Annotated in this window: 91 protein-coding genes and 2 pseudogenes; 31 read left to right on the forward strand and 62 right to left on the reverse strand. The window is 64.4% G+C overall.

The features are described from left to right. The first annotated feature begins 1,193 nt into the window (after positions 1 to 1,193). Entirely contained in the window at positions 1,194 to 1,916 is a 723-nt protein-coding gene (locus tag DFO50_RS14465; RefSeq protein ID WP_028499004.1) for an autotransporter outer membrane beta-barrel domain-containing protein, read from the forward strand. A 91-nt stretch (positions 1,917 to 2,007) separates the two neighbouring features. On the opposite strand, the gene hisC is transcribed toward DFO50_RS14465, so the two are convergent. The 8 genes and pseudogenes from hisC to serC all read right to left on the reverse strand — a co-directional run bounded on the left by hisC (position 2,008) and on the right by serC (position 11,172). Next, a complete protein-coding gene (gene hisC, locus DFO50_RS14470; protein WP_028499005.1) occupies positions 2,008 to 3,099 on the reverse strand; it encodes a histidinol-phosphate transaminase in 1,092 nt (363 codons plus the stop codon). Between the two features lie 119 nt (positions 3,100 to 3,218). Next, positions 3,219 to 4,487 (reverse strand): serine hydroxymethyltransferase, encoded by a 1,269-nt coding sequence (gene glyA, locus DFO50_RS19425; protein WP_028499006.1) that lies wholly within the window; start codon positions 4,485 to 4,487, stop codon positions 3,219 to 3,221. A gap of 141 nt (positions 4,488 to 4,628) precedes the next feature. Next, a pseudogene (gene trpA / locus DFO50_RS19430) lies at positions 4,629 to 5,354 on the reverse strand (tryptophan synthase subunit alpha); the annotation flags it as partial. After that, positions 5,351 to 6,580, reverse strand: coding sequence for a tryptophan synthase subunit beta (gene trpB / locus DFO50_RS14480; protein WP_112692800.1), 1,230 nt, complete (start codon positions 6,578 to 6,580; stop codon positions 5,351 to 5,353). The gene trpB and the pseudogene trpA, both read right to left, overlap by 4 nt. Before the next feature lie 5 nt (positions 6,581 to 6,585). After that, complete coding sequence (locus tag DFO50_RS14485) at positions 6,586 to 7,800, reverse strand: aspartate aminotransferase family protein (RefSeq protein WP_107890046.1); 1,215 nt, start codon at positions 7,798 to 7,800, stop codon at positions 6,586 to 6,588. Between the two features lie 55 nt (positions 7,801 to 7,855). Continuing rightward, positions 7,856 to 8,695, reverse strand: a complete 840-nt coding sequence (locus DFO50_RS14490) for a YggS family pyridoxal phosphate-dependent enzyme (protein ID WP_112692779.1) — start codon at positions 8,693 to 8,695, stop codon at positions 7,856 to 7,858. Then, positions 8,695 to 9,951, reverse strand: coding sequence for a benzoate/H(+) symporter BenE family transporter (locus DFO50_RS14495; RefSeq protein ID WP_028499009.1), 1,257 nt, complete (start codon positions 9,949 to 9,951; stop codon positions 8,695 to 8,697). The genes DFO50_RS14490 and DFO50_RS14495 overlap by 1 nt, the downstream gene beginning before the upstream one ends. A 138-nt stretch (positions 9,952 to 10,089) precedes the next feature. Next, positions 10,090 to 11,172 (reverse strand): 3-phosphoserine/phosphohydroxythreonine transaminase, encoded by a 1,083-nt coding sequence (gene serC, locus DFO50_RS14500; RefSeq protein ID WP_112692780.1) that lies wholly within the window; start codon positions 11,170 to 11,172, stop codon positions 10,090 to 10,092. A 134-nt stretch (positions 11,173 to 11,306) separates the two neighbouring features. Here serC and DFO50_RS14505 point away from each other — a divergent pair, with 134 nt between their 5' ends. Next, positions 11,307 to 12,803: a PLP-dependent aminotransferase family protein gene (locus DFO50_RS14505; protein ID WP_028499011.1), complete on the forward strand. Its 1,497-nt coding sequence runs from the start codon at positions 11,307 to 11,309 to the stop codon at positions 12,801 to 12,803. Positions 12,804 to 12,819: 16 nt separating this feature from the next. Here DFO50_RS14505 and DFO50_RS14510 read toward each other — a convergent pair whose 3' ends face one another. Continuing rightward, positions 12,820 to 14,109, reverse strand: a complete 1,290-nt coding sequence (locus DFO50_RS14510; RefSeq protein ID WP_028499012.1) for a serine hydroxymethyltransferase — start codon at positions 14,107 to 14,109, stop codon at positions 12,820 to 12,822. A 673-nt stretch (positions 14,110 to 14,782) separates the two neighbouring features. Between DFO50_RS14510 and DFO50_RS14515 the strand changes: the two genes are divergently transcribed. The 5 genes from DFO50_RS14515 (at position 14,783) to DFO50_RS14535 (ending at position 19,043) form a co-directional block, all read left to right on the forward strand. Next, positions 14,783 to 15,736, forward strand: coding sequence for a diiron oxygenase (locus DFO50_RS14515; RefSeq protein WP_028499013.1), 954 nt, complete (start codon positions 14,783 to 14,785; stop codon positions 15,734 to 15,736). Then, positions 15,733 to 16,788, forward strand: coding sequence for a 2Fe-2S iron-sulfur cluster-binding protein (locus DFO50_RS14520; RefSeq protein ID WP_028499014.1), 1,056 nt, complete (start codon positions 15,733 to 15,735; stop codon positions 16,786 to 16,788). The genes DFO50_RS14515 and DFO50_RS14520 overlap by 4 nt, the downstream gene beginning before the upstream one ends. Before the next feature lie 38 nt (positions 16,789 to 16,826). Further along, positions 16,827 to 17,537 carry a glutamine amidotransferase gene (locus DFO50_RS14525; protein ID WP_112692781.1) on the forward strand — a complete coding sequence of 237 codons (711 nt, stop codon included), beginning with the start codon at positions 16,827 to 16,829 and terminating at the stop codon, positions 17,535 to 17,537. Then, positions 17,534 to 18,430, forward strand: coding sequence for a pyridoxine/pyridoxal/pyridoxamine kinase (gene pdxK / locus DFO50_RS14530; protein ID WP_112692782.1), 897 nt, complete (start codon positions 17,534 to 17,536; stop codon positions 18,428 to 18,430). The genes DFO50_RS14525 and pdxK overlap by 4 nt, the downstream gene beginning before the upstream one ends. 217 nt (positions 18,431 to 18,647) lie before the next feature. Further along, positions 18,648 to 19,043: an antibiotic biosynthesis monooxygenase gene (locus tag DFO50_RS14535; protein WP_199489843.1), complete on the forward strand. Its 396-nt coding sequence runs from the start codon at positions 18,648 to 18,650 to the stop codon at positions 19,041 to 19,043. A gap of 70 nt (positions 19,044 to 19,113) precedes the next feature. On the opposite strand, the gene DFO50_RS14540 is transcribed toward DFO50_RS14535, so the two are convergent. The 11 genes from DFO50_RS14540 to DFO50_RS14585 form a co-directional block, all read right to left on the reverse strand. Then, positions 19,114 to 19,734, reverse strand: coding sequence for a glutathione S-transferase family protein (locus DFO50_RS14540; RefSeq protein ID WP_112692783.1), 621 nt, complete (start codon positions 19,732 to 19,734; stop codon positions 19,114 to 19,116). A gap of 64 nt (positions 19,735 to 19,798) precedes the next feature. Further along, positions 19,799 to 20,476, reverse strand: coding sequence for a type 1 glutamine amidotransferase domain-containing protein (locus DFO50_RS14545; RefSeq protein ID WP_112692784.1), 678 nt, complete (start codon positions 20,474 to 20,476; stop codon positions 19,799 to 19,801). Between the two features lie 205 nt (positions 20,477 to 20,681). Then, a complete protein-coding gene (locus tag DFO50_RS14550) occupies positions 20,682 to 22,295 on the reverse strand; it encodes a methyl-accepting chemotaxis protein (RefSeq protein ID WP_112692785.1) in 1,614 nt (537 codons plus the stop codon). Between the two features lie 302 nt (positions 22,296 to 22,597). Beyond that, a complete protein-coding gene (locus DFO50_RS19215) occupies positions 22,598 to 22,765 on the reverse strand; it encodes a hypothetical protein (protein ID WP_156952502.1) in 168 nt (55 codons plus the stop codon). Between the two features lie 3 nt (positions 22,766 to 22,768). Then, positions 22,769 to 23,350, reverse strand: a complete 582-nt coding sequence (locus DFO50_RS14555; RefSeq protein ID WP_028499020.1) for an electron transport complex protein RnfA — start codon at positions 23,348 to 23,350, stop codon at positions 22,769 to 22,771. After that, a complete protein-coding gene (gene rsxE / locus DFO50_RS14560; protein WP_112692786.1) occupies positions 23,340 to 23,984 on the reverse strand; it encodes an electron transport complex subunit RsxE in 645 nt (214 codons plus the stop codon). Before rsxE ends, DFO50_RS14555 begins: the two co-directional genes overlap by 11 nt. Continuing rightward, positions 23,981 to 24,652, reverse strand: a complete 672-nt coding sequence (locus DFO50_RS14565; protein ID WP_028499022.1) for an FMN-binding protein — start codon at positions 24,650 to 24,652, stop codon at positions 23,981 to 23,983. Before DFO50_RS14565 ends, rsxE begins: the two co-directional genes overlap by 4 nt. Beyond that, complete coding sequence (locus DFO50_RS14570) at positions 24,649 to 25,692, reverse strand: RnfABCDGE type electron transport complex subunit D (protein WP_107890035.1); 1,044 nt, start codon at positions 25,690 to 25,692, stop codon at positions 24,649 to 24,651. The genes DFO50_RS14565 and DFO50_RS14570 overlap by 4 nt, the downstream gene beginning before the upstream one ends. Next, complete coding sequence (rsxC, locus tag DFO50_RS14575; RefSeq protein WP_112692787.1) at positions 25,689 to 27,011, reverse strand: electron transport complex subunit RsxC; 1,323 nt, start codon at positions 27,009 to 27,011, stop codon at positions 25,689 to 25,691. The genes DFO50_RS14570 and rsxC overlap by 4 nt, the downstream gene beginning before the upstream one ends. A gap of 9 nt (positions 27,012 to 27,020) precedes the next feature. After that, positions 27,021 to 31,922 (reverse strand): 2-oxoacid:acceptor oxidoreductase family protein, encoded by a 4,902-nt coding sequence (locus DFO50_RS14580; RefSeq protein WP_112692788.1) that lies wholly within the window; start codon positions 31,920 to 31,922, stop codon positions 27,021 to 27,023. Positions 31,923 to 32,001: 79 nt separating this feature from the next. Further along, a complete protein-coding gene (locus DFO50_RS14585; protein WP_112692789.1) occupies positions 32,002 to 32,889 on the reverse strand; it encodes a (Fe-S)-binding protein in 888 nt (295 codons plus the stop codon). Between DFO50_RS14585 and DFO50_RS19220 the strand changes: the two genes are divergently transcribed. Both DFO50_RS19220 and DFO50_RS14590 read left to right on the forward strand, forming a co-directional pair. After that, entirely contained in the window at positions 32,888 to 33,064 is a 177-nt protein-coding gene (locus DFO50_RS19220) for a hypothetical protein (RefSeq protein WP_158537472.1), read from the forward strand. The genes DFO50_RS14585 and DFO50_RS19220 overlap by 2 nt on opposite strands. Positions 33,065 to 33,338: 274 nt before the next feature. Further along, positions 33,339 to 33,758, forward strand: coding sequence for a DUF6678 family protein (locus DFO50_RS14590; RefSeq protein WP_146745111.1), 420 nt, complete (start codon positions 33,339 to 33,341; stop codon positions 33,756 to 33,758). Positions 33,759 to 33,773: 15 nt separating this feature from the next. On the opposite strand, the gene DFO50_RS14595 is transcribed toward DFO50_RS14590, so the two are convergent. Further along, positions 33,774 to 34,991, reverse strand: a complete 1,218-nt coding sequence (locus DFO50_RS14595; protein ID WP_112692790.1) for an HD-GYP domain-containing protein — start codon at positions 34,989 to 34,991, stop codon at positions 33,774 to 33,776. A gap of 404 nt (positions 34,992 to 35,395) precedes the next feature. Between DFO50_RS14595 and DFO50_RS20000 the strand changes: the two are divergent. After that, positions 35,396 to 35,599: pseudogene (locus DFO50_RS20000) on the forward strand (DUF3224 domain-containing protein); the annotation flags it as partial. A 62-nt stretch (positions 35,600 to 35,661) separates the two neighbouring features. On the opposite strand, the gene DFO50_RS14605 reads toward DFO50_RS20000, so the two are convergent. From DFO50_RS14605 to DFO50_RS14615, 3 genes are all read right to left on the reverse strand, one after another. After that, complete coding sequence (locus DFO50_RS14605; RefSeq protein ID WP_112692791.1) at positions 35,662 to 36,132, reverse strand: copper chaperone PCu(A)C; 471 nt, start codon at positions 36,130 to 36,132, stop codon at positions 35,662 to 35,664. 32 nt (positions 36,133 to 36,164) lie between these two features. After that, positions 36,165 to 36,731 (reverse strand): SCO family protein, encoded by a 567-nt coding sequence (locus DFO50_RS14610; protein WP_199489844.1) that lies wholly within the window; start codon positions 36,729 to 36,731, stop codon positions 36,165 to 36,167. A 238-nt stretch (positions 36,732 to 36,969) separates the two neighbouring features. Further along, positions 36,970 to 37,401 (reverse strand): carboxymuconolactone decarboxylase family protein, encoded by a 432-nt coding sequence (locus DFO50_RS14615; protein WP_028499031.1) that lies wholly within the window; start codon positions 37,399 to 37,401, stop codon positions 36,970 to 36,972. A 144-nt stretch (positions 37,402 to 37,545) separates the two neighbouring features. Between DFO50_RS14615 and DFO50_RS14620 the strand changes: the two genes are divergently transcribed. The 3 genes from DFO50_RS14620 to DFO50_RS14630 all read left to right on the forward strand — a co-directional run bounded on the left by DFO50_RS14620 (position 37,546) and on the right by DFO50_RS14630 (position 42,122). After that, entirely contained in the window at positions 37,546 to 38,979 is a 1,434-nt protein-coding gene (locus tag DFO50_RS14620) for a PLP-dependent aminotransferase family protein (protein WP_112692802.1), read from the forward strand. Between the two features lie 155 nt (positions 38,980 to 39,134). After that, on the forward strand, positions 39,135 to 41,321 hold the full coding sequence (locus tag DFO50_RS14625) for a bifunctional diguanylate cyclase/phosphodiesterase (protein ID WP_112692792.1): 2,187 nt from the start codon (positions 39,135 to 39,137) through the stop codon (positions 41,319 to 41,321). Between the two features lie 147 nt (positions 41,322 to 41,468). After that, positions 41,469 to 42,122: a DUF2325 domain-containing protein gene (locus DFO50_RS14630; RefSeq protein ID WP_107890385.1), complete on the forward strand. Its 654-nt coding sequence runs from the start codon at positions 41,469 to 41,471 to the stop codon at positions 42,120 to 42,122. A gap of 178 nt (positions 42,123 to 42,300) precedes the next feature. Here DFO50_RS14630 and DFO50_RS18960 read toward each other — a convergent pair whose 3' ends face one another. Then, positions 42,301 to 42,525, reverse strand: coding sequence for a hypothetical protein (locus DFO50_RS18960; protein ID WP_146745112.1), 225 nt, complete (start codon positions 42,523 to 42,525; stop codon positions 42,301 to 42,303). 33 nt (positions 42,526 to 42,558) lie between these two features. Between DFO50_RS18960 and DFO50_RS14635 the strand changes: the two genes are divergently transcribed. The 4 genes from DFO50_RS14635 (at position 42,559) to DFO50_RS14650 (ending at position 46,437) form a co-directional block, all read left to right on the forward strand. Then, the gene (locus tag DFO50_RS14635; RefSeq protein ID WP_146745113.1) at positions 42,559 to 44,031 is read left to right on the forward strand and encodes a hypothetical protein; all 1,473 of its coding nucleotides are present in this window, start codon (positions 42,559 to 42,561) and stop codon (positions 44,029 to 44,031) included. A gap of 62 nt (positions 44,032 to 44,093) precedes the next feature. Continuing rightward, positions 44,094 to 45,404, forward strand: a complete 1,311-nt coding sequence (gene eno, locus DFO50_RS14640) for a phosphopyruvate hydratase (RefSeq protein WP_107890030.1) — start codon at positions 44,094 to 44,096, stop codon at positions 45,402 to 45,404. Further along, positions 45,392 to 46,117 (forward strand): AzlC family ABC transporter permease, encoded by a 726-nt coding sequence (locus DFO50_RS14645; protein ID WP_036385777.1) that lies wholly within the window; start codon positions 45,392 to 45,394, stop codon positions 46,115 to 46,117. The genes eno and DFO50_RS14645 overlap by 13 nt, the downstream gene beginning before the upstream one ends. Then, positions 46,114 to 46,437 carry an AzlD domain-containing protein gene (locus DFO50_RS14650; protein ID WP_028499036.1) on the forward strand — a complete coding sequence of 108 codons (324 nt, stop codon included), beginning with the start codon at positions 46,114 to 46,116 and terminating at the stop codon, positions 46,435 to 46,437. The genes DFO50_RS14645 and DFO50_RS14650 overlap by 4 nt, the downstream gene beginning before the upstream one ends. A gap of 7 nt (positions 46,438 to 46,444) precedes the next feature. On the opposite strand, the gene DFO50_RS14655 is transcribed toward DFO50_RS14650, so the two are convergent. The 4 genes from DFO50_RS14655 to DFO50_RS14670 form a co-directional block, all read right to left on the reverse strand. Then, on the reverse strand, positions 46,445 to 47,269 hold the full coding sequence (locus DFO50_RS14655) for a helix-turn-helix domain-containing protein (protein ID WP_036385778.1): 825 nt from the start codon (positions 47,267 to 47,269) through the stop codon (positions 46,445 to 46,447). Between the two features lie 226 nt (positions 47,270 to 47,495). Further along, positions 47,496 to 47,891 (reverse strand): aconitase X swivel domain-containing protein, encoded by a 396-nt coding sequence (locus tag DFO50_RS14660; protein WP_028499038.1) that lies wholly within the window; start codon positions 47,889 to 47,891, stop codon positions 47,496 to 47,498. 9 nt (positions 47,892 to 47,900) lie between these two features. Beyond that, on the reverse strand, positions 47,901 to 49,262 hold the full coding sequence (locus DFO50_RS14665; RefSeq protein WP_028499039.1) for an aconitase X: 1,362 nt from the start codon (positions 49,260 to 49,262) through the stop codon (positions 47,901 to 47,903). Positions 49,263 to 49,449: 187 nt separating this feature from the next. After that, positions 49,450 to 50,004 (reverse strand): DedA family protein, encoded by a 555-nt coding sequence (locus DFO50_RS14670; RefSeq protein ID WP_028499040.1) that lies wholly within the window; start codon positions 50,002 to 50,004, stop codon positions 49,450 to 49,452. Positions 50,005 to 50,226: 222 nt separating this feature from the next. Here DFO50_RS14670 and DFO50_RS14675 point away from each other — a divergent pair, with 222 nt between their 5' ends. After that, positions 50,227 to 50,430 carry a hypothetical protein gene (locus DFO50_RS14675; protein ID WP_028499041.1) on the forward strand — a complete coding sequence of 68 codons (204 nt, stop codon included), beginning with the start codon at positions 50,227 to 50,229 and terminating at the stop codon, positions 50,428 to 50,430. Between the two features lie 14 nt (positions 50,431 to 50,444). On the opposite strand, the gene DFO50_RS14680 is transcribed toward DFO50_RS14675, so the two are convergent. The 4 genes from DFO50_RS14680 to DFO50_RS14695 form a co-directional block, all read right to left on the reverse strand. Then, a complete protein-coding gene (locus DFO50_RS14680) occupies positions 50,445 to 50,837 on the reverse strand; it encodes a hypothetical protein (protein ID WP_107890028.1) in 393 nt (130 codons plus the stop codon). A gap of 65 nt (positions 50,838 to 50,902) precedes the next feature. Further along, a complete protein-coding gene (locus DFO50_RS14685) occupies positions 50,903 to 52,528 on the reverse strand; it encodes a methyl-accepting chemotaxis protein (RefSeq protein WP_112692794.1) in 1,626 nt (541 codons plus the stop codon). Between the two features lie 51 nt (positions 52,529 to 52,579). Beyond that, positions 52,580 to 53,485 carry a LysR family transcriptional regulator gene (locus DFO50_RS14690; protein WP_158537473.1) on the reverse strand — a complete coding sequence of 302 codons (906 nt, stop codon included), beginning with the start codon at positions 53,483 to 53,485 and terminating at the stop codon, positions 52,580 to 52,582. A gap of 315 nt (positions 53,486 to 53,800) precedes the next feature. Continuing rightward, entirely contained in the window at positions 53,801 to 54,085 is a 285-nt protein-coding gene (locus DFO50_RS14695; RefSeq protein WP_028499043.1) for a DUF3761 domain-containing protein, read from the reverse strand. A gap of 197 nt (positions 54,086 to 54,282) precedes the next feature. Here DFO50_RS14695 and DFO50_RS14700 point away from each other — a divergent pair, with 197 nt between their 5' ends. Continuing rightward, a complete protein-coding gene (locus DFO50_RS14700) occupies positions 54,283 to 56,280 on the forward strand; it encodes a methyl-accepting chemotaxis protein (RefSeq protein ID WP_158537474.1) in 1,998 nt (665 codons plus the stop codon). A 272-nt stretch (positions 56,281 to 56,552) separates the two neighbouring features. On the opposite strand, the gene DFO50_RS14705 is transcribed toward DFO50_RS14700, so the two are convergent. Further along, positions 56,553 to 58,199 (reverse strand): methyl-accepting chemotaxis protein, encoded by a 1,647-nt coding sequence (locus tag DFO50_RS14705; protein ID WP_158537475.1) that lies wholly within the window; start codon positions 58,197 to 58,199, stop codon positions 56,553 to 56,555. 362 nt (positions 58,200 to 58,561) lie between these two features. Between DFO50_RS14705 and DFO50_RS14710 the strand changes: the two genes are divergently transcribed. Both DFO50_RS14710 and DFO50_RS14715 read left to right on the forward strand, forming a co-directional pair. Then, positions 58,562 to 59,224, forward strand: a complete 663-nt coding sequence (locus DFO50_RS14710) for a response regulator transcription factor (protein WP_028499047.1) — start codon at positions 58,562 to 58,564, stop codon at positions 59,222 to 59,224. Then, positions 59,221 to 60,546: an ATP-binding protein gene (locus DFO50_RS14715; RefSeq protein WP_028499048.1), complete on the forward strand. Its 1,326-nt coding sequence runs from the start codon at positions 59,221 to 59,223 to the stop codon at positions 60,544 to 60,546. The genes DFO50_RS14710 and DFO50_RS14715 overlap by 4 nt, the downstream gene beginning before the upstream one ends. On the opposite strand, the gene DFO50_RS14720 is transcribed toward DFO50_RS14715, so the two are convergent. The 5 genes from DFO50_RS14720 to DFO50_RS19225 all read right to left on the reverse strand — a co-directional run bounded on the left by DFO50_RS14720 (position 60,543) and on the right by DFO50_RS19225 (position 62,941). Beyond that, entirely contained in the window at positions 60,543 to 61,049 is a 507-nt protein-coding gene (locus tag DFO50_RS14720; protein WP_036385781.1) for a diheme cytochrome c, read from the reverse strand. The genes DFO50_RS14715 and DFO50_RS14720 overlap by 4 nt on opposite strands. Before the next feature lie 11 nt (positions 61,050 to 61,060). Beyond that, the gene (locus DFO50_RS14725; protein WP_233495275.1) at positions 61,061 to 61,477 is read right to left on the reverse strand and encodes a DUF1924 domain-containing protein; all 417 of its coding nucleotides are present in this window, start codon (positions 61,475 to 61,477) and stop codon (positions 61,061 to 61,063) included. An 11-nt stretch (positions 61,478 to 61,488) separates the two neighbouring features. Beyond that, complete coding sequence (locus tag DFO50_RS14730; protein ID WP_051528801.1) at positions 61,489 to 62,076, reverse strand: cytochrome b/b6 domain-containing protein; 588 nt, start codon at positions 62,074 to 62,076, stop codon at positions 61,489 to 61,491. Positions 62,077 to 62,148: 72 nt separating this feature from the next. Next, a complete protein-coding gene (locus DFO50_RS14735) occupies positions 62,149 to 62,619 on the reverse strand; it encodes a universal stress protein (protein WP_036385783.1) in 471 nt (156 codons plus the stop codon). Between the two features lie 154 nt (positions 62,620 to 62,773). After that, a complete protein-coding gene (locus DFO50_RS19225; RefSeq protein ID WP_156952507.1) occupies positions 62,774 to 62,941 on the reverse strand; it encodes a hypothetical protein in 168 nt (55 codons plus the stop codon). A 330-nt stretch (positions 62,942 to 63,271) separates the two neighbouring features. Between DFO50_RS19225 and DFO50_RS14740 the strand changes: the two genes are divergently transcribed. Then, a complete protein-coding gene (locus DFO50_RS14740) occupies positions 63,272 to 64,885 on the forward strand; it encodes a methyl-accepting chemotaxis protein (RefSeq protein ID WP_146745114.1) in 1,614 nt (537 codons plus the stop codon). 1 nt (position 64,886) lies between these two features. Here DFO50_RS14740 and DFO50_RS14745 read toward each other — a convergent pair whose 3' ends face one another. Next, positions 64,887 to 65,966: a diguanylate cyclase gene (locus tag DFO50_RS14745; RefSeq protein ID WP_199489845.1), complete on the reverse strand. Its 1,080-nt coding sequence runs from the start codon at positions 65,964 to 65,966 to the stop codon at positions 64,887 to 64,889. 235 nt (positions 65,967 to 66,201) lie between these two features. Between DFO50_RS14745 and DFO50_RS14750 the strand changes: the two genes are divergently transcribed. Beyond that, positions 66,202 to 66,573: a DUF1883 domain-containing protein gene (locus DFO50_RS14750; RefSeq protein ID WP_107890020.1), complete on the forward strand. Its 372-nt coding sequence runs from the start codon at positions 66,202 to 66,204 to the stop codon at positions 66,571 to 66,573. Here the strand turns inward: DFO50_RS14750 and DFO50_RS14755 are convergent. The 3 genes from DFO50_RS14755 to DFO50_RS14765 form a co-directional block, all read right to left on the reverse strand. Then, positions 66,524 to 66,745, reverse strand: coding sequence for a YdcH family protein (locus DFO50_RS14755; RefSeq protein ID WP_028499054.1), 222 nt, complete (start codon positions 66,743 to 66,745; stop codon positions 66,524 to 66,526). The genes DFO50_RS14750 and DFO50_RS14755 overlap by 50 nt on opposite strands. 132 nt (positions 66,746 to 66,877) lie before the next feature. Beyond that, a complete protein-coding gene (locus DFO50_RS14760) occupies positions 66,878 to 68,449 on the reverse strand; it encodes an inorganic phosphate transporter (RefSeq protein ID WP_233495276.1) in 1,572 nt (523 codons plus the stop codon). 226 nt (positions 68,450 to 68,675) lie between these two features. Then, positions 68,676 to 69,485, reverse strand: coding sequence for a response regulator (locus tag DFO50_RS14765; RefSeq protein ID WP_028499056.1), 810 nt, complete (start codon positions 69,483 to 69,485; stop codon positions 68,676 to 68,678). Between the two features lie 209 nt (positions 69,486 to 69,694). Between DFO50_RS14765 and DFO50_RS14770 the strand changes: the two genes are divergently transcribed. Both DFO50_RS14770 and rarD read left to right on the forward strand, forming a co-directional pair. After that, on the forward strand, positions 69,695 to 70,306 hold the full coding sequence (locus DFO50_RS14770) for a DUF5610 domain-containing protein (RefSeq protein WP_028499057.1): 612 nt from the start codon (positions 69,695 to 69,697) through the stop codon (positions 70,304 to 70,306). A 135-nt stretch (positions 70,307 to 70,441) separates the two neighbouring features. After that, complete coding sequence (gene rarD, locus DFO50_RS14775) at positions 70,442 to 71,350, forward strand: EamA family transporter RarD (protein ID WP_028499058.1); 909 nt, start codon at positions 70,442 to 70,444, stop codon at positions 71,348 to 71,350. A gap of 7 nt (positions 71,351 to 71,357) precedes the next feature. Here rarD and DFO50_RS14780 read toward each other — a convergent pair whose 3' ends face one another. Further along, entirely contained in the window at positions 71,358 to 71,807 is a 450-nt protein-coding gene (locus DFO50_RS14780) for a universal stress protein (protein ID WP_028499059.1), read from the reverse strand. Positions 71,808 to 71,929: 122 nt separating this feature from the next. On the opposite strand from DFO50_RS14780, the gene DFO50_RS14785 reads away from it, so the two are divergent. Continuing rightward, a complete protein-coding gene (locus DFO50_RS14785; protein WP_028499060.1) occupies positions 71,930 to 72,169 on the forward strand; it encodes a DUF2164 domain-containing protein in 240 nt (79 codons plus the stop codon). 7 nt (positions 72,170 to 72,176) lie between these two features. On the opposite strand, the gene DFO50_RS14790 is transcribed toward DFO50_RS14785, so the two are convergent. After that, a complete protein-coding gene (locus DFO50_RS14790; protein ID WP_028499061.1) occupies positions 72,177 to 74,276 on the reverse strand; it encodes a TonB-dependent siderophore receptor in 2,100 nt (699 codons plus the stop codon). A 170-nt stretch (positions 74,277 to 74,446) separates the two neighbouring features. Here DFO50_RS14790 and DFO50_RS14795 point away from each other — a divergent pair, with 170 nt between their 5' ends. Continuing rightward, complete coding sequence (locus DFO50_RS14795) at positions 74,447 to 74,932, forward strand: YajQ family cyclic di-GMP-binding protein (protein ID WP_028499062.1); 486 nt, start codon at positions 74,447 to 74,449, stop codon at positions 74,930 to 74,932. 16 nt (positions 74,933 to 74,948) lie between these two features. Here the strand turns inward: DFO50_RS14795 and DFO50_RS14800 are convergent, their stop codons facing one another. Genes DFO50_RS14800 through DFO50_RS14815 form a run of 4 tightly spaced genes read right to left on the reverse strand, consistent with a single transcriptional unit; the run spans position 74,949 to position 77,957 of the window. After that, positions 74,949 to 75,737 carry a heme ABC transporter ATP-binding protein gene (locus DFO50_RS14800; RefSeq protein WP_028499063.1) on the reverse strand — a complete coding sequence of 263 codons (789 nt, stop codon included), beginning with the start codon at positions 75,735 to 75,737 and terminating at the stop codon, positions 74,949 to 74,951. Beyond that, a complete protein-coding gene (locus tag DFO50_RS14805) occupies positions 75,734 to 76,693 on the reverse strand; it encodes an iron ABC transporter permease (protein WP_107890017.1) in 960 nt (319 codons plus the stop codon). The genes DFO50_RS14800 and DFO50_RS14805 overlap by 4 nt, the downstream gene beginning before the upstream one ends. A 20-nt stretch (positions 76,694 to 76,713) precedes the next feature. After that, complete coding sequence (dapB, locus tag DFO50_RS14810; RefSeq protein WP_036385785.1) at positions 76,714 to 77,520, reverse strand: 4-hydroxy-tetrahydrodipicolinate reductase; 807 nt, start codon at positions 77,518 to 77,520, stop codon at positions 76,714 to 76,716. Next, positions 77,517 to 77,957 carry an outer membrane protein assembly factor BamE gene (locus DFO50_RS14815; RefSeq protein ID WP_084300001.1) on the reverse strand — a complete coding sequence of 147 codons (441 nt, stop codon included), beginning with the start codon at positions 77,955 to 77,957 and terminating at the stop codon, positions 77,517 to 77,519. The genes dapB and DFO50_RS14815 overlap by 4 nt, the downstream gene beginning before the upstream one ends. Before the next feature lie 92 nt (positions 77,958 to 78,049). Here DFO50_RS14815 and fur point away from each other — a divergent pair, with 92 nt between their 5' ends. The 3 genes from fur to DFO50_RS14830 are packed head-to-tail and all read left to right on the forward strand — an operon-like array spanning position 78,050 to position 79,915. After that, complete coding sequence (fur, locus tag DFO50_RS14820; RefSeq protein WP_199489846.1) at positions 78,050 to 78,490, forward strand: ferric iron uptake transcriptional regulator; 441 nt, start codon at positions 78,050 to 78,052, stop codon at positions 78,488 to 78,490. Continuing rightward, a complete protein-coding gene (aat, locus tag DFO50_RS14825) occupies positions 78,487 to 79,191 on the forward strand; it encodes a leucyl/phenylalanyl-tRNA--protein transferase (RefSeq protein WP_028499067.1) in 705 nt (234 codons plus the stop codon). Before fur ends, aat begins: the two co-directional genes overlap by 4 nt. Then, a complete protein-coding gene (locus DFO50_RS14830) occupies positions 79,175 to 79,915 on the forward strand; it encodes an arginyltransferase (RefSeq protein WP_028499068.1) in 741 nt (246 codons plus the stop codon). The genes aat and DFO50_RS14830 overlap by 17 nt, the downstream gene beginning before the upstream one ends. A 29-nt stretch (positions 79,916 to 79,944) precedes the next feature. Here DFO50_RS14830 and DFO50_RS14835 read toward each other — a convergent pair whose 3' ends face one another. The 13 genes from DFO50_RS14835 to DFO50_RS14895 form a co-directional block, all read right to left on the reverse strand. Continuing rightward, positions 79,945 to 80,406 (reverse strand): glycine zipper 2TM domain-containing protein, encoded by a 462-nt coding sequence (locus DFO50_RS14835; protein WP_028499069.1) that lies wholly within the window; start codon positions 80,404 to 80,406, stop codon positions 79,945 to 79,947. A gap of 97 nt (positions 80,407 to 80,503) precedes the next feature. Then, on the reverse strand, positions 80,504 to 81,805 hold the full coding sequence (locus DFO50_RS14840; RefSeq protein WP_107890015.1) for a quinone-dependent dihydroorotate dehydrogenase: 1,302 nt from the start codon (positions 81,803 to 81,805) through the stop codon (positions 80,504 to 80,506). 75 nt (positions 81,806 to 81,880) lie between these two features. Further along, the gene (locus DFO50_RS14845; protein WP_028499070.1) at positions 81,881 to 82,468 is read right to left on the reverse strand and encodes a malonic semialdehyde reductase; all 588 of its coding nucleotides are present in this window, start codon (positions 82,466 to 82,468) and stop codon (positions 81,881 to 81,883) included. A gap of 30 nt (positions 82,469 to 82,498) precedes the next feature. After that, positions 82,499 to 82,990 carry a GAF domain-containing protein gene (locus DFO50_RS14850; protein ID WP_107890013.1) on the reverse strand — a complete coding sequence of 164 codons (492 nt, stop codon included), beginning with the start codon at positions 82,988 to 82,990 and terminating at the stop codon, positions 82,499 to 82,501. Positions 82,991 to 83,128: 138 nt separating this feature from the next. Continuing rightward, positions 83,129 to 83,437 (reverse strand): hypothetical protein, encoded by a 309-nt coding sequence (locus DFO50_RS14855; protein ID WP_036385788.1) that lies wholly within the window; start codon positions 83,435 to 83,437, stop codon positions 83,129 to 83,131. 121 nt (positions 83,438 to 83,558) lie between these two features. Then, positions 83,559 to 84,410, reverse strand: coding sequence for a bifunctional 2-polyprenyl-6-hydroxyphenol methylase/3-demethylubiquinol 3-O-methyltransferase UbiG (locus tag DFO50_RS14860; protein WP_028499072.1), 852 nt, complete (start codon positions 84,408 to 84,410; stop codon positions 83,559 to 83,561). Between the two features lie 207 nt (positions 84,411 to 84,617). Further along, positions 84,618 to 85,076, reverse strand: coding sequence for a hypothetical protein (locus DFO50_RS14865; protein ID WP_199489847.1), 459 nt, complete (start codon positions 85,074 to 85,076; stop codon positions 84,618 to 84,620). A gap of 155 nt (positions 85,077 to 85,231) precedes the next feature. Then, complete coding sequence (folE2, locus tag DFO50_RS14870; protein ID WP_107890011.1) at positions 85,232 to 86,029, reverse strand: GTP cyclohydrolase FolE2; 798 nt, start codon at positions 86,027 to 86,029, stop codon at positions 85,232 to 85,234. A gap of 118 nt (positions 86,030 to 86,147) precedes the next feature. Beyond that, positions 86,148 to 87,998, reverse strand: a complete 1,851-nt coding sequence (gene dxs, locus DFO50_RS14875; RefSeq protein WP_107890010.1) for a 1-deoxy-D-xylulose-5-phosphate synthase — start codon at positions 87,996 to 87,998, stop codon at positions 86,148 to 86,150. A 56-nt stretch (positions 87,999 to 88,054) separates the two neighbouring features. Next, complete coding sequence (locus tag DFO50_RS14880; RefSeq protein ID WP_107890009.1) at positions 88,055 to 88,948, reverse strand: polyprenyl synthetase family protein; 894 nt, start codon at positions 88,946 to 88,948, stop codon at positions 88,055 to 88,057. Next, positions 88,941 to 89,171 (reverse strand): exodeoxyribonuclease VII small subunit, encoded by a 231-nt coding sequence (locus DFO50_RS14885; RefSeq protein WP_028499076.1) that lies wholly within the window; start codon positions 89,169 to 89,171, stop codon positions 88,941 to 88,943. Before DFO50_RS14885 ends, DFO50_RS14880 begins: the two co-directional genes overlap by 8 nt. 141 nt (positions 89,172 to 89,312) lie before the next feature. Continuing rightward, a complete protein-coding gene (locus DFO50_RS14890) occupies positions 89,313 to 90,524 on the reverse strand; it encodes an OmpP1/FadL family transporter (RefSeq protein WP_158537476.1) in 1,212 nt (403 codons plus the stop codon). Positions 90,525 to 90,665: 141 nt separating this feature from the next. Then, the gene (locus DFO50_RS14895) at positions 90,666 to 91,619 is read right to left on the reverse strand and encodes a TerC family protein (protein ID WP_036385831.1); all 954 of its coding nucleotides are present in this window, start codon (positions 91,617 to 91,619) and stop codon (positions 90,666 to 90,668) included. A 113-nt stretch (positions 91,620 to 91,732) separates the two neighbouring features. Between DFO50_RS14895 and DFO50_RS14900 the strand changes: the two genes are divergently transcribed. Further along, entirely contained in the window at positions 91,733 to 92,563 is an 831-nt protein-coding gene (locus DFO50_RS14900; protein ID WP_112692799.1) for an SDR family NAD(P)-dependent oxidoreductase, read from the forward strand. Positions 92,564 to 92,808: the final 245 nt, after the last annotated feature.

A 92,808-nucleotide genomic window follows, 5' to 3' on the forward strand; every position in this document is an offset into this window, starting at 1 on the left:
CCATGCACGCTGGACAGCAGCGCGCTGCTCATCTTGCTGTAGACGACCACGCAAAAGAGGATGGACAGCAGCGTTATGATCAGAATGACAAACGCCACCATTTTGCTGCGTAGAGATTTCATCGGATTTCCCTCTTTATCTTGTGCGGAGCACCGCTCCCGGTTTCCCGATATCGCCGGCATGTGGCAAAGAGCGGGGGCGGGGGGGCTGTTGATTGAATTTGTTATTGATGTTGCAATCAATTTCCGCTGTTTTATTCATTCTGAATCAATCAAATGGCGAGCAATGGCAATGCAGAAATGGAAAAATGTTTTCAGCGTTATGTCATCGCCTGCATGACGCACGTGCTTGAGTAAACCCTCTGTACCTGTCAAGCCTGCCAGGGCAGTTTACGTCTTTTGCGTGTTGTATGGCATAGAATGCGATGCAAATCTTAGGACAAACACAGCGCATGAAATCCTTTCCATAAAATAACGTTAAAAAATTTTCATTCAACAGATTGCCAAATGAAAGATCAGTTATTTTTGATAAAAACCGTATTGGATTATTCCGTTGTCAGCGGAACGGTCAATATGAATGACATGTTTTTTCTGCGGACGGGAAGCAGGGCGGGGTGAGGCCCTGCTGATGGCGCGGAGCACGCAGTGGGATGTGATCAATGATCCGGCCGGCAGCACCCGCTATGTGGCCTGGGTGCTGGTCTTCGACGATGAACTGGTACGCGGGCTGACCGCAGCTGGTCGCAAAAGCCGTCTGTGTCGAGCCAGCCTATGGTCGGTTTCATGGTTCATGCCAGCGAGCTGGGGCAGGCGAGCCTGGAGTTTGCCTGCGGCCGTTGAGGCGTGACGGGTGGGGCCTTGCCCGGTGAGTGTGAACGGCTGTGGTTCTGCCGGAATGACGTTGCGGTTGCCTGTGCGTTTCCTATTTCACCTTTGTGAATTCGGTCACGACTTGCGCACTGGGCTCGTTCTTTGTCGGCACGTCGGGGACATTCAATGTGTCCTTGCAGAATGTCGGTGTGGTCAATGGTCTGCTGATCGTCAAGGGGATGTTCAGCCCGAATGCGGCGGCTTCACCCGTCAACAGCCTGGACGACATCATCGCCGGGACGCAATCGTCCACCCTCCCTCGCCTGACCGGTGTCAGTCTTGTTGCCGGGCAGCAATACCGCTATCTGGTGCTGCGCGAAGCTGATGCCGACACTGTCGCGTGCGCTGCAGGTGGCCAGCATCGGCAGCCTGACCGGTGCCATGGATCGGGTCGGAACCCGTCTGGAAGGTCTCCGGCTGGCGGACAACGCGGCAGGCGGTACGGCGCGCGGCATGGCCGCCGGGGATGAAACGGCACGCAATGGCGTCTGGGCCAGGACATACAGTCTGCGCGGAAGCCAGAACGAGCGGGACGGTTTCGCCGGCTACGACAGCAAGGGCTGGGGCATTATCGCCGGTGCCGACCACGAGTTCGCACCGGGGCTGGTCGGTGGCGTCGCGCTCAGCTATTCCGACACCTCCGTCGACTACAACGACCAGCTCAGCGGCAACAGCTGCCGGGTCAAGAGCACGCAGCTGTCCGTTTACGGCAGCGTTCCGCAACTGAAGCTGGAATGGAACAAGGTGTCGCAGGACGGCTATACGGAAAGCGGCGGCGGCCCGCTGGCACTGAGTGTGGACTCGAATTCGGCCGAGCGCATGCGCTCCATCCTGGGGGCCCAGCTCAATCACGACACGTCAATCGGCGGGGTCAGGGTCCAGCCGTACGTGAACCTGTTCTGGAATCACGACTTCAAGAATGCCGGTATCGATTCTGGCGCCAGCTTTGTCGGCGGCGGATCGGCATTACCAAGGGCAGCGGCTACACGGCACAGGTCGCCCATGCGACAGCCCGCTGGGCGTTCTGATCCCTGTCGGTGTGTGTGAACAGCCAGACAGAATGACCGGCCCCGGGGCCGGTCATTTTCATTTGCGCTCGCCACCATGAAAAGCGGAGCCATCCCCGGGGCGTTTTCCGCTACGGGTGCGCGGCGCCAAACCCCAGCATATCCAGCGCCGCCAGCAAGGCGTCATTTTCCGCCGGGGTGCCGATGGTGATGCGCAGTTTGTCCCGCAGGCGGTCCTCGTCGAAATAGCGGACGAAAATGCCCTGGGTCCGCAGGCCCTCGAACACGCCCCTGGCACCGCCCCGGCTGTATTCCGGCACGCTGACCAGCAGGAAATTGGTCTGGCTCGGCGCGGACGGCAGCGCGCGTGCCGCCAGCGACTGCGCCATCCGTTGCCGTTCGCTGCGCACCCGCTGTGCCGAGGCCCGCGCCGCGTCGCCGGCTTCGAGTGCGGCGACGGCCAGGCGCTGGGCGATGGCGTCGACGTTGTAGCTGTCCTTGGTCTTGAACATCGGCTCCAGCAGCGAGGCGGCGCCCAGCCCGTAGGCAAAGCGCAGCCCGGCCAGTGAATAGCCCTTGCTCAGGGTCCGCAGCATCAGCAGGTTCTCGTGGCGGGACAGCAGCGGCAGGGTGTTGTGCGCCAGCGCCGGGTCGACGAAGTCGACATAGGCTTCATCGATCAGCAGGACGCCGTTGAACTCGCTGGCCAGCCGGTCGAGTTCCGGCACACTGATCAGCGTGCCGGACGGTGCATGCGGATTGCAGATCAGCAGCAGTGCCACCCCCGCTTCATTCATCTTCCTGCCCAGGTCCGGCGGCAGCGACCAGTCGTCCTGCAGCGGAAGGGCGAAAGTGGGGGAGTCGTGTATTTCCGCCAGCACGCCGTACAGGCCATAACTCGGCCGCACAATCCCGATCGGCTGCCCGGGCTCGACAAACGTACTGATCGCCAGCCGCAGCAGCTCGTCCCCGCCGTTGGTGGCGATGACATTCTGCGGCGACAGGCCATGTACGCTGGCCGCCAGCTCCCGGAAGGCGCGGGCGCTCGGGTGCGGGTAGCGGCGCAATTCATCCGGCTGGACCGATTGCAGCGCCTCGATCACCTGCCGGGCCGGGGGATACGGGTTTTCGTTGGTATTCAGCTTGGCGACGACCCGGCATTCCGGTTGATCTCCCGGGGTGTACCCGGCCGCCCGCCGCACATTCTGTCTTTCATGAGTCATGCGTCTACATCCACTGTCTGTTCAGTCTGGTCGCGAATCCCGGCTATTAATACGCCCCTGAATGTGAATTGCAACCGCCCCCGCTCGTTGCCGAACGGGGGCGGTTGCCCTGCGCCGGCTTACTGGTAGACCGGATGGCGGCGGCACAGCGCCGTGACCTGCTCCCGCACCTGGCGTGCCACCAGATCGCTGTTGCCGGTTTCCAGCGCATCCAGCACGTCGCACAGCCAGCCTGCCAGCTGCTCGCACTCTTCCACGCCAAAGCCGCGGGTGGTGACGGCCGGCGTGCCGATGCGCAGGCCCGACGTCACGAACGGCGAGCGCGGATCATTGGGCACCGAGTTCTTGTTCGCCGTGATATAGGCGTTGCTCAGTGCCGCATCGGCGTCCTTGCCGGTGTACGGCTTGTCGGACAGGTCGATCAGCATCATGTGGTTGTCCGTGCCGCCGGACACAATCTTGTAGCCGCGCTTCTGCAGCAGGGCGGCCATGGCACGGGCATTGGTCACGACCTGCTTCTGGTAGGTCTTGAACTCGGGCGCCAGGGCTTCCTTGAACGCGATGGCCTTGGCGGCGATCAGGTGCATCAGCGGCCCGCCCTGGACCCCGGGGAAGACAGCCGAGTTGAGCTTCTTGTAGAAGTCCTCGTCCTGGCCCCGGGACAGGATCAGGCCGCCGCGCGGGCCGCGCAGGGTCTTGTGGGTGGTGCTGGTCACCACATGGGCATGCGGCAGCGGATTCGGGTATTCGCCGGCCGCGACCAGGCCGGCCACGTGGGCCATGTCCACCCAGAACAGGGCGCCGACCTTGTCGGCAATGGCGCGCATGCGCGCCCAGTCCTTGTAGCGTGAGTAGGCGGAGAAACCGCCGATCAGCATCTTCGGCCGGGTTTCCAGCGCGATGCGTTCCATCTCGTCGTAGTCGATCAGCCCGGTCGCCGGATCGAGGCCGTAGGGGACAATCCTGTAGTGACGGCCGGAGAAGTTGGACGGGTTGCCGTGGGTCAGGTGTCCGCCCTGGGCCAGGTTCATCCCCATCACGGTGTCGCCGGGGCTGACCAGCGCCAGGAACACGGCGGCATTGGCCTGGGCGCCGGCATGCGGCTGGACGTTGACATAATCGCAATCGAACAGTGCCCGGGCCCGCTCGATGGCCAGGCGCTCGGCCACATCGACATACTCGCAGCCGCTGTAATAGCGCTTGCCCGGATAACCCTCGGCATACTTGTTGGTCAGGACTGTGTTCTGGATGGACATCACCAGCGGGCTGGCATAGTTCTCGGACGCGATCAGTTCGACGTGGTTTTCCTGACGGCGTTCTTCGTTGCGCACGGCCTCGGCCAGTTCGGCGTCGAAATCGTCGAGGGTCACGGATTGCTGGTAATACATGTTGACGGGGTCCTGTGGTCGGGATGAAGGAATGGGCTGAAGGGGAGCGGTCGGCGCCGGCAGGTCCATCTGCCGGCGGACATCGCGTATCAGGGAGCTGGCTGCCGCCAGCGTGTCTGTCACCGGTTTGCCTGGCAGGGCCTCGATCAGCCAGGAGCCGATCACGACGGCGTCTGCCGTGTGGGCGACTGCGCGCGCGGTCTGCGCATCGCGGATGCCGAAACCGACGCCGACCGGAAGCCGCACGTGGCGGCGGATGCGCGCCAGCGTGTCCTGAACCTGGGCCATGTCCAGCGTCCGGGTGCCGGTCACGCCATTGACGGACACGCAATAGACATAGCCGCTGGCACATTCGGCAATCTGCCGGATGCGTTGCTCGGTCGACGTCGGGGCAATCAGGAAGATCAGATCCATGCCGTGCCGGCGCAGTTGCGTGGCCAGCGCGCCGGACACTTCCGGCGGGTAGTCGACCACCAGCACGCCATCCACTCCGGCCGCCGCCGCGGCCTCGGCAAAGGCGCCCGGACGGCGCAACTGGTCGTAGCGTTCGAGCGGATTGGCGTAGCCCATCAGCACCACTGGCGTGTGGTTGTTGGTGCTGCGGAACTGGCGGACGTGGTTGAGCACCTGCGGCAGGCCAATGCCGGCGAGCAGTGCCTGCTCACTGGACTGCTGGATGGTCGGGCCGTCGGCGGACGGGTCGGAAAACGGTACGCCCAGCTCGATAATGTCGGCGCCGGCGCTGACCAGCGCATGCATCAGGGTCGGGGTGATGCCGGCCTGCGGATAGCCTGCCGTCACATACGGGATCAGCGCCTGCCGACCCTGCTGCGCCAGACGGTGGAAGGTGTGCTCGATCCGGCTCATGCGACACCTCCCGCCCTGCTGCAGTCATGGGCCAGTACCGTGTCCATGTCTTTGTCGCCCCGGCCGGACAGATTGACCAGAATGGCCTGCTCGCGGGACATCTCCCTTGCCAGCTTGATGGCATGGGCAACGGCATGACTGGCTTCCAGCGCCGGAATGATGCCTTCGACGCGGCTGAGGCGATGGAAGGCGTCGACCGCTTCGGCATCGGTGACACCGACATACTCGGCACGGCCGATCTCGTGCAGCCACGCGTGTTCCGGTCCGACGCCCGGATAGTCCAGGCCGGCACTGATGCTGTGGGTCTCCAGCACCTGGCCGTTGTCGTCCTGCAGGATCAGGGTGCGGTTGCCATGCAGCACGCCGGCGCTGCCGCGCTGGATCGAGGCGGCGTGTTTGCCGCTGTCCAGCCCGAAACCGGCGGCTTCCACGCCGATCAGGCGCACTCCCTCGTGGTCGATATACGGGTGGAAGATGCCGATGGCGTTGCTGCCGCCGCCGACACAGGCGACTATCGCATCCGGATGCTGCTTCAGCATCTGCCGGCGCCGGAACAGGGCCGGCATCTGCTCCAGGCACTCCTTGCCGATCACGGTCTGGAAGTCGCGCACCATCATCGGATACGGATGCATGCCGGCCACGGTGCCGATCAGGTAGAACGTGTTGTCGACATGTGCAACCCAGTCGCGCATGGCCTCGTTCATGGCGTCCTTCAGCGTCCGGCTGCCGGATTCCACCGGCACCACGGTCGCACCCAGCAACTGCATGCGCTGGACATTCGGGTGCTGCCGCCGGATGTCCTCGCTGCCCATGTAGATCACGCACTCCAGCCCGTAGCGGGCGCAGATGGTGGCGGTGGCCACGCCGTGCTGACCGGCACCGGTCTCGGCAATGATGCGCCGCTTGCCCATGCGTCGCGCCAGCATGGCCTGGCCGATCACATTGTTGATCTTGTGGGCGCCGGTATGGTTGAGGTCTTCGCGCTTGAGGAAGATCTGCGCGCCTCCCGTCTCGTCACTGAGCCGTCTGGCGTGGTACACCGGCGATGGCCGGCCGACATAGTCCGCCAGCTCGTCGCGGAACTCGGCGACGAAGTCCGCATCGTCCCGGTAGCGCAGATAGGCCCGGTGCAGTTCGTTGACGGCGCCGGCCAGGGTCTCGCTGATGAAGCTGCCGCCGAAGCGGCCGAAGAAGCCGGCGGCATCCGGTTGGGCGCAGGGTGGCATGCGGGTCATGCTTGCAGCTCCTCATGGGTTTTCTGCCGGGCGGCGGGCGTTGCCAGCAGGCGCGCCACGCGCACCACGATCTCGTCGATCTGCGCTTCGTCGCAGATCAGGGCCGGGAGCAGGCGCAGGGTGGTGTCGCGGGTCACGGTAATCAGCAGGCGCTGTTCGTCCAGCGCGCGCCCGACCAGCTCTCCGCAGCGCCGGTTCAGTTCGATGCCGGCCATCAGCCCCAGGCCGCGAATCGAGACGACGTCGGGGTGATCGCCCAGTGTCGCCTGCAGGCCGGCCAGCAGCCGGCGGCCCAGCACGGCGGCCCGCGCCGGCAACTGTTCGCGCTCCATGATGTCGAGCACGGTGCAGCCGACACGGCAGACCAGCGGATTGCCGCCGAAGGTGGAGGCGTGATGACCGGGCGAGAACAGACTGGCGGCCGCGCCGCGCGCCAGACAGGCGCCGATCGGCACGCCATTGCCCAGCCCCTTGGCCAGGGTGATGACGTCGGGCACGATGCCGGCATGCTGGAAGCCGAACCAGGCGCCGGTACGACCCATGCCGGTCTGTACCTCGTCCATCATCATCAGCCAGCCGCGCTCGTCACACAGCTGGCGCAATGCGCGAAGGTAGGAAGCAGAGGCCGCATGCACGCCGCCTTCTCCCTGTACCGGCTCGATCAGTACCGCAACGATGTCGGCGGTCTGCGCCGCCAGTTCGCGGACGGCCTCGATATCGTCGTAGGGCACGCGCACAAAACCCGGTACCAGCGGCTCGAAGCCGCGCTGCACCGCCGGGTTGCCGGTCGCGGCCAGCGTCGCCAGCGTGCGACCATGAAAACTGTTCTCCATGACCAGCACCAGCGGCTGCACGACCTGTCTGGCGTTGGCATGGAGCCGGGCCAGCTTGAGCGCCGCCTCGTTGGCCTCGGCCCCCGAATTGCAGAAAAAGGCGCGTTCCATGCCCGACAGCGCGCACAGCCGCTGACCGAGCTGTTCCTGCCATTCGATGCGGAACAGATTGGAGGTATGCAGCAGCTTGCCGGCCTGGTCGGCGATGGCGGCGGCGATCTCGGGATGGGCGTGGCCGAGGTTGGTGACGGCGACACCGGCGATGGCATCCAGGTATTCCACGCCCTGCGCATCCCACAGCCGCGCACCATGGCCCCGGGTGAAGGAAACTGGCCGGCGCGAATACGTCTGCATGAGATACGAGGGTGAAGTGTTCATGGCTTTTCTTCCTGCTTGGTCGTGATGCAAAAGAATTCCGCCGGCGGCCGGCGGCTTACGCGCTGGCGGCAGTTTCCGCCGTGGGCCAGTAATACGAGTCGGGCAGGGCGCGGGCGCCGAAAATGGCCTGCCCGACCCGGACCACGGTCGCACCTTCCTCGATGGCGATCTCGAAGTCGCCGGACATGCCCATCGACAGCTCGTTCAGGCCGATGCCGGGCGGGGCGTCCTGGCGCAGGCGGTCGCGCAGCTCCCGCAGCAGCACAAAGCAGGCGCGGACCCGCGCCGCCTCGGCCGAGAACAGGGCCAGCGTCATCAGGCCGCGCACGCGCAGGGCCGGGAAGGCGGGCAGGGCGTGCAGGAAGGCCGCGACGTCCTCGGGCTGCAGGCCGTACTTGCTGGCCTCGCCGGAGGTATTGACCTGAACGAACACATCCAGCTCGCGGCCTTCGGCCTGCAGGCGCCGGTTCAGCTCCTCGGCCACCCGCAGGCTGTCCAGTGCCTGGAACTCGTCGGCAAAGCGGGCGACCAGCCTGGCCTTGTTGGTCTGCAGATGGCCGATGACCGACCAGTGCAGGTCCGGCAGATCGGCCGTGGCTTCCCACTTGCGATGGGCTTCCTGCACCTTGTTCTCGCCGAGCAGCCGGCAGCCCGCCGCATACGCGAGGCGCACATGCGCTTCGTCAAAGGTCTTGCTGACCGGCAGCAGGCGCACGCTGGCCGGTTCGCGACCGACCCGCAGGCAGGCGCTGGCGATGCGTTCGCGAACCACGGCCAGGTTGCGGCGGAAGTCGTCGACGGTATCGGCCTGCGGATAGCGGCCGTGCCGGTCGTGCCGGGTCTGGGTGCCGGATGGCGAGGCCGGAAGATCGGTGTGGCTGGATATCGCGGGCATCAGTTGGCTCCCCCTTTGTTGATGGCGGGTTCGGCGGCAGGACGCACCGTGTCGGTGGCTGCGGCGCGGCGCGGCAGCGCGCCATTGAGCACGGCGTAGGCCACCAGCCCGATCAGCAGGCCCCAGAACGCGCCGCCGATGCCGAACAGCTTGATATTGGCCGCCGCCGCCAGGAAGGTGATCAGCGCGGCTTCGCGGGATTTCGCATCGGCCATGGCATTGGCGAGGCTGCCGCCGATGGTGCCCAGCAGGGCGAGCCCGGCCAGAGTGGTGATGAAGGTGGCCGGAAAGGCCATGAAGACGGCGGCGAGCGTGACGCCGAACACGCCGACCAGGATGTAGAAAATCCCTGCCGCCACCCCGGCGATCCAGCGCCTGGACGGGTCCTCGTGCGCTTCCTTGCCGGTGCAGATGGCGGCCGTGATCGCGGCGACGTTGAAGGCATGCGAGCCGAACGGCGCCATCAGCAGGGAACCGAGGCCGGTGACGGTCACGATCGGGTTGGCGCTGGTCTTGAAGCCGTCATTGCGCAGCACCAGCATGCCGGGCATGTACTGCCCGGTCAGGGTGATCAGGAACAGCGGCAGCGCGACACTCAGCAGCGAGTTCAGCGTGAACACCGGCAGGGTGAAGACCGGCGCGGCCAGTTTCAGTTCCAGCCCGGACAGGTCGACGCGCCCCTGCAGCAGCAGGAAGGCCAGCCCCAGCACCAGGATGCCGACCACGGCGTAGCGTGCGGTGAAGCGCTTGAGCACGACATAGGCAACGATCAGCAGGCCGGCCAGCAGCGGGTCGATGCTCATGCCGCCAAAGGCGCCGATACCGAACTGCAGCAGAATGCCGGCCAGCAGGCCTGCCGCTACCCCCGGCGGAATCAGCCGGATGACGCGTTCGAAGTAGCCCGACAGACCGAGCAGCACAAAGGCCGCCGCCGAGACCAGATAGGCGCCGACCGCCTCGGCATACGGCGTCGTGGCCAGGGCGACGACCAGAAAGGCCGCGGCCGGCGTCGACCAGGCGGTGATGATCGGCTCGCGGGAGATCCAGCTGAGGAAGAGCCCGGTGACCCCCACACCAATCGACACCGACCACACCCAGGAGGCGGTCAGTTCCGGACTGAGGCCGGCCACTTTCGCGGCCTGGAACACCAGGATGAATGTGCCGCCGTAGTTGACGATGACCGAGATCAGCCCGGCCACGACCGGGTGAGTGAGATCACTGAGGCGAAGGGATGAAGACGAAGCTGAAGAGGACATGATTTTCTGATCTCCGCTGCCTGACAATGTGCCCGGCATAGACTGGTGGTGAATTTATATCGCGTGACTGGACGGTGTGGCCCCTACACTTTGGACGGCTCGGGCAGACCACTTTGTGCAGCGCACCCCGGCAGTGCCTCAGCCATGGATGCGCTGGAAGTCGTGCATGAAGTCGGTCAGCGCCTCGACGGCGGGCAGACCGATCGCGTTGTAGATGCTGGCCCGGATCCCGCCGACCGACGCATGGCCCTTGAGTCCGTTGAGCCCGGCCCGGTCGGCCAGTTGCAGGAAGGTCTTTTCCAGGGCAGGGTCGGCCAGCACGAACGGCACGTTGTTGATGGAGCGGCTGGCCGCTTGCACCGGGTTGACGTAGAAGCCGTCGCTGCTGTCGATCGTGCGGTACAGCAGTTCGGCCTTGGCCTGATTGGCGCGGTGGATCTGCTCGATGCCGCCGGAGCGGCTGATCCACTTGAGGGTCAGCCCGGTCAGGTACCAGGAGAAGGTGGCCGGGGTGTTGAGCATCGAGTCCGCCCGTGCCTGATGGGCATAATTCAGCACGTCCGGTGTCACGTTCAGCGGCGCATCAAGCAGCGCTTCGTCCACGATGACGACGGTGACGCCCGCTGGCCCGATATTCTTCTGCGCGGCGGCGTAGATCAGCCCGTGCTTGGCCACATCGATCGGTTTGGACAGCAGGCTCGAACACGCATCGCAGACCAGCGGGACGGCGGCATCCGGCGTGGTGGAGAACTGCACGCCATGCACCGTTTCGTTCTCGGTGTAGTGCAGATAGGCGGCATCCGGGTTGAGCTGCCAGTTTGCGGCGTCGGGGATGTGGTCGAAACCGGACGATTCGCTGCTGCCCGCGACGCGGACGTCGCAGTAGCGGCTGGCGGCCTGGATGGCCTTGCCGGACCAGAGCCCGGTGTGCAGATAGTCCGCCGTGCGCTTGCCGCGCAGCAGATTCATCGGCACCTGCGAGAACTGCAGCGAGGCGCCGCCCTGCAGGAACAGCACCCGGTAATGGTCTGGTACCTTCAGGAGGGTGCGCAGATCCTGTTCGGCCTGGCGGGCAAGCTCGATGAATGTCCCCGAGCGATGGCTGATTTCCATCACCGACATGCCGGTGCCGGCGAAGTCGAAAAATTCCCGGTGCGCTTCCCGCAGCACTTCCATCGGCAGCGCGGACGGGCCCGCGCTGAAGTTGTGAGACCTTGCCATACGTTTTTCTGAGCCTGTTCGGATGAGTTCGCGATGCGTGGCATCGCCAGTCACAAAGGCAGTGACGACCCGCACAGTCTATGGATAAGATGGCCTGATTTAGTGGGCCATTTCCACCCTGTCAGGCAGACCACATGGCAAAGACATTCGAGCTTGAAACCCTGAAAATGCGGCTGAACGATGCCGAGTTCGAGCTGCTGAACCTGCACCAGCGCATCCAGCGCGCACTGCGTGCGCTGATCCTCGACGGCGCCCTGGGGCCGGGCGTGAAACTGCCGGCGACGCGGGCGCTGGCCACTTCGCTCGGCGTGGCCCGCGATACGGTCGAGAACGCCTATGTGCAGTTGCATCGCGACGGCTTCATCGCCCGGCAGAAGGGCTCGGGCAGCTATGTGTCCGAAACCGTCGGTACCGAACTGCGCGGCGCGGCGCGCAAGCGCATGAAGCTCCAGGACCACAAGCGCAGCACGATGGAACCGGGGGCGGGGCTGAGCCGGCGCGGGCGGATGATTCTCGACAGCGGCGGCACCATCGACCAGCAGGTGATCAAGGCGTTCGCCACCGGCCTGCCGGAAACCCGCACCTTTCCGACCGATGTCTGGGAACGGCTGCAGCGCCAGGCGCTGAAGGACTACCGCGCCCAGGTGCTGCTGCACGGCGATCCGCAGGGGGCGATGCCGCTGCGCAAGGCCATTGCCGCCTACCTGAACCTCGAACGCGGCGCCAAGGCTGCGCCGGAGCAGATTCTGGTGCTGAGCAGCACCCGGCAGGCCCTGTTCCTGTGTGCCCAGTTGCTGGTGGATGCCGGCCGGCCGATCCTGATGGAGAACCCGGGTTACTACGGTGCCAAGAAGGCGTTCGAGTCGACCGAGGCCAGGGTCGTGCCGATCGACGTCGACGCGCAGGGCATCCGCACCGATCTGTTGCGGGCCGATCGCAGCGGTGCCGACTGCGTCTACGTGACGCCATCCCACCAGTACCCGACCGGAGCGACCCTGTCGCTTGAACGGCGGCTGGAGCTGATCAGCTGGGCGGCGGAGAACGGCAAGTGGATCATCGAGGACGACTACGACAGCGAGTTCCACTACGACGGCCTGCCGACGGCCTGTGTCCAGGGCCTGGACAAGTACCAGCGCACGATCTACATCGGCACCTTCAGCAAGACGCTGTATCCGGGCCTGCGCATGGGCTATATGGTCATTCCGCCGGAGCTGGTCAGCGCCTTCGCCCGCGCGCGCAGCATCATGGACGGGCACACGCCGCAGATTCTGCAGCTGACCCTGGCGCGCTTCATGGAAGAAGGACACTACAACGCCCATGTGCGGGCGATGCGCAAGCTGTATGCCGGGCGCCGGGAAATCCTGCTTGAAGCCATCGATCGGCACCTGGCCGGCATTGTGACCGCGCTGCAGCCGGAGGGCGGCATGCAGGTCCTGTGCCTGCTGGAGGACGGCTGGTCGGAGGAAAAGACCATCCGCCAGGCGGCCAGCGCCGGCGTACTGCTTCCGGGGCTCAGCCGGCTGTACGCCGGCGAGGAAAAGCGGCAGGGCTGGCTGCTCGGTTATGCGTCGCTGACTGCCTATGAAATCGAGGCGGCCATGCTGCGTCTGGCCAATGCGCTGAAGAAGTAGCCGGCGGGCTGCGTGCTCAGTAGGGCAGCGGGAAGCGCCGGGTCAGCTCCGCCACCCCTTCGCGGATCGAGCTTTCCGTGCGGCTGTCGATGGCGCCGGCACGCACGCCGCCGAGCAGGGCAAGGATCATGTCGCCGATTTCCCGGAACTCGTCCGGCCCCATGCCGCGCGAGGTGCAGGCCGCGCTGCCCACCCGGATGCCGGAGGTGACCGTCGGCCCGGTTTCGTCGTTGGGCACGGTATTCTTGTTCAGGGTCAGACCGACCTGTTCCAGCGCATGCTCCGCCACATTGCCGGCCAGCCCCCAGGGGCGCAGATCGATCACGCCGAGATGGCAGTCCGTACCGCCGGACACGATGGACAGGCCGCCTTCCGCCAGCCGGCCGCACAGGGCCTGCGCGTTCTCGACCACGGTCCGGGCGTAGGCGTGAAATGTCGGGTGCAGCGCCTCGCCCAGCGCTACGGCCTTGGCGGCAATGATGTGCATCAGCGGGCCGCTCTGCAGGCCGGGAAATACGGCCGAATTGATTTTCTTCATGATCTCGCCGTCATTGCCCAGGATCATGCCGCCACGCGGCCCGCGCAGTGTCTTGTGGGTCGTGGTGGTGGTGACATGGGCGAACGGGACCGGCGACGGGAAGACGCCGCCGGCGACCAGCCCGGCAACGTGCGCCATATCCGCCATGAACAGGGCGCCCACATCGTCGGCAATGGCGCGGAAGCGCGCAAAGTCGAGGGTGCGCGAGTAAGCCGATCCGCCGGCGATGATCAGCCGGGGCCGTTCACGCCGGGCAATCCGTTCGACCTCGTCCATGTCGACCCGGTGCGACACCGGGTCGACCCCGTAGCTGATGGCCTGGAACCACCGCCCCGAGATATTGGCCCTGGCGCCATGGGTCAGGTGCCCGCCGGCCTTCAGGTCGAGACCGAGAACCTTGTCGCCCGGCGCCAGAAAGGCAAGAAACACCGCCTGGTTGGCCTGGCTGCCCGAGTGCGGCTGCACATTCGCGTATTCGCAACCGAACAGGCGCGTGGCCCGCTCGATCGCCATGTTCTCGGCAGTGTCGGCATGCAGGCAGCCACCGTAGTAGCGGCGGCCCGGATAGCCTTCTGCATACTTGTTGGTCAGCACCGAGCCCAGGGTTTCAAGCACGGCGCGGCTGACGAAGTTCTCCGATGCGATCAGTTCGATCGAGTGCTGTTGCCGCTGCCGTTCGGCGTCGATGACGCCCCAGAGGTCCCGGTCGGCCTGTTGCAGGGTGAGGGAGCCCACGGCGGGCAGGGCAAGACCGTCTGTGTTCGCCATTCTCGGCATGTAGTTTCCTGTGTCGATTGAAGCAGACCGGCGAATCCGGGCGTCTTGCGGCCTGCCGGCCACGCGGATTGCCGTCTGTGCTGATAAGGACGATCGGGCTGTCCATGGGCTCAAATGCAGAACCCCATCCTAATCTGGCCGCGAACGGGCGGGATATACCGTGTTTCCGGACCCGTACAGACCACTTTTCTGTCGTTGCAGTGCAGCAGATTTCGGCAGGTGGTCTGGTCCTGTCGCTGAAAATGGACTGTTACGAAAGACCATATTGGGAATAGTATTTTTGCGGGGATGATCCTGGCATACCCTCATTGCCGCGCCGACACTTGAATCCGTGCCTCTGCGCTGCAGGAAAATGGCCCGGCCGACCACCCCGCCTGTTCACTGCAACTTTCTCGTACTCGCTACTGTTTCCCCTGCCACCGTCGGTGCAGGGGCATCGGGCGATGTGCCATTCACTGTTGAAACGATTGTCGCCCGAATAACGGGCGAGCCTGAGTCGTGAGCGATCAGCCCCGTCGTGGTGCTGCAATCGTGATGTACCGAAATAAAAGATTCATCCATTTACCCGCCGGTTATTACCGGTTCGGGAAACGTTAAATAATAAAAATATAACGCAACTTTCATACTTGAAAAACGCAGCCAGTCTGCAAGCCGGAGATTGAAAATGAAACATTTGAATGCAGGTACCGATGATGCCGTCCATGTCATGCTGAACAAGCTGTCCACGCTGTGGAAAAGCCGTGCAGCAGTCAATCGGGAACAGCCTGACTACTGGAGTCTGGCCTTTGATCCGGCCAAGAAGGATTTCAGTACGTCCCTGTTGCCGTTCCGCGACCATCAGGCCTGGCTGGAAGCGCCAGAAGAACTGCAGTCCAAATGCCTCTCGTACGCCTGGGGAATTTATAACCTGAAAACCATTTATATTGAGTGCAATGTGGTGGCCCCGGTGTGCGAAGACATTATCAAGACGCCGCCGCCGAGCGCCAATCGCGCGCTGCTGCAGGACGTGATGTCGGAAACCCTGCTGGACGAAGCCCTGCATACGCGCATGTCGATCATGGCCTGCAACTATATCTACGATATGCGCGGCCTTCCGCCGCTCGACTTCTCGGACTTCAATCTGGTTCGCTGGCGCGACGGTCTGCTGGCGGATTGCGGTGCCGAGTGGGAACGCCGCCTGACGCGTTTCGCCATTGCCTGCGCCAGTGAAACCCTGATTACCGACTACCTGAAGACCATGGCCGAGGATGACTCGATCCAGGCCGTCTGCCATGAAGTCACGCGGACCCACGCCATGGACGAATGGAGCCACTCCAGCGTATTCAGCTTTGTGGCGACCGACATCGTTCACGGCCTGAGCCGCAAGGAACGCGAATACCTGCGCGCGGTCATCGTCAAGACCGTGCAGATGTTCGCCAACAACGAACTCGGGGCCTGGTCCACCGTGTTCTCGATGCTGGACTTCCCGCACGCCCGCGACATCCTGCACGATGTCGGCGACACCAACGAGATCGGCGTCTACACCGAATCGGTCGAAAGCCTTCTTGACCGGATCGGCCTGGCCGGCAAGATCCATTCGAATCCCGTTGCCGCCTCGCGCCAGGAGGTCCGTGCATGAACACCGTGGTCCAGGCGCGTTGCGAACGCGCCGTCCCGGAGGTGGGAGGGGTCAAGGTCTTCACGCTGCGGGCGCAGGACGCGCATGCCGGCTTTCTGAGTACGCTGCAGCCCGGCCGGCATGTCGCGATCCACTATCCGGACACCTCGGGCACCCTGCAGGAGCGGCTGTATTCGATCACCCGCCGGCAGGATGACGATCTGTTCGAGATCGCGGTCAAGCGTTCGGGCCGCAGCGGGGTCTCGGACCAACTGCATTCGACCCTGCAGGAAGGGTCGATGGTGCCGCTGAACTATGTGGCCGGTGACATCTCGCTGGCGTCGATTGTCGACCTTGAGCATGTCGGCATGGTCGCGGGTGGCATCGGCATCACGCTGCCGATCGCGCTGCTCCGGGAACTGGCGACCCGGTCGCGCAGCGGGCTGCGCGTGCCGGAGGTGGTGCTGATGCTGTGCGTGCCCCGGGTGGTCGACATCCCGTTCCTGCACGAGCTGCTGGAGCTGGACCTGACCATGGCGTGGTTCTCCCTGCGCGTCTTCGTCACCCGCGAGTGCATTCAGGACAGCGGTCACTTCATGTCCGGTCGCCCGCCGGCGGATGCCCTGCATATCCTGAAGCAGCCGCAGGCGGTGGTGATCTGCGGCAGTCATGCCTTTGCCCAGACCTTCCGCGAGCGGACGGCCACGATCTTCCCCGCCGCCCGGCTGCTGATCGAGTCGTTCACCCCGCCGGACGCGCCGACGGCGGCAGAGATCCGGCAGGGCGAAGCGGCAGCGCCGCTGCGCCTGCGCCTTGCCGACAGTGATGCCGTCATCGAGACCACGCCGGGCAAGAGTCTGCTGGACATGCTGGAATCCAGCGGCGTGCCGGTCCGCAGTCAGTGCCGGGCCGGCATCTGCGGCAGTTGCCGGGTCCGGGTGTCCGCCGGCGATTGCCGGTTCGAGCCCGACTTCTGCCTCAGCGATGACGACAAGGAAGACGGCTATGCCCTTGCCTGTTGTACCTTTCCCCTGTCCGGCGAATTGACGGTCGATCTGAAATCCGCCGCCTAGTCCCCGCTTCCCGTTCTCTTATTCCAATGAGGATTTGTATGAAAACAGCGATTGCACTGCGCCACATTCACTTCGAGGACGTCGGCACGCTCGATGCCGTACTGCTCGAACAGGGTTACCAGGTGCAGTACCTCAATCCGGCACTGGACGCGCTGGACGGACCGGCGGTCCGGAATGCCGACCTGCTGATCGTGCTGGGCGGCCCCATCGGCGCCTGCGACGAACAGATCTATCCCTTCCTCGAAGGCGAACTGGCCGTCGTGCGCCAGCGGCTGGCGGCCGGCAAGCCGATGCTGGGCATTTGCCTGGGCGCCCAGCTGATTGCACGCGCGCTGGGGGCCAAAGTCTATCCGCTCGGCGTCAAGGAAATCGGCTTCTCTCCGCTGACGCTGACGCCGGAAGGCCGCGAGTCGGTGCTGGCCACGCTGGGGGACACCCCGGTCCTGCACTGGCATGGCGACCAGTTCGACATTCCCGCCGGTGGTGTCCGGCTGGCCAGCACGGCAGTCGGAGCCAACCAGGCGTTCGCCATCGGCGCCAATGTGCTCGGGCTGCAGTGCCACCTCGAAGCCGACGTGCACAAGCTGGAAAGCTGGCTGGTTGGCCATGCCAGCGAGCTGGGGCAGGCCGGCATCGACCCGCGCACGCTGCGGGAAGACGCCGCCCGTCTGGGTGACCGCCTGACAACGGCCGCACGCAGCGTGATGGCGGACTGGCTGCGCCAGCTGGACCACCAGACGCCGGCATGACGGAGGACGTCACCCTGCCCGGGACGGCGCGGGGACCGCATCCGTATCTGCTGGATGTGGTTTCCGTGCAGTCCCAGGTCATCTACGGGCGGGTCGGCAACAATGTGGCTGTCCCCGTGCTGCAGGATGGCGGCCTCAGCGTGGCCGCCGTACCCACGGTACTGCTCAGCAATACCCCGCATTATCCCAGCGTCCATGGCGGCGCCGTGCCGGCCGAATGGCTGGAAGGCTATCTGTACGACCTCGGGCGACGCGGGGCGCTGCAACGCCTGCGCGCCGTTCTGGTCGGCTATCTCGGGCATCCCGATCACGCCGCCGTCCTCGCGCGCTGGATCGGCCGCCTGCAGCAGGAAATGCCAGGGCTGCTGGTGGTCGTGGATCCGGTCATCGGCGATGTCGACGTCGGCACCTATGTCGCCCCCGGTCTGGTCGACGCCTATTGCCGGTACCTGCTGCCGCTGGCGACCGGCCTGACGCCGAACGGCTACGAACTGGCGCAGCTGACCGGCATGCCGACCGGGCGCCAGGAAGAAGCGATGGCAGCCGCACGGCAACTGCTGGGGGCGCGCACCCGCTGGGTGGCCGTGACCAGCGCGGCGCCGGCGGCCTGGCCGGACGGGCAGATGGGAACGGCACTGGTCACGGCGACGGAGAGCGTGACCCTCCGCCACGCCCGGGTCGACTGCGCGTGCAAGGGCACCGGCGACCTGTTCGCTGCCAGCCTGACTGCCAGCCTGCTGGACGGTATTGCGCTGCCTGATGCCGTCTCGCTGGCCGGTTCGCGGGTGGTCGAGGTGCTCGAACAGACCCGCGCCGCGTGCTGCAACGAGCTGGTGCTGACACCGGGGCGCTCGCTGGCTGGCATCCATGACATCAGGGCAATGACACCCTGATACCGGAAAGTGGTCTGTTTATTCAGTTGCAATTGGACCGGTTTGTCAGTCCATTCGCACGGTATAAACAGAGCGGGAAACAGAACCACGGGAAATCGCGAATACGGGCATGCCTGCAACGGGCATGCCATTTTCTGCCGCTTTTCCAGCGCTGTTTTCCGGAACCTGCCGCCGCTTATAAAAAACGGATCGTGCCTGCTTGCCGGATAACCGGGCAATGACCGATGAGGCGCGGGTTTCTTTCTTGAAGTCAGCCAAGGAGTCAAAAATGATTGTTGTGCTGTTTGAATTGCAGGCTGCCCCCGGGCAACAGCAGACGTATGTGGATCTGGTGAACAAATTGCAGCCGCTTCTGGCACCGATCGAGGGGTTTATTTCGGTTGAATGTTTTCAAAGCACGCTGAATCCCGAAAAGGTCATGTCGGTCACGACCTGGCGCGATGAGGAGGCGGTGAAGCAGTGGCGGAACGTGCCGGCGCACCTGTCCGCGCAGAAAGCCGGCCGTGACAAGATCTTCCTTGATTACCGGGTGCGCGTGACGTCCGTCATGCGCGACTATGGCCTGCATCAGCGCGAACAGGCGCCGGAAGACAGCCTGATCGGTCGCCACTAGACCCGGGCAGCAGGCAGGGCTTGGGCGTGCGGTCGTTTCCCTGCGCCTCAAGCCCCTGTTGTTACCCCGGTCAGGACGAATACTGCTGCTGCTCGACCTGCTGCGCCCTTTTCCAGCTGTCGAGTTCCCTCAGCCCGGACACATAACGTTGCAGGTTCGGGTAGTTTTCCGGCCGCTCCAGACGCAGGGCGAGCTCGGCCACGAACACCATCATGAAATCCGCACCACTCAGGCGCTCGCCAAGCAGGTATGTCCTGCCCGCCAGCGACGATTCCAGATAGCCCAGAACCTTGTCGCACTCCTGCTGGGCATAGCCGGGCAGGAAGGTCAGCGCGGCCGATTCCCGGCTGCTGAAAATCTTCAGCAGCAGCGGCAGCATGGCCGAGCTTTCGGCAAAGTGAATCCACTGCAGGTAGGCGGCATGGTCGGCCGAGGACCGCTCTGGCGCCAGATGCGGGGCAAACCGCTCGATCAGCACTTCGGTCATGGCGCCGGACTCGGCAATCAGCTGTCCATCCAGTTCAATGACCGGGGATTTGCCCAGCGGGTGGATGGCCACCAGTGCGGGCGGCGCAAAATGGGACTGCGGATCGCGACGATAGGCGACCAGCTCGTACGGCAGGCCGATTTCTTCCAGCAGCCAGAGTGTGCGAATGGAGCGGGAGTGGTTCAGGTGGTGCAGCTTGATCATGGTGACCGGGGCCTTGTGCGGGATGAAGTCCTGCCGGCCGGCTGGCCGGGCAGGGGGGCGATCGTCAGGCCAGTTGTTCGAGCATGGCCATGGCCACGGCTTCGGAACTGGCCGGGTTCTGGCCGGTGATCAGGCGGGCATCGACCACGACATGCGGCTGCCAGTCCGCGCCCTTTTCATACTGTCCGCCCAGACGCGTGAATTCATCCTCGATCAGGAACGGCACCACCTCGCTCAGTTGCACCGCTGCTTCTTCACTGTTGGAAAAGCCGGTCACGCGCCGACCCTTGACCAGCGGCAGGCCATCGGCCGTACGCACCCGGCGCAGCGCCCCCGGCGCGTGGCAGACCAGCCCCAGCGGCTTGCCGGCGCGCTCGAAGGCTTCGATCAGCGCGATCGAGGCCGGATCTTCGGCCAGATCCCACAGCGGGCCGTGGCCACCGGGGTAGAACACGGCATCGAAGTCGTCGGCACGGACATCGGCCAGCTTGCCGGTATGGGCCAGTGCATGCCGGGCCTGGGCATCCTGGCGGAAGCGTTCGGTCGCCGGTGTCTGTGCGTCGGGCTCGTCACTCTTCGGGTCCAGCGGCGGCTGGCCGCCCAGGGGCGAAACCAGCGTCAGCTGCGCGCCGGCATCCCTGAACACGTAGTACGGGGCGGCAAATTCTTCCAGCCAGAAACCGGTTTTCTTGCCGGTGTCGCCGAGGCGGTCATGCGAGGTGAGGACGATCAGGATGTTCATGGCGGGGATTCCTTGTGCAGCAAAACGGTGCCGGCGAGGAGGCGGAACGCCTGCTGTGCCGGCCTGGTGACGGACGAAGTATAGTCCGAATAGACCGGTCGTCTAGTAAATGTTTGCTGCTCGCTGTCCGGCGCCATGAAAAAACCCCGGCGCTGGCCGGGGACGAAGGTGGTGCGGAACTGCTCGGCGCTCGCTACACGGTGATTCAGACCCGGAATTGCGCCAGCGTGCTCATTTGCTGCTTGACCAGGGCATCCAGCCGTTCGGCGCTTTCCGCGGTATTCCTGGCCGCCGTGCTCGATTCTTCCGACATCTGCGCGGTCTGTTCGACCTGGGCGGCGATATTGTTGCTGGCCACGCCCTGTTCCTGGATCGCGGCGGAGATTTCGGTAATGCTGACAGCGGCCTTTTCCGCATTCGTACCGATTTCCTCGATGGCGCGGCTGGCGCCATCGGCGCGGGAGACGCCGGTTTCGACCAGATTGTCGGCCGACTCCATCTGGGTGACGGTCTGTTTGGCCATGTTCAGCATTGACTCGATCATGGCGGCGATCTCCTGGGTCGATTTCGCCGTCCGTTCGGCCAGCTTGCGCACTTCATCGGCCACGACGGCAAAGCCGCGCCCCTGTTCACCGGCCCGGGCGGCCTCGATGGCCGCGTTCAGTGCCAGCAGATTGGTCTGGTCGGCAATGTCCCGGATGACATTGACCACCGTGCCCACTTCCGCACTCCTGGACTCCAGTTGCTGGATATGCGCGACGGAGTGTTTGACCACCTGGGAAATCTCGTGAATGTCGCTGATTGTGCTGCGGATGATCTCCGAGCCCGACGTCACCAGGGCGCGGGCTTCGTGGGCACCCTGCCGGGTCTCGTGGGCCTGCTCGGCCACATGGTTGATGCTGACGGTCATCTGTTCCACGGTCGACGCCATGTTCGAGGCGGATTCACTCTGTGCCGCCGATGCCGCCGAGACCTGGCGGGCAGTATCACTCAGGGCCTGCGAGGCAACATCGACTTCCTGCGCCACGCTGTGCAGCGCCAGGAAACTGGTCTGCAGTTTCTCCAGCAGCTGATTGAGCGCTTCGCAGGCTTCGCCCACTTCATCCCGCTTTGTCACCGGCGTGCGCCCGGTGAAATCCAGGGTCTCGCTGACAGTTTTCAGTGCATTGCGGATTTGCGCCAGCCCATTGTTGATGGTGCGGAACAACTGGAGCGACAGGCAACCGGTCAGCACGAATACGAGACCGATAAACAGCACGGACAGATTGCGCGTGCTTTCATAATGGGCCCGGCTGTCGGCCGCATCTTTTATGGTCAGCGTCTGATTGAGCTGATACTGGTCATCCAGCGCTTTTTCGGCGGCATGCGACAGTGGCACGGCCTGGCGTATCAGGGCAACCTCGTGTGCATGATCGAGGGAGTTCACCCGGGAAATCAGTGGCTGGATCGCGTCCCAGTAGCGTGCGCCGGTATCCCGGACATCATTCAGCTTTTTCTGGTCTTCATCATTGTAGATATTGTTGGCCTGATAATTGGCGATGGCAGTGTCAAAAGCCTTTTTGCCTTTGGCAATCTTGGCCCGGGCCGCACTGTGCTCGTCTTCCCCCTCCGCCAGCAGCAGGTCGCGCAGCCCGACCCGTACATTGGCCAGACCATGCTGGGCGAGAGAAATGTCATTCAGGCTGGGGAAAATACTGTTCATCATGGCTTCATGCTGATCCTGTGCCCGGCCCTGTTGCCAGATGCCGTAGCCGCCGACCAGCAACAATGAAAGTAATGCGACACTCAATGTCAGAAAAAGCTTTTTTGATATTGTCATTTTCGATTTATTTGATATTTATTTGGAATTGCAATGGTCATTCTGGCTGCCGGAATTATTCCGGCGCCGATATATTACGCTTGTTGCTGCATGGCCGGATCCCGCCCGCTCCATTGCGGAGGGGCCGGAAAGTTTCCGGTTTCCGGTGTTTTTCATTTATTCAGAGTGGCGCTGGCGGCATAAATCAGGCGGAGAATGGGACCGATAAAGAAATGATTGCCTGATCCGGAATGGAAGGTGTCTGTCATATGGCATGGCGCCGATCCGACGAAGCATGTCGCCATTGGCGCTGCCGCATGGCGTCAATCCTGTCGCCGCGGACAGTCGTGCTGGCGGCAGGCGCGGCAGGCCGGCGCGTCGCGACGGGGGCCCGGGCGGCAGCGGCGCTGCCAGCACGCATCGATCATGACCCAGACCCCCAGCAGCACGGCCACCAGGCAGCCTGCGCCCAGCATCCTGAGACCGATCATGGCCTACGCCCCCAGTCCGCCAAAGCCCATGAAGGCCAGCGCCAGCATGCCGGCCAGCATCAGGCTGAGCGCCGCACCGCGGCTGACATCGGGCACATCGGCCAGACTCAGCCGCTCGCGCAGTCCGGCCATCAGCACCAGAGCCAGGGTGAAGCCGGCGCCGGCGCCGAAGGCGAAGACCAGTGCCTGCAGCAGCGAGTAATGGCGTGCGGTCTGGAACAGGGCCAGACCGAGGACCGCGCAGTTGGTGGTAATCAGCGGCAGGAAAATACCCAGACTCTCGAACAGCGCCGGGCTGAAGCGGCGGATCAGCATCTCCACCAGCTGGACGGCGGAGGCGATGACGGTAATGAAGGCGATCAGCCGCAGGCTTTCCAGTCCGAGCCAGGCCAGCGCCAGATTGATTGCCCACGCGCACAGGGCGCAGATCAGCATCACGAACAGGGTGGCCGCGCCCATGGACGAGGCGGTACGGAGTTTGCCGGAGACGCCGAGAAACGGGCAGATGCCCATGAACAGCGCCAGCACGAAGTTGTTGATGATGGCCGCGTTCAGAAAGATCGACCCCAGCGATTCAGTGGACATGGCATGCCTCCGTGGACGATTGCCGGGCCTGCCGGCGGGACTTGAGGCTGTTGAACAGCAGCAGCCAGCCGCCAAGCACGAAGAAGCCGCCGGGTGGCAGCACCATGATGACCCATGGCGCGAACTGCTCGCCGAACAGCTGCACGCCGAACAGGCTGCCGCTGCCGAGGATTTCGCGCACCACGCCCATCGCCAGCAGGGCCAGGGTATAGCCGAGCCCCATGCCCAGCGCATTGACGATGGCCGGCCAGACCCGGTGCTTCGACGCATGCGCCTCTGCCCGCCCCAGAATCAGGCAGTTGACCACGATCAGCTGGATAAAGGCGCCCAGCGCGTTGTACAGCGCCAGACTGATGACCTGGATCGCGTAGTCGATCAGGGTGACGAAGGTGGCGATGATCACCACATAGGTGGCGATGCGCACCGGGCGCGGAATGATCCGGCTCAGCGCGGACACCATCGCCGCCGACGCCACCAGGGCGAAGGTGGTCGACAGGCCCATGGCCAGCGCATTGATGGCCGAATTGGTGACGGCCAGCACCGAGCACATGCCGAGCAGCATCACGAACACCGGGTTGTTGCGCCACAGTCCTTCGCTGAAGGTGCCGGGGGGAAGGGATGGGGGGATGCTCATGGCCTGTCCTTCGCCAGGGTTGCAAGATGGGGGCGCAATGACGGCAGCAGGCTGCCGGCCCCCTGGTTCAGCGCCGTGCCGACCGCGCGCGAGGTGACGGTGGCGCCGCAGATGGCATCGATCTGCCAGGACGCGGTCTTCTTGCCGTGGCCGACGGTGACAATCGGGTGGGCCAGGGCACGGCCATCGGCGGACAGCCGGGCATCGAGCCCCGGGAAGTTCGCCAGAAACCCCTTGTCACTCAGGATCTTGTCGCCCAGCCCCGGCGTTTCCGCCATTCTGACCACCGCAAAACCGGTAATGGTTTCGCGTGCCGGATCGTAGCCGTAGACGAGCTGCACCTGGCCGGCATAGCCGCGCGCGGCGGCCTCGGCGGCGATGCCGACCAGTTTCCCCTGCGCGTCATAGGCGGCCAGCAGCCGCTGGCCCTGGCGGTCGGGCGCGGTGTCGGCCAGCAACTGTCCGCCGGCCAGCACATAGGGCCGGATGGTGGCGGCACTGGCCGGTACCACCCGCCGCGCCAGGGTTTCGGTCGCCTGCCGCCGGTTGGCGGCTGCATACGGCCGGCTCAACTCGTCCGCCATCACGATCAGCATCCCGCACAGCAGGGCGATGCCGCCCAGTACCAGAATCATGCGCTGGCTGCTTTCCCGGTTTGCGGTACTCATGCGCGTCTCCCGAATTTGCCGTGACCGTAGCGGCGTGGCCGGGTCAGGGCATCGATATGCGGTACCAGCGCATTGGCCAGCAAGATGGCATACATCACCCCTTCCGACGCGCCGCCCCAGAAGCGAAGGGTGACGGCCAGCACGCCGATCAGCAGGCCGTAAAGCCACAGGCCGTGCCGGCTGATCGGGGCCGTCACCATATCGGTGGCCATGAACCAGGCACCGAACATCAGCCCGCCCGAGGTCAGAACGAACAGCAGGCCGTCCGGCAGCCGGGGGAAGGGGCCGGCGAGGGCGGTGAGCAGGGCGGCACCGGTCAGCACCGCCAGCGGAATGCGCCAGTTCAGCATGCCGCGGACGGCCAGATACAGACCGCAGACCACGATCAGCAGGGCCGACGTCTCGCCCAGCGAGCCGCTGGCGCCGGGCGAGAACAGAAAGTGTCCGTGGGCCGGCAACTCGCCGGCAAACTTCCACGACGCCAGCGGCGTGGCGCCGGAAAAACCGTCCAGCCGGGCCGTGGCCCAGGCCGCCACCGGTGGCGGCATCACGAACGGCGGCGTCAGCGTCGACGGGATCAGCCCGGTAAAGCGGTCGGTCGCGCCGGCGGGGGTCCAGGTGGTCATGGCGGCGGGAAAGCTGGCCTGGACAAAGGCGCGGCCGATCAGGGCCGGATTGAACACATTGCTGCCCAGGCCGCCAAACAGCAGCTTGCCCAGCGCAATGGCGACCATGCCGGCCACGGCGCCCATCCACAGCGGCAGGGCCGGGGGCAGACTCATGGCCAGCGTCAGGCCGGTAATGACCGCGCTGAGGTCGCGCGGACGGGACGGATCGCGAATGATCAGGCGTTCGGTCAGCACACAACTGGCAACCACCGCCAGCACCAGCAGCAGCGCGCTGAGGCCGAACTGCCAGATCGCCCACAGCGTGACCGGCAGCAGTGCATACACCACATGGCGCATGATCTTCGGCGTGTCATGACCGGCGAGCCGGTGTGGCGAGGCACGCAGGGTCAGCCGGACCGGTTGCCGGTTCATGATGGCCTCCGCTGGCGGAGAACGGATTTGCTGATCCGGTTGTACTGCAGTAGCGGGATGCCGGACGGGCAGCCCTGCGTGCAGGCGCCGCACTCGATGCAGTCGAGCACGCCATGGCGTGCGCTCTGCTCGTATTCCTGCTTTGCCGCCAGCTGGCCAAGCAGGGACGGGTTCAGGCCCATCGGGCAGGCGTCGAGGCACTGGCCGCAACGGATGCAGGACCGGCGCTCGCGCACCGGCAGCGAGCCGGCCGGGAACACCAGAATGCCGGACAGGCCCTTGGTGACCGGGACGTCCAGCGAGGGGGCGCTGATGCCCATCATCGGCCCGCCGAGAATCACTTCCATGTCGCCCGGTGCCATGCCGGCGTGCCGGAGTACGTCGCCGATGCGGGTGCCGAGCGGAATCAGGTAATTGCCCGCCTGTCGCACCCCGGGCCCGGATACGGTCACCACGCGCTCGATCAGTCCGGCGCGCCGGGGCAGCAGTTCGCCCAGCATGGTCAGCGTGCCGACGTTATTGACCACCACGCCGATGTCCGCAGGCAATTTGCCGGACGGCACCTCGCGCTGCAGCACGGAGCGGATCAGCATTTTTTCCGCACCCTGCGGATAGCGGGTCGGCAGCACCCGGCACTGGATGCTGCGATCGGCCGGCAGTTGCGCGGCCATCGCGGCGAGGGCGGCGGGCTTGTCATCCTCCACGCCGATCAGTGCGCGATGCACACCCAGCGCATGCATGGCATAGCGGATGCCCGCCATCAGCGCGGCGGTGTGCTCGACCATGACCCGGTGGTCGGCGGTCAGAAACGGCTCGCACTCGCAGCCGTTGACCAGCAGGGTATCGAGTCTGGCCTCCCGGGGCGGACTCATCTTGACGTGAGTGGGGAACGCCGCGCCACCCAGCCCGACCAGGCCGGTGGCCTGCACTGCCGCCGCCAGTGCGTCCGGCGTCAGGGTCAGCGGGTCGACCACCGGCGGCAAGGGCAGGCGGCACTGCAGACTGGACGGGTCGGTGCGGATGGCAATGGCCGGCGTGCGGCGGCCATCGGCCATTGTCAGCAGCGGCAGGGCTTCGACCGTGCCGCTGACCGGCGCATGGTGCGGAATCGACACAAAGCCGTCGGCTTCGGCGATCAGCTCACCGCGCGCCACCGGCTGACCGATCCGCACGCAGGCGCGGGCCGGCTTGCCGATATGCTGGGCCAGCGGCACCGTCACCCGCTCGGGAAACGGCAGGCGGCGGATCGGCAGGCCCGCGGTGCGGGCCTTGCCATGGTCGTCGTGCCGGGGGGCGAACATCGCTTCGAACAGTGTCATGGTCTGTCCTTATGCGAAGTGGCTGGCGCGTTCGCGCAGCGCAGGCAGGCCCGGCTCGTCCGGATTGGCCGGCGTACCCGGGTGGATGCAGGCTGCCGGACAGTGCTCGGCAGCCCGCACCAGCTCGGCATAGGTCGCCGCCGCCGGGTCGGCCACGGTTGCCCTGCCGTCCGGGCCATAGGCAAACGCCTTGCCGTTCAGACGGGTGCAGTCGTCGCAGGCGGTGCAGTCGGCCGGATCGATCCATGCCGGCTCGAATGCCGTTGCCGCCGTTGCTGCCGGAGCGGCAGCCGGCTGCCCGCCGGGCGGTGGTGCGCTGCCGGCGAGTGCGAACAGCGTGTCCGACAGCTGGCGCGCCATGTCCTGGCGTGCACGGGCGACGGCATCCTGCACCTGGCTGCCTTGCGCCTGTCCCGACAGGGCGCGCAACTGGTGCCAGAAGCGCAGACGGTCGTCGGCCGAGCGCACAATGCTGTCGCTGACCGCCAGCCGTCCGATGCGGCCATCGCCCTGCAGTACCTCGATATACGGCACATGGCCGGCGCGTTCGGCCTCCGGCAAGGCGAGCAGCGCGGCGAACGGCAGCATCCGTCCGTTGTCATCGGCCGCTCCGATCTTGCGGAAGTGCTTGCCGAAGCGCGCTTCGGTACAGGCGAAGTCGGCAAAGGTAAAGGGTTTTTGCCGGCGCAGCGGCTGGCCGCTGTCGTCGTGGCCGACCAGTTCGGTCATCGGCCAGTCGGCATCCGGTGCCGGATTGCCGCTCAGGTCCAGCCCGTCGCCGATCAGCGGCCCGGCATCCGGATCGAAGCGGAACAGCGGGTAGGCGCGCGATTCGACCGCCAGCCGCGACTGGCGATCCATGCCGTCGTCCGGCACGCCGTGCTCGGCCGGACAGACGGCATAGATGTTGAACAGGGCCGGTCGCTGGCTGTTCAGACCGTCGATAAAGCCGCCCAGCAGGTGCGGGAGATGGCTGACGGCCGACTGCAGCACGAAGCTCGTGCGGTGGGCCATGGCTATCAGGCCGATTTCCTTGCGGATTTCCTGCTTGCCGCGTCCGACCTTGCCATACGGCGACATGTCGGACACCTGGCCGACAAAGCCCGAGGTGCAGGCCTGGCCACCGGTATTCGAGTACACCTGCGTATCCAGCACCAGTATCTTGACCGGCGTGCCGGAGGCCAGCGCACGCGACAGGTTCTGGAAACCGATGTCATACATGGCGCCATCGCCGCCGATGGCCACCACCGGCGGGCAGAGCTGCCATTCGTCGTGGCTGAAGTCGCGCCAGTTGAAGCGCTGGTAGAAACCGGCCTTTTCCGCGGTAAGGGGCGCGCCGGACAGCGCGTCCTCCACCTGGCGGATGGCCCGGAAGCCTTCGGCCATGCGTGACATGTGGCCCTCGAACAGGCCCATGGCCATCGACGGACTGTCCTGAAACAGGTGTGAGGACCACGGGAACGGATACGGGTTGTACGGCCAGGACGAAGCCCACACCGAAGTACAGCCGGTCGAGTTGACTGCCCCCATGGCGGCCCGCCCGCTGCCGGACGGACCGGATTCGTAGCGCCAGACCAGATCGCGCAGCCGGGCCAGCAACTGTCCCATGTCCTTGAGCCAGGCGCGGTCGACCACGGTGTTCTCATGGCCACTGTCGAGCAGGTCGGCGAGGCGGGACAGGGTCAGGTCGCCGTCCGGAACGGCAAGGCTGGCATCGGCCAGTGCCTCGGCGTCGGACAGATCGATGCCCGCCACCAGCTGCTGGCGCATATGGGCTTCCAGCCGGACGATCAGGTCCTTCAGCCGTGTCAGCTGGCGTTCCACTCGCGGCTGCATCAGCGCGCTGACCGTCGAGGTGAACAGGTGGATGGCGGTCTTTTCTCCGCAACCGAGACAGGCACCGTCGCCACAGGCCATCGACCCGTAGTGGCGCTTGTCGAGCAGCAGGGTTTCCAGTGCGCCGATCCCGTTGTCGAGATCGCGGATGCGGGCGAATTCCGGCGGCGTATTGGGCAGGTCGCGCCACAGATCCCAGCGCTGCCGCAGCCCGGCAATGGCGGCCTCGTCCTGCGGGCGGGCGCTCAGCGCGCCGTCCTTGCACACGCTGATACAGGCCATGCAGCCCTTGCAGGTGGACGGATTGACCGTCAGTGCAAACAGCCCGCCACTGCCGGCGCACTGCTTTTCGCGCACGGTCCAGTACGGTGCGGTGAGGGCAAAATCGGTGTCCCCCAGTTCGCTGCGCAGCCGCCCCAGTTCCCGCTCCAGACTGTCGTGCGTCTCTCCGGGCTGCTGCTCGGCCAGTACCTGGCAGATGGCGCTGTCGAGTGCGGTACCGACCTGGCCGCCGTGGCCCTGCGGGTGACAGCCGGCATGCAGCAGGGTGGCCAGCCTGTGGCTGACCCGGCGCAGATGCACGGTCGGCGTGCCGCCGGTTTCGATGCGGCGGATCAGCGTCGCCAGCAAGTCGGCCGGCCGGACCACCAGGCCCGGCAGGGCCGAATCGGGACACACGGCATAGCACTTGCCGCAGGCCGTGCACTTGTCCGGCTGCCAGTGCGGGTAGTCGAAGCGGATCTGTGTCATGTCGCGCATCAGCCCGGTGACCGGTGGCAGCAGCGACAGGGCCTGGAACGGGTCGGCCGGCCGGTCCGAGCCGCGGCCCGCCACGTAATGCACGCCGGTGCGCTGCCAGAAGCGGTGGATGTCACCCAGCGGCGACTGGCTGCGCGGCCGTGCCGCCAGGGCTGCCGGGGCGACGGGCAGCAGGGCGGGGGCGTCGGCTGCCTGCGGCGGCATGTGGCGGATCTCGCGGGTCTGGTCGAAGCCGCGCCGCACCACGCGCAGATTGTCGGTCACCACCTGCTCGCCCTTGGCGCCGAACTTGCGGCGCAACTGCGCCTCGATGGCGGTGAACAGGCGCGCCTCGTCAAGGCTGGCGCGCGCCATCAGCGGCGAGGCGGCAAAGAAGGCGCCCTGGAAGGCATTGCCCTGCATGCGCAGTTGCAGCTCCGGATGGCTGGCCTCGTCGCGGGCGATCGAGAAACCGTCGACAAAGAACAGGCGAATCCCGCGCTCGGTGATTTCCTGCTGACGGGCCGTCGGAATGCCGGCCCAGACCGTGTCCGGGTCCGGGCTGTCCGCCTGCAGAATGAACACGCCGCCGGGTTTCAGGCCATCCAGCGGATTGGAGTGGCTGAACACATTGGGGTCGGGCGACATCACCACGTCCACGTAGCGATACTCGCAGTTGAGGCGGATCGGCGTCGGGGCGGCGGCAAGGTAGTAGGTGGTCGGCTGGCCCTTCTTTTCCGAGCCGTACTTCGGATTGGCGCGGATTTCCCAGTCCAGCAGCTCGAACAGCGTCATGGCCAGGTTCTTGCCGGTGGTGATGGCGCCCCAGCCGCCGATGGAGTGGATGCGGACAGTCAGGGCGTCCGGCGGCATCAGGTCCGGATTGACCGAGCCCTTGACCGCCAGTTCGCGCACCTGGGGATAGGCAGCCAGCAGACTGTCGTTGCATTCCGCCTCGACCGGCGACAGCGGTTCGCTGATGAAGTCGATACCCAGATAGAAGAAACGGCGCTGGCTGCTGTCGGGCAGCATGTTTTCCACCGCGCCGATCAGGCATTCCGGCTGCAGGTCGCGTGAACCGAGGCCGTACACCCCCGAGTACAGATCGGGCGCCTCGGCCGCGGTCATGGCGGCATGGCCGGGGTAGGGCAGCGGCTTGCCGCGCGGGGTGCGGCCGTTTTCCAGACACTTGCCGAGAGTGGCGCGGACTTCGCGCATCAGCGGCAGATCTTCGGCCAGCGGCTGGTCGGTCCGTTCCAGCACCGCCACGCCCTTGCAGCCCTTGATGACCTCGCCCAGCAGATCACCGGCAAACGGCCGGTACAGGGTGATGCCGACCACACCGACCCTGAGCTGGCGTTCGCGGCGCAGCCAGTCGGCCACGGCCTGCGCCTCGACAATCATCGAACCCATGCCGACGATCAGATAGTCGGCGTCGTCGCAGCGGTAGCGTGACAGACGCTGGTAGTGGCGGCCGGTCAGCGCGCCGTATTCGTGCATGGCCTGATCGGCCAGCCCGGCGACGTGGGCATGGAAGTACGGACGCTGCGCCGCCATGGTCTGCATGAAGGCGTCCTGGTTCTGCACCCCGCCCGACATCAGCGGCAGGTCGACGTCCCACAGTGCCGGCACCCGGCGGCGGGTCGGGCCGAACAGCAGGCGCTGTGCCGGCGTCGGGCTGTCGATCAGGTCTTCCGGCGAACCGAGGTATTCGGCAATCAGTTCGCGCTCGGGCTTGCGGATCGGCTCCAGCAGGTGAGTGGTCAGAAAACCGTCCTGGGCCACCACCGCCGGGGTCAGTGCCAGTTCGGCGGTGCGGCGGCCGATCAGGTTGAGGTCGGCGGCTTCCTGCGCGCTGTTGGCGAACAACTGGAAAAAACCGGTGTCATCGATGCAGTGAAAATCATCGTGGGCACAGTGCACATTGAGCGAGGCATGGGTGATGGCGCGGCAACCCATATTCAGCACATAGGGCAGGCGCTTGCCGGCGGCGGCGTACAGCGACTCGTGCATGAAGGCGATGCCCTGCGACGACGAGAAATTGGTCGCCCGCAGACCGGTCATCGACAGACCGGCGGTGACTGCCGCTGCCGCGTGTTCGGATTCCGGCTCGACAAAGATCAGCGGTCTGCCGGAGACATTGATATGGCCGTTCGCCGCCTGCTCGGCCCAGTACTCCCCCATCTGCGTCGATGGCGTGATCGGGTAGGCGCCGGCGGCGTCGGATGCCTCGCGCTCGCACAGGATCACCGCGGTATTGCCATCCACGGCCATGCGTTCGCCCGGATATCGGTAGCGGACTTCTTCTGCCGCCTTTTTTCCCTTGATGCCAAACATGATTAAGCCTCTGAGTCGTAGATCAGGAATTCGGAGTCACTGTGGTCGGGCTGTCGCGGCCGCATCGGGCCGGACGCGCTCACGGGGTATGGGCAGGGGAGACCGGCAGCGCTTCCCGGCGGCGGACCGGGCCGGCGGCAGGGCCACGCTCCGCCGTGGCCGGCGTGGACAGCCAGACAATGGCGCCGGTCGGGCAGCGGGCCGTGGCCTGGCGCGACGCCTGGCGCGCGTCGCCGGCAATGACTGCCAGCCCGTCCTCCAGCCGGATCAGTCCCGGCGCGGCGTCGGCCACGCAGCGGCCACAGGCGGTACAGGTGACGGCACAGGCATCACGGGCATCAGGGCCGGGCTGGCGGTTGCGACAGGCCACCCACAAGCGGTTTTCCAGCGGTTCCAGGGAGATCAGGGCGCGCGGGCAGGCATCGACGCAGTCGCCGCAGGCCGTGCAGCGGTCCGGGTCGATCACCGGCAGGCCGTGGGTATCGAGATGGATGGCATCGAAGCGGCAGCGCAGCGTGCAGTCGCCCAGTCCCAGACAGCCCCAGCTGCAGGCCTTGGCGCCGCCGGACACCATCTGGGCGGCGCGACAGCCCGGCAAGCCCTGGTAATGGGCGCGCTGGCGGGCCACATGCTGGCCGCCGGCACAGGCCAGCCGCGCCACCCGGCGCACCCGGGTGCCGACAGGGGTGCCGAGCAGGGCGGCGATGCGGGCCAGTGCATCGGCCGGGGCGGTATTGCACGCGGCGGGGGCAATCTGTCCGGCCAGCAGGGCGTGGGCGAACTGCTGACAGCCCGGCACGCCGCAGCCCCCGCAGTTGGCCTGCGGCAACAGTTCGCAGATGGCTTCCAGCCGCGGATCTTCTTCCACCTGCAGCCAGCGGTATGCGAGCGCCAGCAGGGCGGCCAGCGTGCCGCACAACACCGCCATTGCCATTGCGGCAGTACTGATGTGGGAAAGGATTTCCATGGTCTCTGTCGTGTTTGATCCGGTGATCCGGGCCGGTATTGGCTCCGGTCCGGATATCAATGACTACGACACAAGACTGAGAGGCGAGGGGCTTGTCGGTCAAGCGGTTGCTTGGTTAAATCGCGGCGATATCCTGATATGGTCAGAATTATTAATATTCATGACGCAATTTTGATAAGTCATTCATTTTGCTGATTCATTTCTGAAGTCTGCGAAATGGATTTTCAATAAGTTATCGAATCGGCAAGTTCACAAAGCGACATGTCAGATATATCTGGTTAATCCCTTTGGTATTTTTCTGGACTCGGGAATCATTATGGCCGGAGAAAAAAGAAACCTGTTTTTGCGCCCTGTCCGGCCGATCGGGTATTTCACCGCGAGTCCTGAAAAACGCATGCCGGGCAGAATCCGGTATGCTTGCCGCCGCACCCGAACTTCATTCCCGGTCCATGTACAAACTTGAACGCCACAAGGCCGAGGTGCGGGACGAGGTCAACCGCCTCGGCCTGTGCCCGCTGATGAACGACACGCGCTGGCGGCGGCTGCAGGCCGCCATCGACAGTCTGCCGTTTCCGCCGCCCTACCAGCGCAAGGACGTCCTGCGCGCCGAGCCGGACTCGCCGGACCTCGATGCCGATGTCAGCTACCAGGGCAATTACACGGACGAGTGCCTGGGGCCGTTTTTCGCCACGGAATGGATCCGCATCCGGCCACGCTATCTCAAGCAGGTCGGGCGCCTGTTGCCGCCGGTCCTGGTCGATTGCGAGGCGGAGCTGCTGCAGGCGTTACGGGCGTACGGGCTGCGGCATGAACGGGACGGGGACACGATCGTGATCCACGGCTACAAGCCGACTGCCAGCGCTGGCTGACGGCCTGCCCGAACCTTATTTCAGCCACAGGCACATATCGTCCAGGTGCCTGAAGTGCCAGCGGTTCTCGTCTTCCGGTCCGATGATGCTGTCCTCGCAGCAGGGGGCGCCCAGATCGAGAAGGTGCATGGGGATCGGCTCGTTGTCGAGCAGCGAGAAGAACACCCGCACGGTGGGGCGCAGCAGCGAATCCTGTCCCGGCTCGGTGACCACGGCCAGTCGCTGGGACGCCAGCCGCACCAGCGAGCCGACCGGGTAGATGCCGACCGACTTGACGAAGGCATTGAACAGCACCTTGTCGAAGTGCCCGTCCCAGCTGGCCATCTGCCGCATGGCGCCGGCAGGATTCCAGGGTTCCTTGTACGCGCGTTGCGAAGTCACCGCGTCATAGACATCGCAGATCGCGCCCATGCGTGCCAGCAGCGGAATCTCGTTGCCGGCCAGCCCGTGCGGGTAGCCCAGGCCATTCATTTTCTCGTGGTGATAAAGCGCAATCTCCTGCACCTCGGGCGCGGCACCACCGGCACGCAACAGCTCGGCCCCGGCGGCCGGGTGGCCTTTCATGATCTCGAACTCGGCATCGGTCAGCTTGCCCGGCTTGTTCAGCACATCCAGCGGCATGGCTGCCTTGCCCAGGTCATGCATCAGACCGCCGATGCCGGCAAGGCGGGTGTGCTCTTCACTCAGTCTGAGTTGACGGGCCAGGGACAGCATCAGCGCACAGACAGCGACCGAGTGCAGGTAGGTGTAGTCGTCGTGGGTCTTGAGGCGGGCCACGCTCAGCAGCGCGATCGGGTGGCGCTCGATGGAACTGGCGATCTCGTCCACCAGCGGCAGGGTGGCATTCGGATCGATGGCCTTGCCGAGCCGGGCTTCATTGAACATCTCCACGATCTGTCCCTTGGCAGACAGGCAGATGTCCTTGGCGCGGGCCACTTCGGAAGCCATGGGGCTGGTGCTGTCACAGGTCTCGACCGGCGGGCTCATCCCGGTCAGCGCAGGGGCCTCCGGCGCGTCCGGCGGCGCCTCGCTGCGGCCTTCCGGCCGGGGGCATCCAGCCGTGGACTTGATCCATACCTCGCGAATACCCGCTTCCATGATGGCGCGGATGTCGGCCGGGTCGGTCAGCAGAAAACTGCCCCGCAGGAACGGGTGTTTCAGCCAGGAGCCGCCAAGCTTGTGAATGTACATGCCGGGGCGCAGGTCTTGGACGGGAATGCGTTTTGCCAACATGGTGTCTCTTTGGTGAAGAAGGGGGGTTACTGCACGGATACCCGCTGACGACCCGCAGGCTGCACTGCCTGGTGCCGGCCATGCCCTGCGGAGTATTCAGCTCCTTGTCTTGCTGCCAATGATATTGGCATTCTAGAGGGCTGAAAAAATCATTTCAATCATGACTCCGGTGAAAATGCCTGCGAAGTGTTGTCGGTTTTACCGTGGTGCTGCATCAGGCGCAGCGCCTGTCTCGTCCCACACCTTAGTGATGCAGACACAGGGCGGACATAGGAAACCATGATGACAGCAGGGATGTCGCATTCCTGAAGTATCCCTTTCCCCGCGCCGGCAAGGCTTGACGCGGCGTAAAGGGCCATGGCGACAATCAGGTGGCCGGTTGACGAAGATCAACGTCGTGGCCGTTGCCGGGGCCGTGTTTCTCCTGCGGCATTCGACCAGGCGCCCGGACGGGCAGTGACATCGCCATTGAGAGCGTCAAAGGCGTGATGAATGGAAAAGAAGGCATCGCCAATTTCATTCACTGTGCGTCCACAACCGGCACGGATCGGGCAGATGAATGCTGCATGGTCCGGGGCCGTGGCACAGGTGATTTGAGCGGTGTATCGGGACCGGGAGCCTGGCCGGCCTCCGGTCCCATACCGTCATGCGTGCCGGCCCGTGTTCCGGCTTACTGGTGGGCGTCGTGGCTCATGCCGCCGCCGTTCAGCGCCCGGGCCGGGGCGCTGACGGCGACCGATTCACGCTTGCCGTCAGCGGTCTCGAATACCAGCGTCAGCGGCACCTTGTCGCCCGGCCGGATCTGCTGTTTCAGCTCGATCAGCATGATGTGGTAACCGCCCGGGCGGAGTTCCACCGCCTTGCCGGCCGGCAGCACGACACTGGCGACCTGGCGCATCTTCATCACATTGTCCTGCATGGCCATCTCGTGGACTTCCACCGCCCGGGCCACCGGCGACGCCGCGCTGACCAGCTTGCTGTCGCGGTCGGCGGTCAGGCGCATGAAGGCACCGGTGGCCTGCTGCTGCGGCACGGTGGCGCGGACCCAGGCATCACTGATCGTGACCTGTGCCTGGGCGGCGGAGGCGATGATGGCGCCGGTACAGAAAACCAGTGCGGTTCTGATCGGGGAGAAGGTCATGGTGGGGCTCTTTTCCTGGCTGGGTGAAAGGGTCAGGCGAGGGCGAAGACCTGGCGCAGGTCATCGACGCATTCATCGACACTCTGGCTGTGCTGCAGCGCCAGCTGCAGCTTCCCGTGCCGGTCAAAGACAAAACTCAGCGCGGTGTGATCCATGGTGTACGACGATCCGGTCGGGACTTTCTGGTAGAACACATTGAAGTTGCGGGCCGTGGCAGCCGTCTGTTCCGGGGTGCCGTACAGGGCGACAAAACCGGGGTCGAAGGCAGCGACATACTTGTCCAGCACCTCTGGCGTATCGCGCTCCGGATCGACGGTAATGAAAATGACCTGCAGCTGTTCGCCATCCTTGCCGAGCGCCTTGCGGATCTGCGTGGCCCGGTACAGCGCGGTCGGACAGACATCCGGGCACTGGGTAAAGCCGAAGAACACCATGACCACCTTGCCGCGATAGTCGGTCAGCGTGCGGGTGCGTCCCTGCGGGTCGGTCAGTGCGAAATCGCGCCGGACATCCTGATCGCTGAAATCCATGCCGTGCAGGTTCTTGAAACGGCTGGCGGCAGGTTCTGCCTTTGGTCCGCAGCCGGCCAGCGCCAGCATGAGCCCCGCTGTCTGCAGGAGAAAAAGGCGTCGCGGGGTGTCGTAAGGCATCGGCATGGCATCGGGGTCGAGGTACGACCCGGCTGTAGGAAAAGGGCTGGCCGGCCAGCCGGGCGGGGCGCCGCGGACAAGGGCCATGACAGGCGAAAGCACTATAACCCTTACCCGGCTGACCGCTGCTGTGACAGATTGCCGCAGCAGCGACCACGCCGGGCCGATGCGGAAAAGGCGCGGACGGCTATTGCCGCAAACCGATGGCCAGGCGATTGAATGCGCTCATCAGCGCAATGGCAAAGCACAGGTCCGAGATCTCGACCTCGCTGAAATGGGCCTTCAGCGGTTCGAATGCCTGATCCGGCGCATGAGTGCGGGCCACGTCCACCAGTGACTCGGTCCAGGCCAGCGCCGCGCGTTCGCGTTCGCTGAAATGCGGACTCACCCGCCAGCCGGCCAGACTGTCCAGTCTGGCATCCGGCATGCCGCCTGCGCGCAGCAGCGCCGCGTGCATTTCCAGACAATAGGCGCAGCCATTGATCTGCGAAATCCGCAGATTGACCAGTTCGATCAGCGTCTTGCCGAGCGGGCTGTGCGCCAGGGCTTTCTTGACGGCACCGAGACCCTGATAGGCGTCCGGCGAGAGGGTCTGGTACGGCAGGCGAAGGGCAGTCATGCAGGGATTCCAGTAGCGGGGAAAAAGAAAAGCCGGGCTCCCGGATGGCAGTCATCAGGATTCCCCGGCGGTCTGTCGCTACTTTAGGCAACCAATGGCATAGTAAACAGGTGCAAGAATGAACAATTGGACTGGGCCATGGACATGGACTTCCGCCTCCCGGCGCTGCAAAAGCTGCAGGGCGAACCGATCTACCTGCAGCTGTACCGGCGCTTTCGCGACGCGATTGCCGAGGGCAAGCTGCGTCCGGGCGACCGGGTGCCGTCGGTGCGGAGTCTGGCCAGCGAGCTGAACCTGGCGCGCGGTACGGTGGAAACGGCTTACCAGATGCTGGGCAGCGAAGGCTATCTGCTGGCCCGGGGGCCTGCCGGCACCGTGGTGTCGCCCCGGCTGGCAGACCGCACTGGCCGTGGCGCACCCCCGGTCCGGCCGTGTTCCCCGTCGGCCCCGCGGACAACGGTGACCGAGCCGCCACCGTTTCAACTGGGCCTGCCCGCCCTGGACATGTTTCCGCGCAAGACCTGGGCACGACTGGCCGGACGTCATGCGCGCAGCCTGGATGTCGCCGCCATGGCCTATCCCGACCCGTGTGGGCATGAAGCGTTGCGTCATGCGATCGCCTCCTATCTGGGCATCTCGCGCGGCATTGCCTGCACGCCTGAACAGGTCTTTGTCACGGCCGGCTATCGTTGCGCGCTGGATCTGGTCTGTCGTGCCGCGCTGCAGCCGGGCGATACCGGCTGGTTCGAGGACCCGGGATACCGCTTCGCCAGGCAGTTTCTGGAACAGGCCGGCATGCGCTTGTCGCCGGTGGCAGTGGACGACGACGGGCTGGATGTCGAGGCCGGGCTGCGGCAGGCCGGCGCGGCGCACTTTGCGCTGGTCACCCCCTCGCACCAGAGCCCGCTGGGCGTTGCCCTGTCCCTGCCGCGCAGACTGGCCCTGCTGGAATGGGCCACGGCTACCGGTGGCTGGATCATCGAGGATGATTACGACAGCGAATTCCGCTACCACGGCCGTCCGCTGCCAGCCCTGAAAAGCCTGGATCGCGCCGGACGCGTGCTCTACACCGGGACGTTCAGCAAGGTGCTGTTTCCCGGGCTGCGTCTCGCCTATCTGGTCGTTCCCGAGTCGCAGATCGCCAGATTCAGGGAGACGGCAAGCGTGCTGCATGGCCACGGCGCCATCCTGCATCAGGCCACCGTGGCCGATTTCATGGCGCAGGGACACTTTGCCCGCCACCTGAAGACCATGCGCAGCCTGTATGCCGAGCGTCGCGGCTATTTGCTCGATGCCCTGACGCAGGTGTTCGGCGATGCGCTGTACGTGCCGCCGCGCCGGGGCGGCATTCATCTGCTCGCCCATCCACGGGCCGGCTGCAGCGACCGGACGCTGGCCACGCTGGCGAATGCCGAAGGGCTGGCGGTGGAGGCCCTGTCCGCCTGGGGCCGGCTGGACACGTCTCCTGAAGGGCTGTTGCTGGGCTTCACCAATCTGGCGACGGCCGGGCAGGCACTGGGCCTGTGCCGGCGGCTGGAGAAAGCCTGGGGGCGCTTGCCGGGCCCGTCCGTGACTTGACGCCGGCAGGCCGCCGCCTGTCAGCTGCAGCCCGGTGTGCAACAGGATTTTTCATCAGCATCGTCTACAGTAAATGATATTTGCATTGCCGCGTGGCAGGTCGGGGCGCAGCTGAACAGACTTACTCAAGAGATGACTGGAAGAAGGCGGTTTCAATGAAATGTCCTGCGATACAGGCCAATGAAAAGGAACGGTTGATCGCACTGGGCGCCTACGGGCTGGAGGACGGGCAGCCATTGCCCAGCCTGGACCCGGTCGTTCATATCGCCGCGCGGATGTCCGGCATGCCGGTGGCAGCGGTCAACATGATCGGCACTGACCATGTGTTCTTTGCGGCCAGCACCGGTGTCGGTGAAGTCGACATGCGTCGCGACGTGTCGTTCTGTGCCCATGCCATCAATTATCCGGACGGGATGGTGATACCGGACACGATGCTGGACGAGCGCTTTCACGACAACCCGCTGGTGACCGGTGCCGCCGGCGTGCGCTTCTATGCCGGCGTGCCGCTGCTGTCGCCGGACGGTCTGGCGCTGGGGGCATTGTGCATCCTCGACCGCCAGCCACACCCCGAGTTCTCTGAGGAGGAATGGCAGCGTCTGCGCGAGCTGGCCAGGATGGCGTCCGACCGGCTGGAACTGCGCCGGATCGCGGTCAGCGCCGAGCGGACCCGGCCGAAGTTCGACGAATACGCCAGCGGCTCGCTGACGCCGGTCATCTGGTTCGACGAAGACGGCGGCATTGTGGCCTGGAATGATGCCGCTGCCGCCGTGTATGGCTACACGCAGGCCGAAGGTATCGGATGCGCGGTCGACAGCCTGCTGGCCGAGGACGAGCGCCCGGCGTTCCGGGCACTGATTGTGCAGGCGGTGGAAGCGGGATCGCTGGACCGGCTCGACGTGCCTGCCGAACTGAATGGCCTGTGCCGCAACGGTCAGGTGCTCCGGCTCGGTTTTTCGCTGTTCTGCTGGCGGGATGCTGGCCGGCTGATGTTCGAGGCCGTGCTGCGTGACCAGACGGCGCAGCGGCGCGAGCGGGACGAATTGCGCCAGCAGGCCTGTTTTGACGCCCTGACCGGGCTGGCCAACCGGAGCCGGTTCTATCGCTGTGTCGAAGCCGTGCTGACCCGTGCCGAACCGGCCGTGGTACTGATGATCGACCTGGACGGATTCAAGGACATCAACGACACGCTCGGCCATGCGCTGGGAGACAGCATCCTGCGGGAGGTGGCGGTCCGGTTGAGCCATATGGCCGGCCCGGCCGATACCGTCGCCCGCATCGGCGGGGACGAATTTGCCGTGCTGCTGACCGGTATCAGCGATCCGGATGCAGCATCGCAGGCGGCGGATACGGTGATCGGGATCATTGGCCGGACGATGGTCATCGACGGCCACGAGATCCGGGTTTCGGCCAGCTGTGGCGTGGCCCTGGCCCCGCTGCATGCGATGGAAGCGCTGGAACTGGTCGGCAATGCCGACCTGGCGCTGTTCAAGGCGAAGAGCATCGACCGCGGGCGGCGTTCGCTGTTCGAGCCCGCATTGCGGATGGAAGCGGTGGCGCGCCGGCGCCATGGGCTGGAGCTGCACCGCGCGGTCGACAATGGCGAATTCCTGCTGTTCTACCAGCCGCAGGTCAGCCTGGTCGACGGGGCCATTACCGGCGCCGAAGCCCTGATCCGCTGGTTGCATCCCGAGCGCGGGCTGCTGACGCCGGCGGCCTTCCTGCCCTCGCTCGAAAGCGGGCCGCTGGCGGCCACGGTCGGCGCCTGGGTGCTCGACGCGGCCTGTGCGCAGGCCGCGTTCTGGCGCCGGCACGGCGCGCCGACCCTGCGGATGGGGGTCAATCTGTTCGGCGCCCAGTTCCGCATCGGCGGGCTGGCTGCCGATGTCATCGGCGCGCTTGAGCGGCATGGACTGCCGCCGGATGCGCTGGAACTGGAAGTGACCGAAAATATCGCACTGGCCCACGACGACGTCGCGCTGGCAACGCTTGAGCGCCTGCGCGCGCAGGGCGTCGGCATCGCCTTCGACGACTTCGGCACCGGCTATGCCTCGCTGAGCCTGCTGAAAACCTATCCGCTGACCCGGATCAAGATCGACCGCAGCTTTGTCCAGGGCATGCTGGAATCGCGACGCGATGCGTCCGTGGTTCGCGCCATCCTCGACATGGCCCGCAGTTTCGAGCTGCAGACCATTGCCGAGGGGATCGAAACCGATGCCCAGCGCCAGCGGCTGCGGCTGGAACGGTGCGACGAGGGGCAGGGCTACCTGTTCGGCAAGCCGCTGCCGGCCGCACAGTTCGAACTGTTGCTGGGCATCGGCCGCGGCGCGAAGGTCGCCGCCTAGCCCGCCGGCCGGATTTTGGGCTTTTAATAAGAATGATTGTTATTTACTATGCGGAGTGTGCCGTTTCAGGAACCGGATTTCCGCCATGACCAAACCGCTTGCTTCACCGGCATCGACCGGCCGCTTCACCGCTGCGGGGGTGACACCATGACCGTCTCCACCCAGGATTTCGAACGTCTGGTCGATGAACACCGGGTGCTGATCCGCCAGTACGCCCAGGTGCAGGCCCGCAGCCACCAGTACATGAGGACGCAGGAGGCAGAGATCGAACGCCTGCAGGCCGAAGCCGTGCAGTTGCGTGCGGCGCTGATTGCACGGGATACGGCACTGGCCTGGGCGGCGGAAGACCAGGCCCGGATGGCGGCGGCCCTGCCGGGGCTGCCGAGGCGCTTTGCACTGGCCCGGCGGGTGGAGTCGCTGCTGGACCGGATGCAGACCCTGCTGCGCGAGCGGACGGCGTGGCAGTGGCGCGGGGCAGGGGGGCGGCTGACCGCGGGGCAGGAAAAGGCGGTGCTCTGCATCGGCCAGGACCCGATGACCGCCAGCGCCACGCGCGAACTGGTCGAGCAGGTGGGCGGGCGTTTCCTGCACCATGATGGCGGCGATGAAGTCGATGCGTCGATGCTCGAGGCCAGCCTGATTGCGGCCGACCTGGTGATCTGCCAGACCGGTTGCGTCAGCCATGGCGCCTACTGGCGGGTCCAGGACCATTGCAAGCGTACCGGCAAGCGCTGCGTGCTGGTCGACCGCCCCGATGCGCTCGACGTGGTACGGGTATACCGGTCGGCAACCACGCGCTAGCGGCCCGGGCTCCCGGGCCGGACGGCGTCCCCGCGGCCTGCCGGCACGGGACCAGGCGGAGAAAATCAGCGCTTGTCCGATAGTTGATAGTTAATGTCCTGCTTCCGGTAATCCGTGCCGGCCGCCATGACTACACTCGTTCCTCTGTTGCCAACACGGCATGCATCGCCCACGGCGATCACTGGTGATAAAGAGGAAAAGGGTGGAAATGACGCTGGAAGCCATAATTGACCCGCGCGGTCAGGTCGGAATAAACACAATCGGATTGTCGCCCCGTCCGGACATGGCCGCGTTGAAAGCCGGTCCCATCCTTTTCTACGACAATACCAAACTGGATTTCTGCCATTACGCGGAAATCTTTACCGCAATCAAAAGAAACTTCCGCGAGCGCGGCATCTGTCATTTTTCCGACTTCCGGCAATCCGTGCGCGGCAGCATGTCTTCCGATCTGCGGGAACGGGCCCGCCATCTGGCGCGGGACGGCTATGTTGCCGCCGTGGTCGCGCTGGCCGACATGGGCACTTCGCCGATGACCACGGTGCTGGCCATCGAACTGGAAAAGGCGGGCATTCCGACCCTGCTGATTTCCGCACCGCCGGGAGATGGCCTGGCCAGACATGTGGCTTATTTCCGTGCCGGCCATCTGTGCATCTGCAATCTCGACATTTATCAGGCCAGCACGGTCGACGAGATTACCCGGCAGGTCGAAGAGAATATCGGCTACATGATCGATGCCCTGACCCTGCCCGGCCATGAAATCGACCAGTGCGCGGCAATTGACTCACTTCTGGATACACAGCCGCAGTGGGACCTGAATGATGCGCTGAAACTGGTGCAGGGACTGGAAAAGAACGGCGATGCGGCGCCAGGGCGCTATCTGGAAGTCCTGATGAACCAGTGCGAGGCGCTGTCCATCGGCGACGGACTGCCGTTCATCCCGCCGACGGAAGCGCGAGTGGCCAGAATGGCCACCTTCTGCCCGTATCCGCCGACAGAGGTCCTGATCCCGGAGGCCGGGCCATCTGGCAAGGACATCACGGTCCGGGACGTCATGGTCAATGCGGTCATGGCCGGGTGCGAACCCGAATACCTGCCGGTGGTCATTGCCACCTTCCAGGCCATGCGCAACCCGGCATTCAATTTCCAGCAGTCGATTACCACTTCCTACAATGGTGGCAATCTGGTGCTGGTCAGCGGTCCGATCGCCCGCGAACTGCGCATCCACTCCGGCCAGGGCTGCCTCGGCCCGGGATTCCGGGCCAATGCGACCATTGGCCGGGCGGTCAACCTGACCCTGCTCAATGTCTGCCGCGCCTATCCCGGCAAGGCGGATCTGGGCTGTCTGGGCTCGCCGGTCGAGTTCACGTACTGCTTTGCCGAAAGCGTGGAGCACAGTCCGTGGCCCGGCATCAATGCCGAGCATTTCGATGAGCAGACATCCACCGTCTATCTGCTGAAAGCCGAACCACCGACCGATGTCGTGGACTTTCTCAGCAGGACGGCCGCTGGCCTGCTGGAAACCCTGATCGACAGCGCGACCCACCTCGGGCGGATGAACGCCTATATCCCCGGCCGCATCCTGATTGTCCTGACCCCCGATCACGCGCAGATGCTGACGCAGGACGGCTGGGACAAGCCGCGACTGCGCCAGTACCTGTTCGAGCGGATCCACAACCCGCGCGCCAGCGTCGAGGGCAGGGGACTGGTGCCGGTGCGGCCGGCGTCGTTCGGGGCCCTGGACCCGGTACCGGCCACCCGCAGCCCCGGCGATATCGACCTTGTCGTTGCCGGCGGACGCGGCGGGCATTCGGCCATCATCGCCAGCTGGGGCCTGTACAGCGATGCCGTGGTGCAGCCGGTCCGGTTGCCGGACGGTCGCAATGCCAGAAGCATTCTCGATTTTCAATAAGAAACGCTATCCGCTTCCCCGACCCGGGGAAGCGCCCGCCGCTTGCGGCAAGGAGAGTCGTCATGTTTGCCATCAAAGAAATCGTGGCCAGGGAAGTACTCGATTCCAGAGCCGATCTGACCCTGGAAGTGGACGTGCTGCTGGAAAATGGTGTCATGGGCCGCGCGATGATTCCCACAGGCTGCTCGGTGGGAAAACATGAAGCCGTCGAGCTGCGCGATCATCAGTCGACCCGGTTCAATGGCAAGGGCCTGTTGAAGGCCATCGACATGATCCGCACCGAGATCCGGCCGGCGCTGCTGGGCAAGAACCCGCTGGACCAGACCGGGATCGACCGGCTGCTGATCCGCCTGGACGGCACCGACAACAAAAGCCGCCTTGGCGCCAACTCGATTCTTGGTGTGTCGATGGCGGTGGCCAAGGCGGCGGCCAGCCATCTGGGGCTGTCGCTGTGCGCCTATCTCGGCGGCAAGACCGGCCATGAGATTCCGCTGCCTATCCTGACCATGCTGTGCGGCGGCAAGCACGGCGGCGGCAATGTCGACTTCCAGGATTTTCAGGTGATTCCGCTGCGGGCACGAAGCCTGCACGATGCGCTGGCCATCGGGAAAAATATCTATAACGCGCTGAAAAGCCTGATGAAAAGCCAGGGCATGCCGGTCGGCGTCTCCGGCACCGGCGGCTTCATGCCGACGCTGCCGTCGAACGAGAGTGCGCTGCAGATGCTGACCGATGCCATCATGCTGGCCGGCTACCGGCCGGGGGTCGATGTCGGACTGAGCATGGATGTTGCGGCGGAAATGTTCTACGAAGGCAAGCGCTATCACCTGAAGTCGGAAGGGCGGACCCTGACCGCCGACGAGTTTATCGGCCTGCTGGAACAGATGGTCGACCGCTATCCGATCGTGCTGATCGAAGACCCGCTTGGCGAAGACGACTTCGACGGCTGGACCGAGATTACCCGGCGGCTCGGTGACCGTATCGAACTGGTGGGCGATGACCTGTTCACGTCCAGTATCCGGCGCTTCGGTCTGGGCATCGACCGCCGGATGGCGAACTCGATCCTGGTCAAGCCGAACCAGATCGGTACCCTGACCGAGACGCTGGACATCATTGCCGCCGCCCGGGCCGCCGGCTATGGCGTGGTGATCTCGCGGCGCTCCGGTGAGACCGAGGACACCTCGATCGCCGACATCGCCGTTGCCACCAACTGCGGCAAGGTCAAGTTCGGCTCGTTCGCCAGGAGCGAAGGACTGTCCAAGTACAACCAGTTGCTGCGGCTGGAAGAAGCACTGGGACCGGCGGCGCTGTTCCGCGGCGCCCAGACGCTGAAAGCAGACCTTGGCCGCCCGGTGGGGGCATGCCTGCAATGAACCGGCTGCCCAGGCCCTTTGTCGACGGCATGCTGGCGGCCATGCCGCTGGTGCCGGGTTTCATTCCGTTCGGCATTCTGACCGGCATCAGTGCCATCCAGGCCGGCATGCCGCCGCTGACGGCGCAGCTGTCGTCCCTGTTGCTGATGTCCGGGGCCTCGCAGATTGCCGCCGCCTCGCTGATGGTCGCACACAGCCCGCCGGTCATGATCGTGCTGACGCACTGGATCATCAATCTGCGCTATCTGATCTACAGCGCCGGCCTGTCCACGCACAAGCTGGCCTTCACCCCTGCCACCCGGGTGCTGGCCGCCCACCTGCTGATCGACCAGACCTATGCACTTTCGCATCTGCATTACGAGACGAACCGGCTGTCCGCCCGCGAACGCACGCAATACTATTTCGGCACGGCGTTCCCGCTGTGGCTCAGCTGGCAGCTGTTTACCGCCGTCGGCATCGTATTCGGCCAGGTCGTGCCCGAGCGCTGGGAGCTGGATTTCGCCATCACCCTGTGCTTCGTCTCGCTGCTGGTGCCGGTGCTGAAAAACCGCCCGATGCTGCTGGCCGGCCTGGTGTCGGGAGCCATCGCGGTGCCGCTGTACGGGCTGCCCTACAATCTGGGGCTGTTTGTCTCGTCCCTGTGCGGGGTCATGGCGGGGATTGCGGCCGAATACTGGCGGGCGCGGGGCAAGTGCCACAAGGTGGCATCATGAGCCAGTCCATGATCTGGGCCATCCTGCTGGCTGCCACGGTGGGCACTTTCCTGTTCCGCTATTCGTTTCTGTGGCTGTCCGACCGCTATCCGATGCCGGAACGGATGCGCCAGCTGCTGAAATACATCCCGGCCTCGGTAATTGCGGCGCTGACCCTGCCGGCGATCCTGACCCCGGCCATCCATGACGGCAACTGGCATGCGCCGCGTTTTCTGGCCGGAGTGATCGCCATGCTGGTCATGTGGCGGACACGCAGCGCGCTGCTGACGCTGGTGCTGGGCATGATCGCGTTATGGCTGGGCCGCTGGCTGGCGCTGTAGCCGGGAATCAGCAGCGCAGCTCCTGTATGTAGCTGCCTGGCGTGGTGCCGGTGTACTGCTTGAAGAAGGCGACGAAGGCACTGTCGCTGTTGAATTCCAGCGTACTGGAGATGGTCGACAGCGAAACCCGATTGCTCATCAGCTCCAGCGAGCGCATCAGCCGCCACTGCTGGCGCCAGGAACGGTAGTTCATGCCGGTCTCGCGCGAGAAAATCCGGCAGATGGTTCTTTCCGAAGCGCCGATGCGGGATGACAGTTTTTGCAATTGCGGGGGAAGGGCCTGCTGTTTCAGGATGTCGAGCAGAGGTTTCATCCGTGAATCCTGTGGCAGCGGCAACAGCATCGGCTGTCTGGGCGCCGCGCAGATTTCGTCAATGAATACCTGCAGCAGATTGTATTGGCGATCCTGGAACCAGTTGGTTTCAAAATCGGAAAAGGCAATGCGCTCTACCAGCTCTTTCAGTAATGGCGATAACGACATGACTTCTATTTTGGCGGGCAGTTGCGGAAATTCATTCATGTCCAGATAAATGGAACGGAATTCGACATTATGATGCTGAACGGTCTTGTGCAGGGTGTGCGCCGGAATCCAGACTGCGCGATACGGTGGAATGATGCATACCTGATTGCAAAGCTCGATGTGAGTGCAACCCTGTCGGGTAAAGGTCAATTGACCCTTGCTGTGTGAATGCAGACCTGCACGCGGAGTATGTGCGACAGGGGAGTCATAGCATGTGGCAATGCCCAGTACCGGGGAATCGAATTTGTCGGGGTCAAAAAACTGGTTCAGGGCTTCGGCATTGGAGAAAATATCAGGAGGGATCACCGCCATTGAAAAGGGTCCTTTCTTCAGCTGCCATTATGGTGAACGCGATAAGGCCGGGCACACTGAGGGTGCCGCTGGACGCCGTCGGGCGAAAAACGGACAGGACCAAGCATAGCCCGTGATTCCCGTTCCATCCATAACGATTTTCTAAACATCTGGCGCATGACGTTGGCCTGTCCTGCGCCGGAGAGGGGCAGGGCGGCATCCGCCGCTCTGCGAAGTCATGCAGACGCTAGTCGTCGATGTGAATGTCGTGCCCGCGAATGCGGAGGCGCTGTCCGGTTCTCAGCCGGCTGACGATATCGATGCCGAAACGGTCGAATACCGGGATGTCGATGGTGATGGCGCTTTCATACAGCACCGGATCGATCCGGTTGCACAGAATGGCAACCGGCGCCGTGCCGCGCTTTTGCGCATCGAACAGAATGAACGGCCCCATGGTGCCGCCCCTGCCTTCGGGACAGACCAGCACGCGGCCAGCCATGCAGTGTCCGTGCAGTGGATGACCCTCGGCGACGAGCGCGCCTGTTTCCGGGTCGAAATCACCGATGAATGAAAAGGGGAAGTCGACCACGAACACCTCCGCCTCGACATCGCCGGCATTCAGTTGCCTGCCTTGTATCTGCATGCTGTGCTTTCAGTTGGGCTCGGTAATGGCATCCACGCAGGCATCCATGTCGGCGATGCGGACCCTGACCCGGCCCTTGGTCAGCCTGGAAATGTAGTGCGCCGCCTTGAACGACTGGGTCAGGATCAGGTCGACCGATTCGGGAATCGGCGCGTCCGGGATGGCCGACATGCAGGCACTGGCAAAAGTGCCGCCCGCCTGCTCGATCGACTGGACATAGCCCATTTCCTCGGCAAGCCGGTATTGCTGGTGGGCGAAGCCGACCCACAGCCGCTTCCCCGGACTGACATGCCGCTGCGCCAGCAGGCCGGCCAGATGGCGGACTTCGTTGATCGACAGGTGCGGGCAGCCGAACAGCGCCATGCCGGCGCCGCGGACATCGGCCGCGGTGGCGCCGACGGCTGTCCGTGCGTCGTCCGCGGTGGCGCAGGGGGCCGGGCCGCTTGCCGGTTCGCCGCAGGGCCGGCCGACCGGGATGGCCGTTGCCAGCGCGGCCGACAGGTCGACTGCCTGGTAGCGGGCCAGGGCATGGCGAAGGGTATCCGGGTCGATGTCGACATGCTGTTCGGGCGCCTTGCCGCCCAGTGCCTGTTCGAGGGTATCGGCCTCCGGCGTGACGCCGACGATATGGCAGACGCCGACCGCGCCGGTGACCGAGAGCGGCACCATCAGGTATTTCAGCCGGTCCAGATTGAAGTCCCGGCTGAAGCCTTCGATGACTACATTGCGGTCCTGGGCCTGCTCTCCCAGAAAATAGCCGATGGCACCCAGCTCGATCTGCGACAGCCGGTCGACGTCGATATCGTGCAGCCGGACCTGGACTTTGGCATACCGTTCTTCATCCAGGAACAGACCACGAAAAGGGGCGCGACCGGTAATGGCTGCCGCCAGGCTGATCACGGCGCCGTCGCGATTGCAGCGTGCGCCAAGCACCGAATTGGCGATGACCTGGCCACCGGAACCGATCCAGGAAATGAAATCGCCCTTGCGCGGCAGGTTGCCGACCATGGCCGGAAAACAGGTATAGGTTTGAAAAAAGCCTTTTTCCTGGAATATCTTTTTTCGGCGATTCAGCAGGTCCAGGTTTCTGGATGCATAGTCGGCGGCAATGCCCATTTCCGCCCAGCTTTCCGGGCTGAAGGCAGACATGTGCGGGTGCAGCGAGGTAAAGACCGCCGGGTGGCGGATACCTTCCGTCATTTGTTCCAGCAGTTCGATGGGAATAGTGGGAATCACATGCGCGCTGGCAATCCTGACCATTTTTCCCGCGCCGAAGGCGGTGCCGAACTTGACCAGCATTTCCATCGATTTCTGCACGCCAGGTCCGAACTTCCCCTCGACCATGGCGGTTTCTTCTTGATCCAGAATCATTTTCTGATACCCGTTGTTATTCTGTGCTGCCGGCGGGCTGCATCGTGCCGCAGTCGGGCGCGGCCGCTGCGGAATTCGTGCAGGAATTGGAAAATATTCAGGATAGCGATGGCCTGTGCCAGCCATTACCGGAATCAGGACATTAACTGTCAAGTTTCAGACAGATTGCGCGGCAGCGCCGCGCTGTCTAGCGCCGGTGTCGCCGGCTGCGCCACCATGCCGTCAGCACGGAGAGCGCAACGAGCAGCACCAGCGCGGCAACTTCATAGCGCTGGATGTCGGCAAACAGCCATTGCAGCGAGCGTCCGAACAGAAAGCCGACCCCGGCAACCAGCGGGGCCCAGATCGCTGCGCCGATCAGGTTGAACAGGACAAAGCGCCAGGCGGGCACCTCGCTCATGCCGATCGCGACCGGGCCGACCAGGCGCAGCCCGTACAGGAAGCGCACGGCCACGATGACACCGCCGTGGTAGCGCAGCAGCAGCCGGTTTACCTGTTCCACGCGCGGGCGCCAGCCGGGGAAGCGGCGGAACAGGGATCCGCCGTAATGGCGTCCGGCGAAAAAACAGGCCTGATCGCCGAGCGTGCCGCCACAGATCGCAGTGACAACCACCAGCGGCCATGACAGATAGCCCTGATGCGCGGCAAAGCCGGCCAGGATCAGGACGGTTTCGCCTTCGAGCAGGGTGCCGGCAAACACGGCCAGGTAACCATACTGGGCAATGAGTCCGGCGAGCATCATGCATGATTCCTTGCAGGGGGCGGTGACATGGCCGGGAAGGCCCCGGACAACTGCCTGCCATGCTGCCACCGCCCGGACTCGGGTGCACGTGCCACCTCACATGCCGGAGGCCGGACACGGCTGTCCCAGCCGACAGGCGGTCATGTCTTTGTTTTAACCGGGACCGCAGCAGCACATGACAACTGCCAGAATGACAGCATCAGCCCAGGAAGGAGACGTACCATGGAACCGTTCAGGGAAGGGGACCACGTCATGCACCCGGCATCCGGGGCGGAGCTGGTCTTTCTGCGCGAGCTTGATGAACTGGACGAGTTCATCACGCCGGTATTGTGTGCGACGCAGGATATCTACGGTGCGCGGGTGGTGGTCGAAAGGACGGACCTGGAGGCGTGCAACAACCGGGTCCGGGCCTCGTTCCATCCCTAGCCAGGTGCCGCCCGTCAGCGCGGGACGCGATACACCCGGCCGCTTGCCACGTCATGCAGGACAGGGATCAGCCCGGCGCTGTCGGTTTCGTAGCTGCCCTGACTGCCGTCCGGCAGATGGCCGTACCTGAGTACGATGCGGCCTGCGGCATTCCGGTACCAGCAACCGAGGGTGTCGGGCTGTTTTTGCGGCGCAAAATCGAAGGCGGCGCCCCTGACCATGGCCAGCCTGCCGTTCTGGCGGCAGCCGGGCGAGTCGGACTCGATGCCGGTGAACAGCACGGTATGGATTTCGCCGTTTGCCAGTGCGATCAGGCCGGCCTCGGCGGGTTGCCGCGGCAGACCGGCAGCCTGGGTCAGGCCGCATGCCAGCAGCGGGATCAGGGCAGGAAACAGGTGCTTGCGCATCGGACATCCGGTCAGGGCAGGGGGTGGCCAGTGTAACAGCCGGACACTCCCCGCCGCTGGCGGGCTCAGACCTTGAAGCGGGCGATGGTTTCCAGCATCAGGGTTGCCTGCTCGTTCAGCCGGGTGGCCGTTGTGGCATTGTTCAGCGAGCCGGAATGGCTTTCCTCGGCCATTTGCGCCACGCGCTCGATCTGCTGGGCAATGCTGGTGCTGGCCATCGACTGCTCACGCATCGAGTGCGAGATTTCCGCGATGCGCTCGACGGTGTCGCCAGTGCGCGCCAGGATGCTCTGGATCGCGCCGGTGGCCTGATTGGCCGATTCGACACCGTGCTCGACCTGGGTGACCACGCCATGCATCGAGGCCACGGTCTGATTGGCGTCGTCCTGCATCGACTGGACGGTCACGGTAATTTCCTGGGTTGACTGTGCGGTGCGTTCGGCCAGCTTGCGGACTTCATCCGCCACCACGGCAAAACCGCGACCCTGCTCGCCGGCACGGGCGGCCTCGATCGCTGCATTCAGTGCCAGCAGATTGGTCTGGTCGGCAATGTCCTTGATCACGCCGACCACGGTGCCGATCGACGCCGTCTTGTCCTTCAACTGCTCGATCTGGAGCGCCGCCTGGCGGACGCTGTCCGAGGTACTGCGGATCATGTCGATGGTGTCGTTGATCACCTCGGCACCGACCTTGGCTTCGCTGCCGGCCTCGCGGCCGCTCTGGTCAGCCTGAGCCGAGCGGTCGGCCACATGGTTGACGCTGACCGTCATCTGTTCGACTGCCGCCGACATGCTCGAGGTCGATTCGCTGACCTGTTCCACCGCCTCGGTCATCTGCTCCGAGGCACTGGCGACCTCACCGGCGTAGCCGCCCACTGTCTGGCCGATCTGCTTCAGTTCGACGAAACCGGTCTGCAGCATCTGCAGAAGCTGGTTCAGGCGCTGGGCGATATGGGTGATCTCGTCGCGGCCATGTTCCTGTACCCGCTGCGTCAGGTCGCGATGGGTCGTGATCAGGCTGATCTTCGCGTCCAGCTCGTTCAGCGAGCGGCTGATGCTGCGCGTGAGCAGCAAGCTGGAGCCGACCATCAGCACCAGCAGGGCGGAACCGAGCGACATCAGGATCCAGGTTGCGCTGGTCGCTGCGTGAATGGCCTGCGCACCGCTTTCCTCGCTGACCTGCCGGTTCAGATTGACCATCTGCTGCAGATCACGGTAGGCGGCATCCGATACCGGAATGGTGGTGCTGCGCAGGTACTCCATGGCGGCGGCATTGCCCTGCGGCGTGTTCTGGTTGGACAGCTGCATGAAACCGGGAATCAGTGCATACCACTTGTCGATCGAGCTGCTCAGCGCATCAATCGATGCCTGATCCTGCGGATTGCTGAGCAGCCGGCTCTTGTAGCTGTCGAGCGCCTGACGCAACACGCCGCGCAGTTTTTCCAGCTCGGTGGCGGCGGCCTGTTTGCTGGCGGCATCGGTCGAGCCGGCATGCAGCGTGATCTGCCGGCGGGCTTCGATAAACTGCGCCTTGATTTCCTCGACCGCAATAATGGATGGCAGGGCATCATGAGTAATCCCGTCGACCTGGCTCTCCAGCTGGCCCATCAGCACTTTCAGCGTCAGCAGCATCGCTGCCAGGCCGAGCAGGCTGAAAAAAACCATTCCGTACAATTTTGTCGATATTTTCATGATTCCTGATCCTGTAGATTGAAGCGGTGGGCCGGCCGGCAGAGGGCGGATTCAGCCGCTATTGTGGGTTTCCATTCGTGCAATGGCGTAATCGAGGATGGCTCTTGCGCCAGCCGATAATGTTTTGTGATTTGAATAGGCCGCATACAACCCGTCTCCCCGGGCCAGGTATTGCGGCAGAATGCGGATAACTTTCCGGATGGCCAGGTTGACGCAATGCTCGCTGATCAGGGCAATACCAAATCCCTGCTCCGCCGCACTGATCAGCCCGGACGTGGAATTGGTGGAAAACCGGGTATTGATCTGTACCGGCAGGCAAATTTCTCCATTGGGCAACAGAATATTGATCGAGGTATCATCGCTGCGATGAATGCATTGATGATTTTTCAGATCGTCCGGCCGATGTGGCGTGCCATGCACGCTCAGGTAGTCGCTGCTGGCATAGAAGCCGAGCGGCATGCTGCATAATTTGCGGATGACATAATTCGTCCGCCGGGGTCTGCCAACCATCAACAGCAGATTGATATTTTCCTGGTCGAGGTCGGGCTCATGGTCTGAAACCAGGACTTCCAGTTCCAGTTCTGGATAGGACTTCAGCAGTTCAAAGAAAAAATTGTTGGTGGGGCACTCGAAAAACCCCGTCGGGACCTGTATCCGCACTTTACCACCGACTCCATGGCTGGCTGACTGTATGGATTCAATTGCAGCACTGAGGCTGTCTATATTCGTGCTACTCCATTTGTACAGCCGCTCTCCATCCGGCGTGCAGAACAGAGAACGGGTTGAGCGCAGAAACAGCGAGGTGCCCAATCTGTTTTCCAGTCCGCTCAATCGCCGGCTCAGCGTGTTTGCCGGCATGCCGAGTTGCTTGCTGGCCCTGGAGAAATTTCCAGCGCGAACGATCTGAACAAAAAGCGCTATATCGTTGAGCATTAAATTTACACAGCGGATGTTCATATAAGTTGATATGGGCTTGTTATACATAACAAGCCCATTGCCATATTAAATATGGATTTTACACGATGTTATCATGATCAATTGTCAATTGATAACTGACAACGATGGATATCAGTTTTCCATTAATGAGCGTAATCGAGAGCTTTCCGGCCGCCCGGTTTCTGGTCGGCCACCCGGCCGGAATGGTGTGTCCAGGGGAACCGCCGGGCACGGCGCAGCCGGCACCAGTCCGGTGCCGGGGCGGTGTTCTGCCATCCCGGACAGGGGCGGCGGAGAGGGGGGCCGACCGCGGCATGCCGGGACGGCCGCCGCGCCTTACAGCCAGTTTTCCACGCCGCCATGCCGCGAACAGGTGCCGCGACGATGCTGGCTGAAACTGTACGAGCCGTCGCGGCAGCGGGCCGATGCCCCTTCGGGGGCCTTGCCATTGCGGGTATGGGCGGGGGAATGCACCCGTTTGCCGTCACTGTTGGTATAGCTGCCGTGTTCGATCAGCTGCGATTCCTGCGGGCTGGAATGCGTGTCCGGGTACGGGGATTGCTTGGCGAGGGCCGGCTGGAAGGCCAGGGCGGCCAGCAGGGCGAGCAGGGCAAGTCGCATGATAAAACCATTGTCATGAAATGTGCTTATCGTGCCTCCGCTTGCCGCCACAGGTAAAGAATCTTGATCAAAAAGCGCTAAAAATTCGCCTGCAGCGGACTCATTCAATTATCGTAGGCGCAGGCCGACAGCAGCAAATTGCTGCTCAAAGGCAGGGGGCACTGCGCCCCGGGTCATTCGCGATCAGGAGACAAATCATGCGTATCGGTTTTCGCAAGAGCATTCTGCTGGCCAGCATCCTGTCGGCCGCGCTGCTGATGGGGGCGGTGCTGGGAACGGCGGTTTGGGTTGCGCGCAATGCCAGCCTGGAGCAGGGACAGGCGCTGGCGCTCGGCACGGCGCAGACCTATGCGGTCCAGTTGCAGAATGAAATCAGCGCCTCGTTCTCCGTGGCCACGACGCTGTCCCGCAGCCTTGCCAGCCTGAAGGACAGCGGCAGCAACAACCGCAAGACCGCCGATGCGATCACGGTGGCCGCGCTCGGCGGCACGCCGGCGCTGCTCGGTCTGTCCTCCTACTGGGAGCCGAATGCCTTTGATGGCCGCGACGCCGACTATGCCGGGGTCCTCCCGCAGGGAGCCGATGGCCGCTATCTGACCTGGTGGAACCGGGGCAGTGGCCAGATCAAGCCGGAAGCCTATGCGTTCCAGGGCGGGGAAGCGGAAAATCCGTGGTACTTCGTGCCAAAGAAAACGCTGAAGCCGTTTGTGACCGAGCCGTACCAGGACAAGCTCGACGGCAAGCCGGTCACGCTGGTGTCACTGATGAGCCCGATTCTGCATGACGGCCACTTTCTCGGTGTCGTCGGCGCCGACTATCCGCTGACCACGCTGCAGCAGATCCTGGGCAAGGAAAAACCGTTCGGCGTTGGCGAGCTGGCACTGATTTCCCCCAGCGGCGTGTATGCGAGTCACCCCGATGCCGGCAAGCTGGCTGCCAGGGCCGACGATGTCGATGCCGCCGGACTGGCCGCCGTGGCCGAAGGTCGCAGCCATCTGGAGATCCGCGATGGCAAGGTCCGGGTGCTGTATCCGGTGCGCTTTGGCGATGCCCGGCAGATCTGGGCCCTGTCGCTGTCCTTCCCGGCCAGCGTGCTGACCGCCAGCGCCGACCGCACCATGCTGATGGGCTCGCTGCTCGGCCTGGGCGGGCTGGTGCTGCTGGCGCTGTTGCTGACCCTGGTCCTGAACCGGGCCATGCGACCGCTGACCCGGCTGGAGCGGACCATGAACGAGCTGTCGGGCGGTGGAGGCGATCTGACCCGCGCGCTGCCGGTGCCGCTGCTGGACGAGATCGGTCGCATCGCCGCGGCGTTCAACCAGTTTGTCGGCAGCCTCGGCGGACTGATCCACGGGGTGAAGACGCAAAGCGCATCGGTCGCCGAGCGGGCCCACAAGGTGACGGAAGCCAGCGAGACCATTTCCGGCCGCTCGAAGCAGCAGATGGAAGCCGCCAGCGCGGTGGCGTCGGCAGTGGAACAGATCAGCGTCAGCATCGCCCAGGTTTCGGATCGGGTGAAAGAGGCATCGGGGCTGTCCACCGAGGCGCGCGAACTGGCCTCGCAGGTGAACGAGGCGGCACAGACCAGCGCGGGTGAAGTCAACGATATCCTGATTACCTTTACCGGGCTGCATCAGCGCATGGCACAACTGGACGCGTCGTCGCAGGAGATCTCCGGCATTGTCGATGTCATCAGCAGCATTGCCGCGCAAACCAACCTGCTGGCACTGAACGCGGCGATCGAAGCCGCTCGTGCCGGCGAGCAGGGGCGCGGCTTTGCCGTGGTCGCCGACGAGGTGCGTCAGCTCGCTACCCGATCCGCACAGGCCACCGACGAGATCGGCCGCGTCATCCGGCTGGTGCGCGAGCAGATCGACAGCACCATTGCCGGCATGGAAACGGCCGGCGGGCAGGTCGAAAGTGGCGTCGTCCATGTCCGCCAGGCGGCGGACGGTGCTGCCGAAATCGAGCGTCACATCATGAAGCTGTCGGACCAGCTGGTCGAAGTCGGCCATGCCAGCACCGAGCAGTCGCATGCCAGCCACGATATCGCGGTCAATATCGAGAATATCAGCAGCATGGCCGAGGAAAACCATCAGGCGGTCGCGGAGACGGATGCCGAAATCAATTCGCTGAGCCGGATGGCGCGCGGCATGCACGACGAGATGGGCGCATTCCGCACCCGGGGCGACTGAAGCCGGTTCCGGGCGCCATGCCGGTTTGGTGCTGGCGTCCGGACATCAATATCACGGCGCGTGACATATAAATCACGCGCCATCATGCATGTAGAACACTATCTGACCGTGGATGGCCGCAACCCCTTCAACGAGTGGCTGAATGATCAGGCTGCCCATGCCTGATGTCTGCCAGCAATAACGACGAAAACTTCAAACGCAAGACCCATGCCTGCCAGGTCACAAACCCGTCGAAAGACGGGTTTGTGACCTGGCAGGCAAAACCGGTCCGTCTATACGCGGAAGCGGTTGAGGCTGCCGTCCAGCGCGCCGGACAGGTCCTGCAGCTCGTGTGCAAGCCGGCTCGACTGCTGGGCGGACATATTGGTGCTCTCGTTCATCTGGGCGATATGCTCGACGTTGCGTGCCGCATCATGACAAGCCTGGCTCTGTTCCTTGATGGCGCTGGCCATCTCGGCGATCTTGTCCACCGACCGCTGCGACAGGTCACGGATCACCTGCAGCGAGGCTGCCACGCTGCGCGTGCTGTCCACGCCGGTCACGATGCGGGCATTGGCCTGCTGCATGCTCTGGTGGGCCTCACGGGTATCGGTCTGCACCCCCTTGATGCGCGAGGAGATTTCGGTCGTCGCCTGGCCCGTTCGTTCTGCCAGCTTGCGGACCTCGTCGGCGACCACGGCAAAGCCGCGACCCATTTCGCCGGCCCGGGCGGCCTCGATCGCCGCGTTCAGTGCCAGCAGGTTGGTCTGGTCGGCGATATCGCTGATGACCTTGACGATCTCGCCAATCTCGCCGGAGCGCAGGTTCAGCTGGTCGATCAGCCGGGTCGTCTCGGCAATACTCTGCGCGATCTGCTGGATCTCGTCGGCAGCCTGTACCGCCATCTGGCTGCTCTGGCCGGCTTCCCGCGTGGCGTCGCGCGCCTGCGCTTCGACTCCCTGCGCATTGTCCGCCACCACATTGATGCTGACCGTCATCTGCTCGAAGGCCGCGGCACTGGACGCGGCGGCTTCCGACTGCTGATGCGAGGCCTGGGCGACCTGGCCGCTGACGGCGTTCAACTGGTCGGCGGCGCTGACCAGCTTGCCGGAATAGCCGTGCGATTCGCGGATCAGTCCGCGCACCGTGCTGACCAGCGTGCCCAGCGACGCACCCATGCTGCCGAGTTCGTTCCTGCCGTAGTCGGGAAGATCGAGCGTCAGGTCACGGGTCGAGGCCAGGGTATGGCTGATCTCCTGCATGCTGTGCAGCGGTTTCTGGATCGAGCGGATGATCAGCAGCGAGATCAGCACGCCTGCCAGCAGGCTGAGGCCGAGAATGCTCAGGACGGCGGTCTTGGCCGAGCTGGAGGTTTCGTCGATCTGCCCGTGCAGGCTGTCCACCGCCGTCTGTGCCGACTGGGCCAGCGCATCCAGCGTGCTTTCCATCCGGTGCACATTGTCCTTGTATTTGCCCAGTGCGGTATTGGCATCGGCCGTCGAGGTGAGGTGGCCGGCTTCCACGCTGGCTGACACGCTGTTGAATCCATTGCCGTAACCGGTCAGCAGCTCGCCCTGTTCGGTCATGCGCTGCTGCAGCGCCGCAAGCGCATCCGGCTGCCGTGCCAGCAGTTTTTGCAGGTCGGCAATATTGGTCTGGGTCTCGGCAAAGGTTTTCTTCCATTTGCCCAGATAGCCGGCCCGTGCCTCCGGCTCGCCGATATTGATGAAGTAGTCTTTCTCGAAGCGACGCAGGTTTCCGATTTCTACCTGAAGCTTGCTGACACCCTGGAAAAATGCCAATTCATGATTGGTGACTTCGGCGACACGGGTGTTGATGCGGTCCAGCCCTTGCAGTGACACTACGCCCGCGCCTGCGAGCGCCAGCAACAGCAGGGCGAACCCCAGAATGATGCGGGTTGCGACTGATAAATTTTTCATGCGATTTTCCATGCCATGGGCGGATAGATTCCAGAGCGGTTGGTGTCGTTACAAATGCAGGATTGCCCGTTTGAGTCTGGCGTTATCCGTCCTGCCCGCTCTTCCCCGCAATTTTAATCACAGTGACCTGCCACCGCTGGCATTTAATTGTTACCAAATACATGGCACCTGCCATTTAATAAATTGTTCGTCATGATGGTGACAATAAAATGAATGGTATATGAATAAAGAAATGGGCAGGGGGTATGTGAGAATAATGATTCTCGTATTTTCAGTCTGTTTTAACTATTGAGTGGTTATTTTATGGAAACATACGACCGGACTGGATGCGGCTGGCCCGGAAACAGAATGAAGGAAAACGGATGCGCGTCCTGCTGGTGGAAGACGACCGGATGATCGGCGAAAGCGTCGAGGAAGGGTTGCGCGGTGAGGGCTATGCCGTGGACTGGGCCCGGGATGGCATCAGCGCCGACATCGCCCTGCGTACCACCCGTTATGACCTGGTGCTGCTCGATCTGGGCTTGCCCGGCCGGCAGGGGCTGGGCGTGCTGGCCGATCACCGCCGCGCGGGCGGGGATACGCCGGTGCTGATCGTGACCGCGCGCGATGCCACGGCCGACCGGGTGCAGGGACTGGACGCTGGCGCCGATGACTACCTGGTCAAACCCTATGATCTCGATGAACTGTTTGCCCGCATTCGCGCGCTGCTGCGGCGGCGATCCGGGCGCAGCAGTCCGGAAATCCGCCTGCGCGGGCTGACGCTGAATCCGGCCACGCACGAGGCCAGCCTCGACGGTACGCCGCTCAGCCTGTCGCGGCGCGAATTCTCGCTGCTGCTGGCCCTGCTCGATCCGCCGGGTACGGTGCAATCCCGCGCCAGACTGGAAGAGAAAATGTATGGCTGGGGTGAGGAAGTCGAAAGCAACACCATCGAAGTCTATATCCATGCGCTGCGCAAAAAACTCGGCAGCGACTTCATCAGGAATGTGCGCGGCGTCGGCTACAAGGTGCCGGGTGACGCATGAGGTCGATACGGCGGCAACTGCTGGTCTGGCTGCTGGGCGGGGTGCTGGTGTCGACGCTGATAGCCGGTGCGATGATGTTCATCAAGGTACGCGAGGAAACCGGCGAGCTGTTTGACGACCAGTTGCGCCTGATCGCCACCTCGCTGCCGACCCGCATTGTGGTTCAGCACCAGGCGGAGGAAGAGGATGACGAGCTCAACGACGACATCTCGGTGCAGATCTGGGATCTCGACGGCAAGCTGGTCTATTCGGCCAATGCCGGACCGGGCCTGCCGAAGCCGGCGTTTCGCAAGGAAGGGCACCATTCGGTGTCCTCGGCCAGCGGCCGCTGGCAGGTCTTTACCGAGATCCGGCGCGGGCACCTGATTCAGGTCGCACGGGCCAGCCGCGACCGCGACCGGCTGGCGATGAAACTGGCACTGCGTTCGCTGCTGCCGTTCATGGTGCTGATTCCGCTGCTGGGCCTGTTCATCCTGCTGGTGGTGTCGCGCGGGCTGCGGCCGCTGGCCCAGCTGGCCCGGGCCGTAGGACGGCAATCCCCGTCGGCGCTCAAACCATTGCCCCTGGCACACGTGCCGCCCGAGATTCGCCCGGTGGTGCTGGCGCTGAACGACCTGCTGGCGCGACTGGAGCAGGCGATGAGCGCACAGCGCAGCTTCGTGGCCGATGCCGCACATGAGCTGCGCACACCGCTGACGGCACTGAAACTGCAGCTGCAACTGGCCGAGCGGGCCGGTGACGACGTCCAGCGTGCCGAGGCGTTCGCCCGGCTCGGCCAGCGTCTGGACCGGGCTTCGCACCTGGTGCGCCAGTTGCTGACACTGGCGCGGCATGAACCGCAGATGGGGTTGCCGCAACGGGCGCCGGTCGATCTGGTCGCACTGGCCGGACAGGTCATTGCCGACTATGACGATCTGGCGCGCGAACAGGGCATTGACCTCGGCCTGAATGCGGGCGACGACATCGGGCTGGAACCGGGCAACGGCGACAGCCTTGCCATCCTGCTGGACAACCTGGTCCGCAACGCGCTGGCGCACACGCCGGCCGGCGGGCGCGTTGATGTGGTACTGGCGCGTGATGGTGGCCATGCCGCACTGCGGGTCATCGACACCGGGCCCGGCATTCCGCCAGCGGCGCGGCTGCGGGTGTTCGATCGTTTTTATCGCTGTGGCGATCGCGGCAACACCGGCAGCGGGCTGGGGCTGGCCATCGTCAAGAGCATTGCCGATGCGCACGGTGCCCGGGTGACGCTGGCCGACAATCCGGGCGCGGCCAGCGGGCTGATGGTCAGCGTGCGCTTTGGTGCCGGGACCGGCGGCTAGCGCGGCGGGATTCGCACGCTGTCATCGTCGAAATCGCCGCGTTCTGCCTGACGGTGACAGGCGACACAGTTGGCGGCGCTGCCGACGCCCTTGCGCCGGAACACATCGGGACGGATTTCATCGTGCTTGTGGCGGAACCAGACCGTGCTGGTGATCCGCAGCGGCGGGCTGGCCGGATTTTCCGCATACTTGCGCCGGTATTTCGGATTGGTATTTTCCGCCGACCACAGCACCAGAAAGGCGGTGATCTCATCGCGGGTAGCCGCGTCGAGGCTGGCGTTCTCGCCGAAATGACGGTCCAGTCCGCCCATCATCCGCCGCCAGGACGCCGCCGGCAGCATGCCCGGCGGGTAGGCCATGTGGCAGCTCGCACATTCGGCCCGGTAACTGGCATTCGGCGGCACCTGACGGTAGCGGTGCCTGCCCTCGCGGTCATGGTTGTCGGCCAGTGCCGGCAGGGTCAGCAGGGTCAGCAGGCAGGTCAGCAGCAGTGGGGATCTCATGGTGGTTTTCCTTATTTGACGCTGATCAGCCAGGCGATGAAGTCAGCCTTTTCCGCCGCCGTACATTCGCGGGCATGGACATCGTCACAATTGCGCCGGAACCATTTTTCCACTTTCTTCGCATCGGTCAGGCGTTCGGGGTTGGCCACCGGCGCCAGTGGCCGGATGGGCCGGAATGCCCGCGTTTCGCCGGGCTGGCGCGGGTCGCGACCATGGCAGGTGGCGCAACTGACCTGCTTGCCGTCGCGCGGAACCCGGCGCAGGAAGAACGCCTGCCCGCGCTCCGCCGAGGCGGCAAAGGCCGGGTCCGGGCGTCTGGCCTCGGTCTGGTAATGCTGCAGCAGGGCGGAGGGCGTCGCGGCCACGGCCGGAACGACGACAAACAGGGACAGGGCCAGCAGGATCGGTGTGGACAGGCGGGTCATCATGGCAGTCCCTCTCACGATTCGGCCGACGGCGTGGACGGCGTGGCTGCCGGGCGGGAGACCGTGCGCCGGCGGCCGGGGCCGAACAGCGTCGTCAGCGCCAGCGGCCGGCGCCAGCCGAACAGCAGGACGACATGCAGACCGGCCAGTGCGAGCGTGGCATTGGCGAGAAACTCGTGCAGTTCCTCAAGGCTGCCGGAAGCAATCAGACCGGCGTCCCGCTCATCGCCGTCCGCGTCATCGCCATCACTGGCGTGGGCGGCCGGAACGGCCTGCGCCGCCGCAAGGCCGATGGCCCGGGCGTTGTCGATCATCAGCACGCCGCTGACCGAAGTCCCGATGATGCCGAGCACCAGGGCCAGCACCAGGACCCGGCTGGCGGTGGTGGCATTGCGGGCGCGCAGGGTGGCGCGGCGCGGGATCAGCGGCGAGAAGCCGGCGGCGCCGGAAAGGCTGACAAGCAGACGGACGACCAGCAGCGCGATCAGCGCATAGCCGGTCCAGACGTGCAGCAGTTCTCCGTCGTCGCCGGTCAGGTAGGCGACCAGGAAGACAATGACCAGAGACCAGTGCAGCAGACGGAAGCGGGTGAAGGGAAGCATGGCGGCAAACTCCTGATTGAGATGCCGCCACCATACGAAACCGAAAATTAAACCGGTGTTAGAAGCCCGCGCCTAGCGTTCGGTGTGCTGGTCGATACTCGTGTCGCGCACCATCAGGACCGGGACCGGGCTGGTACAGGCGATCTTGTCGGCATCGCTGCCGAGCACGGCGCGCGAGACGCCACGACGACCGTGGCTGCCGATGACGATCATGTCGGCCGGCCAGGCACGCGCCTCTTCGACAATGGTTGCCGCCACCGTGTGATGGACGTGGTTGTACAGGTAGGCTTCGACCTTGAGCCCGCGCGCGGTGACTTTCTGCTTGGCGTCGTCGAGCAACTGCTTGCCTTCCTCGATCAGCTGGGCGACGAAGTCGTTGATGGTCTCGGTCATGCCGTCCAGTCCCACTACCGTCACGTGCGGATCGACGATATGCACGATGCGGATGGTGGCATCGAGACGGGCGGCGAGATCCATGGCGGCGTCAAGGCCGCGCTCGGCAGTGGAACTGCCGTCGATGGGAACGAGGATGCGGGTGTACATGAGGCTCTCCTGGCTGTGTCACCAATCCGTGGTGCCGACAAAGGCTGTTCGCCCGATCGCGGAACATGCTGACAAGCGAACGCTCACTTCCAGCATAGAGGGCGATCCGGCGCGACGGATTGATGCGGATCAGCTCAGGGCGTGTCCGATCCTGCTAGTCGTTTGCCCGCTTCAGATCGCGGCGATATTCGAGCTCGGCGCGGGCATGCGCCTCATTGATCTGCTTCTGCGTCTTGATGTGCGTGGCAGGAGAGACCCGCCGGGTATTGATGTCGCACTGACGGCGAGACCATTCGGTGGGGGAGATCCATTGACTTTTCATGCGCACTCCTCTCAGGAGAACCATTGAGCCGCCGGCGCCGACGGGCCGGCTTCCGTGCGGCACGCTTCAGTGTACGCATATCCACTGGTGCGTGTGGCGGGAAATGTCCCTGCCGCACAGGATGCCGCCCGAACGGGGCTGACATATGGTTACCTGGATGAATATTTTGTGACACAGGCATGGAATGGACAACACAATATGGTAAATTACCTTGACGTAATTGCGTGATGCCGCCGATCCGGCCGCAAGCCGCCATGGCGTGTTGTGACCGGAGCGGGGGCGCCATTGCCTGCGAACCGGTGTGTTTTCTTTTTTTCCGAGATTGCCACCTTGAAGATATCCACCCGTTTGTACACGCTGTCCGGCCTGGGCATGCTTGGCCTGATCGTCATGGCGCTGGCCGCGTTTTTCCTGTTTTTCACCATTCAGTCCGAAGTCGACAACAATGACCGTGTCATTCTTCCGTCGGCCGAGGCCATCAACCGGATCGGCGAGGACTTTGCCGGCAGTCGCCGCGACGTGCTGCTGCACATCCTGGCCGAGCCGGGCGGCAAGCAGAAATACAAAACCGAATTCGAACAGGCCAAACAGAAAATCCTGGCCGGGGTACAGCACTACCGCAGCGAGCTGGCCTCGGATGACCAGGATCGCGCCAATATCGACGCGGTCAGTGATGCCCTGACCCAGTACTATGCGCAGGTGCCGGAAGTGCTGGCCCTGTCCGAACAGGGCAATTTCGAACTGGCGCGCCGCTACTCGATCGAGAAAGTGACGCCGCTGTCGGTTCGCACTGCCGCCACCCTGCAGCATGCCAGTGACTACAACAAGCAACTGCTCGGCAGCTCGATTTCCCGCCTGCACGACACCATCGCCGCCGGCAAGGGGGCGCTGCTGGCCGTGGCACTGGCTGTCGGCGGGCTGCTGCTGGCCGGCGGACTGTGGACGACACGCCAGATCAACCGGCCGATATCGGCGCTGCGCGACGGCCTGACGGCGCTGTCGACCGACCTGGACTTCACCCGCCGCTTCCAGCGCACGCAGCGCGATGAAATCGGTGATGCCTATCATTCGCTGAACGGACTGCTGGATACCCTGCAGACCAGCTTCCGCCAGTTGCACGCGCTCGGGCTGAACGTCAGTACCGCCGCGCAGTCGGTGTCGACCGCCTCGCAGCAGATGACCCAGGCGTCGCAACAGGTCAGCGAGTCGTCATCGAGCATGTCGGCGGCGGTCGAGCAGGTCACGGTCAGCATCGCGCAGGTCGCCGACCGGGCGGTCAGCGCCAATGACAGCAGCCGCAAGGCAGGCGACGAAGCGAACGCCGGCGGCAATGAAATCGGCGACACCATTGCCACCTTTGCCGAAACCGCGACCACCATCCAGCAGGCGGCAAGCAAGATCGAGCAGTTGAAAGACCATACGGTCAGCATCGGCGAAGTGATCAACGTGATCCAGGACATTGCCGACCAGACCAACCTGCTGGCACTGAATGCGGCCATCGAAGCGGCGCGCGCCGGCGAACAGGGCCGCGGCTTTGCCGTGGTGGCGGACGAGGTGCGCAAGCTGGCCGAGCGGACCTCGCTGTCGACCCAGGAAATCACCCGCACCGTGCAGACCATCCAGCACGAGGCCGGCGACACGGTCGATACCATGCAGTCGGTGGTGTCCCAGGTCAGCCAGGGCATGGACAAGGCCGGGCAGGCTACCGATGCGATCAAGCGCATCATCGGCAGCACCGAAAACACCGTGCTGCAGGTCGGGGAAATCACCAGCTCGATGCGCGAGCAGTCGCAGGCCAGCAACAATATTGCCCAGCAGATCGAACGCATCGCACAGATGACCGAAGAGAGTCATGCCGGGGCCTCGTCCACCGCAGAGTCGGCGTATCAGCTGCAGGAGCAGGCGAGGGAAATGCAGAAGACGCTGGAAGCGTTCCGCGTCTGAACTACCGGCCGAGCGTCAGCCGGTTGCGGCCGGCATTCTTCGACTGGTACATCGCATGGTCGGCCCGCCGGACCCAGTCGTAATCGTCGTCCAGGTGCGCCGCATAGGGCACCAGGCCGGCGCTGACCGTGCAGCCCCAGAGCGTATTGTCGACCGTCTGCAGTGCGCGGACGCGCTCGACAATGCGCCGGGTCAGTGCCAGTGCGCCGGCCTCGTCGACCCGGTTGATGATGATGACGAACTCCTCGCCGCCATAGCGGGCGATGATGTCTTCCTGGCGCAGATGGTTTTCCAGCAGGCGGGAGAAGTTCCGCAGCACGGTGTCGCCGACCTGGTGACCATGCGTGTCATTGATGTGCTTGAAGAAGTCGAGATCCAGCAGCAACAGGCTCGCGCCATGCCCGCCCCGCCGGCAATCGTCGAGCACCTGCTTGAGCAGCGACTCGAAATGGCGGCGGTTGTACAGGCCGGTCAGTCCGTCACGCTGGCTGATGGCCTCGAATTCGCGTGACTGCCGCGCGAGTTTTTTCGCAATGTCGTAAGTGCTCTTGCCCAGTACCAGTGTGTACAGGAACAGCAGCGGCAGGCAGGACAGCGCTTCCGCTATGCTGGTCTGCGGCGCCAGCCTGACGCCTAGCAGGGCGGCACCGGCCAGCATGCCGGCCAGCGCACTGACCAGCCCGTACAGGAACAGGCGGACACCACCCGAGGCGATATTGTTCATGCACATCATGGCGATGATGACCGTGGACGGCATGATGTTGCCGCGCATGGCCACCACCCAGAATCCGGCCAGGCCGATGTCGATCAGCAGGTTCCGGTATTCGGCCGCAAACGGGGAGCGGGAGCGCAACGCCCACTGGCAGGCGAGGTGTGGCCACGCATACCCGTTGAGCAGCAGCAGGACCCACAGTGCCGGTGACGCATCCAGCCCGGCCATGGTCGTGGCCACGCAGAGAAAGCCGACACCAAGGCCGAGAGTGCGCAGGCGATGGATCCGCCTGACAAAGCGGATGCCTTTTCCCGGTGAAAAACCGGCTTCTCTCGGGGGGCTGTCGGGGTGTCCTGTTGACGCTGGCATGAATGGTTCGTGGTGCCTGTTCTTTGACGCAGGCAGGAACATAGCATGTCCGGACACGCCATTTCGCGCATCTTTTGATTTGTCATATGCCGAAAACATTCCGGCATGGCTGCCGTCCTGTCCGGGGCGTGATGTTGCATTCAGAAATTGGAGTGATAACTATAGGAATATTCTGACTTTATGAAGAATTTGCTGAGCCGATAGTCTGGCAATTCTCCAGACGGAATGCCATGACATGTACTATCACCACCAGCGCACGTTTCTGAACCGCGGCGACCTCATCAGGGTCGCCTGCTCGCAGGCGCGCAAAATCTGGCTGCTGGATGACGTCGATTACGCGGATCTGGAAGCCGGCCTGGTACGGAGGATGAACGGCGGGCGCCATCCGCTGCGCGTGGTCCAGTTCACCGTGGCCGCCAGAGGCTACTGGAACCTGCTGATCGAGGCGGGGGAGCCCCGCTTTCCGGTCAGCTATTCGCTGGAACTGTTCGGGCGCGATGGCCGGCGGCAGGCAATGAAAAACCCGCCTGGCGGCGGGTTCTCGGCACATTTCGACCCTAGCGGGCGGCATCTGCCTTTTGCAGGATGTCGTACAGCTGGTCCTTGAGCCTGAGTTTTTCCTTCTTCAGCGATTCCAGGGCCTCACGGCTGCCCGGTTCGATCTTCGCCTCGATATTCTTGATCTGCTGGTCCATTTCGTTGTGCTTGTCGAACAGCTTTTCAAAATGACCATTTTCGCTTTTGAGCCGGGAAATCAGTTCTCTGTACTCTGGAAACATGGGTTCTCCTTTATTTGCCGACGGGGACTTTTATCTGTTTGTCCCAGTCTGGTCAGTCGCATGGACAAGCGTCAATGCAATCTACCGGGCCCGTTGATGCAGGTCAATCGACTTCCCGGCCGTCGGCACGGCTCACTTCATCAGCGTCGCCATCTGGGTGAACAGCCAGTACAGGCTGCCCGACAGCACGATGGCGGCCGGCATGGTCAGCACCCAGGCCAGCATCAGGTTGCGGATGGTGCACATCTGCAGACCGGACTTGTTGGCGGCCATGGTGCCGGCGATGCCGGACGACAGCACATGGGTGGTCGACACCGGCAGGCCGTACATGTCGGCCGCGCCGATGGTCATCATGGCGACCAGCTCGGCCGACGCGCCTTGCGCATAGGTCAGGTGCGACTTTCCGATCTTCTCGCCGACGGTGACCACGATCCGCTTCCAGCCGACCATGGTGCCAAGCCCCAGCGCGATGGCGACCGCCACCTTCACCCACGACGGAATGAAGCGGATGCTGTTGTCGATCTGTTTCTTGATGGCGGCCAGCCGCTCGCTGGTCACCGCGTCGAAATGCACGGTCTTGTCCTTCTGCAGCAGACGGATCGCTTCCGAGGTCAGGTACATGTCGTTGCGCAGTGCCGAACTGGCCTCGGTCGGCACCGATGCCAGCGAGCCGTAGGCCTTGACCTGCTGGCCGATGCTGCCGATCACGGCGGCCAGGGCCGGGCCCAGCTCGGCGTGCGACTGCTTGGACTCGACGAAATCGGCCAGCACCTTGCGGGCATCGGGCGTCGCCGGCGGGGTGACCGACAGCGACTGCTGGGTATTGCGGGCCAGCACCACGAACTGCTCGACCTGGCCTGCCGGGATGCTGCGGTTCAGCGCATAGGCCATCGGCAGCGTGCCGACCAGAATCAGCATGATCAGGCCCATGCCCTTCTGGCCGTCATTGGAACCGTGCGCGAACGACACGCCGGTACAGGTCAGGATCAGCAGGCCGCGAATCCACAGCGGCGGCGGTGTCTTGCTCTTCGGTTCTTCATACAGCGCCTTGTTCCTGACCCACTTGCGCAGCACCAGCAACAGCAGCGCGGCACAGCCGAAGCCGACCAGCGGCGACAGCAGCAGCGAGTAGCCGACCTTGGTGGCCTGGGCCCAGTCGATGCCGTTGGCGCCATCGCGGCCGTGCATCAGCGCATTGGCGATGCCGACGCCGATGATCGAACCGATCAGCGTGTGCGACGACGAGGCCGGCAGGCCGAACCACCAGGTGCCGAGATTCCACAGGATGGCGGCAATCAGCAGCGCGAACACCATGGCGAAGCCCGAACTGGAGCCGACCTGCAGGATCAGTTCGACCGGCAGCAGGGAAATGATGCCGTAGGCCACCGCCCCGCTGGACAGCAGCACGCCGAGGAAATTGAAGAAACCTGACCAGACCACCGCGACATTCGGCGAGAGCGAATGGGTATAGATCACCGTGGCGACGGCATTGGCCGTGTCATGGAAGCCGTTGACGAATTCGAAACCCAGTGCGATCAGCAGCGCCAGGCCGAGCGCCAGATAGGGTAACCATGAAGTGACTTTCACCCCGGTCTCGTTCATGTCGGCCACCACGTTGTAACCGGTGAACAGCAGACCGCCGACCAGCAGGCCGATAAAGACGAAAGTGGAAAGCAGACCAGGTTTCTGGTCATGCACGGGCATCGAAGACAGCGAAGGGGCGGGCGCGGCAGGCGCGGCGGAGGAGGGCATCGGAGGCGTGTTAGGGGAGTAACCCGTTATAATCCTCCACTAATATTGCACTTTTGTTGCAGTGAGTTTACAGCGCAAAATTCATTCTGCTTGACAGATCGCAAACCGGTGTCTGAAAAGGGAATTTTCCGGCGGGTGCCGTTCCCCGCAGCCGAGCCGGCTGCGGGGAAATCGCGCGTCAGACGCTGGCGCGCAGGATCTTGTTCAGCATGCCGCGGATGGTGCGGGTCTCGAACGGCTTGTCGCAGATGGCCGAAACACCGGCATCCATGACGGCGGCCAGCCGGCCATTGTCGTGTTCGCTGGATACCATCATCACCGGCACCGAGCTCTGCATGCTGTGCTGGCGGATGAAGTCCACCAGTTGCAGCCCGTCGACTTCGGGCATGTTGTAGTCGGTGATGACCAGGTCGAACAGCGTCTGTTCCAGCAGCGGGATGGCTGCACTGCCGTCGGTGGCTTCCACGATGCGCTGGAAACCGAGCCGTTCGAGCACGGTGCGGATATGGCGGCGCGCGGTCAGGCTGTCATCGACGACCAGCACGGCCAGGTCGGCCAGGTCGATATCGTTGTCACCGCTGTCATCATCCTCGGCATTGATGAAGTCGATGGTGTTGTCGAGCGCCTTGCGCAACTGGGCTACATCGAACGGCTTGGGCAGGATCGCCATGCAGCCGGCCTGGCGGATCGGATCGAGGTAGCGCGCCTTGGTTTCGCTGGAGACCAGGATGAACGGCAGGTGAGTGGCGTCGGTTTCACTCTCGCGCAGCTGGTACACCAGCTCGGTGCCGGTGGCATCGGGCAGGTAGAGCGCGCTGATCAGTACATCCGGCGCCGGTGCCTCGGCCACGCGCTTCAGCGCACTGGCCGCGTCGCCGACCGTTTCGACTTGCGTGATGCCCAGCTCGGCCAGCAGTTGGACAATGATGTGGCTTTGCAGATTGGATGGTTCTACCAGGCACACACGCAAATGTTGCAGCTCCAGCATGGATTCCTCCTGACGGGGTGATAAATGGCGTGACACTAGCCGTTATGACGTTGGCACGCCAGCCGTCAACGCAAACAAAGCGCACTTTATATCGGTGTGGCCACGGGAAAAAGAAGCGCGTCCGGATGACGACAGTTGTGGCCGCGGATTCAAGTTTACCGGAAGCTGACCGATCTGATCTGTACAGGGACTTCTTTTGGAGAGCAGGCATGAGCACCCCCAGCATCAATTCGGCAACGACCCCTTCCTGGTCGGCGAACACCCCGGGGGCGAGCACGGCTGCAACGCCCGAAGGCACGACCGCCAGCGCACCGGTCACCGCCGCCGGCGCGGCCCATGCCGTGCGCCAGCAAACCAACATGCAGATCCTGCAGTCGTCGGTCGACCTGTCGGTCAAATCCGGCGACCGCTCGCAGGAACTGGTGTTCCGCACCGCCATCGAAGCGCTGAACGAGGTGCTGGCGCCAACAGCCGGGCCGAATGCCATCCAGAACGCGATGAGCCAGGACAATTCGGCCGAAGCCACCGCCAGCCGCATCCTGAAACTGTCGACCGGTTTCTTCGGCGCCTATGCCGCGCAGCATCCCGGCGAAGATCCGGACCAGGTCGCCAGCCAGTTCGTCGACCTGATCCGCGGTGGCTTCGAGCGCGGCTTCAAGGAAGCCAGCAAGATCCTCGACGGGCTGGGCGTGCTGGGGGGCGATATCGCCAGCGGCATCAACAAGACCTATGAGCTGGTCCACAAGGGACTGGACGATTTCCTCGCCGCGAACACCCGTGCCGGCAAGGACACGGCGGCGGCGCCGACCAGCGCAAACTGACCCGACATGGCAGTAACCTTGATGACCCGCGCTTGCGCGGGTCTTTTTCGTCGCACATCCGTCAAACAGATTGTCCCTTGTCAATGTCATGCGCGGTGATACCATCGTCGGCCTTGCAAATCGGGAAACTGCATCATGCTGTCAGGCCAGGGCGTACTGTTATCAGTCACGGCATCGCTGATCTTCGCCGTCCTCGGCTGGTATTCCACGCTGCTGGTGCCGCTGCACGGGCTGGAAATTGTTGCCTGGCGCATTGTCTGGACCGTGCCGGGCATGCTGGTGGTGCTCGGCCTGCTGCGCCATCAGCGCAAGTTTGCCACCACGCTGGGCCGGCTCCGGCACGAGCCGCTGCTGTGGCTGGTGCTGCCGGTCAACGGCTTCCTGCTTGGCGTGCAGCAGTGGCTGTTCATGTGGGCACCGCTGGAAGGGCGGCTGCTGGAAGTCACTCTCGGCTATTTCCTGCTGCCGCTGGTGATGGTGATGGTCGGTTTTCTGTTTTACCGCGAGCGGCCTGGGCGGCTGCAGTGGGTGGCGGTGACGCTGGCCTGCCTCGGCGTGCTGCACGAGCTGGTCGTGACCCAGGCGTTTTCCTGGGTGACGCTGGTCACTGCGCTGGGCTATCCGCCGTACCTGATGCTGCGCCGCGCGGTGCATCTTGATCCGGTCAGCGGTTTTCTGCTGGAAACGCTGGTTATCCTGCCGTTCGCTGCGCTGGCGATCTACCTGACGCCAGCCGCGACCGGAGCGCTGTCGGCCCGTCCCGTCCTGTGGCTGCTGCTGCCGTTCCTCGGCGTGATGACGGCGGCGGCGTTTGCCGCCTACCTTGGCGCCAGCAAACTGCTGCCGATCAGCATGCTCGGCATTCTCGGCTATGTGGAACCGGTCCTGCTGTTCGTGATTTCGCTGCTGTTCCTTGGCGAACCGTTTACCGCCGCCGGACTCGGCACTTACGGGCCGATCTGGCTGGCGGTTCTGCTGACCTGCGGCCACAGTGCGATCGTGCTGCGCCGCCAGCAACGGACGGCGCGGCAAGCGGCGGCCTGAGGCCGGCTCAGGCGCTGCGCACCATCAGCACCGGGACCGGGCTGTTGCGCAGTACCATCTCGGCATCGCTGCCCATCAGCAAGCGGGTCAGACCGCGGCGGCCATGGGTGCCCATGACGATCATGTCGGCCGGCCAGCGTCGCGCCTGCTCGACAATCAGGTCGGCGACGGTCGGTGCCGTACATTCGAACAGCTCGGTTTCGACCTTGATGCCGGCTGCCGTGGCCAGCGCCAGCGCCTGCTCGAGAATGGTCTTGCCGGCCTCGCGCAGCGCGGCGGTGTGACTGGCGGCATTGCCGCCACCAAGGTCGTTCATCGCGATATAGGCGACCATCGGGTCGATAATGTGCACGAGCTTCAGCGTGGCATTCAGGCTCTGGGCGAGGTTGATGGCTTCGCGCAGGCCATGACTGGCTTCCGGACTGCCATCGACGGGCACGAGAATGTGTTGGTACATGGTCGGGCTTTCTGCTGGGTGGCAAAGGGGGGCGCACGGACCGGAGCGGTTCGCGCGGATAACGAACGATTGTACGCCGGCCACCCCGGGCCGGGTACGCATGAACAGGAAAGAAAAGAACGATGGCATCCCCGTCCCTGCTGAACCAGCAACAGATCCAGGCCCTGGCCGTGGACGTCCAGCGCTACCTGCGCGATTCCCTGGAAGTGGAACTCGGCCAGTTCGACGTTCAGTTCCTGCTTGATTTCATCATCGACAAGGCCGGGCGCGAAATCTACAACCAGGCACTGAATGATGCGCAGACGGCGCTGGCCGGCCGGCTGGAATCACTGCAGGCGGCGATCTGGGACCTGGAGAAATAAGCCCGGGCTAGAGATCCACGGTCATCGTCAGCCGGGCGCTGCGCGGTGCACCGACCGACAGATAGGTCTTGCTGCTGCCGGCGCCGCCTGCCCAGTAGCGCTTGTCCCCGGCGTTGTCGACGTTCAGCTGCCAGGCGGTGCGCTGGCCGAACAGTCGCCGCTGGTAGCGCGCGCCCAGCCCGAACAGCGTGTAGCCGCCGACCCAGGCCTGGTTGGCGTGATTGACCGGGCGCCTGCCGGTGTAATAGGCCCCGCCATTGACCGACAGACCGGGCAGGGCAGAAACCGTGTAGCGGGCGAACAGGCTGGCGGTCCAGGCCGGGGTGTTCGCCGGCACATTGCCGTCCGGGTGTCCGGTGTGCCGCAACCGGGCCTGCAGCCACTGCGCCGATGCCTGCAGCGACCAGTCGCGCGCCAGCGCGCCCTGCAGCGAGGCTTCCAGCCCGCGATAGTGCTCGCGCCCCTCTTGAACGAATACCCGGCGCGTGTCCAGATAGGCGGCAGGCCGCTCGATGGCGAACAGCGCACTGGAAAACTGCAGCGCCTTTTCGCCGCCAGCCCGCCAGCCGAGTTCGGTCTGCTTGCTGATGCCGGGGGGCATCAGCTGGTAGCGGTTGACCGCCTCGGGGGGCGTACGTGCGCCCTGTTCGAGACCGCTGGCGTGTGATGCGTACAGCGTCATGTCCGGGGTCGGCCTGAACAGGGCGGCAAACAGCGGCGTGCTCAGGCTGGCAGTGTAGCGACTGTCGGCGCGGTGGCTGCGGTAGTCGGTATGGCGCAGGCCAGCAACCAGTTGCCAGCGTGGCGACAGGGTCAGCCGGTCCATTGCATACAGTCCGCGATCGCTGGTGTGGATGGCCGGGTTGCGCCGGATTCCCCGGGCCGGGAGCCATGGCAGTTCACTCGGGTGGTACAGGTTCTGGCGGGTCTGGAAGCTGTCCGCGTCGAAAGCGGCCTGGGTCAGGCGGCTTTGCGCGTAACCGGCGATCAGCTCGTGCCTGAGCGGGCCGGTCTGCAACTGGCCGACCAGTTGCGTGCGCAGCAGGCGGCTGTGCCACTCTCCGCGCTGGCGCTGGCCGCTCAGTCTGCCGTCGCCACTGTGGATGTCGTAGCCGTCAAGCTGGGTGGCGGCGCGCCGGCGCGAGGCTTCGGTGCCGCCGGTTTCCAGGGTCAGCATCCAGTTGTCGCTGAGGCTGTAGTCGGCGCGCAGCAACAGGTTGTCCGCCTGGCCGTCGAATACGGCCCAGCGCGGTGCCAGGCGCTGCTTCGGGTCGGGCAGGGCCGGCAGGGCGATGCGGCCGTTGCGGGCTTTCGGCACGATCAGACTGGTCTGTTCGGTGATCTTCTTGCGGTAGTGTTCGATGTCGGCCTTCAGGTTCAGGCGCTCGCTGGCCTTCCAGTCCAGTGCCAGGCTGGCCAGCTCGCGCCGCCCGTCGACGCCGTTGATGGCGGAACGCAGCGTGCCGCCGACCGCATTGATGCGCACCCCGTACTGCTGCCGTTCGCCGAAGCGGCGGCCCAGATCGGCCGACAGCAGTGTGCCGCCGTTGTCGTCCAGCGTCAGCCCGGCACGGCTGACCGGCGTGAAGCCGGCGCGCTTGCTCACCAGGTTGACGATGCCGGCCGGGGTGGTGAAGCCGTAGTACAGCGCCGACACGCCCTTCAGGACCTCGACCCGCTCCTTGTTTTCCAGCGGGGTGCCGACCAGGTTGATCAGCGGCAGCGAACCATTCAGCCGATAGTTGCTGCGGTTTTCCAGCGTGATGCCGCGAATGGCAAGGTGATCGAAGGTATCGCCGGCCAGCTGCTGGCGGGTGACACCGGCGGTATTGCGCAGCGCGTCATGAATGCCGGTGGCGGCCTGCGCGTCGAGGACCTCGCGCGTGACCACGTTGACGGTGGCCGGTACCTCCAGGATGGAGGCGCCGCGGAAGGTGCCGACTTCGACCGTGTCGGCGAGAAAGCCGCGCTGGCGTTCGTCGCTGACGGTGACGTGTTCCAGCGTAGCGGCTGGGTCGTCGGCCATGGCGGTGGCCGGGAAGGCCAGGCTCAGCGCCAGCAGCAGCGGTGACAGCGGGACCGGGTGGGGCCGGGCAAGTACGTTCATGCTTTCCCTGCAGATCTCATTTCGTAATGAGAATCATTTCATTTTTTCTGCGGGAAATCGTTAGGAATACGGAGAAAATGGATTAGGAAAAAGATGAAACCGGACTTCCAGTGTGCCATGACAGCTCGGGTACAATGGCCGGTTTACATTGCCCCGAAAGGAATCATGTCATGCCGTCGTTCGATATCGTGTCGGAAGTGAACCTGGTCGAGGTCAAGAATGCGCTGGACCAGACCAACAAGGAAGTCGGCACCCGCTACGATTTCAAGGGCTCGGACGCCCGGGTGGAACTGGCCGACAAGGTGCTGACCGTGTATGCGGACAGCGATTTCCAGCTCGACCAGGTCAAGGACATTCTGATCACCAAGCTGGCCAAGCGCGACGTCGATGTCCGCTGTCTTGATTACGGCAAGCTGGACAAGGTCAGTGGCAACAAGGTCAAGCAGACCGTGACCGTCAAGGTCGGGGTGGAGACCGAGCTGGCCAAGCGGCTGGTCAAGCTGATCAAGGATGCCAAGCTGAAGGTGCAGGCGTCGATCCAGGGCGATACCGTGCGTGTGTCCGGCGCCAAGCGCGATCTGCTGCAGGAAACCATTGCCCTGGTGCGCAAGGAAGTGACCGACGTGCCGCTGCAGTTCAACAACTTCCGCGACTGAGTCCGGGCAGAGGTAATCAGCGGTCGGGGTCGGCCGGCACGAACACCGGAATGTCGGGCCGGGTCGGATGTGCCAGCACGTGCACCGGCTGGTCGAACACATCGGCAATCCGTGCCGCCGTCAGCGCCAGGGCCGGTGTGTCGTCTGCGACCAGCCGGCCGCGGGCGAACAGGGCGATGCGGTCGGCGTGGCGCGCAGCCAGGTTCAGATCGTGCAGCACGGCGATCACCCCGATGCCATCCTGGTGAGCCAGCGTGCGGCAGGCCCGCAGCAGTGTTTCCTGATGGGCGAGGTCGAGCGCTGCCGCCGGTTCGTCCAGCAGCAGATAGCGTTCTCCCTTGCCGGCCAGCACCTGAACGAAGACCCGGGCCAGTTGCACCCGTGCCTGTTCGCCGCCGGACAGGGCGTCATAGTCGCGGTCGATCAGCGACAGGCTGTCGCTGAGTGCCAGTGCGCGCTGCAGGGCAGGCAGGGCAGGGTTCCAGTCCTGATCATGCGGAAACAGGCCGACGGCAATCACGTCGCGCGCACGCAGTCCCGGCGCAGACTCCAGCCGCTGCGGCAGCAGTGCGCGCTGGCGCGCCAGCTGCCGGGGAGATTGCCGACGCAGCGGCTGGCCGCCGAGCGTGACCTGCCCGCTGCCGGGGAGGGTTTCGCCAGCCAGCAGTGCCAGCAGCGTCGACTTGCCGGCGCCATTCGCACCGAGCACGGCAATCAGCTCGCCGGGGGCGACGGTCAGTGACACCTGTGCCAGCCGTTGCTGTGCGCCGTGTCCGAGGCCAAGCTGCTCGGCCGCCAGGCTCATGCCGACCGCCGGCCGCGCAGCAGCCACAGGAAGAATGGCGCACCGGCCAGACTGGTGATGGCGCCGACCGGCAATTCGTTCGGCGGCATCACCTGGCGCGCGACCAGATCGGCCAGGGCCAGGGCGAATGCGCCGCCCAGCGCCGTCAGCGGGATCAGTGTGCGGTAGTGACCGCCGGACAGGCGGCGGAGAATGTGCGGAACGATCAGCCCGACAAAGCTGATGGTGCCGACTGCCGCCACGGTGATGCCGACGGCGGCGGCGGTCAGAATGGTCAGCTTGCGGCGTTCGCGGGCGGCGTCGAAACCGGTGTGGAAAGCGACCCGTTCGCCCAGCAGCAGGGTGTTCAGCAGCGGCCAGCAGCGCCAGATCCAGAGTGTGATCAGGGCGGCAATGGCCAGCAGGCTCAGCGCCATCGGCCAGTCGGCCAGCGTAAAGCTGCCGAGCAGCCAGAAGGTAATGCCGCGCAGCGTGCGGTCGTCGGCAAAGGTGATGATCAGTGTCAGCGCAGCGCCGGCAAAGCTGTTGACGGCGACGCCGGCCAGCAGCAGGTCGGCGGTGCCGGCGCGCAGCCCGGCAATGCGCTGGGCAACGGTCGAGGCCAGCAGGGCACCGGCAAAGCTGACCAGCGCCACGATCCAGCCGCCGGCGCCGAGCGACAGCGCAAAGGCCGCGCCGAGCGCGGCACCGGACGACACGCCGATCAGTCCCGGCTCGGCCAGCGGATTGCGGAACTGGGCCTGCATGGCGGCGCCGGCAACCGCCAGCACGCAGCCGGCAGCCATGGCTGTCAGCAGGCGCGGGGCACGCAACCGGGTAATGAGTTCGATGGCGAAGGGGTCACCGGCCAGCACGTCGCGCCAGCCGCTGCCGACCCCGAGCAGCAGCGTCACGATGGCGATGCCACCGGTCAGGAGCAGCAGCAGGGCGGCAAGACGGGCCGGGCGGAGCAGCATGGACGGGGTCGGTCTGCCGGTCAGCGCAGGCCGAGCACGTCCTGCATGTCGTACAGGCCGCGCGGCTGCCCGGCCAGCCAGCGGGCGGCGCGAACGGCGCCGTTGGCAAAGGTCAGGCGGCTGGAGGCCTTGTGGGTGATCTCGACCCGTTCGCCGAGGGCGGCGAACAGTACGGTGTGGTCGCCGACCACGTCGCCGCCACGCACGGTGGCAAAGCCGATGGTGTTCGGATCGCGTTCACCGGTCACGCCTTCGCGGCCGTAGACCGCGCAGGTCTTCAGGTCGCGGCCCAGTGCATTGGCCACTACCTCGCCCATGCGCAGCGCGGTGCCGGACGGGGCATCGACCTTGTAGCGATGGTGCGCTTCAAGGATTTCGACATCGAACCCCTCGTTGAGCACGCGGGCGGCGATGTCGAGCAGCTTGAAGCTCAGGTTCACGCCGACCGAGAAGTTCGGCGCGCAGACGATGCCGATCTCGGTGCCGGCCTCGGCAATCGCCGCGCGGGCCGCGTCATCGAAACCGGTGGTGCCGATGATGTGGTTCACGCCATGGCGACGGCAGGCGGCGAGGAACGCCAGCGAGCCTTCCGGGCGGGTGAAGTCGATCAGCGCATCGGCGCCGGCCAGCGCCGCATCGACATCGCTGCCGATTGCCACGCCGGTCTGCTGGCCGATGGCCAGACCGGCGTCCTGGCCGATCAGCGGATTGCCGTCGCGTTCCAGCGCGGCGTGCAGGCGCACGCCGGGCGTGGCCAGCACGGCTTCGATCAGCGAACGACCCATGCGGCCGCCGCAACCGGCGATAACCAGCTTGATGTCACTCATTTTGCCGTGTCCTGCGCGCTGTCGGCCGCCGGCGCCGTGGCCGGCGCTGCACCATCGGCGGCGGCCGGGATTGCGACTGCATCGATGACCTGCGGACGGCGCGGCGGGAAGCCGTCGCCTTCCCAGCGGGCGAGCAGGTCGTTCTCGAAGATGACGCTGAAGCGTTTGGCATCTTCAAGCTTGCCGGCACGGCGCAGCTGGAACTGATAGTCCCAGCGATTGGCGTGGAACATGTCGGCCAGCATCGGCGTGCCGAGGACGAAGCGGACCTGCGAACGGGTCATGCCGACCCGAAGCTTGTCGATTTCATCTTGCGTTACAACATTCCCTTGCTGAATATCAATGGTGTGCGGCTGCAGGAAGCCGGGAAGACTCTGCAGACTGCAAGCAGAGAGGAGCAGAACGGAAGCGAGAGGCGCGAGCTTAGTCTTGAACATGTCCGGGGCTGAGTTGGGCAAGGCGCGAAAAGGCTATATCATAGCTGAAAAGCGAAGAGGTACCACGTCTACACAATGAATCAGGCAGAATCATGAATCAGGCAGAACAACTGAAGAGCATCGGCCTGAAGGCCACCGGACCGCGACTCAAGATCCTCAATCTGTTCGAGTCCAGTACCCAGGGGCATTTGTCCGCCGAGGATGTCTACCGCAAATTGCTGGCCGAGCATATCGATGTCGGGCTGGCGACGGTCTACCGCGTGCTCACCCAGTTCGAGCAGGCGGGCATCCTGATGCGTCACCATTTCGAATCCGGCCGTGCCGTTTACGAGCTGAACCACGGTCATCACCACGATCATCTGGTCTGTCTCGACTGTGGCCGCGTGGTCGAATTCTTTGAACCGGAACTGGAAACCCTGCAGGACCGCATCGCCGAACGCCATGGCTTCGCCATCGAGGACCATGCGCTGTACCTGTACGCGAAGTGCCAGAAAGTTAACTGCGAACACCGCAATCTCGAAACCGAACCATGATCGCATGGCTGCGGCCCGGCGACCCGTTTCCTCCGCTCGATACCGCCATGGCGGACCCGAACGGATTGCTGGCCGCCGGGCTGGAGCTGCATCCGGCCCGTTTGCTCGACGCCTACCGCCAGGGCATCTTCCCGTGGTTTTCCGACGGCGAGCCGGTGCTGTGGTGGAGTCCGGCACCGCGCATGGTGCTGTTCACCGATGAGCTGCGGGTGACGCGCTCGCTGGCAAAGACACTGGCCCATCGTCGCTATTCGATTACCGTCGACACCGATTTCCCCCGCGTGATGCGCGAGTGCGCCGCGCCCACGCCGGCCCGCCCCAGCTCCTGGATCACCGACGACATCATTACTGCCTATACCGAATTGCACCGCATGGGCCATGCGCACTCGGTCGAGACCCGCATCGATGGCGAACTGGTTGGCGGTCTGTACGGGATCATGCTCGGACGCATGTTCTTCGGCGAATCGATGTTTTCGCGCGCCAGCGACGGGTCCAAGCTGGCCCTTGTCCATCTGGTTCGCCGTCTGGCAGCGGCCGGCGTGCCGATGATCGACTGCCAGATGAAGACCGCACACCTGGCGAGCCTGGGCGGGCGGGAAATTTCCCGCGACGCGTTCGTGGCCCGATTGAAACCGGCAGTCGACGCGCCCGCGCCGGCCGGACTGTGGAACTGGCGGCACGACAATGAGCCATCGCGATAACGACAGGATCTTCACCGTCCATTTTTATGCGACGGCACCCTATCCGTGCAGCTACCTGGACGATCGTCAGGCGCGGTCGCAGGTCGCCATCCCGTCCGAGGCGATCGATACCCGGGTGTACAGCCAGCTGGTCAAGATCGGCTTTCGCCGCAGCGGGCTGTTTACCTACCGGCCGTATTGCGACCACTGTGCGGCCTGCGTGTCGGTGCGCATCCCGGTCAGCGAGTTCGCGTCGGACCGCAGCCAGCGCCGCGCCGCCCGCCGGCACGGTGGCCTGAGTGCGCGGCTGCTGCCGCTGGGCTACGACGAGGAACACTACCAGCTGTATCAGCGCTACCAGAGCAGCCGGCATGCCGGCGGCAGCATGGCCGGGGACGACCGCAGCCAGTACACCGAATTCATTCTGAAAAGCGGCGTCGACAGCTGGCTGGCCGAATTTCGCGACAATGGCGTGCTGAAGATGGTCAGCCTGATCGACCGGCTGGACGACGGCCTGTCAGCGGTCTACACCTTCTTCGACCCGGATGACGAGAAGGCCAGCTACGGTGTCTACAACGTGCTGTGGCAGATCGGCCTGTCGGTCCGGCTGCAGCTGCCGTACCTGTACCTGGGCTACTGGGTCCGCGAGTGCCGCAAGATGGCGTACAAGACCCGCTACCAGCCGCTGGAGCGTCTGGTGGACGGGCAGTGGCGCCGCGTGGCGGCCGATGCCGGGCCGGACTGAGCCGGCGCCGGTCACCACGGCAGGGGGCGTTACAGCGGGACGACGCGGTCGGCACCGCCGCCGGACAGCACGCGCACGCGCATGCCGCTGCTGATCGGCGTATCGGCCTGCTGGACGATCGAGATCGTGCGGCCGGTATCCAGCTGCACGGTAATCTCGTAGGCGGCCTGGCCCCCCATGTTCTTCTGCGCGGCATTGGTGGCCGCGCCGCCGAGCAGTGCCCCGACAATGGCGCCGGCGGCCGCGCCGGTACCCTTGCCGACATTGCTGCCGGCCAGCCCGCCAAGGGCTGCACCACCCAGCGTGTACAGCGGATTGTTGTCGCCCTGGATACGGGCATTCTGCACCGAGACCACGGTGCCAAGCTCGACGGTCTGCACGCGCTGCGCCTGGCTGGTGGTATACAGCGACGCCGAGTTGCTGGCGCAGCCGGCCAGGGTCAGGGCGGCCACGGTCGCGACCAGTGCGGGTTTGACAAAGGTATTGAGCATCTTTGGACCTCGTGTGGACTTCATTCGCTAGTGTTTGATTTGAACATTAGCCAATCATTAAATAGCTGACCGGCTGTCGCCAGCCGGCGCCCGGGGGTCAGACCAGCCGGGAGTGGTTGCCGGATGGCTGCGATGCCGGCGCGGCGGGAGGGGCGTCCGACGGTGTGGCGGCTGGCTGGGGCGCTCCGGCATCCGCTGCCGGCGTTTCGCCGGTCGTCGCTGGTGCGCCGGCGTCGCTCGCTGCCACCTCCACGTCGCCGGTTTGCCCGGCATTGAAATCGGGGATGTCCATGCTTTCCATGCGCGGTGCCGCCTCTTCCGCTTCGGGTTCGGCCGCCTGCGACACCACGCGCTGGAACACGCGCCGGGTCGGATTCTGGTCGAAGTAATAGCGGCAGGCGTCGGCCGTATCGCCGACCAGACTCTGGCCCTTGTAGATCAGGCCGCTGTACAGCTGAAGCAGCGAGGCGCCGGCCTGGAGCTTCTCCCAGCCCTGGTCGCCACGCAGGATGCCGCCGACGCCGATGATCGGCAGCCGGCTGGCCAGGGCGGTCGCCAGTTCGGTGATGACCTCGGTGGACTTGCCGACCAGCGGCGCGCCGGACAGCCCGCCGGTCTCGGCGGCTCCGGGCAGGTGCAGTACGCCATTGCGCGACACGGTGGTATTGGTGGCGATGACGGCATCCATGCGGTGGAAGGCCAGCATGTCGGCAATCTCGCGGATGGCGATGGTGTCCAGATCCGGTGCGATCTTGATCGCCAGCGGCACATAGCGGCCGTGCTGGTCCGCCAGCTCGAGCTGGCGCATGTGCAGCGCGTTCAGCAACTGGTTCAACTGCTCGCCGCCCTGCAGGTCGCGCAGGTTCCTGGTGTTCGGCGATGAAATGTTGACCGCGACATAGCTGGCGTGCGGATAGACCTTGTTCAGGCAGATCAGGTAGTCGTCGATGGCACGGTCGTTCGGCGTGCTGGCATTCTTGCCGATATTGATGCCGAGAATGCCGCGGTAGCGGACGCGGCGCACGTTCTCGACCAGATTGTCGACGCCGAGGTTGTTGAAACCCATGCGGTTGATGATGGCTTCGGCTTCGGTCAGCCGGAACATGCGCGGGCGCGGGTTGCCCGGCTGCGGCAGCGGCGTGACCGTGCCGACCTCGATAAAGCCGAAGCCCATGCCGGCCAGTGCATCGATGTATTCGCCGTTCTTGTCCAGGCCCGCGGCCAGGCCGACCGGATTCGGGAACTTCATGCCCATGACGTCGACCGGGCAGTCCGCGACCGGCCGGTTCAGGAAGCCATCGAGACCCCAGTTGTTCAGCGTGCGCAGGCTGTTCAGCGCCAGATGGTGGGCTTTTTCGGCATCGAGCCGGAACAGCAGTGGGCGGACGAGCTGGTACATGGGCTTACCTGAATGGAGGTGAAAGTGGCACAAAGTATACTGCAGGCCTTGCGCCCGCGGCGCACGGCCGGGGGCTCAGGCCAGCCGGCAGGCGTCGTCGAACGCCAGCCGGGGCGAGCGGGCATGCAGCTTGCCGGCCTCGCCGAAGCCGAGATTGACCAGAAAATTCGACTTCCAGCGGCCGTCGGGAAAGAACTCGGCATCCAGCGCCGCATTGTCGAAACCGGACATCGGACCGCAATCCAGCCCGAGCGCCCGCGCGGCCAGGATCAGGTAGCCGCCCTGCAGCGTGCCATTGCGGAATGCCGTGACATCGGTCAGCGGCTGGTTGCCGGCAAACCAGCTGCGGGCGTCGGCGTGCGGATACAGCCGCGGCAGCAGCTCGGTGAACTGGCTGTCATGGGCGACGATGGCCGTGACCGGCGCGGCCATGGTCTTGTCGACATTGCCGGCGGCCAGGCACGGTTTCAGCCGCGCCTTGCCTTCCGTGGACCGGACGAATACGAAGCGGGCCGGTGAGCAGTTGGCGCTGGTCGGCGCATAGCGCAGCATCTCGTACAGCGAGCGCAGTACCGCGTCCGGCACCGGGCGGGGCTGCCAGTGGCTGTGCGTGCGGGCATCGACAAACAGTTGCTTCAGCGCGGTATCGGAAATCGGCGTCATGGCGGGCGGCCTTTCTGGCGGTGCGTGCGGTTACAGGGGATACGGATGCAGCCCGGTCAGCCGGGCCGACAACTGTTCCAGCGCGTCGCGGTCGATGTCGTCAAAGTGACCGATGTCGATCGCATCGACATCCAGCACCCCGGCGACCTGGCCGTCACGGTCGAAAACGGGTACCACGATCTCGGACCGGCTCAGGCTGGAGCAGGCGATATGGCCGGGAAAGGCGTCGACGTCGTCGACCACCAGAGTGCACTTGTCCCGCCACGCCGTGCCGCAGACGCCGCGGCCGAATGGAATGCGGGTGCAGGCAACCGGCCCCTGGAACGGCCCGAGCACCAGTTGCTGTCCGTCGACGCGGTAAAAGCCGACCCAGTGCCAGCCAAAAGCCTGGTGCAGGGCAGCGGCCAGATTGGCCTGGCGCGCGACGGCATCGCTTTCCTCTGCCAGGGCTTCCAGTTGCGGGAGCAGCTCGGCATAGCGGCCGCGCTTGTCGGTGGCAGTCAATATCAGGGTCTCGGTCATGATCCGGTGTCGGGATGTTGATCGGCTGATGATGACGCCGTCACCGCATTTCCGCCAGATGCAAATAAAAAACGCCCACGACGGGGCGGGCGGTGCTGACGGGGCGCGGAGGGAATGACGCGCCCCAGGGCGAAACCATCAATCCCAGTGACGGTCGTGCTTGTGTTTGTGCTTGTAGTGGCCGCGATGGTAGCCCCGGTCCGAACGGCGGTAATCGACCCGGCGTTCTTCCGGTGCGGTCACGGCCGCACCCAGGCCGCCACCGGCGGCACCACCGATGATGGCACCATTGCGGCCGCCCAGGTGCTGGCCGACGGCAGCGCCCAGGCCGCCGCCCAGTGCACCGCCAAGGGCGGCGTCCCATTCTGCGCCGCCGGCCATGGCCGGTGCCGCGATGCCGCCGGCAAGGAGAAGGGTCAGCAGAAAACGTGTGGCCGTTCGGGTCATGGTGGGTGCCTCTCTGGATGGGTATTCAATGTTGTGGATCCATTATCGGAGACAGGTGTTGCCACGCTGTTGGCATCCGTGAACCAGATGTAAATGACTGTTCAAGCAGCACAGGTACCACTCAGCCGTGGCGGGCGGTGAGGCCGTACATCAGCGGCAGCGTCGGCAGGTGGGCTGGCGGCGCCATGCGCCGGCCTTCGAGCTCGCGCATGTCATCGAAGCCGCGCCAGCCATTCGAATACGGATACTCGCTCAGTCGTTCGATGCGCAGCCCGGCCGCGATCAGCGCGCTGACTACCTCGGCGATGCCCCAGCTGAATTCATGGCTCGGGTGCGGATTGTTGAACTGCACGATACCCGGCTGATAGTCGACCGGTGCCAGTCCCTTGCCCGAGTCGGCGACATAATCACCGACGCCATCCTCCTCGGTAACCGGTCCGGCATGGAAATAGTCGTAATGAGGTGTCCAGTGCGGGTCGAACACCATCGCGTACGGGTGAAATTCGACCAGGGTGAAGTGACCGCCGGGTTTGAGCACGCCGGCAATGCCGCGCGCCCAGGTCCCGAGATCGGACAGCCAGCACAGCGCACCATAGGACGCGAACACCCGGTCGAAGCGGCGGCCGTCATGGATCGCGGCATCGAACCAGTCGAACAGGTCGGCGCGCTCGAAGCGGGCCGGGATGCCGCTGTCGCGTGCCAACTGGCTGGCGAAGTCGATCGCCTCGTCGGCAATATCGACACCGGTCACGCGGGCGCCGAGCCGGGCGAGGCTGAGACTGTCCTGTCCGGCATTGCATTGCAGGTGCAGCAGCTCCAGTCCGGCGATATCGCCGAGCAGTTCACATTCTTCGGGGAACAGCGTCGAGCCGCCAGCGCGGAAGAAGGCGGCCTGGTCGCCCTTGTGGCTGTTGTGGGCCACTGTGGCGGCGTTCCACGACAGCCGGTTCGCCTCGTGCAGGTCTTTGTGCATCAGGGTGCTCCGGGATTTGCCCCGAAGGGGCCGGGGCCGCATGCTACCTCGTCATCACGGCTGACGACAGTGGCGGGCCTCCCGGCCGATCCGCTCTCTGCATGGCATCGTATCCCTCTATCGATCTGCGCCAGTTGAAGGCCTTGCCACCTGCTGAATGTGACTGCGGCCGGACGTGGGTAGCGTCCGGCCGCAGAAAATCATGAATCAGTCGTGACGCCAGCCGTCGCCGCGACCCCGGTCCCAACCGCGGTCATGCCGGTCCCAGCCGCGGTCATGACGGTCCCATCCCCGGTCGCGCCGGTCCCAGCGGTCATGGTCGTAGCGCCAGTCTCCGCGTGGCGGCCCAGGGCGATAGACCGGCCGGTTCCAGCCGTTATGCCAGCCGTTGTCGTAACGTGGCGGCGGGCGGCGATAGTCATCATCGCGATAGCCGATATAGCGGACATCTTCACGCGGGGTGGCCACCGCCGCGCCGAGCGCGCCACCGAGCGCACCGCCGATAATGGCCCCGTCGCTGCCGCCGGCCTGGCCACCGATGGCCGCGCCAAGACCACCGCCGAGTGCGCCGCCCAGTGCGCTGTTGAATTGCCCGTCGGCGAACGCCGGGGCGGTCGCGCCCATCAGCAGGGCGACGACGGAAAGCGATCGTAAGATCCGTGACATGATGCTGGCCTCTTGCAGCAGGGGGTGACACGGTCATTATTGATGCCAGCTATTGCTGATCTATTGTGCCGGGATACCCAGTTGTAATTGTCTGTATCGGGCAATGAAAAACGGACACGCGAGGTGTCCGTTTCCGGCTTGCGGGACTGTGCGAATCAGCCCTGCACGCGCTTGTCGCGCTCAATCAGCGCATAGGCCGAGTGATTGTGGATCGACTCGAAATTCTCGCTTTCCACTACATAGGCATCGATGCGCGGATCACTGTGGACCGCGGCGGCGACATCGCGCACCAGATCCTCGACGAACTTCGGGTTGTCGTAAGCGCGCTCGGTCACGTACTTCTCGTCCGGGCGCTTCAGCAGGCCGTACAGTTCGCACGACGCCTGGCTTTCGGCGATCGCGACCAGCTCCTCGATCCACACATGGGCATTGGTGGTGGCGGTGATGGTGATGTGCGAACGCTGGTTGTGTGCGCCGCGCTCGGAAATCTTTTTCGAACACGGGCACAGACTGGTGACCGGCACCAGCGCCTTCATGGTGAACGAATACTTGCCGCCGCGCAGTTCGCCGACATAGGTGATGTCGTAATCGAGCAGACTCTTTACCCCGGAAACCGGCGCGGTCTTGTCGATGAAGTACGGGAAACTCATTTCCAGATAACCGGATTCGGCTTCGAGCCGTTCGCACATGTCGCGCACGATGGACTCGAAATTCTCCACCGAGATCTCGCGCTCATGCATATTGAGGATCTCGACGAAACGTGACATGTGCGTGCCCTTGAAATTGTGCGGCAGATGCACGTACATGTTGAACACGCCAATGGTGTGCTGGACCCCGCCCGCCCGGTCGGCGACGCGAACCGGATGGCGGATCGACTTGATGCCGACCTTGTTGATGGCGATATTGCGGGTATCGGGCGTGCTTTGCACGTCGGGAATGGCGGCAGAGGTCATCGGAAAATTCTGAATCCTGATGCAGATCAAGTTCGGAATTATATCGGCCGCCAATACCCGAGTAAAGAAGTCGGACATCGCGCGTCACGGCCGTCCAGGCCGTGACGCCGGGAAGCGCTTAAAGGGCGAACCGGGCGCGAATCGACCGTTCAATGCCGGCAGCATCGAGCCCGCATTCGGCCAGCAGCAGCGCCGGATCGCCATGCTCGACGAAATGGTCGGGCAGGCCGAGTTGCAGCACGGGCCGGTCGATGCCGGCTTCGGCCAGCGCTTCGAGCACGGCGCTGCCGGCGCCACCCATGATCTCGTTCTCCTCGATGGTGACCAGCCAGTCGTGGCTGTCCGCCAGCGAACGCAGCAGTTCGCGGTCCAGCGGCTTGACGAAGCGCATGTCGGCCACGGTGGCATCCAGTGCTTCGGCCGCGGCCAGCGCCGGCTGCACCATGCTGCCGAAGGCACAGATCGCGATCCGCTTGCCCTGACGCCGTACCACGCCACGGCCGAGCGGCAGCGGGTGCATGTCGGTCTCGATGGCAGCGTTGGGGCCGCTGCCGCGCGGATAGCGCACGGCACTGGGGCCATCGTGCAGGAAGGCGGTATACAGCATCTGCCGGCATTCGTTCTCGTCCGACGGTGCCAGCACGATCAGGTTCGGGATGCAGCGCAGATAGGACAGGTCGAACGCACCGGCGTGGGTCGGGCCGTCGGCGCCGACCAGGCCGGCACGGTCGATGGCGAACATGACCGGCAGGTTCTGGATTGCCACATCGTGAATCAGCTGATCATAGGCGCGCTGCAGGAAGGTCGAATAGATGGCGACCACCGGCTTGCGCCCTTCACAGGCCAGTCCGGCGGCAAAAGTCACCGCGTGCTGTTCAGCAATGCCGACGTCGAAGTAGCGCGTCGGGTGCTCCTTTTCGAAGCGGACCATGCCCGAGCCTTCGCGCATTGCCGGCGTGATGCCGATCAGCCGCTCGTCGAGCGTGGCCATGTCGCACAGCCAGTCGCCGAACACCTGGGTATAGGTCGGCTTGCCGCCGCCGGTCTTGCCGGCCGGCAACCCGTCCTGCGGACTGAACCTGGAAACGCCGTGGTAGGCGATCGGGTCGTTCTCGGCCAGCTTGTAGCCGTGGCCCTTGCGGGTGACCACGTGCAGGAACTGCGGTCCCTTGAGCTTTTTCACGTTCGACAGCGTGTCGATCAGCGTCGGCAGGTCGTGACCGTCGATCGGCCCCAGATAGTTGAAGCCGAATTCCTCGAACAGCGTGCCCGGCGTAATCAGGCTTTTCAGCTGCTCTTCCGCCTTGTGCGCCAGCTTCTGCAGCGGCGGGGCGATGCCGAGCACCTTGTTCGAGCCTTCCTTCATCGTCGCGTAGAAGCGGCCGCTCATCAGCTTGGTCAGATAATGGTTCAGCGCGCCGACATTCGGCGAAATCGACATGTCGTTGTCGTTGAGGATCACCAGCAGGTCGGTATCCATCGCCCCGGCATTGTTCAGTGCCTCGAACGCCTGACCGGCCGTCATTGCACCATCGCCGATCACGGCAACCACGCGCCGGCCGGAACCGGTCAGTTTGGCCGCGGCGGCCATGCCGAGCGCCGCACCGATCGAGGTCGAGGAATGGCCGACGCCAAAAGTGTCGTATTCGGATTCTTCGCGCTTGGGGAAACCGGCCAGACCGCCTTTCTGGCGCATGGTGCCCATGCGCTCACGGCGACCGGTCAGGATCTTGTGCGGATAGGTTTGATGGCCGACATCCCAGACCAGACGGTCTTCCGGCGTGTTGTACAGGTAGTGCAGGGCGATGGTCAGTTCGATCGAGCCCAGATTGGACGCGAAATGCCCCCCGGTCCGGCTGACCGATTCGACCAGGAAGTCGCGAAGTTCTTCGGCAAGCTGGGGCAGCTGCTTGCGATCGAGCCGTCTGAGATCGGCCGGGGTCTGAATGGTGTCGAGCAGCGCAGTCATGTTGCTATCGGTATGAAGGCCGACGGCAAGGCCGCCGGCTCGGGTTGGCAGACGAGTCAGAACGAACGCACGACAATATAGTCGGCCAGTTCGCCCAGGCGCCGCGCGCGATCGCCGAACGGGGCGAGGGCGGCGAGGGCGTCGGCGTGCAGCGCACGCGCATAGGCTTTCGCTTCGCCCAGTCCCATCAGGCTGACATAGGTCGGTTTGTCATGGGCGGCATCCTTGCCGGCGGTCTTGCCGAGTGTCGCCGCATCGCCCTCGCAGTCGAGAACGTCATCGATGACCTGGAAGGCGAGACCGATGCGCTTGGCGTAGGCGTCCAGCGCATCGAGCATGGCGCGGTCGGCCTGCCCGGCATGGGCGCCGAGCAGCACGGCGGCCCGGATCAGCGCGCCGGTCTTCAGGCAGTGCATGTACTCGAGTTCGGTCTGCTCCAGCGGCTGGCCGACCGATGCCAGGTCAATGGCCTGGCCGCCGCACATGCCGGCCGCCCCGCTGGCGCGGGCGAGGCATTGCAGCATCTGCAACTGGCGGCCGGCCGGGACATCGTCCAGCGGGGCCGACAGCGCATCGAAAGCCAGCGTCTGCAGCGCGTCGCCGGCCAGCAGCGCTGTGGCTTCGCCATGAGCGACATGACAGGTCGGCTTGCCGCGACGCAGCACATCGTCATCCATGCACGGCAGGTCGTCGTGCACGAGGGAATAGGCGTGGACCAGTTCGACCGCGCAGGCGGCCGCATCGAGGGCCGGCCATGGCGCCTTTGCCAGCTCGCCGGCGGCGAATACCAGCAGCGGACGCACACGCTTGCCACCGCCGAGCACGGCGTAACGCATCGCGGCCGACAGATCGCGGGCGCTATGGTCGAGACCGGGCAGACGGGCGTCCAGCGCCGTTTCCGTGCGCTGCTGCATGGCCTGCATCCAGCCAGCCAGTCCGGTATCAGTCATTGCCGGGCTCCAGCGGGCGCAGCACGCCGTTTTCCAGCACTTTCAGTTGCTGCTCGGCATCGGTCAGCCGGCTCTGGCAGAACGACAGCAGCTCGCTGCCCTGCTTGTATGCGGACAGCGCGCCGTCCAGCGGCAGCTCACCGCTTTCCAGTTCGCGGATCAGCCCTTCGAGCTGGGCGACGGCTTCTTCGAAACTGGCGGGGGATTTGGCAGTCTTGACCATGATGTCTGCTGTGAACAAAACGACGGAATTGTAACGAGAAACGCCAGGCTGCGGCCAGATAAGCCGCCAATGAATATCGATGGCACAAAAAAACCGCCGCCGTCCGGCGGTTCCGGTCGGTCGGCGGCAGGCAGCGCCGGTTCAGAACCGGTACTGGTACTGGAGGCCGAACAGGTCGCCGGCCAGCGAGTATTCGCCATCCAGCGTCGACCCGCCCACCTTGTGCCGGCTGGCGCGGTCGCCGACGCTGAACAGGTGCGCATAGGCAAAATCCAGCGTCGAATGGGCATTGAGTCGCCAGCTGGCGCCGAGCGAGGTCCACAGCCGGTCCGAGTCGGGAATGATCGGTGTACGGTCCTCGGCGCGCCTGATCGGCGTGGTCTCGTAGGCGACACCGCCGCGGAAGGTCCACTGGTCATCATGGCGATAGTCAGTGCCGAGCGAGAAATACCACGAGTCACCCCAGTTCTGCGGCAGGCTGATCGGCAGACCGTTGCTGTCGGGGTGGATGTCGATCGACTGCAGCCGCGACCAGTTGCTCCAGCGGACACTGCCGGTGACCGACCAGCGATCATCAAGGCGCTGGAGACCGGTCAGTTCGACCGACTCCGGCACCGTCACGTCGGCGTGGACGCCGTAACCGAGCTTGCCGACATGGGCATCGCCGGTTTCATGGTGATCGATTTTCGAGCGGTACGACAGGCCGATGCGGGTATTCGCGCCCGGCGTCAGCATCACGCCGGCATTGTAGCCATAGTCCCAGCCATCGGCGTCGACCTGGGTATCGACCACATTCATCGCCCGGGCGCTGAACTTGGCCCGCGCATACTGGGCCGATACGCCGGCGCCGACGCTGAGCCAGTCATTGACCCGATAGGCGAGCGACGGATTGATGTCGATGGTGACAATGGAGCTCTTGTAACCGTGATCGGCACCGGCCCAGCGACTGCCATAGTCGGTCTTCAGCCCGTACGGGGCGGTAATGGCCAGACCGAGACGCAGGCGATCGGTCGGCGAGGCAACCAGATAGGCATTGGGAATGCCGGCCCAGCCGCTGCCGTTGCCATGGACCGGGCGGCCGTTCTCGGTGCCGTCAAAACTCGGGCGCACATTGACGGCGACCACACCGGCCTGAACCGACGTGCCGCTGTTCAGCGTCATGCCGGCGGGGTTGTAGAACGCGGCCGACAGGTCGTCGCCGACGATGCCGGCACCGGCGTAGGCGCGTCCCAGCGCCGTGACGCTCTGCTCCGACAACTGGAAACCGGCAGCGGAGGCGCCGCCAGCCGCCAGGGCCAGCGCCAGTGCGGACAGGGCGGAAGGGAAGGACGGCTTGTTGATGCTCAAACGCAAAATGAAACTCCACGGGATGAAATGAAAAACGACCTGCCATGGCAGGTCGTTTCAGCATTGTGGAGTTTACACTCTAGACCGGTAGTGGCATTTCACTGAAACGACACTTTCGCCGGTTAAATGACCGGAATGCGACATTTTTTACTGGTTCTTGCGCGTGGACAGCAGCGACAGCACGATGGACGTGGTAATCACCGCAAACACCACCGTCAGCGAAATGACGGTCGGAATCTTGTACACGTGCAGCAGCAGCATCTTCGTGCCGATAAAGGTCAGCACCACCGCCAGCCCGTACTTCAGCAGGTGGAAGCGGTCGGCCACATCTGCCAGCAGGAAATACATCGCCCGCAGGCCGAGGATGGCGAAGATGTTCGACGTCATGACGATGAACGGGTCCAGCGTCACCGCGAAGATGGCCGGGATGCTGTCGACAGCGAACACCACGTCGGACACTTCGATCATGGTCAGCACCAGGAACATCGGCGTTGCCCACAGGATGCCGCCCTTGCGGACAAAGAAGTGCTCGCCATGGAAGTCCTTGGTCATGCGCAGATGGCCGCGCAGCCATTTGACCAGCCGGTTGTTGCCGAGATCATCCCCGGCTTCCTTCTCCGGCATCATCATCTTGATCCCGGTGAAGATCAGGAAGGCGCCGAACAGGTACAGCACCCACTCGAAGCGGGCGACCAGCGCTGCCCCGACCACGATCATGATCGCGCGCATGACCACCGCGCCCAGCACGCCGTACAGCAGGACGCGGCGCTGGTATTCGACCGGTACCTTGAAATAGCCGAAGATCAGCAGGAACACGAAGATATTGTCGACGGCCAGCGATTTCTCGATCAGGTAGCCGGTCAGGAATTCCAGCGCCTTCTGGTCGGCCAGGGCCGAGCGGGCCATCTCGTCCAGCCCGCTGCTGACATCCGACTTGATGTGCCACCACAGCCACAGATTGAACAGCATGGCGATGGAAACCCAGACGGCAGTCCAGCCGAGCGCTTCCTTCACGCCAACTTTGTGATCACCTTTTTTGTTCAGGGCGATGATGTCGATGGCGATCATCGCGATGACGGCGCTGAAGAAGCCGACGTACATCAGGGGGGTGCCAATGGAATGCAGGCCCAAAATGGTCTCCGTGGAAAATCGGGAAGAAATGGAATACTAAGCTGTGCGTTTTAACGTTTGGCGATTAAAAAGGGCTTATCACCATGGAAACCAGATCGATCCTGATCACCGGTTGTTCGAGCGGCATCGGGCTGGCGACGGCCACCCTGCTGCACCGGCAGGGCTGGCGGGTCTTTGCTGCCGCCCGGCGCCAGCAGGACGTGGACATCCTGCTGGCATCGTTTCCGGATGCACTGCGGCTGGATGTCGATGACAGTGATTCAATCCATGCCGCGGTCACTCATATAGAGAAGGAAACCGGCGGCCGGCTGGATGCGCTGTTCAACAATGCCGGCTTCGGCCAGCCGGGGGCGGTGGAAGACGTGCCGCGCGCGGCACTGCGTGCCCAGTTCGAAACCAATCTGTTCGGCGCCTGGGAACTGACGGCCGCCGTGCTGCCCCTGATGCGGCGGCAGGGGCGGGGGCGGATCCTGTTCAACTCGTCGGTGCTCGGCTTTGCCTCCATGCGCTGGCGGGGGGCGTACAACGCCAGCAAGTTCGCCATGGAGGGCCTGGCCGATACGCTGAGGCTGGAACTCGACGGCAGCGGTATCGGGGTCAGCCTGATCGAACCCGGGCCGATTGTCAGCCGCTTCCGCCCCAATGCCCTGGTGCGCCTGCATGCAAACATCGACATGGAGCACAGTGCACATGCCGCGCGTTACCGGCAGGAGCTGGCCCGCCTCGGCAAGCCGGACGCCAGCAGCCGGATGACGCTGCCGGCCGAGGCGGTGGCGGCCGTCGTGGCGCGTTCGCTGGAGTCCCGACGGCCCAGGGCGCGCTACCGGGTCACGTTTCCGACCCATCTGTTCTGGTTCTTGTGGCATCTGCTGCCGCAGCGATGGCTTGATCGCGTGCTGATCGCTGCCGCATAGTGCATTTGAAAACAGTCAGATAGCGAATTCGTGCCAGAAAATTCGCTGCGGTCGCTTGACGGAGTCGGGGAGTGAACGTATAGTTCGCTTCCTCGCTGCACGACGCAGCGCCGAACGAAGCAGCAAGTTGCTGATTCAGTTTGGAAAAACGCTCTTTAACAAAACAGACAACCGATAAGTGTAGGCGCTTGCTGAAAAGCAAGGCTTACACAGTCAAGGAAGAACTTTCAGAAGTTCTTTTGAGA

The organism is Microvirgula sp. AG722 (genome assembly GCF_003269145.1).
GTDB classification, from domain to species: domain Bacteria; phylum Pseudomonadota; class Gammaproteobacteria; order Burkholderiales; family Aquaspirillaceae; genus Microvirgula; species Microvirgula aerodenitrificans.

Coding starts and splice junctions, on each gene's coding strand:
- DFO50_RS14465 (WP_028499004.1), top strand. CDS start 1,194: ATGCCGACACTGTCGCGTGCGCTGCAGGTGGCCAGCATCGGCAGCCTG.
- hisC (WP_028499005.1), bottom strand. CDS start 3,099: ATGACTCATGAAAGACAGAATGTGCGGCGGGCGGCCGGGTACACCCCG.
- glyA (WP_028499006.1), bottom strand. CDS start 4,487: ATGTATTACCAGCAATCCGTGACCCTCGACGATTTCGACGCCGAACTG.
- trpB (WP_112692800.1), bottom strand. CDS start 6,580: ATGCCACCCTGCGCCCAACCGGATGCCGCCGGCTTCTTCGGCCGCTTC.
- DFO50_RS14485 (WP_107890046.1), bottom strand. CDS start 7,800: ATGAACACTTCACCCTCGTATCTCATGCAGACGTATTCGCGCCGGCCA.
- DFO50_RS14490 (WP_112692779.1), bottom strand. CDS start 8,695: ATGCCCGCGATATCCAGCCACACCGATCTTCCGGCCTCGCCATCCGGC.
- DFO50_RS14495 (WP_028499009.1), bottom strand. CDS start 9,951: ATGTCCTCTTCAGCTTCGTCTTCATCCCTTCGCCTCAGTGATCTCACT.
- serC (WP_112692780.1), bottom strand. CDS start 11,172: ATGGCAAGGTCTCACAACTTCAGCGCGGGCCCGTCCGCGCTGCCGATG.
- DFO50_RS14505 (WP_028499011.1), top strand. CDS start 11,307: ATGGCAAAGACATTCGAGCTTGAAACCCTGAAAATGCGGCTGAACGAT.
- DFO50_RS14510 (WP_028499012.1), bottom strand. CDS start 14,109: ATGGCGAACACAGACGGTCTTGCCCTGCCCGCCGTGGGCTCCCTCACC.
- DFO50_RS14515 (WP_028499013.1), top strand. CDS start 14,783: ATGAAACATTTGAATGCAGGTACCGATGATGCCGTCCATGTCATGCTG.
- DFO50_RS14520 (WP_028499014.1), top strand. CDS start 15,733: ATGAACACCGTGGTCCAGGCGCGTTGCGAACGCGCCGTCCCGGAGGTG.
- DFO50_RS14525 (WP_112692781.1), top strand. CDS start 16,827: ATGAAAACAGCGATTGCACTGCGCCACATTCACTTCGAGGACGTCGGC.
- pdxK (WP_112692782.1), top strand. CDS start 17,534: ATGACGGAGGACGTCACCCTGCCCGGGACGGCGCGGGGACCGCATCCG.
- DFO50_RS14535 (WP_199489843.1), top strand. CDS start 18,648: ATGACCGATGAGGCGCGGGTTTCTTTCTTGAAGTCAGCCAAGGAGTCA.
- DFO50_RS14540 (WP_112692783.1), bottom strand. CDS start 19,734: ATGATCAAGCTGCACCACCTGAACCACTCCCGCTCCATTCGCACACTC.
- DFO50_RS14545 (WP_112692784.1), bottom strand. CDS start 20,476: ATGAACATCCTGATCGTCCTCACCTCGCATGACCGCCTCGGCGACACC.
- DFO50_RS14550 (WP_112692785.1), bottom strand. CDS start 22,295: ATGACAATATCAAAAAAGCTTTTTCTGACATTGAGTGTCGCATTACTT.
- DFO50_RS19215 (WP_156952502.1), bottom strand. CDS start 22,765: ATGATCGGTCTCAGGATGCTGGGCGCAGGCTGCCTGGTGGCCGTGCTG.
- DFO50_RS14555 (WP_028499020.1), bottom strand. CDS start 23,350: ATGTCCACTGAATCGCTGGGGTCGATCTTTCTGAACGCGGCCATCATC.
- rsxE (WP_112692786.1), bottom strand. CDS start 23,984: ATGAGCATCCCCCCATCCCTTCCCCCCGGCACCTTCAGCGAAGGACTG.
- DFO50_RS14565 (WP_028499022.1), bottom strand. CDS start 24,652: ATGAGTACCGCAAACCGGGAAAGCAGCCAGCGCATGATTCTGGTACTG.
- DFO50_RS14570 (WP_107890035.1), bottom strand. CDS start 25,692: ATGAACCGGCAACCGGTCCGGCTGACCCTGCGTGCCTCGCCACACCGG.
- rsxC (WP_112692787.1), bottom strand. CDS start 27,011: ATGACACTGTTCGAAGCGATGTTCGCCCCCCGGCACGACGACCATGGC.
- DFO50_RS14580 (WP_112692788.1), bottom strand. CDS start 31,922: ATGTTTGGCATCAAGGGAAAAAAGGCGGCAGAAGAAGTCCGCTACCGA.
- DFO50_RS19220 (WP_158537472.1), top strand. CDS start 32,888: ATGGTCTCTGTCGTGTTTGATCCGGTGATCCGGGCCGGTATTGGCTCC.
- DFO50_RS14585 (WP_112692789.1), bottom strand. CDS start 32,889: ATGGAAATCCTTTCCCACATCAGTACTGCCGCAATGGCAATGGCGGTG.
- DFO50_RS14590 (WP_146745111.1), top strand. CDS start 33,339: ATGTACAAACTTGAACGCCACAAGGCCGAGGTGCGGGACGAGGTCAAC.
- DFO50_RS14595 (WP_112692790.1), bottom strand. CDS start 34,991: ATGTTGGCAAAACGCATTCCCGTCCAAGACCTGCGCCCCGGCATGTAC.
- DFO50_RS14605 (WP_112692791.1), bottom strand. CDS start 36,132: ATGACCTTCTCCCCGATCAGAACCGCACTGGTTTTCTGTACCGGCGCC.
- DFO50_RS14610 (WP_199489844.1), bottom strand. CDS start 36,731: ATGCTGGCGCTGGCCGGCTGCGGACCAAAGGCAGAACCTGCCGCCAGC.
- DFO50_RS14615 (WP_028499031.1), bottom strand. CDS start 37,401: ATGACTGCCCTTCGCCTGCCGTACCAGACCCTCTCGCCGGACGCCTAT.
- DFO50_RS14620 (WP_112692802.1), top strand. CDS start 37,546: ATGGACTTCCGCCTCCCGGCGCTGCAAAAGCTGCAGGGCGAACCGATC.
- DFO50_RS14625 (WP_112692792.1), top strand. CDS start 39,135: ATGAAATGTCCTGCGATACAGGCCAATGAAAAGGAACGGTTGATCGCA.
- DFO50_RS14630 (WP_107890385.1), top strand. CDS start 41,469: ATGACCGTCTCCACCCAGGATTTCGAACGTCTGGTCGATGAACACCGG.
- DFO50_RS18960 (WP_146745112.1), bottom strand. CDS start 42,525: ATGACAGATGCCGCGCTCGCGGAAGTTTCTTTTGATTGCGGTAAAGAT.
- DFO50_RS14635 (WP_146745113.1), top strand. CDS start 42,559: ATGTCTTCCGATCTGCGGGAACGGGCCCGCCATCTGGCGCGGGACGGC.
- eno (WP_107890030.1), top strand. CDS start 44,094: ATGTTTGCCATCAAAGAAATCGTGGCCAGGGAAGTACTCGATTCCAGA.
- DFO50_RS14645 (WP_036385777.1), top strand. CDS start 45,392: ATGCCTGCAATGAACCGGCTGCCCAGGCCCTTTGTCGACGGCATGCTG.
- DFO50_RS14650 (WP_028499036.1), top strand. CDS start 46,114: ATGAGCCAGTCCATGATCTGGGCCATCCTGCTGGCTGCCACGGTGGGC.
- DFO50_RS14655 (WP_036385778.1), bottom strand. CDS start 47,269: ATGGCGGTGATCCCTCCTGATATTTTCTCCAATGCCGAAGCCCTGAAC.
- DFO50_RS14660 (WP_028499038.1), bottom strand. CDS start 47,891: ATGCAGATACAAGGCAGGCAACTGAATGCCGGCGATGTCGAGGCGGAG.
- DFO50_RS14665 (WP_028499039.1), bottom strand. CDS start 49,262: ATGATTCTGGATCAAGAAGAAACCGCCATGGTCGAGGGGAAGTTCGGA.
- DFO50_RS14670 (WP_028499040.1), bottom strand. CDS start 50,004: ATGATGCTCGCCGGACTCATTGCCCAGTATGGTTACCTGGCCGTGTTT.
- DFO50_RS14675 (WP_028499041.1), top strand. CDS start 50,227: ATGGAACCGTTCAGGGAAGGGGACCACGTCATGCACCCGGCATCCGGG.
- DFO50_RS14680 (WP_107890028.1), bottom strand. CDS start 50,837: ATGCGCAAGCACCTGTTTCCTGCCCTGATCCCGCTGCTGGCATGCGGC.
- DFO50_RS14685 (WP_112692794.1), bottom strand. CDS start 52,528: ATGAAAATATCGACAAAATTGTACGGAATGGTTTTTTTCAGCCTGCTC.
- DFO50_RS14690 (WP_158537473.1), bottom strand. CDS start 53,485: ATGAACATCCGCTGTGTAAATTTAATGCTCAACGATATAGCGCTTTTT.
- DFO50_RS14695 (WP_028499043.1), bottom strand. CDS start 54,085: ATGCGACTTGCCCTGCTCGCCCTGCTGGCCGCCCTGGCCTTCCAGCCG.
- DFO50_RS14700 (WP_158537474.1), top strand. CDS start 54,283: ATGCGTATCGGTTTTCGCAAGAGCATTCTGCTGGCCAGCATCCTGTCG.
- DFO50_RS14705 (WP_158537475.1), bottom strand. CDS start 58,199: ATGAAAAATTTATCAGTCGCAACCCGCATCATTCTGGGGTTCGCCCTG.
- DFO50_RS14710 (WP_028499047.1), top strand. CDS start 58,562: ATGCGCGTCCTGCTGGTGGAAGACGACCGGATGATCGGCGAAAGCGTC.
- DFO50_RS14715 (WP_028499048.1), top strand. CDS start 59,221: ATGAGGTCGATACGGCGGCAACTGCTGGTCTGGCTGCTGGGCGGGGTG.
- DFO50_RS14720 (WP_036385781.1), bottom strand. CDS start 61,049: ATGAGATCCCCACTGCTGCTGACCTGCCTGCTGACCCTGCTGACCCTG.
- DFO50_RS14725 (WP_233495275.1), bottom strand. CDS start 61,477: ATGATGACCCGCCTGTCCACACCGATCCTGCTGGCCCTGTCCCTGTTT.
- DFO50_RS14730 (WP_051528801.1), bottom strand. CDS start 62,076: ATGCTTCCCTTCACCCGCTTCCGTCTGCTGCACTGGTCTCTGGTCATT.
- DFO50_RS14735 (WP_036385783.1), bottom strand. CDS start 62,619: ATGTACACCCGCATCCTCGTTCCCATCGACGGCAGTTCCACTGCCGAG.
- DFO50_RS19225 (WP_156952507.1), bottom strand. CDS start 62,941: ATGAAAAGTCAATGGATCTCCCCCACCGAATGGTCTCGCCGTCAGTGC.
- DFO50_RS14745 (WP_199489845.1), bottom strand. CDS start 65,966: ATGCCAGCGTCAACAGGACACCCCGACAGCCCCCCGAGAGAAGCCGGT.
- DFO50_RS14750 (WP_107890020.1), top strand. CDS start 66,202: ATGTACTATCACCACCAGCGCACGTTTCTGAACCGCGGCGACCTCATC.
- DFO50_RS14755 (WP_028499054.1), bottom strand. CDS start 66,745: ATGTTTCCAGAGTACAGAGAACTGATTTCCCGGCTCAAAAGCGAAAAT.
- DFO50_RS14760 (WP_233495276.1), bottom strand. CDS start 68,449: ATGCCCGTGCATGACCAGAAACCTGGTCTGCTTTCCACTTTCGTCTTT.
- DFO50_RS14765 (WP_028499056.1), bottom strand. CDS start 69,485: ATGCTGGAGCTGCAACATTTGCGTGTGTGCCTGGTAGAACCATCCAAT.
- DFO50_RS14770 (WP_028499057.1), top strand. CDS start 69,695: ATGAGCACCCCCAGCATCAATTCGGCAACGACCCCTTCCTGGTCGGCG.
- rarD (WP_028499058.1), top strand. CDS start 70,442: ATGCTGTCAGGCCAGGGCGTACTGTTATCAGTCACGGCATCGCTGATC.
- DFO50_RS14780 (WP_028499059.1), bottom strand. CDS start 71,807: ATGTACCAACACATTCTCGTGCCCGTCGATGGCAGTCCGGAAGCCAGT.
- DFO50_RS14785 (WP_028499060.1), top strand. CDS start 71,930: ATGGCATCCCCGTCCCTGCTGAACCAGCAACAGATCCAGGCCCTGGCC.
- DFO50_RS14790 (WP_028499061.1), bottom strand. CDS start 74,276: ATGAACGTACTTGCCCGGCCCCACCCGGTCCCGCTGTCACCGCTGCTG.
- DFO50_RS14795 (WP_028499062.1), top strand. CDS start 74,447: ATGCCGTCGTTCGATATCGTGTCGGAAGTGAACCTGGTCGAGGTCAAG.
- DFO50_RS14800 (WP_028499063.1), bottom strand. CDS start 75,737: ATGAGCCTGGCGGCCGAGCAGCTTGGCCTCGGACACGGCGCACAGCAA.
- DFO50_RS14805 (WP_107890017.1), bottom strand. CDS start 76,693: ATGCTGCTCCGCCCGGCCCGTCTTGCCGCCCTGCTGCTGCTCCTGACC.
- dapB (WP_036385785.1), bottom strand. CDS start 77,520: ATGAGTGACATCAAGCTGGTTATCGCCGGTTGCGGCGGCCGCATGGGT.
- DFO50_RS14815 (WP_084300001.1), bottom strand. CDS start 77,957: ATGTTCAAGACTAAGCTCGCGCCTCTCGCTTCCGTTCTGCTCCTCTCT.
- fur (WP_199489846.1), top strand. CDS start 78,050: ATGAATCAGGCAGAACAACTGAAGAGCATCGGCCTGAAGGCCACCGGA.
- aat (WP_028499067.1), top strand. CDS start 78,487: ATGATCGCATGGCTGCGGCCCGGCGACCCGTTTCCTCCGCTCGATACC.
- DFO50_RS14830 (WP_028499068.1), top strand. CDS start 79,175: ATGAGCCATCGCGATAACGACAGGATCTTCACCGTCCATTTTTATGCG.
- DFO50_RS14835 (WP_028499069.1), bottom strand. CDS start 80,406: ATGCTCAATACCTTTGTCAAACCCGCACTGGTCGCGACCGTGGCCGCC.
- DFO50_RS14840 (WP_107890015.1), bottom strand. CDS start 81,805: ATGTACCAGCTCGTCCGCCCACTGCTGTTCCGGCTCGATGCCGAAAAA.
- DFO50_RS14845 (WP_028499070.1), bottom strand. CDS start 82,468: ATGACGCCGATTTCCGATACCGCGCTGAAGCAACTGTTTGTCGATGCC.
- DFO50_RS14850 (WP_107890013.1), bottom strand. CDS start 82,990: ATGACCGAGACCCTGATATTGACTGCCACCGACAAGCGCGGCCGCTAT.
- DFO50_RS14855 (WP_036385788.1), bottom strand. CDS start 83,437: ATGACCCGAACGGCCACACGTTTTCTGCTGACCCTTCTCCTTGCCGGC.
- DFO50_RS14860 (WP_028499072.1), bottom strand. CDS start 84,410: ATGCACAAAGACCTGCACGAGGCGAACCGGCTGTCGTGGAACGCCGCC.
- DFO50_RS14865 (WP_199489847.1), bottom strand. CDS start 85,076: ATGTCACGGATCTTACGATCGCTTTCCGTCGTCGCCCTGCTGATGGGC.
- folE2 (WP_107890011.1), bottom strand. CDS start 86,029: ATGACCTCTGCCGCCATTCCCGACGTGCAAAGCACGCCCGATACCCGC.
- dxs (WP_107890010.1), bottom strand. CDS start 87,998: ATGACTGCGCTGCTCGACACCATTCAGACCCCGGCCGATCTCAGACGG.
- DFO50_RS14880 (WP_107890009.1), bottom strand. CDS start 88,948: ATGACTGATACCGGACTGGCTGGCTGGATGCAGGCCATGCAGCAGCGC.
- DFO50_RS14885 (WP_028499076.1), bottom strand. CDS start 89,171: ATGGTCAAGACTGCCAAATCCCCCGCCAGTTTCGAAGAAGCCGTCGCC.
- DFO50_RS14895 (WP_036385831.1), bottom strand. CDS start 91,619: ATGTACGTCGGCTTCTTCAGCGCCGTCATCGCGATGATCGCCATCGAC.
- DFO50_RS14900 (WP_112692799.1), top strand. CDS start 91,733: ATGGAAACCAGATCGATCCTGATCACCGGTTGTTCGAGCGGCATCGGG.